We start from the raw sequence: 115,343 nt of genomic DNA, 5'->3' as shown, positions 1-115,343 counted from the left end.
CTGCTCGGCACCGACTCGGACTCGCGGCCGCCGTTGACGCAGTTCGAGACACGGTGGCTGCCGAGCTCGCCCAACCACGGTGATGGTGAAGCCGGCGGGAGCGAGGATCGGGTGTTGCTGGCGTCCGGCGCCTTCGGTCGCCTGCGTCTGATCTCGGGCATGATTCGCTGCAATCGGCCGTGGCGTCTCGTGCCGACACTGTCGGGCGCGTTGGCCGCGGCGAGTGCGGCATCGGCGTTCGGTGTCTTCTACGCCAGCATCTGGCAAATGGCGTCATCGATGACCCTGGCGCGCCTGACGGTGATCGGCGTGCTGGCCGTGGTTGCCATGACGATCTGGCTCATATTTCCGCACGGACTGTGGGAGCACCGCGCGTTCCGGGCTTCGATGACCGATCGATCGATGTACAACGCAGCCACGGTCGGGACTGTTCTGACCGGAGTGCTCTGCATGTACGCGGTGCTGTTCGCCGTGGTGTTGGCTTCGTCTGCCGTTGTCATCCCTCCCGACTTTCTGTCCGAACAGATCGGCCGGCGGGCATCGCTCGGGGACTATCTGGCGCTTGCCTGGCTGGCTGCCTCGCTCGGCATCGTCGCCGGAGCTGTGGGTTCCTCTGTCGCGGATCGCGACGAGATCCTGAACGCAACCTACGGCCACCGCGAGCTGATGCGTCGTCGCGCAGCCGACTCGTCCTAGGTGCGTGGGTTCAGCACGCAAGGCCATTGGCCGGTTTGGCCCCCTCCCGGGGTGAATACAGCCAGAATTGGAGGTCGACGAACCATACGAGGGTTGGAAAGGTCGAAAATGATGTCACCGGATTCACGCAACGAGAACGAACATCCGCAGGACGACGATAGGACGGCCAGGAGCCACGCGGGCGAGGCCATCACCGACTCACGGAACTGGCCGGGATACATCTTCATCGGCGCGGCCTTTGTCGCGCTGGCCTTGACGCTGACGGCGGCGGGATACGGCTTCGCGGGCTGGGTGTGGATCGGCGCCCCCGTGTGTATCGTTCTTTTCGCCATCGGCCTGACGGTCGTCCTGCTCGAGCACAAGCGCGTGATGGCGGCGGAAGGAAAGAACCTCACCGACCCCAGCGGCCACTGAGATCGGCGGCGAGCGCGTTCACGGCCGTGAACTGTGCCCCGGTTTGCCGTGAGTACGACGGCGCTCCTTCATCTCGGACTCGAACACGTGCCGCTTTCCGTCTTGCAGAGCGTCTCGGACACGCTTTTCCTCCGCGCGAAAGACGGACCAGTAGTTGTCATCGAACTCCTCGACGATCTGGAATGTCCAGCGACCGGTGATGACGTTGCGACCCACCAACTCGTCCTCGAGTCGTCTCGAGTGTTCCCCGTGGCCGCTGGCCCGGAGCTTGTCGGCGGCCTCACCGAGCAGAAGGTCGGCGTGTCCGATCAGTTGATGCATGTCGTACAGATGCCCCCGCGCGCGCTCGACACACTCGAGCGCCTCGGACAGTTTCCCCACGGCAGCGATGGTGTCGTCATCGACGTGTCCGGGCCTGAGATGCTCCGGGCCGGGCCGATCGGATTCGGTCATGTCAGCTTGTATGGCCGCGGACGCCTTCGCTCAAACCGCCCGGGCCGGAATGCGGCGCAGCAACACCGTCGCCGCGTCGAGAACCAGTTCGCGATCGAAGGAGAGTCGATAGTCGAACAGGTGAGTCCCGTCCGGTCGTCGTCCGCGGTCCACCGAGATGAGCGCCCCGGTGAAACCGGGGTCGACGACGATCACCGATCGCTCCAACGCCAGCGGTTCGTTCGGGTCGACGAGGACGCAATGTCCGCCGTCTGTAGCCCGGTGTTCGTCGGCGTGATGTCCGGTACCGATGTACGCGGCGCCGTCCGGGTGCGGTGAGAATACCGCCGTCAAGGCGCACCGCGACCCCAGCTGTGCCATCAACCGGCGTCGGGTGTCGGTCAACTCGATCGATACCGGCACGGTGACCAACACCAAAGCGGTCGACGCCATCCACGCAGCCCGGCGGAGCAGATCGTCCTCCATGGTTTCGAGCAGCCTGCCATCGGCGCGTCTGGGTGCACCGACGCTGTGGGTGAGTCCGTAGGGGGTGACTGCGGCCGGCGCTCGGACGGTGACAGCCGGCCGCACGTGCGACTGCCGAGCCGGCTCCCGCTTGGGTCCGAAGACGGGCAACGGACCCGGCTCTCCGTACAACCAGCCCTGCCCCCACGCCGCACCCATGTCCTGTGCCCACCGTTCGTGGGCTTCGGTTTCGATGCCTTCGGCGAGGACGATCGCGCCGGTGCGTTCGGATTCCGAGGTGACGGCGGCGAGGATCGAGGCAGTCTGGGCCGTGGATCGTTGCTGCACCAGGCGCATGTCGAGTTTGATGACGTCGGGCCGCAGCAGGGCGAGCAGCGCGAGGGAAGACGAGTCCGAACCGACGTCGTCGACGGCTATGCGCCACCCTTGATGGCGGGCGTGTTCGACGGCGCGCAGCAGACCTGCGGGATCTCGCATGAGATTGCGCTCGGTGATCTCGACGACGACCGACAGCCGCAGGGCATCGGTGAGCAACGCACCAGATCCGGGCGGCGGCGCCGTGTCCAGGGCCGACGGTTCGGCATTGACGAACAGGGCCAGTTCCGCGGGAAAGTTCACGGCGAGTGCGCCTCGGACCGCGGTCAGCCTGCATTTCCAGTCGAACTCGGCCGTCTCACGGCGTCGGTAGGCTGCGGCGAACATGTCCTGAGGACGTTCCCAGGGACTTCCGGCAGGCGCGCGGGTCAGCGCTTCGAAGCCCACGACCCGGCGAGTATCGAGCGCAACGATCGGCTGGTAGGCCGACGCGATGGCAATCGACATCGGCGACAAGTCGGGATGAGGCGTGAGTGGGTACACGTCGACTCCCCTTCCGTGGCTCAGAACTGCAACCGTGACTCGGCGCTGCAATCGTGACTCGGTACTGCAATCGGCCCCACCCGACTGAGCATTCTGCCCTGCCGCGCGGTTGTTCACCGAACGCACGGAGGTAACGATCGACACCCGAGGGTTATAGAGTCGGGCCGAGATGACCGGCGAGGCGGACTGGAGCAGGCAATCATGGCGGACAGGACGGGTTCTCCGACGACCGACCGCCGCCGTCTGTTCGCCGATCGGTACGCGCTGGGAGCCGTCCTCGGGCGGGGCGGTATGGCGGATGTGTATCGGGCCGAGGACGTCTTGCTCGGCCGCGCGGTCGCTGTCAAAATCTTTCGTCCAACCGAACCGATCGTGACCGACACTCGCCGTATCGAGTCGGAGATTCGAACGTTGGCGTCCCTGACGCATCCGGGTCTGGTCACTCTGTTCGACGCCGGAACGGCGCTCGACGCCCCAGCCGGAACGGCCCCGAACGCCGAAGGCGTGGTTGCGCCCTATCTCGTCATGGAATTGGTCGACGGCCCAACACTGAACACGTTCCGATCAGGAGCTGCACTCTCCCCCTCGGTGGTCGCCCGCATCGGAGTCGAGCTCGCCGAAGCGCTCGCCTACATCCATTCGGTCGGAGTAGTCCACCGCGACATCAAGCCCGCGAACATTCTGCTCACCGGCACGCCGGATGGTCGGGGTCGTTCCACCAAGCTCACCGATTTCGGGATCGCCCGCGTTCTCGACGCAGATCCGCTGACCGAGCACGGCACCGCCGTCGGGACCGCGCACTACCTGAGCCCGGAACAAGCGACCGGAACCGCGACGGGGCCTCCGGCAGACGTGTACTCGCTCGGACTGGTCCTTATCGAATGTCTGAGCGGAAGAATGGTATTCGAAGGCAGCGCCATCGCCGCCGCGGTAGCCAGGTTGCATCACGACCCGTCGGTACCGCCAGATCTGGGATCGGATTGGGTGTCGCTGCTGAGCGGGATGACGGCGCGAAGCCCGCAGGATCGCCCCGCCGCGGATCAGGTCGCGATCGCGCTGCGCTCACTCGCCGAGTCCGATTTTCCTACCTCGGTCGCATCGGTGCAGGGCCCGCCCACCACACCTGCCCTGACGGCGGTGGTTCCTACCGCAGCACCGCAGAGCCCGTCGCGTCGTGCTCGCATACCTGTCGCGGCGTGGGCAGTCGTCGCCTTGCTGTCTGGCGCGGCGGCGATCGCAGCTGCCGTCACCTTGTGGGGCCCATCGACATCGGGAACCCCTATCTCCGAGCCCGCCGCACCGTCGACCTCGGCGGTATTCGTCCCTCCCGTAGCGGCGACGATCCAGGCTCCAGCAGCGACACAGGCTCCAGCCGAACCCGCGCCGACGTATTACGAACCGGCGCCGGCCCCCTCGCAACCCGCTTATGTCGAACCCATCGCGCCCATCGCGCCCGCCCCGGAGACGGGCAACAGCAACAGCAACAACGGCAACGGCAACGGCAACAGCGGGAACCCGGGCAACAGCGGGAATCCGGGTAACAGCGGCAACGGCAACAGCAACAGCGGGAATCCGGGTAACAACGGCAACGGCAACGGTCGCTGATCGATCGAACCGCACGCAACGGAGGAGATCACGGTGACCACGGGAACCCCCGAAGACGGAGGAATTTCGACCCGCTCGCTCGGAGAGGCGATGTCGCAGCTCGCAATCACATTGCAGCGGGACTACGAGTCGGTCGAGGACACGCTTCGCTCGATCACCGACGCGACCCTGTCCCTGGTCCCGAGCGCCACCGATGTCAGCGTCAGCTTGGTCATCGGTCGCCGCCGGGTCCAATCACGGGCCGCCACCAGTACCACCGCGCTCGAAATCGATCGCCTGCAGGACTGCCTCGAGGAAGGCCCCTGCCTGGACGCGGTGTGGACGCACCAGACGATCGAGGTTCCCGATCTCGGCAAGGAAACTCGGTGGCCGCGTTTTGCACCTGCCGCCGCCGCCCTCGGTGTGCGATCGATGCTGTGTTTCCAGCTCTACACACTCCACGACAATCTCGGCGCTCTGAATCTGTCCTCAACCTCGGTCGACGCGTTCGACGGCGAAGCCCGTCAGACCGGCACCCTCGTCGCCACCCATGCGGCGGTCGCTCTGATCGCTGCCGAACACGAGCACCAGATGCAGTCCGCCCTCGCCTCGCGCGATGTCATCGGGCAGGCCAAGGGAATCGTCATGGAACGGTACGACGTCTCGGCCATCCGAGCCTTCGACATGATCAGAAAGCTGTCCCAGGATTGGAACATCACGGTTGCTGAGCTCGCCCGCACCATCGCCAACCGGTCCGATTGACCGACGCAGACGGAGTCCGAGGAACCTACCTCCCAGCAGGTGACCGCGAAGTTTGCCAGACCCGTTTCGGGCTACCCCTTCGTGCAAACCCGACACATGACGAATCATCGAGGAGGGCAGCCGGACGTGAGCAACGACGTCGAGAAGCGGTGGAACGACCCGCAGAGTCTACGAGCAGCGACCAAGTACGTCGGGGCGGTGATCGCTGCCGCGGCAGTGGTCGTCGTCGGCGCACTACTGTGGGCGAACACCAATGCCGAGCAGTGCGCTGACGCAGAGTTCTTCGTCTGCCGAAACCCTGAACGGATCATCTTTCTGGTCGGACCGCCGACTATATTGCTTCTGGGCGGGCTGGGCGCGTTCGTCAGGACCTACCGAGTGTGGCGATCCGGCGGCGTGTGGCCGATCTGGCAGGGTGCCGGATGGGCGCTGTTCGTGCTCATGCTCGTGTACCTCACCGCCTCGGCTGGGGTTCTCGCTGGTTGACAGCGAAGCTTCGTCGGTTTTCGGTTACCCCCTGCGGCGACATCGTTCATGATCCGTTCATCTTCGTACGCCGATCCGTTCACGGACTCCCTCTAGGTTTCTTCGCGGAGCGGGGAAACAGCCCGCTTTGCGAGCAGACCGATGCATGCAGATCGGCGACCGGCAACATTCGTGCTGGTCGCCCCAATTCTCCAGAAGGAGCTACGTGAAGCTCAAGCGATCAGGTGCAGCCGTTAGCCTTGTGGCCGCCAGTGCACTCCTGCTGTCCGCCTGCGGCAGTGACGACAACTCAGCAGAAACCGGCAACGTGGGCGCCGAAGACACCTCGAACGTCGATTGTGGCGGCGTGGATGCGCTCAAGGCGAGTGGTTCCAGCGCACAGGCCAACGCGATGGTGCGCTTCGTCAACGCGTTCGAGCAGGCCTGCGAGGGCCAGACGCTGAACTACACCTCCAACGGTTCGGGTGCCGGCGTCAGCGAGTTCATCGGTGGCCAGACCGATATCGGCGGCTCCGACTCCCCGCTCAGCGAGGCAAAAGACGAGTACGCCCGTGCTGCAGAGCGTTGCGAGGGTGCAGACGCGTGGAACCTCCCCGCCGTCTTCGGCCCGTTGGCAATCACCTACAACGTCCAGGGCGTCGACTCGCTCGCCCTCGACGGCCCCACCGCCGCCAACATCTTCAACGGCACGGTGAACCGGTGGAACGACCCCGCCATCGCCGCACTCAACGACGGCGTGACGCTGCCTGACGAGCCCATCAACGTCATCTTCCGAAGTGACGAGTCGGGCACCACCGACAACTTCCAGCAGTACCTCGAGGCTGCATCCGAGGGCGCTTGGACCACCGGGGCAGGCAAGTCCTTCGTCGGTGGAACCGGCGAGGGCGCACGCGGCAACGAAGGAACCAGCGCCGCCGTCGCCAGCACCGAAGGCGCGATCACGTACAACGAGTGGTCGTTCGCAGAGGCTCAGGGCCTCGACATCGCCAGCATCATCACCTCCGCCGGGCCGGACCCCGTCGAGATCACGGTCGAAACCGCAGGCAAGACCATCGACGGTGCCGTGATCAAGGGCGAGGGCAACGATTTGGTCCTCGACACCACCTCGTTCTACACCCCCTCGGAGCCGGGCGCCTACCCGATCGTTCTCGCAGCGTACGAGATCGTGTGCTCGACGTACCCGGATCCCGAGGTCGGAACTGCCGTCAAGGCATTCCTCCAGTCCACCATCGGCGCAGGCCAGGATGGACTCGACGACAACGGATACATTCCGCTGCCTGACGCTTTCCAGGCAAAGCTGTCCGAAGCTGTTAACGCCATCTCCTGATCGGTAGAGAAACATGGCTGTGAGACCGGAAGTCACTCGCGACTCGGATTCGGCGACCTCGGAGTCGCCGAACCTGGGTTCGGGCGGGAAGATGACGAACATGAATGACAACAACGATGAAGTTCACGAGGTCCACGCCACCGGCGGTCAGTCCCGCCAACGCGGTGACCAGATCTTCAAGGCGATCGCCGTCGCCTCCGGCGCGACCATCGTGCTCTTCATCGCATTGATCGCCTTTTTCCTTCTCGTGCGGGCCATCCCGTCCTTGCAGGCCAATACGGTCAACTTCTTTACCAGCACCGAGTTCTCGACTACCGACGTCAACAATCTTGCGTTCGGTATTCGCGATCTGTTCATGGTCACCGTGCTCAGCTCGTTGTTCGCGCTGGCGCTCGCGGTGCCCGTCTCGGTGGGCATCGCGGTGTACCTGACCCAGTACGCACCACCCAGGTTGTCGAGGACCTTCGGTTCCATCGTCGACCTGCTCGCCGCGGTTCCCTCTATCGTGTTCGGGCTGTGGGGCATCTTCGTTCTCGCCCCGCAGCTCGAACCGGTAGCTCGGTTCCTCAACAGCAACCTGGGCTGGTTCTTCCTGTTCAGCGACGGAAACGTTTCGTTCGCCGGTGGCGGCACGATTTTCACCGCGGGAATCGTTCTGGCAGTGATGATTCTCCCGATCATCACCTCGGTCAGCCGCGAGGTGCTCCGTCAGACCCCCAAGGCGCAGATCGAAGCGGCATTGGCTCTCGGTGCGACGCGCTGGGAAGTCGTCCGGATGACTGTGCTGCCCTTCGGACGTAGTGGCATCATCGCTGCATCGATGCTCGGACTCGGTCGCGCGCTCGGCGAGACCGTGGCCATCCTCATCATTCTGCGCGCGGCAGCGACCGCCGGTAGCTGGTCCCTCTTCGACGGCGGATACACTTTCGCCTCCAAGATCGCTTCTGCTGCTTCCGAATTCAGCGTCCCACTCTCCACCGGCGCCTACATTGCAGCCGGTTTCGTACTGTTCGCACTGACCTTCGTGGTCAACGCCATCGCTCGCTCGATTGCCGGTGGAAAGGTCAACGGATGAGCACCATAGATGCACCAGTCAAAGCCCCCACCTTTCAGAAAGTCAGCGGCAGCCGGAAGGTCCAGAACTCGATCGCGACGGTCATCTTCACCACCGCGTTCGTGATTGCTCTCATTCCGCTCATCTGGCTTCTGTACACCGTGCTCTCGCGCGGCGCCGAGGCAATCGTTTCAACGGGTTGGTGGACGCAATCCCTCTCCGGAGTGCTGCCTGAGCAGTTCGCCGGTGGTATCTACCACGCCCTGTACGGCACCATCATTCAGGCATTGTTCGCCGCAGTGATTTCCATCCCGATGGGACTGATGGCGGGCATCTACCTGGTGGAGTACGGGCAAGGCCGCTTTGCCAAGTTGACCACCTTCATGGTCGACGTGCTGGCCGGTGTGCCCTCGATCGTCGCAGCCCTGTTCGTGTTCAGCCTGTGGATCACCACCTTCGGTTTCCCACAGAGCGCTTTCGCCGTTTCCCTTGCGCTCGTGCTACTGATGCTGCCCGTGGTGGTGCGTTCTACCGAAGAGATGCTCAAGCTGGTGCCGGACGAGCTTCGTGAGGCGTCCTACGCCCTCGGCATTTCCAAATGGAGGACGATCGCCAAGGTTGTCATTCCTACTGCGCTACCTGGAATCATCAGCGGCATTCTGCTCTCGGTGGCCCGTGTGATCGGTGAGACAGCCCCCGTCCTCATCCTGGTCGGCTACAGCCGGTCGATCAACTTCGATGCCTTCGAAGGAAACATGGCATCGTTGCCACTGCTGATTTTCACCGAGTTGATCAACCCAACGGATGCCGGGCAGCTACGTGTCTGGGGCGCCGCGTTGACACTGATTCTGCTGGTTGCATTCCTCAGCCTCCTCGCGACGCTCGCGAGCCGGTTCCTCTCTGCCAAACAAGGCTAGAACGTCCCAGGAGACACCATGGCAAAGCGCCTCGACATCAAAGATCTCGACATCTATTACGGTTCCTTTCATGCCGTCGACTCGGTAACCCTGTCGGTTCCCCCGCGCAGCGTGACTGCCCTGATCGGTCCTTCCGGTTGCGGTAAGTCCACGGTGCTTCGCACGCTGAACCGCATGCACGAAGTCACCCCCGGTGCGCGGGTCGAAGGATCCGTCCTTCTCGACGGGGCGGACATCTACGCCTCCAACGTCGACCCGGTCAGCGTTCGACGCACCATCGGCATGGTCTTCCAGCGCCCCAACCCGTTCCCCACCATGTCCATCAAGGACAACGTGGTTGCTGGGTTGAAGCTGTCGGGAGTGCGGGGAGGCAAGAAGCTCGACGAGGTAGCCGAGCGCTCACTGCGCGGAGCAAACCTGTGGAACGAGGTCAAGGACCGCCTCGACAAGCCCGGCGGCGGCCTCTCGGGCGGCCAGCAGCAGCGCCTGTGCATCGCTCGCGCGATTGCAATTTCACCTGACGTGCTACTGATGGACGAGCCGTGCTCCGCCCTCGACCCGATCTCCACCCTCGCTATCGAGGACCTGATCGGTGAGCTCAAGAAGGACTACACGATCGTCATCGTCACGCACAACATGCAGCAGGCTGCACGCGTGAGTGATCAGACGGCGTTCTTCAACCTCAAGGGAGTCGGCCAGCCCGGCCGACTCATCGAGGTCGGCGACACCGAGAAGATCTTCTCCAATCCTGACGAGAAGTCCACCGAGGATTACATTTCCGGTCGCTTCGGGTAATCCTCGTTGGGTCTGATCCGCGCACAAGGCAGGGATCTCGAGACGAGAGCAAGGTCAATTCTGTGCGGTCGGTTTCGAAAGGAAGATGCGTGAGGATCGGGAGTTCGGACGAACTACCGAACCCCGGTCCTCACGTCGCTCTGCACACGCTGTTGCTCACCGAGCACGAACCCGCCGTCGCGAAGCCACTCATCGATGACGCAGCAGCACGAGGCATAGATGTGCATTGGTATCACGATGGCGCAGCAGCTCTGCTGGCCGTCGGCGCAGAACTGCCCACTCTCGTCGTTCTCGCGGCCAAAACGGCTGCCGTATCTTCCGAAATCGTTGTAGCAGCGATCCGGGCCAGGTCCACCATTCCGATTCTGGTCGGAGCTTTCGCGTCCGATTCGACGAATGAACGGCGGGCCCTCGCGGCGGGAGCAACCGCGGTGGTCAAGCGTCCGTACGACATTGCCACCATCGCCGCGTTCGCGGGCCTGAGTTCGCCCGCCGACGCACCTGATTTCGTTCTCGCGGCCGGCCCCCTGCGAGTGGACCGCCTCGCTCACGCAGTTTGGCTGCACGGCCGCGAACTGGCTCTGAGTCACCGTGAGTTCGAGCTGCTGGCGTACCTACTCGAACAAAACGGACGAATCGTCGGTCAAGAGATGATAAGTCAGGCCGTATGGGGCCACAGCACCGAAACGAATACTGTTGCGGTGCACGTGAAGCGGTTGCGGGAAAAACTGGGCACCGATCCCCATCACGGACAGATAATCCGCACCATTCGAGGCCTGGGCTACGGCTTGGCCCCATCGTTGTATCAGCCTGAAGTCCCGATCCAGCCGTGATTTCCGCCGGTTGCGGTTTGATTCGACGCCTGTCAATATAGACGAATGTCGATGCACGAGGACACAACTTCCAACTCATGTTGCTCCCCCCTCTCCCGTGAACCGCTCACCGAGGACTGGGCAGGCGACCTTTCCCGCATGTTCAAAGCTCTCGGCGATCCAGTCCGCCTACGCCTGTTGTCGCTGGTCGCGAGCCATGAACGCGGCGAAGCCTGCGTCTGCGATATCTCCGACACCTTCGACCTATCCCAGCCGACCATCTCCCACCACCTGAAAGTGCTGCGGAACGCCGGGATCCTCGACTGCGAGCGCCGCGGAACCTGGGTGTATTACCGCGTTGTTCCTTCGGCTCTCCACCAGCTGTCGGCGGTTCTCGTGGACTCCGAACCACTGGCCGTCGATCAGGTGTGCCCTGTCGCTGAGGTATCGAAGCTTGCCGAGGTATCGAAATGAGTGGCACCGTGGACACCTCCCCCGAACCTGCCGTCGTCGGCAAGCTCTCCACGCTGGACCGATTCCTGCCCGTCTGGATCGGCGTCGCAATGGTCGTCGGCCTTGGTTTGGGCCGACTGATACCGGGCATGGATGACGCCCTCTCGACCATCTCGATCGACGGGGTCTCGCTGCCCATCGCCATCGGTTTGCTCATCATGATGTATCCGGTCCTGGCCAAGGTCCGGTACGACCGCCTTGATTCCGTCACCGGCGACAAGCGTCTGCTGATCGGATCCCTGGTTCTGAACTGGATCCTCGGCCCGGCGCTGATGTTTGCGCTCGCATGGCTGTTCCTGCCGGATCTACCCGAATACCGCACGGGCCTGATCATCGTCGGACTCGCACGATGCATCGCCATGGTCATCATCTGGAACGATCTCGCCTGTGGCGATCGAGAAGCGGCCGCAGTGCTGGTGGCGATCAACTCGGTCTTCCAGGTCTTTATGTTCACCATCCTCGGCTGGTTCTATCTGTCGGTACTTCCCGGTTGGCTTGGACTCGAGCAGTCATCGATCGATGCATCGCCCTGGCAGATAGCCAAATCGGTGCTCATCTTCCTCGGAATCCCGCTGGTAGCCGGGTTCGCCTCGCGTTACTTCGGTGAACGTGCCAAGGGCCGCGAATGGTACGAAGAGACCTTCATTCCGAAGATCGGCCCCTGGGCGCTCTACGGTCTGCTGTTCACCATTGTCATTCTCTTCGCCCTGCAAGGTGATCAGATCACCTCGCAACCGCTCGACGTGGTCCGTATCGCCCTCCCGTTGCTGGTCTACTTCGCAGTCATGTGGGGTGGCGGCTACGCACTCGGCGCAGCGATCGGCCTGGGCTACGAGCGCACCACCACTCTTGCGTTCACTGCAGCAGGAAACAACTTCGAGCTCGCCATCGCCGTCGCCATCGCCACCTACGGCGCCACGTCCGGGCAGGCCCTGGCCGGGGTTGTCGGACCGCTGATCGAGGTGCCCGTACTCGTGGGCCTCGTCTACGTCTCACTCGCCCTCCGCAAACGATTCGCCTCCAGCTCTTCCGTGAACACAGCGACAAAGGAGTCCTGATGTCCGACACCACGAATCACGACAGCGACAGCCCCACCCGCGATCGCGATCGCCGCCAACCCGAGTTGCTCATGCCCCGCGCTGCACTGGCACGGTCGGCAGCGCAGCTGTCCAAGAAATACGAGGGCGTGTTTTCCCCTCAGACCGTCGAGCGGTATGTCTTCGAGTCCTATGCCGCCCTGCGGCGCACCGCGAAGATCCAGGTACACCTATCGGCCCTGGCAGAGCATTTCGCTGCCGACCGACTTACCGCACTTGCGCAGGCCGAGGGAACGCTCGCCAAGGACGTTCCCGAGGTGCTCTTCATCTGCGTCCACAACGCCGGCCGGTCACAGATGGCTGCCGCCCTGCTCAATCATCATGGCAAGGGTCGTGTCCACGTGCGGTCCGCGGGGTCGTCACCGGGCAACGAAATCAATCCAGCAGTTGTCGCGGTCATGTCCGAGGTCGGCGTCGATCTCGGCAGTGAATTCCCCAAGCCGCTCACCGACGACGTCGTCGCCGCCGCCGACGTCGTGGTGTCGATGGGCTGCGGTGACGCTTGCGCGATCTATCCCGGCAAGCGCTACATCGACTGGACCGTCGACGATCCCCAAGGCGAACCGATCGAAACCGTTCGTCGAATCCGCGACGCCATCGACGAACGAGTCCGCGATCTACTCACCGAACTCGAAACCCCTACAACAGTATCCACCTGAAACCCGAACTCCCTTGGAAAGGCTGCCGTGACTCGCACTCCCACCGTTTTGTTCGTCTGTGTCCACAACGCCGGTCGATCGCAGATGGCTGCTGGTTTCCTCAGCCATCTGGCAGGTGACACCGTCGAGGTCCGCTCCGCTGGTAGCGCACCGGCGGACAGCATCAACTCCGCTGCCGTCGAAGCCATGGCCGAACTCGGCATCGACATTTCGGCACAGTCACCGAAAATTCTGACCCCTGACGCCGTCGAGACCTCGGACGTTGTCATCACCATGGGTTGCGGAGATGCGTGCCCGGTATTTCCCGGAGTGAGCTACCGCGACTGGGCACTGCCGGACCCGGCCGGCAAAGGCGTCGAAGCTGTGCGCCCCATCCGCGATCGGATCAAAGTTCTCGTCGAAGACCTGATCGCCGAACTCGTTCCGGTGCAAACCGGTTCTTCGTTGTGAGCACTCCTAGCGTGCTGTTCGTCTGTGTGAAGAACGGTGGCAAGTCTCAGATGGCCGCCGGGCTGATGCGCAAGGCGGCCGGAACCGACGTCGAGGTGCACTCGGCCGGCACGAAGCCCGGCAGCACGGTGAACCCGCTGTCGGCGCAATCGTTGCTCGAGGTCGGCGTGGACCTGACCGGCGAGCAGCCGAAACCGATCGACCCGGCACTGCTCGCACGCATGGACTACGTCGTCACCCTCGGCAGCGAAGCCCAGGTGGGCACGGTGGACGGTCCGACGTTCGAAAACTGGGACACCGACGAACCGTCGGAACGAGGAATCGAAGGAATCGAACGCATGCGGCTGGTGCGGGACGACATCGCCTCCCGCGTCGACGATCTCGTCAAGCGCCTGCGTGATCGCTAGTTCCGCTGAAACACCGATGACCACCACGTCGACCGACGTGGTGGTCATCGGCGGTGGCCAAGCAGGTCTTGCGGCCGGATATTACTTGCGCCGCTCCGGACTCGACTTCGTAATCCTCGACGACCAGGACGGTCCCGGAGGTTCCTGGCAGGACTACTGGCCTTCGCTGCACCTGTTCTCCCCCGCGGAGTACTCACGGCTGCCTGGATGGCCGATGCCGCCGTGGCCGAGCGGATTTCCACCGGCCTCGCACGTCGTGGACTACCTCACCAGCTACGAGTCGAAGTACGATCTGCCGGTACGGCGGCCCGTCCGAGTGCAACTGGTACACCGCGGAATCAGCGGGTATCGCGTCGACACCGATGCCGGCACGTTCTCCGCTGCGGCCGTGATCAACGCGACCGGAACGTGGTCACGACCATTCTGGCCGAGCTACCCCGGAATGCGCACCTTCGCCGGAAGGCAACTCCACGCCGCGCACTACCGCACTCCCGAGCGATTCGAGGGACAGCGAGTCGGGATCGTCGGTGGAGGCAACTCGGCCGCGCAGATTCTCGCCGAAGTCTCCACTGTCGCCGAAACACTGTGGTTCACCACCCGTGAACCACGTTTTCTGCCCGACGACGTCGACGGCAGGGTCCTCTTCGATGTTGCGAGTGACCGTGCGCGTGTGCTCGAAGCGGGTGGTGACGATTCCGGAGGAGTCGCCGGACTGGGCGACATCGTCATGGTCCCGCCCGTGAAGGAGGCGCGTGAGCGCGGTGTTCTACACAGCCGATCGATGTTCGACGCCGTAGTGCCGAGCGGCGTGACCGACGGCCGCAGCACCGAGAACCTGGACGCGTTGCTGTGGTGCACCGGGTTTCGGCCGGCCCTGCGGCATCTACGCCCGCTGCATCTTCGGTCCGATGATCACTCGGCAATCGAACTGAACGGAACACACCCGACGGGCGAACCGACGTTGCAGTTCTTGGGCTACGGCGACTGGACCGGCCCGGGTTCGGCGACGATCATCGGTGTCGGTCGCACTGCACGGGCAGCTGTCGATACCCTGATCGAGGCTCTGAATTGAGCATTCTGTCCCGCTCGATTCACTCCGCACGTCGTCGCTCGAGCAAGACGGTATCGCGCCACACGCCGTGCAGCTCCGCTATGCGCTCTCGCACACCGACGGTGCGAAATCCCGAAGCATGATGCAGCGCGATACTGACGCGGTTCTCGGGAAAGACCGACGCCTGGAGCATCCACAGCCCGGCCGTATCGGCTTCGGTCACTTGCCGGTGCATCAGCGCCTTACCGATCCCTCGGCCTCGGTACCCGTCACCGACGTACACCGAGGTCTCGGCGACGCCTCGGTAGCAGGCGCGCGTGGACACAATCGACAATGCCGCCCACCCGGCGACCACGCCGTCCGCTTCGGCAACCCAGCGATGTCCTTCCATCCACTCCTCGGCGAGTGCCTGCACGGAGGGGACCACGGTCTCGAATGTTGCATTACCGGTGGCGATGCCTTCAGCGTGGATGCGCCGCACGTCGTCCCAGTCCGACTCGGCCATTTCGCGCACGATCACGTCGGCCGGGAGGTCGACGGGACAACAAGGCCGAGGCGTCAGTACCCCCATGACGGCATCCGCGGCATGCGGAAGGCCGGTGCAACACGTTGGGTTCACCGACACGACCGTCGTCGTACCCTTCTTACCCAGCGTCACGAATCCGATATCGGCCAGTTTGCGGATGTGGTGCGACACCGTGGGCTGACCGATCTCGAGGGCGTCGGCGAGCTTGCCGACAGCGATTCCGGATCCCGAATCGGCAACCAGGTGCAGAATTCTCACCCGCATCGGTTCGGCAAGGCACGAGAACCACTGCGCGTACGTCTCGGCGTCACCTGCCGCGAGGGGCCCACCAATCGCGGAGATGTCGGTGCGGTACCCCGATGCGGTCATGAACGAAGTATATCGATACGTGTCGATGCTTGCGAACATAGATGGATATCGATACAGTTCAGAAATATTGATCACCATCGATGAAAGGGTTCGACATGAACTCCGAATACCCCGTAGTTGTGGTCGGCGCAGGACCCATCGGTCTCGCCGCAGCCGCGCACCTCACCGAAACTGGCTCCGCGAACATCGTTCTCGAACGCGGACCGAGCGCCGGGGCAGCTGTTGCGCAGTGGAATCACGTGCGCTTGTTCTCCCCGTGGTCCGAGGTCGTCGACCCCGCCGCGGCGAAACTGCTCGCGCCGAGCGGGTGGACGGCCCCTGATGGCGACAGCTACGCAACCGGTCGCGAATGGGTCGAGAGCTATCTCGCACCACTGGCTGCCGCACTCGGCGATTCAGTGCGATTCGACTCCGAGGTCGTCGGTGTCGCTCGACGCGGTCGTGATCGCGTCGTCGACGCCGGACGCGACACCGAACCCCTCTCGGTCCACGTCCGCCACAGCGACGGCAGCGAGGAACGCATCCTGGCCCGTGCTGTCATCGACGCGTCGGGAACCTGGGGAAGCCCCAATCCCCTGGGCAGCGAAGGACTACCGGCCATCGGTGAACGCGCCGCCGCACGGCAGATCGACTACCGGGTCCCCGATCTCTCGGACGAGGACGTTCGATCCGCATTCATCGGACGCCACATCGTGATCGCCGGTAGTGGTCACTCCGCTCTCACCGCGATCATCATGTTTGCCGAACTCGCCGCCCAACACCCCGGCACCAAGCTGACCTGGGCCGTCCGACGAGGCGTGACCGATTCGGTCTTCGGCGGCGGGGAATCCGACGAGCTGGCAGCACGCGGCGCGCTCGGAATGCGGGCCAAGAAGGCCGTCGACGACGGCTACCTCGAGGTCGTCTCCGGGTTCCGCACCGAGGAGGTTCTCGCCGACGGCGACCAGCTCGTGCTCGTCGGGGACACCGGCGCCCGAATCTCCGGTGTCGACCGCGTCGTCGCGCTGACCGGCTTTCGGCCGGACCTGTCCTGGCTTTCCGAGGTCCGCCTCGACCTCGATCCCACGCTCGAAGCTCCGAGGTTCCTGGCCACCTTGATCGACCCGAACATGCACTCCTGCGGCACCGTCTACCCGCACGGCGTCGCCGAGCTCACACAACCCGAACCGGGGCTCTACGTCGTCGGGATGAAGAGTTACGGGCGAGCGCCGACTTTCCTCGCGATGACCGGATACGAACAGGTCCGCAGCATCGCTGCGGAACTCGCCGGCGATCACGACGGTGCCCGCAAGGTCGAGCTGACTCTGCCGGACACCGGAGTCTGCGGCGGCGCGGGACTGTTCGACGAACCGGATGCCGATGCCGGCGGTAGCGGCGGCTGCTGCGGTGCACCGCAGCCCGCAGAGTTGATCAGCCTCGGAGCTCCACCCGCGCGAGGTGACTGAGCAGGTTGCCGCCTCGTCGCCGGAGAAACCGCACCCCGGTCGTCGCAGAATATTGTCGATTCTCTGCGTCACCGAGGTCACCAGCTGGGGAATTCTCTACTACGCCTTCCTCGTACTTTCTCCGGCGATCACCGCGGACACCGGGTGGTCGACCACCTCCATCGTGGCCGCCTTCTCGATCGGCCAGCTCGTAGCGGCAGTGGTCGGCATCCCGGTCGGACGGCTGCTCGATCGGTACGGTCCCCGATGGGTCATGACGGCGGGATCCGTGGTTGCAATTCCTGCGCTCGTCGTCATCGCAACGTCACAGAGCCTGGTGGTGTTCGGCACGGGATGGTTCATTGCCGGCGTCGCTATGGCGGCGGTTCTGTATCCGCCGGCGTTCGCGGCACTGACCCGGTGGTGGGGATCGGACCGTGTTCGCGCACTGATGATCCTCACCCTGGCCGCCGGGTTGGCCAGCACGGTATTCGCTCCTGTGGCCGCGCTGTTGCTGGACCGATTCGGTTGGCGTGAAACCTATCTGGTGCTCGCCGGAGTGCTTCTCGTCGTCACTGTTCCAGCTCATCTCATCGGCCTGCACGGTCGCTGGCCTGCCCTCGGGCATGACACGGTCTCGACCAACCACGCTTCCGTCGACCGAACGATTCGCACCCGGCCGTTCATCGCTCTCACCGTCGCTCTGAGCCTCACCGCATTCGTAGCATTCGCGGGCGTGTTCAATATCGTGCCGCTCGCGCTCGAGCATGGGGCCGATCCGGCCTTCGCTGCGGTCTGCCTGGGCCTCGGTGGACTCGGCCAAGTCGTGGGCCGGATCGGCTATCTACCGCTGCAGCGATTCACCGAGACCCGAGCGCGAACGGTGTGGGTCATCGCGGCAGCGGCGATCACCACCCTTGTCCTTGGAATCGTCACATCCTTGCTCGCGCTGCTGCTGATTGCTGTGGGTGCAGGATTGGCACGCGGGCTGTTGACCCTGGTGCAAGCGACCGCCGTAACCGACCGGTGGGGACCGGCCGCTTACGGCCGGCTGAACGGCATCGTCTCCGCACCCATCATCGTGTCGATGGCATGCGCACCGTGGGCCGGGGCCGTGCTTGCAGACTGGACCGGAAGCTACTCGGGCGCCTACCTCGTGCTGGGAGCAATCGGACTGCTGGCGGCAGCTGTATCGGCGGCGACCATTCCGACGCCCGATCGCGAGATCGCCGCAGGCACGGCCGTGCGGTTTGCCATACTACGAAGATGGCTATCGATCCCCGCGGCAGAGACCTCAAACGCTACCTCGAAGAGGACACCGAAGGACCAGTGGTGATGCTGAATCTGCTGCGCTTCGCCGAAGGCGGGCGTGAGCAGTACGCGCGCTATGCGCAGGCATTGAACGAGACCTTCCTCCCCCGCTACGGCGCGGAGGTGCTCTACGCCGGGGACGGCTCCACGGTGCTCGTCGCCGAGGCCGGGCAGGACTGGGATGCGGTTCTGCTCGTGAAGTACCCGTCGCGGAAGGCGTTCAGCGACATGGTCGCCGATCCCGAGTACCAGGAGGTCACCTCGTACCGGACCGATGCACTGCAGGAAGCGGTACTGCAGGCCACCACAGAGTGGGCCTGACTGCATACTGCGATGGTGAAGCACCACATCACAGCACTCGACGATCCGGTCGGCAACGCTCTCAGGGGAGCGCACGCCCACCTGTCCCGACGCGTCGGAAGTGCCATGACGTATCAACCGGGCGTCGCTACTTTCGTTGCACTGGAACCCGGTTCGGAACACGGTGAGGGCTGGAACGAGCTGGCCGAGTTGCTCGGGCCCGGCGGATTTGCAGACATGTTCAGCTCCACCGCAACACCACCTTCCGGCTGGGAGCAGGTGTTCGAGGTCGAGGGTCGACAGATGATCGGTCCCCCCGAACCACCGCAGAGCGCAGCGGGTGTGTCGATCGAACTCGGCGCCGAGGACGTGCCGGAGATGCTCGAGTTGGTGCGCCGAACCTCGCCCGGCCCGTTCGGTCCGCGCACCCACGAACTCGGCACCTATCTCGGTGTCCGCGACAACGGCGTGCTCGTCGCGATGGCTGGGGAACGGCTTCGGCCGCCTGGGTGGGCGGAGATCAGCGCCGTGTGCACGGTGCCCGAGTCACGAGGGCGAGGCTACGCAGCACTCTTGGTGACCGAACTCGTCAGGGGAATTCATGCGCGAGGTGACCGCCCGTTCCTGCATGCGACCGAGACGAACACCGGCGCGATCGCCCTCTACGAGCGACTGGGATTTCGCACGCGCAAGCACGTCACCTTCCGGGGATTCCAGGTTCCGTGACCAGCTACCAGAGACATACCGCACAGGCCAAGGGCGCATCCAACACTCGCGGTAGGCGCAACACTCGCGGTAGGCGCGAGCGCATCAATTGCGTGTTGCTGGCCGTGGTCACACTGCTTTTCGGGGTCGCGGGTGCGTCGACCCTGCCATCGGGACACCTCTCCGACACCGGTTTCGTGGTGGTCGCCGCAGTGAGCGCGACGTCGATTCCAGTCGCGGCGCTGTGGCTGCGGATGAGGTGGCCGGGCAAGGTCGCGGCTGTCGCATTCGTCGTGTACGCCGATATCGGTGTGGCAGCTGTTCTGCTGTCGTTCGAGTCCAGCATGACTGCTCTACCGGGGTGTGCCCTGTTCCTGGTCATCGCCCTGTTCTGCGTCGTGGCGACCTCGCGGCGAGTCATGGCGGCCCACCTGTTTGCGGCGGTCGGGCTTACCGTCGTGTTGGGCGGGCTCGCCATCGCCGAGGGTTCGGACACCTGGATCGTCGTCGCCCGCTTCATCATCAACATCGCACTGCTGTCCACGCCCGGGTTCCTGTTGCTCTACATCGACTATCTGCGGCGACAGGCCGAACGGGCCCAGCGCGATCCGCTGACGGGGCTGTGGAACCGGCGGGGGCTGTTCGATGCCGTCGACGACGCCTCCTCGGACCTCGGTAGTCGAATCGGGGTCACGGTGGTCGACATCGACGCCTTCAAGGCCATCAACGACTCGCTCGGGCATTCCGCCGGTGACGGCGTCCTGCTCGACGTCGCCGAACGCCTCGCGACAGCAGTGCCCAACTCCGAGGCGGCTCGCCTCGGCGGCGACGAGTTCGCCGTCGTCCACTACGGCGACGACATCGATGCCGATCATGGCCAGATCGCGGCTGTACTCGATCGCGCCGCCCAAGGTACGCCGTTCACAGCCAGTACCGGCTTCGCCAGCAGAGTCATCGGTGCCGGTGATCGACCGAGCTCCGTCGTTCGACAACTCATTGCCGTGGCGGACCTGGCGATGTATCGAAACAAGGGGCTGGGGAGCTCCCCTGTCCGTGCCGAGGTGGTCGGTGCCGAGGAGCATGACATCCTCGCGGACGACCGTGCGCGGATCGCCGATCTCATCGCAGGCGGCGGACCCGAGACAGCATTCCAACCCATCTGCCATGCCGATGGGTTGCACGTCGCCGGATACGAGGCGCTCTCTCGCTTCCCGCGGGGTCTAGGCCCGCCGGTGCAGTGGTTCAGGCGTGCCGCACGCGCGGGGGTCGGCGAGGCGCTGGAGTTGGCGGCGGTCGGCCGCGCGGCGGCTCATGAACCAGCATTGTCGGACGGGTGCTTCCTCACGCTCAACCTCTCCGCCGCAACCATCCGCAGCTTCGACATCACGTCGGTACTTGCGCCACTGGCAGATCGACGACGGATACTGCTCGAGATCACCGAGTACGACCTCGTCGGTGATTACGACGCGCTACGCGCATCGATGCAAGCGTTGCGATCTCACGGCATCGAGATCGCCATCGACGACGTCGGCGCAGGGTATTCCACGCTGCGGCACATCATCGAGCTCGAGCCGTCCATGATCAAGATCGATTACTCGCTGGTGCACAACTGCGATCTGCAACCGCACAAACACGCTGCGGTGACCACGTTGACCTCGTTCGGACACCGCATCGGTGCCACCGTCGTCGCCGAGGGCATCGAGAACGCTGCGGAACATTCCGCGGTGCTCGCTGCCGGGGTCGACTACGTGCAAGGATTCCACATCGGTACACCCGCGCGTATCGGGTGAGAATTCCAATACCGCTGTGGCGCTCGACCCCTCACCCGAGCGCCACAGCGGTGTATCGACAGAAACGTCCGTCAGAAACCGATGTGAACGGTCTTCTCCTCGGTGTCGGCTTCGACGCCGGCGAAACCGAGCTCTCGACCGATTCCGCTGGCGTCTCTCCCTCCCCAGGGCAGCTGCGGTTCGGGTACGCCCCAGCCGTTGACCCAAACCGTGCCTACCTTCAGATCAGCGATGACCCGGTGGGTACGCGAGAGGTCGGAGGTGTAGACCATTGCGTTCAACCCGTACCGCGTGTCGTTTGCCAGGGCGACCGCCTCCTGTTCCGTGTCGAACGGAATCACAGTGGCCACCGGCCCGAAGATCTCCTCGCGGGCGATGGTGAGGTCATTGTGTCCCATGAACACTGTCGGCTGCACGAAGTACCCGCGATCTCCGACGAAGTTGCCCCCAGTGATCAATGTGGCGCCCTCGCGTTTGCCGGATTCGATGTATCCCCCGATACGATCGAGCTGCTTCTTGTTGACGATGGTGCCCATGGTGGAACTCGCCTCGAAGGGATCTCCGATGTTCGCCGCTTCAGCGGCCTCGACGAGACCGTCGACCACCTCGTCGACGATCGAACGGTGCACGAGCACGCGAGTGCCTGCCGCGCACACCTGACCCTGGTGATAGAAGTTGCCCATCGCAATCCACGGCATTGCACTTGCCAGATCCGCGTCGTCGAAAATCAGCTGAGGCGATTTGCCCCCGAGCTCCAACACGATCTTGCGGAATCTCCCGCCAACGTGTGTTGGGATCGTCTGCCCCACTGCCGGACTACCTGTGAAAGTGACTTTGTCGACGTCGGGGTGCGCCGCCAACGCCGCCCCGGCAATCGAACCGATGCCGGTGACGACGTTCACCACGCCGTCGGGGAGTCCGGCTTCGGCGAACAGTTCGACGAGCTTCAACGTCGAGAGCGAGGCGTCCTCGGCCGGCTTCAGGACGATTGTGTTTCCCGCGGCCAACGCGGGCGCAAGCTTCCAGGCTGTGATCAGCGCTGGATTGTTCCACGGCGTGATCGCGGCGACAACGCCCAATGGCTGACGCATCGTGAAGCCGAATCGCCGCTGTGGTCCGAAGTCCGGCAACGCCATGCTCGCCCCGACGATTTTGTCGGCCCAACCCGCGAAGTGGCGAAACACCGAAGCCGCAGCGGGTATGTCTCCGATTACGGAGTCATGGAACAGCTTTCCCATCTCGACTGCCTCGAGCGCCGCCAACGTATGAGTGTCTCGCTCGATGAGGTCGGCAATGCGCGCGAGGATCTTGCCGCGCTCGGCTGCCGGAGTCCTCGACCACTCGCCGTTCTCGAACGCGGCACGTGCTGCCGCAACGGCGCGGTCGACATCCACCGGGCTCGCCGCCGACACCTCGGTGACGATCTCCTCGGTCGAGGGGTTGTACGACGTATACGTAGCCCCCTCGGCCGCGGGCTGTGATTCACCCCCGATCCGAAGCAACGGTTCGGGAAGATCGTACGAAACCGGTTGTGTTCGAGTGTCCATCATGCATCCCCTCGTGTTGTGAAGTGCCTCCCGAGCCCGGACCAGGACGAGTCGTAGTCGCTCTGCCGGTGCGCGGCGGAATGTGCAAGCGAAGTCGTGGTGAGCGGTAGCCGAGTTTCGAACATGAACGCCAGCGAATCCACGATCTTCTGCGGTTGGAGTGAAGCTGCGGAAGCCTTGTCGAACGTCTCCTGATCGGGTCCGTGGGCACCCCACATGTTGTGCAGGCTGGCTCCACCCGGAAGGAATCCCTCCGCCTTGGAGTCGTGCACGCCTGTGATCAGGCCCATGAACTCCGACATCACGTTGCGATGGAAATGGGGCGGACGGAATGTGTGCTCGGCTACGTTCCACCGGGGCGGGAAGATAGCGAAATCAACGTTTGCCTGGCCTGGAATCGGCGATCTCGACGTCAACACCGTCATGATCGACGGATCCGGGTGGTCCCATCCGAGACTGCCCATCACGTTGAATCGCGCGGTGTCGTATTTGTAGACGTTGTGGGTGCCGTGCCAGGCCACCACATCCAGGGGTGAGTGCTTCGATTCGGTGGCCCAGAGGTGTCCACCGAACTTCTGCACCACCTCTACGGTTCGCTCGACATCCTCGTATGCAGCTGTGGGGTAGAGGAAGTCGCGGGCGTGGGCCAGCCCGTTGGCACCGATCGGACCGAGTTCGGGCAGTTCCATCGGGGTCCCGTAGTTCTCGCAGACGTACCCGCGAGCATTGGGGCCACCGAGCTCCACTCGAAAGCGAATTCCGCGTCCGATGACGGCGAACTCCCCCGGTTCGATTCCTACTACTCCGAATTCGGTGTGCAGCTCGAGTCCACCCAACTGTGGCACGACGACCAATTCACCGTCGGCGTCCCAGAAGTAGCGATCTCGCATCGATGCATTCGCGTGGTACAGGTGGATGGCAATGCCGTTGCGTTCGAGCACACTCCCGTTGACGGCCATCGTGTAGAGGCCGTCGACGAAGTCGGTTCCCCCGGGTGGCTCGGGCAACGGATCCCACCGCAGCCGATTCGGGTCCGCCACTCCATCAGAGGTCGGCGCACTCACGATGTTGCCGTTGCCGATTCTGAGATAGGGGCGGTGCTGCGCCGACGGCCGAATCCGGTAGACCCAGCTACGTCTGTTGACCTCGCGTGGTTCGGTGAATGCGGTCGCCGACATCTGCTCGGCGTACAAGCCCAACGGGGCACGCTGTGGAGAATTCTGTCCCCACACGAGCGATCCCGGAATCGCTTCGCTGTGGTGCTCGTTTCCGAACCCGTGGAGGTACTTCGTATCGGTCATTTGAGCGCGACCATCTCGTGCAGCGTCGTTCCGGTGCTGTGATGCGCGCGCCCCTCCCGGGTCACGGTCAAGTCGAATGTCGAACTGAACCGAAAGTACCCCGGCCTGCCGAGAAGCCTGTTCAACACCGGCTTGAGGATCGCGCTACCGGCAAGGGGAACATCGGCCAGATAGTCGTGGGCATGAATGACTCGCTGAACCGTCAGTCTCAAATCCACACTTCCGGGTACCTGCAAGCGAATCCATGACGGGTATGTTCTGTTGCCGACCTCGTCGAACACTGCCGGACCCTCGGTCAAGGTCGTGTCTCCGGTACTGAGCACGACTTCGTCTCCTCGAGCGAGCATCAAGGGCCTGGATTCGTGTCGCCCGTACTTCTTCTGCGTCAACACGTTTGCGTACACGAGTGTGAACTCGTCTACGTACAGGCGTCCCCAATACCACCGGTCGATGAGTCGCTTCATGTCGCCGATTCCCCAGTTGTGGTCGGCGTATCCGCGGCCCTTCGCCTCGAAGGTTTCCGATCCGATCCGGACCGTCCCGGTCACCGAGGCTTTGGGTGCCGCCACGACCCAGGCGAAGAAGTCCTCATCACCGTAGGAGGTGTACCCACCACCCGGCTTCCACGTCGGAACCTCGTTGGTGAACGTCAGATCGAACTCCAGATCACCTTCCGCCAGGTGAACCCGGTGTACAGGCAGGTCCCCCGTACCGTGATCGACATACGCATAGTTGTTGCCGATTTTGACGTTGCACTCGGTTGTCGAGGCGGTCGCCTCCTCCGGCGAGTAATGGACGATGATCTCGCGCCGCGTCCCGTCGGGTGAATAGACATGCAGCTCCACGCCGGGCTTTCGAAGGACGAGTTCCCGCGTCTGCAGGAATCCGACGACGATGTAGCCATTGTCGAGGTGCGCGTCGAAATACCAATGCTCGAACGCGTACTTGTTGGACGACGGGTGTGCAGCGTTGTCCTTGACCTCCGTGCGACGGATGTCGGCATCATTTCGACCGGGACCGGTCCAGGATTCGACTATTTTCATGGCCATGTGAGTTACCTCGTCCTAGTGGTGAATCAGCGCCGAAGTGCGCCGGTGGCATCGAATTTCGCTTCGCGACCGTCCATTTGAGCCCGGTACCAGTTCTCGCGGTGACGCATGTTGATCTTTTCCACGATTTTGTTCATACCGGGGACAGTGCGTCGCACGAGTTCGAGAGCGGTGATGAAGGGAAAGCGAACGATGGGAATCAGTATCCACGGAAAGGCCCGCGGCAAGTTGTATTGCTTGCGGATGCTGGGCGGCATGAACAGCGTTGTGTACGCGGAGTAAATGCGATAGTTGTACATCTCGCGCAGACGACGAAGTCCCCGATGCCCGTCTCGCGGAGCGAATCCTGCCGGAAACGACTCGATCAGTTCGGCGCCGTGCTCGCCGGCGTCGAACGCTCGAGAGACGAGAACCATCGCGAGTGTGCGTAGGACATCTGGAATTGTCTCCGGGTACCACCGGGCGCGTACACCGAGTAGGTATCCCATGTAGCGCTGAAAGTGAATCAGTGCGTAGATTTCCTTCTTCGAGGTCTGGTAGCCGAGCGTCCACAGGGCCAGCGCCGGCGCTACGCTTCCTCCGATGAGGGTCAGCAACATGTAGGACTGACTGATGGGCAGACCCCACTTCTCGGTGTCCCACTCCGCGTGTCCCTCCACCCGCCGTCGCACCGAAACGTGCATCACACGCACTCGCATCGCGGTTGCGCGCCCCTTGGAGCCAGGTTCGAGCAGGGCGCCCTGTTCCGATACGTCGATCCAGAATCTGCCGGTCTCGAGGAAGCGGCGCAGAGCATTGTCACCGGCGTAACCGCCTGCCAGCGAGAGCGGGGTTGCTACTGCTGCCTCGGTGTACATCCCGAGCGTCGTGGTACCCGCGATAGCGAACAGCATCGTTCCCCATCGCCGCCAGATTGCCGCGCCCTGTTCGACGAGTTCGGGCTTCACCCAATCCGGCACATCCTCGAACTCGGCGAACAGTGCCTTCATTGCCTCGGGGGCGTCCTCCACCGCGTCGATGCCGTGCACAAGCGCCTCATCGAGCATCTCGCGTCCACGCTTGCTCCCGATGGGGCCGTCGAACACCTCGTCGATATAGCGCTCCGCGACGGGGTCTCCCGCAAACAGGTCGGCGGTGAACGCGCGAGCCTGCGTGTCGGTTGGGAAAGCGTCGGTTCCTGTCAGTCTCTTGACGATCGATCGAAACCGTCTGGCGCCGGGCTCGTCTCGCTTCGCCCAGTACTTGAACGAGGTTGGGCATTCGAGTTCGGCTGCCGCTGCCATTTCGGTCACCATACTGGCGCTCCTGTCTCCTGTGGTTCCATGAGGTGCTGCTCCACCAGCCATCGGCGTAGCCGAGTAACAACGGCGTCCACTCCCGTCGGCTGGTCCACCAGGTAGTGGTTGAGCTCCGGCATCTCGATGAGTTCGCTCTCTGGTGGCAAGGCTGCGTGCATCGCGCGCGATTCGCTGGGGAATGCGGCCTGGTCGCCCATCAGGCACATGACGACGGCGGGTACCTGCACGTTCGGAAGGTTGCGGATCGCATCGGCGGCAGTGTGATTGGAGCTCCAGGTGCTCAGCCAACTCCGCACGGTGCAGAACCTGGCCAGACCTCCTGCGGCGGTGTTGGCGTTCCGCGGATCTCCGTACATGCTGCCCGGCACGCGATCACTCGGATCAATGGACAGGTCGAGAAACCTCGGGTCGGCGACGGTTCGGTGGACAACGAACGCTCGATCGGCGTCTCCGTTGCGCTGCATGTGCTCGAGCTGCTCCAGCGCCCAGGCGTCGATGCGCTCGATGCGCGCCGTCTGCGCGGCCCGATAGTGCGCGAGCCGATCCCTCTCCATCGGAAAGACGCGCTCGGGAGCATACAAATCCAGCCCCGGATCGGTCAGGCTCGGGTTCAGTTCGTCCACGACACTGGGGTCGATCCAGTGCCGCAGGACGTGGGCACGACCGGCGTGGGCCCCCACCAACATCAGTCCATCTGCAGGTACCTGCGGAGTCCTGCCGAGTTCGACCGGATCACCGGCAGGTGTCCGAGTTATCGATGGACACTCAGCCTCGGACTGGTAGAACGCCGACAGCGAACCACCGCCACTGAATCCGAGCAGCACTACTTTGGAGAAGCCCAACTCCTCCTTCATCCATCGAACTCCCGCTCCCAGATCCTCCGCGGCCCGCTCCATGATCAAGGCTGCTTCGTTGGCGGAGTATCGGGTGTTCATTCCCATGATCGGAATGCCCGCTTCAGCGAAGCCGTCGAGCAGGAAGTGCGAGAGGAAGTTCGACGCGGGGTGCGCCATCACTACGCCGATGTCGCGGCTGTATCCCACCGGCGCAACAAGATTGCCGTGCAGGATCGGATAGTGCCGGGACAGACCCGAGTGCATCTCGGCCCTGCCGTCGCTCGGCGGTAGGTACGGAATTCGTTGGAAGTGTTCTTCGACCGTCGTTGCCGTCACGTCTGCATCCCTTCACGGATGAGTAGTTCGGATCTCGAATTGAACGTACCATACAGTAGGGTATGGAAACCCTGTTTCTGGAACAACCAGCCCCTCATCCGGGCGGAAGCAGCAGGTTCTGCAAATCAGGCGAATAGCCGGCCGGGTCTCGGCAAAGCTGCACCGTAGGTGCACGCTTGCCCGGATACTCGACACACGGGAGATTCCGTGCACCTCGGATCGCAGCGGGATTCTCGGGCGCCACCTTGCAGTACAGGTCGGGCGGAGTAGGTGGAACATCCAGTTCGGTGGGTGAACGTCGTTGATCAGCAGGGAGAAAGCCCGTCGTGCACGGTGGCGGATCGTTCAGTTGGTTGGCGAAGAACGTGTTCTGAGCCGGGTTGTCGGAATTCGGTAAACCCGCAGACTGCGTGGCTGCGATCAACGGCGGATACAGCACGAGGATCTGCTCGATCGACGGGTTGTACACCGCGAGCGTCTGTTCAACGCTGGTGAGGTGCGCAAGCAGCATCGGCAGCGTCGGACGTAGATCCCGAAACAGCTCGGTGGCCTCGAGACTGAAGGGCACTCCTCGCTCCATGACGGAACGAATCTGCGGATCGCTGGCATGCAGCTGCGCGGAGAACTCTGCCATCGAGCGAGACCACTGGGCAATCGCACCCGCGCTGGCTACCTGCGTCTGCAACAGCGGGCCCAGCTCGTCGACCAGGGTCGACATCGGGACGCGCGCTCGAGCCGCCGATTCAGTGATCGTCGAGGTGGAGTCGATGAGCGCGCGCATCTCGCCACCGGCGCCGTCCAGGGCGTCGAAACTCTCGTCCAATACGGTGCGTAACCGGTCGGGATCGATCGAGGCCAGCGTCTGTTCGAGCTGATCCAGTGTCGGACCCACCTCGTCGGTCAGGGATGTCCTCTCCACCGGAACGATAGCTCCGTCCTCCAAGTACGGACCCTCAGTGGTCGACGGCAACAGGTTCACGTACTGCTCGCCGATTGCCGACACACTTCGCACCTCGACCTCGGTGTCCGAGGAGACCCTCGGCGAGGATTCGAGCGACAGTGTCGCTCGGGCGCCGGAATCGGTCTTGGCAAGCGAAACGACACGTCCGACGGTCCTGCCGCGATAGGTGACGTTGGCATTGGGGTACAACCCTGCACCGTCCGCCAATTCGACATCAATTGTGTAGCGGCCGATCCCCATGCTCTGCGGTATCTGCGCGTACTGCACAGCGGTGAACGTCGTCGCGAGAACTGCCACGCAGCAGAATATCCAGAGCTGAATTCGGATCGTACGAGTGAGCTTCACGGCGCTCCCTGGAATGGAAGGAGCAGGTCCGGCAGAGACGGAATCGTGGGCAACGATATGGGCTGCATCGACCCGATGATCGCCTCCGGACCCGACAGTGCGCCTTGCAGTGGCGTACCGAGCAGCAGGGCATTGTCGAGCGTCTCCAGCCGAAGATCGAGAGTGACATCGCCGTTCGCGTAGTCACCACGCACCGCGTTCTGATAGGTGTCGATGGGAAACGGAAAGGTGAACAAGTAGCGGGAAGACTCCGTCAGCGATGATCCGGAATTGGCGAGAGAGGCCAGAACCGGTTCGAGATCACGCAGGTTCGCTTCGAGATCCTCGCCGCTTGCCGCCACTATCCGGTTCGCGGTCTCACCCAACGTCCCGAGCGAGACCAGGGCATCGGTGAGATCGGCACGTCTGTCGTCCAGCACGACGAGGGCCGGAGCGAGGCTGTCGACGGCCTCGGTCAACACCGTGTTCTGCTGTGCCACTTCGGACGCCAAGGAGTCCAGCCCGGCCATCGCTCGAACGATCTCGGACTTCTGATCGTCGAGGCCGGTCAGAATCTCGTCCAGTTGAGCCAGGATTGTTCGGACCGCATCCTCCCTGCCGGTCAACGCGGCGTCGAGTGAGTCCGTGATGTCACCGATCTGCGCCAGGCCCCCTCCGCTCAGTACGAGCGACACCGACGCCAGCGTCTCCTCGGTTGTCGGGAAGGCGCCGGCCCGCGCGAGCGGGATCGTGTCCCCCGGCGCCAGTGTGCCGGTCGCCGGTTCCAGCACGGGGGGCGCCAGTTCGATATGGGTCGAACCCAGCAGCGATGTTTGGCCGATCTTTGCATGCGCGTTGGCCGGCAACTCGACCTCAGGTTCCAGCACGACCGTCACCAACGCATGCTCGTTTCGCAAGGCGATGTCCGACACGCTCCCTACGGTCGCGTCGGCGACACGAACGCGCGAATTACGTTCTATCGTAGTAACGTTCGGCATCTCGATCTGAATCTCGTACGAACCCTCCCCTCGCCCGGCAGAACCTGGTAGCGGTAGAGAGTTGAGCCCGCGCCACCCACAGCTCGTGAGCGTGAGGCAGAGCACGAGAATTACCAGTGGCCGTATCGCCACCCCCGAGCACCGACGCTTCGCGACACACCGCGTCATCGGGATCCTCCGGGGATCATGAGGTTTGCCAAACTCGGCGGGCTGTAGACCAACTGGTCCGGCAGAGCACCCACTCCTCGCGTCGGGTTCGTCGCTATCGGCGGATAGTCCATCTTCACCGATTCGAGCAACGGGCCCAGGTACTCGACACACAACCGGGAACCCTCCTGAGCATCGACCTGCTCGGCTGCGGCGATCGCCGAACACACGAAGTTGATCGGATTCGCGAAGTTGCTCAGCGCAAGGGCTGAGACCACCGAGTTGTGAGCGGGTTGATAGATGCCCTGCAGGTTGGCCAACGCGGTCGGAGCCACGTGCAGGACCTGTTCGATTCCATCGCGCTGTTGCGCCAGTGTGGCCGACACTGTTGCCAGGCCATCGAGCGACGTGTTCAAACGCCCTCGATTGTCCCGGACGAACTGCTCGACTCGCCCGAGCGCGAAGTCGAGACTGTCCAACGCCGACGCCATGTCATCGGAGTTGCCGTTCAGTATGTCCGTCACGGTGGCCATCCGGTCGTTGAAGGTGACGATCTGCTGCCCACTCTGCGACAGTGCGGTAACGAAGATCTGCAGGTTGCGTATCACCGCGAACAGATCGCCCTCACCGTCTGCGATGGTGTCCATCGCCTCGGACAGATTCGTGATCGTCTCGTGCAGCGAGGCGCCCTCGCCATCGAGGTTCGCCGCACCGACGTCGACCAATGCCTCCAGCGGCCCCTGAGGACTACTCGGCGTCGGACCGACTGCTTTCGCCAGCTGGGACAGTTGGTCCTTTATTTCGTCCCACTCCACCGGCACGGCGGTTCGTGCCATCGGAATCCTCGCTCCCTGTGCCAGTTTCTCCCCGCCCGTGTACGCCGGAGCGAGCTGAACGAACCGGGCCGAGACGAGCGACGGGGAGACGATCAATGCGTTCGCATCAGCCGGCACCGGTTGTCCTTTGTCCACGGACAACGTCACAACGCTGTGATCTCCCGCAGGTTCGATGGATTCCACAGACCCCACCCGCACACCCATGACACGAACGTCGTCTCCCTCGTACAAGCCTGTGGTGTTGACGAAATCGGCCTGCACGGTAGTAGTGGTTGCCATCGGGACCACGATGTAGGACACCACCGCAAGCACACCCACTGCGGCGAGCGTCAGTCCCCAACCGTTCCAGAGCCTTCTCGTCGAGTTCCTCGTTGCCGCGCCGGTCATCGAGTTGCCTCGAGCGCGCCGCTGACGAATGGTTCGATTATCTGGCCCGGGATCAAGTTCTGAATGTACGAACTGAAGAACGGTCCGCTGGCTACGGCCTCACCGAGTTGGGTCACATAGGGACCGAGGCGTTCGATTGCAAGCGCAATGTCGTCCCTGTTCTCGATCAACACTGCGAGTACGGCATTCAAGTGGTCCAACGTGGGTCCTATCTCGGCCTGGTTGTCGTCCACGAGGCCGGTCAGCTCCACCGCGAGCGCGTCGACATTCCGAAAGAGCTGATCCAGCGTCTGTTGACGCGAGAGGAGTTCCAAGAGAATCGAATTGGAGTCGATCACCAGCGCATTCACCTGTTCGCTTCGCTCGGCGAGAACTGCGGTCACGGTGTTGGAATTGTCCAGAAGTTCGCGTAACGAGCGATCACGGGAGGCAACCGTTTCAGACAGACGTGCGACGCCGTCCAGCGTCGCACCTAGGTCGTCGGGGGTATCGGACAAGGTCTCCGACAGAACACGCATGGAGTCGGCGAGCTGGTCGGTATCGATGTCATCGCTCGTGGTGGCGAAATCGCCGAGCGCATCGGTCAGATCGTAGGGAGCGAGCGTTCGATCGATCCCGATCGTGTCACCGCCCGCCATCGACCCGTCACCCCGAGGGACCACCCGCAGTTCCTTTGCTCCCAACACTGTGGCAGTTGCAATCTGCGCGGTCGTTTCCAGACCGAGTCGCATCGGCGATTCGATGGTGAAGTTCACTTTCACTGCCGCGCCCGAGATGGCGATTGTGGACACCGAGCCGAGTGCGACACCGGAAACGACCACTCGATCGCCCGTCTTCAAACCGCCCGCGTCGACGAACAGGGCGTTGTACGAGGCGCCACCAGCAACAATCGGTAGGGAACGGATCCCCATCGAAGCAAGTACAACGCTAAGGATCACGGCAGTACCGATCACGGCGATCCGCCGGTGATCCCGTTCCCTGTATCCACTTCTCATCGCGCTGCGCACCTTCCCGTGGTCTGGCCGAAGAACGGCGTCGAGAACGGTTCACCATCGAGGCCAGTGAGCTTGATGTTCAAGCCACACAGGTAGTAGTTGAAGAAGCCGCCGTAGGATCCGAGACGCGCGAGCGCGGCATAGGCATCGGGAAGCCGTGACGCGACGCTGTCGATGGTGTCCTTGCCCTCGTCCAATTGCGCTGCAGTTCGTCCCAATTCGGCGATCGTCCCGGAAAGAGGATCCCGAGTCTCCGCCAATAGTTCGGTGATCGTGGCGGCAGAGGTGTCGATTCGCTCGAGCGCCGTGCCCCACTCTGAGCTGTCGCGAGCGAGTCCACTTGCCAGCCCCTGTGCACGATCGAGAGCCACACCGAACTGCTCGCGTTGCCCGGATACGGATTCCAGGACCGTGTTCAAGTTCTCCACCACTGATCCCACCAAGAGATCCCGGTCCGCGATAGTCGAGGTCAACGACGCAGTTCTGATCAGTATCGACTCGACGGTGCCGCCCTGCCCTTGCAACATCGCAATCAGGTCTGCAGACAGATTGTTGACCTGCTCCGGGTCGAGTGCCCGGAACAATGGCTTGAAGCTGCCCACCAACAGATCCAGATCGAGGGCGGGAGAGGTGCGGTCGACATCGATCATTCCGCCTGCTTGGATCTGCGTCCCTACGGCGTCACTGCTCAACTCCAGATAGCGGTCACCGACGAGGTTGAGGTAGCGAATCGTAGCCGATGTCGAGGTTGTGACGGTGTAGTCGGCGTCGACGTCGATATCGACCAGAACTGTCGAATCGGGCTGGATACGAACGTCGGTCACCTTGCCGACCTCGACGCCGGCAACCCTGACCATCTCGCCTGTCGTCAAGCCGGATACGTTCACGAACCTCGCTTCGTAGTTCGTGTAGTCCTCGAATCTGAATTGTCCTAGAACGACTGTCAATCCGGCAAGCACCAGCAGCATCGACGAGGTGAATACCGTCAGCCTGAAGGCAAGCTGCGGCAAAGACATTCGGTTCACCGTGCCCCACCCCCCACCAGAAATTCGAGGATGGAGTCCGGCGCGATGGACGGTGCCGTCGTACCGCCGTCGAAGTCGTTCCCGCCTGTGTCGGCGACGACGTAGGGTGCCGGTACGTCGCCGAGGTTCAGTTGCGGCAGTGCACCGCACCGGGGTCCGCCCGTGGCAGCGACCACCGGGAGGTCCTCCTCGTAGGTGTAGGGAGCGGTTCCCAGCAGGAATGTGGAGTTCAACAACATGGATCGTCCGTTTCCGCCGGAGACCGGTTCGGCGAGTCCACGTGCGACGTCGACGCCCTGGATGAAGCAGGTCAGTCCGGGTGAGTACTCGGCCAGTAGCGAGGTCGTCGGTCGTAGTAGGTCGAGAACGGTCTCTATCCCGTGCTCGTTCTCCGCGAGAACAGCGTCGGCCTCGCCGCCGAGCACGGTCAACCCGGCCAGCAGCCGATCCAACACCTCGCTCGTGGACGAAATGGTGTCTGCGGTGGTGGTGAGATTCTCGAGTGTGCTCAACAGGTCTGGAGCAGCCTGCGCGTAGATTTCCGCTGTGTCGGCTGTCGCAGTGATGTCGTTTTGCATGGCGCTCACGCGCGGCGCCAGCGCTGCCAAGACTTCGGCCGAATCGTCGATCGACCCTCCGATGACCTCGCCGCGACCTCGAAGCGCCGTCGACAGCGATCCAAGCGTCGACTCGAGCTTGTGTGGTTCGACCGCCCCGAGTACCGAGGTGAGCGACTCGAACACCGTGTTCGTCTCCACTGTCACGTTGTCCGCGGTGATGACTGCACCGTCCCGAATCGGTTCCAGTACCGGGCCCACGGGCGCTGAGAGTGTGACGAACTTTGCGCCGAACACTGTGGTGCTCACGATGTCGGCTCGCACATCCGATGGCACGGACTCGGCTGCGTCGGGCGTCAGCCGGAGTTCGAGGACTGCACCCGATTCCGTGGAAGAGACAGTAGCCACACGCCCGACTTCGACGCCGTTCATCTTGACCATCGCTCCTGGATTCATCGACAACCCGGCGCGGTCCGTCGCGATTCCGACTGCCACGAAGCCGGCGCCCAAGCCGCGGAAACTCGAATACGCACCGAAAACCGATGCAGCGAGAACCAGTAGCAGCGCAAGTGCCGCGAGTTTCTTCATGCTCGGCTCACCCCGCCAGATGAAGTTGTCGGGCGCTGCCGTACAGCGCAAGCGATATCAGCAGCGTTACCGACACCACGCTGATCAAGGACAGCCGAACCGCCCGACCAGTGGCGATGCCCACCCCGGACGGTCCCCCGGTGGCGAAGTATCCGTAGTACGTGTGAATCGACATCACCACGATCGCCATCAGAATGGCCTGCAAGAACGACCACAAGACATCCGAGGGGATGAGGAACGTCGAGAAGTAGTGGTCGTACACCCCCGGGGACTGTCCCAGAATCGTCACCGTCGCTATCCGACTCGCAAGGAACGAGGTGGCGACGGCAAGTGCATAGAGCGGGATGACGACAATGATTCCGGCCAGAATGCGGGTACCAACCAGATAGGGAATGGACCTGATGGCCATCACTTCGAGCGCATCGATCTCCTCGCTGATCCGCATGGCACCCAACTGTGCAGTGGTGCCTGCGCCGATCGTTGCCGCCAGTCCCACGCCTGCAGTCACCGGTGATACCACCCGAATATTGACGTAGGAGGCGAGAAACCCGGTGAGCGCTTCGACTCCGATATTGCCGAGCGAGTCGAAGCCCTGAACTGCGACCGTTGCACCGGCGAAGAGAGTGAGAAAACCGAGAATGACGACGCTACCGCCGATGAGCGCCAAAGCTCCAGTGCCCATCCCGATCTCGGCTATCAGGCGCAGCGTCTCCTTGCGATAGAGCCGGGCGGCACGAACGGTGGAGCCTAGCGCGCGAACGACGAATATCGACAGTTCACCGACGGAGTCGACGGTGCCAAGCAGCGCGGCGGTGCGGCGACGAACCCGAGCGCGGGTGGAGTCAAGCATGTCAGTTGCCACTCAATGCCACACCGACGGAGGTGAGAAGCATGTTGACCAGAAACAGTGCCACGAACGAGAAGACCACGGTTTCGTTCACCGCCTCGCCCACACTCCTCGGTCCGCCGACGACGGCAAGTCCGCGATAGCACGCGATCAGTCCCGCGATCATTCCGAACAGGGCTGCTTTGACCTCGGAGAGGAGCAACTCGGGCAATCCGACCAGGAGGGTGATACCCGACGCGTACGCACCGGCGGTAACGTTCTGCAAATAGACGGAGAAGAAGAATCCACCGATGAGCCCGATGGCGCAGACGGCTCCGTTGAGTAGCGCCGCCACCACAGTCGAAGCCAATACACGCGGAAGCACCAAGCGCTGAACTGGGTCGATACCGAGTACTCGCATCGCGTCGACCTCCTCGCGAATTGTTCGTGAGCCCAGGTCAGCTGTGATTGCAGTGGCACCGGCACCTGCTACGACGAGCACAGTCACCAGCGGCCCGATCTGCGTGACGGCGCCCAAACCTGCTCCCGCACCCGATAGATCACTTGCACCGATCTCTCCCAGCAACGAGTTCAACGTGAAGACCACGAGAACGGTGAACGGTACGGACATCAGCACGGTCGGCAGCAACGACACACGCGCGATGAACCAGCATTGCTCGAGAAACTCTCGCCACTGAAAAGGCCGACGAAGCGCAGATGCCGAATCCATTGCAAGAGCGTAGAATTCACCCACCGATCTCGTCGCTCGATCCAGAGTGGTGTTCACTGCACCACCCGGTACTTCAGCATCATGTCGTGGTCCTCATGATCGAGCAGATGACAGTGCCAGACATAGCCCTGTAAATCCTTGTGCGCGTGCGCTCCCGCATCCCCGCCGTGCCCAGCTCCCCCGCCATGCGCAGCGGCGCCGGGCTGACCGGTTCGGGCATCACCGGTGATGTGCGCCATGGCAGAGAACGGTTCGTCCGGATCGAATCCCAATTCCTCGGCCGTAGGGAACCTGACAACGATGCGAGTGACGGTACCTCCGTCGATACGAACGGTGTCCTTCCAACCGGATTCCCACGGCTCCGGTGGCACCAGGGGGCCGGTGACGAACCCCTCGGCGCTGGGCGTCCAGCGCGTTCCGACCGGCGGCTGGGGGTGTGCGAGCTGATAGTCGACGGTCCGAAGCGCCTGTCTTCCGAGAATTCGAAAGTGCACGAGGTGTATGTGAATCGGATGCGGATCGGGGGTGATGTTGATGATGTTCCACTGCTCGACAGTGCCCTGCCGAGGCTTCTCGATATCGTCGGAGGAGAACTTCAGATTGTTGAGCGACATGATGGATGGCGGATTCCGCAAGATGTATGGCTGACTGACGGTGACGTCGCGGAATACCGTCGGCGTCGCGATCGGGGGAAGCGGAAGTGGACCGGCAGGCCCGCGCAGCGTCCTCGGAACACGCGCGCCGGATGGAGTCGAGCCGTCGGCCACGAAGCGGCAGAACAACGGCATCGTGACAGCGCCGATGACGGCAGCTTGGAACGGCGGAGCCTCGTCGTTGCGAAGTTCTACGCTCTCCCCCTCCGCCAGCTTCGCGAAATCGACCAGTATGTCGTATCTTTCGGCAGGCGCGAGACGTATATGTGTGGCAGCCACCGGCGCGTCGAGCAATCCACCGTCATTCCCGATGACGAAGAACTGCATGCCGTTCGAGAAATGCAGATTCCACACGCTGTAAGAACCGGCATTGATGACTCTGAAGCGATAGAGCCCGCGTGAGACCGACATCTGCGGCCATATCTTGCCGTTGACGACGCCGACGTCGCCGACTGCTCCGCCTTCCCACGAGCCTTCCGGGACGATGGCCGTCGAACGTACGCTCTGTTGTCCAGTGGACTCGAATATCTTCTCTTGTAGCACCAGCGGCAGTTCGAAGTTTCCGGCGGGCAGCCCGAGCGGGTTGTCGATTCTGCCCGTGTCGAATTCGTCACGGAGAAAGTACATCCCGGCCAGTCCGGCATAGACGTTGAGTCGGGTGAAGCCCATTGCATGGTCGTGATACCACATGTGGGCGGCCTCTTGGCGCTGCGGGAACCGATGCGTGACAGTTTGTCCGGGACTGATCATCTGCTCGGGATGGCCGTCGCTGTCGGCGGGAGTGACACCGCCGTGCAGATGCATGACGGTAGGTGGATGCCGACGATAGTCTTCCTGCATCCCGTGCAGGGTCATGTCCATGTCTTTGCCGAGGGGATGCGCCCCCATCTCGTTGGTGAGCGCGAAGGTCGTCTCGATTCCGCTTCTCGCCTCGATCGTCGGCCCGAGATAGTCGGCCCCTGAGTAGGCCAACGCCTTGGACGGCGGCAGATCGCGATGGAAGGAATGCGTCGTCGAATTCGCCGTCAGTGTGATGTCCGTGCCGGTGAGGATGGGCAACCGCGGTAGCTGGTCCACGAACGGAGTGAGCTTCGGCGAATGGAACAGCAGCGGGCTGTCGATATCCGCGACCGATCCCGGGCCGCCGAACGAACTGGCCGGCGACAGGACACCGACGGTTGCCGCCAGTCCGCCGACTCCGAGCCCCTGTAGGAGCGTTCTCCTGCGGATCAGCGCTTGCTGATCGGTCTTTCGTCGCATGGATCGTCCCTCCGCTGTGATCACCATCGGTCAATACCGCACTGTATGGTACGGAGAACGTCCACGGAAGCGAACGGGGAAACTATGAGGATTTATCTAGCTCTGGCCGCAGCGTCGCTGCTGCAATTCACCGCCGTTCAACCGGTCGCTGCGTTGCCGAGCACACAGGACTGCCGCGGCACCGTCGTGCTCGTGCACGACATGGCCGGCAGCACCGAGCAGTGGCGCGACCTACGAGCGCAACTGCAGGAATCGGATCGTTGCGTCGAAGCAATCGCTTACGGCGACACGCCGGCAACCCTCGCGTGGGACAACGTCGCCGGCGTCGCACCGCTCGAGCAGAGCGCACACGAGATCGGCGCGCATCTGGCCGACTATCGGGGCCGAGATGTCGACGTGATCGCGCACGGAGCAGGCGCGCTCGCGGTGCAGTACTACTTGCAGCGCGCTGTCGACACTCCGGTGCGGTCACTCGTCACGATCGGTCCGATGTGGCGTGGCACGAACATCGGCGGGTTGAACGAGATCGAGACCATCAGCCGCGAACTCGGGACGTACGACGCGGTGCTCGCGCTCGAGAAGCCCGTGATCGATCCCGTCTGCGGTGGTTGCCGACAGTTGATTGCAGGGTCCGACTTTCTGACTGCGCTCGAGGCGGATGGCCTGCGCACCGAGGGCGTTCGATACACCGACATCGTCTCCGACACCGATGGGCTCGTGGTTCCTCCCCGGTCCGCCGAGGTCAGAGCAGCGGAGACGGTGATCGTTCAGGATGTGCACGCCGGAAACAGCACCCATCACTTCGGCCTCGTGCACGACCCTGCTGTTCTATCAATCGCTATAGGCGCACTGCCATGAGTCGGACTCGAGCCGCGCATAGACTCCCTGTTATGGCTGCACGCACGAAGACCGCCGGGGCGACCACGCCCAAGAAGTCGACGTCCAGAAAAACGACGAGATTGTCACTCGACGATTGGATCGGTGCCGCGTTCGACCTTCTCGTACGTGAGGGCGCGTCCGGGGTGAAGATCACCAAACTGTGCGAACAACTCGGCGTCACCAAGGGTAGTTTCTACTGGCATTTCGACGACATCGACGCCCTGATGACGACGATCGCAGACCGCTGGTGTGACAAGCAGAACGACACCGTCCGCGGGCTCAATGCAATGGACACCATCCCGGTAGCAGAACGCTTCGAACGAATGGCGCAAACGCTGATCGACGAGGACACGCGCAGAGTCGAAATAGCCGTACGGGATTGGGCCCGAACCGACCAGAAGGTCGCGGATTCGGTGGCCGCGCTGGATCGAAGGATTTTCGAAGTGGTTCAGGACGCCATGAGGGAAGTGGGCTTCGACGAGGAACAGGCACGGCTGCGCGCGGGAGCCCTGGTCTATGCCGGAATTGGCTTCGTCCACGCTCGCGGTAGCCTCCCCACCCCGACTCTCGACGAGGTCCGCGCAACGTTCGATCTACTGACCGCAGGTGCATCCTCCGGGTCGTGAGAACTGACCGAGACGGTCTCTGCACTGCGCACACAGATCACGTCGGTCCGGTCTGCATCTTCAGAGCACTGTGGTAGCCGGCCCGAATATGGGCCCGCATGATGGCCTCGACCCATTCACCGTCTCGGTGTTCCAGGGCGTCGACGATCTCGAGATGGTGCCGGGCGCTCCGCTCCAACTCGACCGACGAGTACCCTCGGAATGTCCGTGAAGCCACAAGGGGTTTGAGCATGCCCAGCGAGATCTCGGCCATGCGGGCGTTGGGGCACTTCGACAGGATGCTCGCGTGAAACTCGTTGTTCGACGCCGCAATCGAAGCCAGATCGCCTTCTCCGGTGACCATATCGAACATTACTTCCGCCGATTCGCGAAGAGCCGCGAGTTCCTCGTCGGTGAGATGTTCGGTGGCCAACCGCGCGGCGCAGGGTTCGAGCAGCGAGCGAGTCGAGTAGGTGGCCATCACCGATTCGGGTGAAAACTCACTCACCCGCGCGCCCTTGTTCTTCTCGATGACTACGACACCGGTGTTCGCCAGAGTCTTGAGCGCCTCGCGGATCGGTGTGCGACTCACACCCATACGATCGGCAAGTTCCACCTCGTTGAGCTTCTCACCGCTGACGTACTCGCCCGAGACGATGAGGCCGAAGATCGCGTCGCTCAGTGTGGACACTGCGACCGCTGGGGAAGGACCGACCGAACTCTCATGTGGGCCATTGTGCATCAGCGAGGTCCTTGCGGGTCCCACCGCGGGAAGCGAACGAGTGGGACGCGATCCCGGTGAAGCGTTCCACCGTGCGACCGACTGCCAGGTAGGTATCGAGGTCGATGCCGGTTTCGATGCCGAGGGCATCGAACAACACCACGAGATCCTCCATCGGCGCATTGCCGAGAACGGACCTCTCACCCGGAAACCACATGTCCCCGCCGAGGCCGCCGAACGACGCCTCCAGCCAGTCCGCGCCGGCGGACAGACTTGCGAGTGCGTTGACCGAGCCGAGGCCGTTGCGATTGTGCAGGTGAACACCCACCCCGATGTCTGGATAGTTCCTCTTGACGCGGCTCACTCCGTCCATGAAGTCGACTGGTGTTTCCATTCCGGTCGTACCAGCGAGATACAGCGAGTCAGCACCTGCGTCCACCACGCGCGCAACGACCGCGTCCAACTCGTCCGCGCCGACCGGGCCCCGGCATGGCGCGAAGAACGCCGTTGCTACGGCGACGCTGACTTTCTTGTCGGATCGACGCGCTTCGACCACGATCCGCTCGAACTCGGACAGCAACTGCTCGGGGGTGGCGTTCTGGTTCTTGCGTGCCATGGTTTCGTCGACCGGCACCACGACGACGATCTCGTCGATATCGGTGGCACACGCGCGTTGCGCGCCCCGAAGATTGGGCACCAGCGCCTTGTAGTGAACGCCCCTCACACGCGGCGCTTCGGCGATGACGCGCTCGGCATCGGCGAACTGAGGAAGGACCCGAGGATGAGCGAAGGACGTGATCTCCACCGTGGTGAAACCCGCATCGAGAACACCCTGGAGGATTTCCAACTTCTGGTCGGTGCGCACGACCGTGTCCACCGATTGCAGTCCATCGCGCAGACCGACTTCCACGAGCGTGGCCGAGGCGGGCAATGCGTCCGAGAACATCACAGGACTCCACCGGCACGCAGAGCGTCGATATCGGCTCGACTGTATCCGCCCACGGATTCCAATATTTCGAGGGTGTGTTCTCCGAGCTGGGGTCCAGGCCACCGCACGCCACCGTCGGTACGACTCAACCTGGGGAACGCGTTCTGCATCGGCACGCTTCCCAGTGTCGGGTGATCGGTGCTGACGATGCTCTTGCGGGCGATGAATTGCTCGTCGGTCACCATGTCCGCGGGACGGTAGATCTTGCCGACCGGCACCGCGTGCGCGAGCAGAAGGCGCTCGAGCTCTCGACTGTGTTGCGTCAGAGTAAATTCCGTCACCAGCGCATCCAGTTCCTGCTGACGTTCGCCGCGAGAGCCGTGCGTGGAAAATCGCGGATCCGATGCCAGTTCCGGCTTGCCCATGGCAGCCGCCAACCGCGCGAAAACCGTATCTTGATTCGCAGCGATGAGCATCCACCCGCCGTCCGCAGTCGGATACACATTGCTCGGAGCCACATTCGGCAGGATCGCACCGCTGCGTTCACGCTGATACCCGGACAGCACCCACTCCGGCACGATCGATTCCATGATGCCGAGGACCGCCTCGTAGATTGCCGAGTCGACCACCTGCCCACGTCCGCTACGGGTTCGCTCGTACACCGCACCAAGAGTTCCGATCGCAGCGAAAACAGCGGCCAACGTGTCCCCGATCGAAATTCCCACACGTGAGGGCGGCGTCGACGGGTCACCGACGATGTAGCGCAATCCGCCCATCGCCTCTCCGATCGATCCATAGCCGGGCCTGGAAGAGTAGGGGCCTGTCTGTCCGAACCCGGACACCCGAGTCAAGACGAGTCCGGGGTTGTTCGCGGACAACTTCTCGTAGCCGAGCCCCCACCGTTCCAGTGTTCCGGGGCGGAAGTTCTCGACCAGGATATCGGCGCGCGAGATGAGGCGTGCGGCAACGGTTTGCCCCTGCTGAGTACGCAGGTCGACCGTTACCGACTTCTTGTTTCGACCGATGACCGACCACCACAGAGATTCGCCCTGCGGAAGTGCGCGACCCCACTCACGGATCGGGTCACCCTTGCCCGGCTGCTCGATCTTGATGACCTCGGCGCCCAGGTCGCCAAGGATCTGGCCACAGAACGGGCCCGCCACCAGTTGGCCCATTTCGATCACGCGTAGGCCGTGCAGGGGCCCGATCGACCCTGCGCCTTCCTCTTCCATGCCACTCCCTGTTGTATACATTCTTGTGCAACATGAGCACTATAGCCCGAAAATCGGAGATGGTTGTATACATTTCGTGGATTCCAAGGCCGAGCCGGCAGACCCCGATCACGACGCACTTGCCCTGGACCTGCGCTCGAGGCAGGCTGGCGATCCGGCAGTGGTGGTAGCCGATATCCGGGGGGATGCTGTGAGTACGCGACGAGATGTCGAATTCAAGTCTGGTGAGACCACGTGTGCTGCGTGGCTCTATGAGCCGAACGACGGCAGCAGGGCGCCGGTCATCGTGATGGCGCACGGTCTCGGTGGTGTCCGCGAAATGCGGCTCGATGCCTATGCCGAGCGCTTCGTCGAGGCCGGCTATGCGTGCCTGGTGTTCGACTACCGCAATTTCGGAGCCAGTGGCGGCGAGCCGCGGCAACTGGTCCACATCGGCATGCAACTCGCCGACTGGGCCGCAGCGATCGCATTCGCGCGCACCCTCGACGGAGTGGACACCTCCCGGATCGTTCTGTGGGGTTCGTCCCTCAGCGGGGGTCATGTTCTCAAAGCCGCCGCCGCAGACGGGAATATCGCGGCGGTCGTGTCTCAAGGCCCCTTCACCGACGGTCTCGCCTCCGCAATGGCGATGCCGCTGAGGACAACCATCGGCGTCACACCGCGGGCGATCCGTGACGTCCTCGCCGCCATCCGAGGCGCAGCGCCGGTGACGGTACCGCTCGTCGCCGAGCACCGCGGCACCGCGTTGATGGCGAGCCGCGACGCACTCGCCGGGTATCGGAGTCTGCAGCCACCGGGATCATCGCTTCCAAGTGAAGTTGCGGCACGATTCGCGTTCGACATTCTCCGCTATTTCCCGGGACGAGCGGCACGCCGAATCGCCGCTCCGGTGCTGTTCTGCGTGTGCAATCCGGACACCGTTGCGCCGACCAAGCAAACACTGCGTCTTGCGGCCACGGCGCCGCAGGGCGAGATCGTGGTGTACCGATTCGGTCACTTCGAAATCTATGTCGGCGAGGCTTTCGAACGCGTCGTATCGGACCAGTTGGCATTCCTACGTCGAGTGATCCCTACCGGATGAGCCGAGTCGGCATGTAGCATCTGCCCGAACGCCATAATCGGCATTTCGGGGGAAATTCGGTTCGAAACGGGGGGTTCATGAAGCTTCGCAGGGTACACACCGGCGACGGGGCTGTCGCCGAGTACCAAAACGGCGACGGTAGCTGGGATACGCTGGGCGACAACAGCGCATTGGGTGGCAGTCCGTTCGACGAGCAGTGGGTCCGGTCGGTCGATCGGCGTCATCGACAGTCCTCGGATCTGACACTGCCGTTCCATCCGGTATCGTTCCGAGACTTTCTGCTGTACGAGCAGCACAACATCGCCGCAAGCCGCGGTCTCGTACGCCGGTTCCATCCGGGGCAGTTCAGGGCTACCGCGGTCGTTGAGAAGCTCACTGGCAGGCCCTTTCCGAAGTTCAAGCCCGCCAAGCTCTTCTACGAACAGCCCATCTACTACATGTCGAATCACCTCACGTTCGTGCCGAGTGGCACCCCGGTGAAGATGCCGTCGTATTCGCGCGCACTGGATTACGAACTGGAGATCGGGTTCGTCCTGTCGGCGCCGCTTCGCAACGCGTCGCCAGCCGAGGCGACAGCCGCGATCGGCTCCTTCGTCCTGTTGAACGACTTCAGCGCACGCGACGTACAACGACGTGAGATGGCCTCGGGATTCGGACCGCAGAAGTCGAAGCATTTCGGGTCATCGATGTCCTCGACCGCCGTCACAGCTGACGAGGTCCTTCCGCGCATCAACGATCTCACCGGCACGGTGGCCCTCAACGGCGAGGTAGTGAGCCGCGTCAACAGCGCCGGCATGCAGTGGAGCCTCGGCGAGATGCTTGCGCACGCTTCTCGGGACGAGCAGCTTCTTCCCGGCGAATTATTCGGTACCGGAACGCTTCCCGGCGGTAGCGGTATGGAGACGGGCAACTGGCTGAGCATCGGCGACACCCTCACCCTGACTCTGGACAACATCGGCACGGTGGAGCACAAGATCATCGGCTGACGTTCATCGTGATGCCTACAGAGACGGCCCGCGCCTGTGTCAGGCGCGGGCCGTCTCTGTCCTCGGATTCTTCTACGACTGCAGCGCCGGGTAGTCGGTGTAGCCCTCGGCTCCAGCCGAGTAGAAGGTGCTCGGGTCCACAGCGTTCAGCGGTAGATCCCTGCTCCAGCGGTAGACGAGATCGGGGTTGGCGATGGCCGGGCGGCCCACGACCACTGCGTCGCCGACGCCGTCAGCCATGATCGACAGCGCCTCCTCCCGCGTGGTGATCTCGCCGAAGCCACTGTTGACCAGGACAGGGCCACTGAAGGCCCGGCGCAGGTCTTGCACCAGTTCGCCCGCCGGGTTCTTGTGTAGCACACTGAGATACGACAGGCCGAGTGGCGAGATACGATCGAGAAGGCTGCGATAGGTTGCGCGTACGTCGTCACCGTCCGTCTCCAACGCATCCTGAATGTTGTGCTCGGGCGAGATGCGGATACCCACTCGGCCCGCGCCGATGGCGTCGGCGACGGCCTCGACCACCTCGGCAACGAAACGCGCGCGGTTCTCCGGCGATCCACCGTAGGAGTCCTCGCGTCGGTTGGAAGCCGGTGACAAGAACTCGTGCAGCAGATAGCCGTTGGCCGCGTGCAGCTCGACGCCGTCGAATCCGGCAGCGATCGCGTTCTTCGCGCCCTGAACGAACTCCTCGATCACCGAGGACAGCTCGTCGGTGCCCAATGCCCGCGGGACGGGGTACGGCTTCTTGCCGTCGTAGGTACGCGTCACACCGTCGATGGCGATGGCGCTCGGAGCCACGACCTCACGGCCTCCGGTGGTCGCCTCGTGTGTGACGCGTCCGGCGTGCATCACCTGGGCGACGATGAGCCCGCCCTCGGAGTGCACGGCGTCGGTCACCTCGCGCCATCCGGCTATCTGCTCGGGCGTCACCAACCCCGGCTGACCGGGAAATCCTTGACCGGCATGGCTCGGGTAGGTGCCCTCACTGACGATCAGGCCGAGTGTGGATCGCTGGCGGTAGTGCTCGGCCACCAGCGGTCCGGGAACACCGTGACGGCCGGACCGCACCAGCGTGAGCGGGGCCATCACCAGCCGGTTCTGCAGAGTCAGATCGCCTAGCGTCAACGGAGAAAACAACGTCACTGGTTCGCCTCTTTCCTTGCACGCGTACAGGTTCTGCCTCGCGGGCATGCGTGGCACAGAACCTCTCGGGGGCACAACCTGTCCGCGGCGCCCGACATTCCCGATCGAGACGGGTGTCACTCGTGTCCAGTGAGTCGAGGCTCAACCCCAGAGTACGAAAGCCTGCACCACAACGTAGACGGCGGAGATGGCGAGAGCCACGATGGCCGGCACAATGCCCTTGATCGCATCACCGGCCCGAACGTGGAATGCCACTGCGCCGACCATCAAGGCAACCACCGCGATACCCGCGACGAGGCCCAGACCGTTGAGCCAGATGCCGACGAGGATCCCGACCGCACCGGCGATCTCGGCGAATCCGATCAGCCGGTATTGGTTCCACGGGATCGAGAAGTGCTCGGCCGATTCACGCATCGCAGGCTTACCTGCAATCTTGCTTCCGCCCGCGCCCACCAGGACCAATGCGGTCAGCACTCCGGAAACCGCGAGGAGCACTACTTGAACAGTCGACATGAGATTCCTTTGTTCGAGAGTGACAAGAGATTGCGATACGTGTCCATCGGTCAGGACATCGACGTCATAGTACTGACCACCGCGGTGATCGGCTCGAGTTCATCTACGAGCGCGATCGCCGCAATGTATCCGTCGGGGCGAACAAGAAACGCCGTTGGGCGGGACACCCCATAGGAAGACCGGAAACTCCGATCGATATCGGAGACAACGTCATCGGCAGTAGCATTCGAAGCGTCGATCGCGATCGTCCGTAGTTCGGCACCGAACGTAGGCCACTCGATGCTCGCGAGCGCTTCTGGAGCACCCGGCCCGTAGGCGATCGCGGTGAAATGCGTGCCACGGAAGAGCTCGAACAGCCTCGTCGTTGTCCCATCGCGATCGAGACGAGCATCCGGCGCCCGATCCCCCGCCGCAAGTGTCGATGTGGACGCGTTCGCCGACGATGCCAGCGGTCCGCCGTTGTAGGTGACGGCCAGTTGATATTCGTCCTTGCCGCGCGCGAGGGCGGCCGGACTCATCGTTGCGATCGCGTCGTACTTTTTGGTAGCGAGACCGAGCACCGTCGCTGCAACGGGCTGGCGTTCGGCCTCGTACGAATCGAGGAGAGTGTCCGACGCACCTTGCAGCACGCCGGCAAGTTTCCAGCCGAGATTGTAGCTGTCCTGAACACCGGTGTTCAGTCCCTGTGCCCCGGCGGGCGGGTGAACGTGGGCCGCATCGCCGACCAGCAGAACCCTGCCCTTCCGATAATTCGCGGCTATACGGATGTTGGGCCGGAAGACGCTCTGCCATGCGATGTCGGTGAGCCGGAGCTTCTTCTTGGTGCGGGCTCGGACGCGGGCGGTGATCGCCTCAGCAGTGGTCGGGGGCGTCTCGTCCGGGTCGAGCTTGATCATCCATTGAAACAGGTTCGAATCGGGCAGCGGGCATGCCCCGACGAACTTCCCGCCGACCGGCCAAATATGCCAATACTTGCGGCTCAAGTCACCTTCGACCACGGCATCGACGATGAGCATGCGATCTTCCTCATCGGTCGTACCTTCGAATGCAATTCCCACCGATTTACGCACGACACTGGAGCCTCCGTCGGCACCCACAACGAACTTCGCACGGACAGCTTCGTCACCTGTCGGTGTCGAGATCTCGACGGTGACGCCGTTTTCGTCCTGCTCGAGGTCGTACACCTCGCACTGGTAGTCGATGCGGCCCCCCAACTCCTCCAGACGATGGTGCAGGGCGCGATCGGTTCGGTGTTGCGGGATCAGCCACGTGCTTGGATACGGCACGCGCTCGCTCGGCTTGTTGACCTTGATCATTGCCCAGGGCACGACCAGCGGCCCGGCATGTATTCCCATCCTCGGGTAGAGCGATCCGCCGTCCAGAATGTCGTCGAGAGCTCCGAGGTCTTCCATGATTTCGAGAGTCCTCGGCTGAATACCCTTGGCGCGCGATCCGGCGAAGCCGCTCGAAGCCTTGTCCACGATGCGAACATCGATGCCGCGTCGTCTCAGCTCGATGCCCAGCGTGGTGCCGGCGGGTCCGCCACCGACAATCAAGACATCGATGTTGGTGTCGTCGTTCATGACGTGGTCCGTTCTCGTTCGTTGTCGATGAAGGTCGCCAAGAGCTCGGCAGTGCGAGCCGGGCGTTCGTATGGAGCCATGTGTCCGCAGTCACCGATTACCTCGGCCATGGCCGGCCGGAGCAACGCGCTGGCCTGGCCGAATCCGGAGACCGGTGTTACCGCGTCTTCGGATCCCCACGCCAGAAGCGTCGGAGTCGCGGTCTGCCCGATTCGACGAAAAAGCTCTGTGCGGCCGGTGAGTGGGTAGTTCTGCAATGTCGAGAAGAACGCATACATCGATCCCTCGTAGCGAAAGCAGTCGACGACCATCTTCGTCAACGGTTCGACCAACGCGGGATCCAACACGTTGTGCCCGAGGTGACCGAGCAGGATCTTCCGACCGAACCGTTGAGCCACAAGTTTCGCCAACATGTCGACACTGAGTGCTTTCTGTTGCAGCGCAGCCTTCGTGGACATTCCAGCGGGTCCGATGAGGCTCAACGAGCTGACTGCTTCAGGACGATCCGCGGCGTACGCCATAGCAATGAGTGCCCCCATCGACGTACCGACCAGATGAGGACGGCCGCCGATATTCACATACGAGAGAAGGTCGTCGAGCTGCCGAACGAACATTGCCTCGTCGTATTCGCTCCGCGAACGTTCGGAGTATCCACGTCCGTAGGCGCTGTAGCTGAGTGTCCGGAAACCTCGATCGTGCAGTTCGCGAGCAACTCCGTCCCAGTAGAGGAGTGGGACAGTCAGACCCGGTACCAACACGACGAGTTCACCGGTAGCCGGACCCCCGAGTTCGAAGTGAGTTACACCTGCGGAGAGCGCAGCGAAGCTGCCACGCAGTTCTCCGCCGGCGTCGGCGTCGAACTCGAGGTCTTCGGCACGATGAACGAAGTACTTCATTCGATTCTTCCTAACGAGGGCGATGAAAGAACTCTGCGACGGCGTCCGCGACCCAATCCGGCTGCTCCTCTGGGAGGAGGTGACCACCGTCAGGGTGGATCCGTTCCACTGCGCCCGGAATGTCCGAAGCGAATCCTTGCGGCATGGATCCGCTGGTCAGAACCAATGTGGGCGAGGTGATGCTGCCGAGTTGTCCAGTTCGGTCGACCTGATCGGTGTTCACGAAGTCCACGAACGCACTCTTGTTGCCGGGTTTGGACCACATTCGATGCACGCGGGTGATCATCGCGCCGTCGACGATCGATGAGCCAGGGCCCACCGCGTCGCTCAGGCTGCGTTCGACAGCGCTTCGCGGAAGCCAACGACGCAAAATGGGGCGTGCCCACGGCTTCCTCGCGAGCTGCATTCCCTTCGGCAGCGTCTTGAGCGGGTACCCAGTGGCATTGACCAGCACGAGCGCCTCTATTCGATCCGGCTGGTCGAGAGCCATATCGAAGGCAATGTTGCCACCGAGCGAGTTACCGAGAATCGTGTACCGGGGAATGTTCAGCTCGCGGAGGAATCGGGAGACTGTTCGCGCATACGTGCGGATCCGGTAGTCCCGATCCGGGCGAGGACCCGTGCATCCGAAACCGGGCAGATCCATTCGAATGACGTCCCAGTTCGGATCCAGCAACGGCACCAGAGAATCGAAGTGCTCGAGTGACGATGCAGTTCCATGAAGTAGGACGATGACCCGATCACCGAAACCGGAACGGGTGTAACGAATGTCAATCCCATCATCGGGAAGACGAAGCGATGAGCAGTTGCTGTCAACCATAACGGTTACAGTGTTGCCATAAATGGCGCAGCTGTCAAGGCTCGACCGACGAGTCGTCATCGCCGAGCCAGGCGAAGTCCCGTCTGGCGATCGACACCGGGCAACACGTGGCGCAGAACGCCCTTTAGGATTGCGAATCGAGTACACGGAAGAAACGAGAACGATGAGCGACGAGAGTCCGAAGCCGACAAGGTCGGCCAAACGCGCACCCGGCAGGCCCGCAATGCCGGTCGAGCGCATCGTTTCCACGGCACTCGAACTGGTGGACGAGCATGGCGCCCAGGCATTGTCGATGAGAAGCCTCGCGCAGCGGCTCAACTCGGGGACCGCCACTCTCTACCGTCACTTTGCCAATCGCCAAGAACTCGTATCCCGCGTGGTCGACCAATTATTCGGCTCGGTGTCGATGTCCTACGAACAACTTCTCGCGCTGCCATGGCCCGACGCGTTGCATACCGTCGCCCAGCACATGTACTCCACCCTCTCACTCCACGCCAAAGCCGCGCCCCTACTCATCGAGCAAGTCCCGACCGGTCCACAGGCACTGATGCAGAGAGAGATGTGCATTGCACGGTTGCTCGCAGCGGGATTCGAGCCGAAACTTGCGGCGCGGACCTACACCACCCTCGCTCACTACGTGCTCGGGTTTGCGGTACAGATCGCTGACGACTCGGTCGACCCCGACGTCGTACGACGGTTCCGCTCTTTGGACACCACCGCCTTTCCTGCCACGGTCGCCGTTGCAGATCACCTGTCTGCACCGCTCGACGACGAGTTCGCCTTCGGGTTACACCTCATGATCGAGGGTCTCAAGACCACTCACATCGATGGGTCGACCTAGACCCCGTCACGGAATCCGCATCGAACCGAATCGCACGCCACCTCAGTGCATGTGGCTTCCCCCGTTGATGTCGATCGTGGTTCCGGTCAAGTACGCCGCATCCTCGGAGGACAAGAAGGTAATGACCGAGGCGACCTCCCGGGTGGTGGCGGTGCGACCGAGCGGGATGCCTCGCGCAATAGCCGCTTCCTGCTCGTCGGTGCTGCCGACGCGGATGTTGGTGTCGACAGCTCCCGGTGTGACGGCGTTGATGGTGACGCCGGTGTTTTCCAGCTCGCGCGCAAGCGACTTGGTGAAGCCGAGTACGGCAGCCTTGGCGGAGGAGTACGGAACCTTGCCGAACACGCCACCGCCGCGCTGCGCGGACACCGATGACATGGTGACGATCCGGCCCCAGCCTTCGGTGATCATGTCCGGCAGAAACGCCTTGGTCACCAGGTACGTTCCAGTTGCGTTGACCGCGAACACCTTGTTCCACAGCTCCACCGTCGTCTCCATGAACGGCACGGGTGAGGTGATGCCGGCGATGTTGGCGACGGCACCGACGGTGGGCAGCGCCCCGGAGTCGACCTCGGCTTTGACTCGGAAGTAGGCAGAGTTGACCGACGCCTCATCGGCGACATCGATGGCGTGTCCGAATGCCGGGACGTCGTAGCTGCTGCCGATTTCTGCGGCGACCTTCGCGGACTTTTCACCGTCGAGATCGAGAACTACGATGCCCCAACCATCTTCGGCGTAGCGCTCGGCAGTGGCGCGTCCGATTCCCTTGTCGGAAGCGGCTCCGGTCACTACCGCGGTACGAATCTTCTTGCCCATCATGAGGTCTCCATCTTCTCGGTTGTCGATCGATTCAAGAGTGTGGTGATCACGTGCCCGGCGGCGGATGTCGCCGAGGGTCGGTGTTCGTCGGTGATGTCGCGCGTCTCGAGCTCGAGCGCGAAATGCCCGGCGAAACCCGCTGAATGCAGCGCCGTCAAGCCTGCGCCGAAATCGACGTCGCCCCGTCCGACACTGAGATTGATGTTCCCCGGGTCTTCGATGCATTCGGGGCCGTCGAGGTCAACCGCCCCTTTCGTAGCGTCGCGAACATGCACGTGAGTGATTCGCCGACCGAAAGCCTCGACGAAGCGAACGGGGTTTCCGCCGGAGGCGACGATGTGGCTGAAGTCCATCACGATCCCGATGCTCGGATTCAGACGCGACGTCAAGGCGGCGGCACGTATCGAGTTGCAGCAGAGCCTGAACACATGGAGCGATTCGGTCCACACTTCGACGCCATATCCCTGTGCGCACCCGAGCATCGATTCGAAATTCGCCGCGACTCGATCCAGGTCGGTGGCCAGATCGCCGATCGGGGTACGTCCGATCGCCCCGTTCGGCAACACGAGCGCTTTTGCACCGACGGTCGCAGCCAGTTCGAGCAACCCAACGCAATGCGACGACTTGGACAGATCCGTCGCCGGGTCGTTGAGATCACCCACGTCACAGTTGATGGACCGAACCCTCAGACCCGACTTGGAAACCGCGTCGGCGACGTCCTTTACCGCCCGGCCTGTGAGGTCGAGCGGTACGTGATCGCATACACCCGGCAGTGATCCCAGGTCGATTTCGGTGAATCCGAGATTCCCGATCTGGTCCAGCGCTCGATGGAGCGTCAGGTGCCGGAACGAGATGGTCGAACATCCCAACCGCGATTCGAACATTGATGAATCCCCATCCGTCGTGATTCACCCCACAGTAAGCCTCACTCCAGTCAACCGTCAACCGTCGCCGGTTAACTGTTGACAGTGACAGTGCATTGGGTCACACTCGACTTGTTGACAGTCGACGGTCACTGGACGAGTTTTGAACCACTACCTCTGCAGGAGCGTTCTCATGAGCGACAAAGTTCTCGAAATGCGCGGACCGGTCCACGGCACCAAGGACGCGAAACGCGTCGCTGCCGGATCCTCGGTCGGTGCCGTCATCGAAACGTACGACTTCATCGGATTCGGCACCGCCGCCGCTCTGTATTTCGGCACCGCCTTTTTCCCCAACTCGAACTCCGTGACCGGCACGCTCGCTGCGTTCGCCACACTCGGCGTCGGCTTCGCCGCCCGCCCACTCGGCGGCATCGTCGGTGGGCACCTCGGCGACAAGGTCGGCCGCAAGCCTGTTCTGGTCGGATCCCTCATCCTGATGGGAATCGCGACCTTTGCCATCGGACTCCTACCGACCTACGCGCAAGCGGGCGTCGTCGCACCGATCCTGCTGGTGGTCGTGCGCATCATCCAGGGCCTCGCGTTCGGCGCAGAATGGGGCGGCGCGATCCTCATGAGCTACGAACACGCTCCGTGGAGAAAGAAGGGTGCCTTCACTGGCATCGTCCAAGCCGGCTTCCCTGTCGGACTGCTCCTCGCCAACCTCGTCTTCCTCGGTAGCGTCCACCTCGGTGGCGACTGGGCATGGCGAGTTCCGTTCCTGTTCAGCATCGTTCTCGTCGCTGTCGGTCTGATCATCAGGTCCAAGGTTCCCGAGTCCCCCGTCTTCGACGACGTCAAGGATGCCGGCGTCACCAAGTCCCCGATCGTGGAATCGATCAAGCAGGACTGGCCGAACATTCTGCGCGGCATCGGTCTTCGTATCGCCGAGACCGCCGGATACGCCGTGTCCGTCACCTACATGATCTCGTACCTGCACACGCAGAACCTGGCTTCGACATCGGAGACCATCACCGCACTGTGCATCGCGTCTTTCATCGGCATTTTCGCCACCGTGCTGTGGGCCAGGCTCACCGACCGGATCGGACGTCGCCCGGTCTACCTCGGCGTTTGCGGTTTCGCGGCCCTGTTCGGCATCCCGATGTTCCTTCTCGTCAACACCGGCGTCTTCTTCTTCATCGTTGCGACGATCATCCTGGCCTACGCCGTCTGCCAGAACGCGCTCGCCGGCGCACAGGGTGCATGGTTTCCCGAACTCTTCACCGCCGCACGCCGCGCATCAGGAGCATCGCTCGCGTACCAGATCTCGGCCATGGTGTCCGGCTTCACACCGTTCATCACCACGCTGCTCTTCGTCTGGATTGGGTGGATGGGACCGGCGCTACTGTTCGTCACCTACGCACTCATCGGCCTGGCCTCGGCCGTCGCAACCAAGGAGACGTGGGGACGGACCGAACGCCGTCTCGCCGCAGAAGCGGAACTCACCACGCCCCACCCGGCGCACGCCCCTGTCAAAACAAAGGAACTTGCATGACGATCACGACCCCAGCACCGACGCAGATCGAGCGCTCCCGCATCGAGAAGGCCGCGGAGTTCGCCTACCGCATGCGACACCACGTCATCGACATGGGTGAAGCCCAGGGCCAAGGCTATGTCGGACAGGCCCTCGGCGCGGCCGACATCTTCGCCGCCGTCTACGCCGACCGGCTGAACTATCGCGCTGAAGACCCCCACTGGGAAGAACGAGATCGCTTCCTTCTCTCCACCGGCCACTACGCCATCGGCCTGTATGCCGCCCTGGCTGCCGCGGGCATCGTTCCCGAAGAGGAGCTCGAGACATACGGCTCCGACGAGTCCCGGCTCCCCATGTCCGGAATGGCCTCCTACACACCGGGAATGGAGATCTCCGGCGGCTCCCTGGGCCACGGTCTGACAGTCGCAGTCGGCATGGCCCTGGGCCTTCGGCACCAGAACTCGACCGCCCGCGTGTTCAACTTCCTTTCCGACGGCGAGCTCGACGAGGGCTCGACGTGGGAGGCCGCCATGGGCGCCCACCACCACAAGCTCGGCAACCTCATTGCCATGGTCGACATGAACGCACTGCAGGCCGACGGCCCCACCCAAGGTGTGCTCGGGATCGAGCCGGTCCACGAGAAGTGGGCCGCGATGGGCTGGAACGTCCACCGTGTGAACGGCAACGACCCCGCCGCGCTTCTCGGTGCGTTCGACTCCGCTTGCGCCGCGGCATCACCCTTCGGTATCCCGTCGGTGGTCATCTGCGACACCAAGATCGGCTTCGGCGTCGCACTTCTCGAAACCCGCGAGAAGGCGCACTTCATGCGCATCGACGAACACGAGTGGAGCATCTGCCGCGATGAGCTGACAGGCCGCTTCACCGACCCCACCAACCTGCAGGAAGACAAGGTTCGAGCATGACCACCACGACGCCTCCGAAGCTCAAGACTTCGGCCATGATCGCCTCGTTCGTCGACCCGGGTCAGCGCACCGCCACCGCCCCGTTCGGACACGCACTGGTCAAGGCCGCGAAGGACAACGACAAAATCGTCGGACTGAGCGCTGATCTCGCGAAATACACCGACATGCACATCTTCGCCCAGACGTTCCCGGAGCGCTTTTTCCAGATGGGCATGGCCGAACAGCTGCTGCTGGGCGCATCCGCGGGCATGGCCGAGACCGGACTGATCCCCTTCGCGTCGACATATTCGGTTTTCGCCGCTCGTCGTGCGTACGACTTCCTGTGCCTCGACATCGCCGAGCCCAATCTCAATGTCAACATCATCGGCGGTCTCCCGGGTCTGACGACCGGCTACGGTCCCAGCCATCAGGCCACCGAGGACATCGCGATCTTCCGCGGCATGCCCAACCTGACGATCGTCGACCCGTGCGATTCCATCGATATCGAACAAGCCGTTCCACAGCTCGCCGCGTCGGAGGGTCCCACTTACCTGCGTCTGCTCCGCGGCAAGGTGGCCACTGTCCTCGACGAATACGACTACACCTTCGAACTCGGCAAGGCCAAGGTGGTCCGGCCTGGCAACGACGTCGTCATCATCTCCAGTGGTCTGATGACCATGCGTGCTCTCCAGGCGGCGACGAACCTCGTCAAGCACAACGTCGACGTATCCGTCGTGCACACACCCACGATCAAGCCGTTCGACACTGTCACCGTTCTCGCCGAGCTCGATACACCCCGCCTGGCGTTCACGGCCGAGAACCACACCAAGATCGGTGGTCTGTTCGAGACCGTCGCTTCCGCCGTTGTCGAACGCGGACTCGGCAAGAAGATCGGTGCCATCGCGCTCCCGGACGAATTCCTCGCGGCCGGCGCGCTGCCCACCCTGCACGATCGCTATGGCCTGTCCAGCTCGAGCATCGAGTCTCGCATTCTGGCCGAACTGTAGACCTCAGCGATGGCTCTGCGGTCCGAGAAGACATCGTCGTGTGCACGTACACTCACTGTCGACAGCTACCTGTTGACTGTCTCCAGTGAGACGACCACTTCGTCTCCGATGAAAGGAGGCTCCATGGTGGGGCAATCCGGCACACTTCTCGGACTGCAGAAGACCAATCTGCGTCAACAGGCCGTCACCGCTCTGCGGACCGCCATCACCAGCGGGGAGCTACGCCCGCGCAGCGCACTCGTCGAGACCGAACTATCAGAGCGACTGCAGATTTCCCGCGGCACACTTCGTGAAGCATTGAGGCAGCTGCAGCAGGAAGGCCTCGTCGTCACTGGGGCACGCGGACGGCTTCACGTCCGGCACCTCGACACGAAAGAAATCCAAGACATCTTCTCGGTCCGTGCCGCCCTCGAAGGGCTCGCCGCCGCCGAGATCGCCAAGCACGCCGAACGCGCTCGGATCGTCGCTGACCTGCGAGCGGCACTGGATTTGATGGGAAAGGCGCCGAAGGACGAAACCCTCGACGCCCGCATCGAAGCGGACCTCGACTTTCACCGTCTGCTCTGTCGCTCTGCCGACAACGAGACACTTCTACACTCCTGGAGCAACCTCGAAGGCTCGATCCGCATGTCGATCATGTATGCCGGCCGTGATCGCGCGGTCGGAAACATGGATGCCGACCGCCACCACGAGATCGTCGACGCCATCGACGCGGGCGATCCCAGCAACGCCGAACTAGCCGTCCGCACCCACATGACATGGGCAGTCGGCAACCTGGTGGCTTAGCCTCGGTTCACCGCCTGGTCCTAGCGCTATCCACCCCGCGTAGTCCCGCGTGAGACTCACGAGCCCAGGAGAGCGGAGTCGACGACTCCGGTGCGCATGCGCTGCGGATGGTCTCCAACGACGGTGCTGGCGACTTCGAGACCTGTGTCGAACGATATTGCCGACACCTTGTCGCTGCCGGCCCAGGACACGAAGCAGTACTGCCCGTCGTTGCTCCGGGTGGACCAATAAGGCTTCTCGCCCGCGGTCACCAGCGGACCCGCGGTAAGCGTCTCGCGCGAGACGATCGTCGCGTAATCCGACATCGTCCCAGCGACACACATCTTGGTACCGGACGCGTTCATGGCGATACCGTGGTGTGCCGAATCCAACAGATACGACTCACGAGGAAGGGCGGCAGCGGCAGCAGAGATGGGCAATTCGGCGACCCTCGTGACGCGGTCTTGCTGCAAGTCGTACTCGACGACGCCGTGGAAGAACGATACCTGCAGATACAGGAAGCGCTCGTCCGGCGACAGCGTCATGGGACGGACCGACGAGCTCATTCCTGGGTGTCCCGCCTCGGCCAACTTGGCGCCGATGTCGATTTTGCGCACTACCTCGCCTGTCGTGCGATCGTAGAAAGCGATCCAACGCGGGAACTTGGTCACGCCCAATTGTGGTGCATCGAAGGGACTTTCGACACGTCCGATACTTGCGTTGATGATGTATCGGCCGTCTTTGGTGTACACGTTCTCGTGCGGCGAGGTCCCCGTCGGAAAACGGCCGATCTCACGGCCGTCGACCGTGTCGAGGATGTGAACGGTGTTTGCCGTCGACGCCGACACAGCGACTTCGGTGCCGTCCTGCGAGATCGCCATGTGGTCCGCTCGCTGACCATCCACGGCGAAGCGCCAGACGATGGCCCCCGACTCGATGTCGATGGAAACCACATCGGCGAAGCTCGGCCGGGACACGATGAGGTTTCTTCCGTCGTTGGTGGTGTACATGTCGTCGGCGTATTGATCGTGTCCCTCACCGACGAGTTGCCGAATGCCCAGATAGAACGCGGTGCGGACCGGGTCACGGTAGATCTCGGCGATTCGTTCGTCCTTGTCCGGTACGACGTCGACGCGACCGTACTGCGTGAGCTCGCCGTCCGGTGACATGTAGTCGGCGGTGCCATCCCAATTGTTGGCCACGAAAAGCACATCGGTGAGCCCGGACGGAGTTGCTCCGGCCGGCGACGCCAGAGAAACCGAGAGCAACCCGGCGAGGAGGACAACGAGCGGTGAACGGACTCTGGATCTCACGTCGAACTATCCCCCATCGAATTCTTCCCGACACTGCCATCGAAACAGTATCGGCACAATCACGATGTGGGGACGTCAATCGCGTTGTGAATGACCACGAGTTCTGGGGGTGACACGATGTGCTGTTCGAGCCGGGGGCTCACTCTTTGTCGTCACCGGTACCCGGGTCCGGGGGTGCCGTGTCATCGGAGTCTCTGGACAATTTCGATGACCGCACCCTTTCCGACTCGGTTTGTGGCGACTTACCGTTGTGCGTCAAGAACTGTTCGTGGGTGAGCGGCTGGACCTTCACCCGTTCTGCGCGCAAACCCATCACCAAGGTCACGATCATCAGAGACACGAGAATGAAGATCGGTAGACCGATCACCGTGATGACTTCCTGCAGCGCTTGGAGCCCCGCCTCGCCGCCGAGCACGATCAATGTGGCCGCGACCGCGCCTTCGGTGACACCCCAGAACACGCGTTGCCGCACCGGACCGGCGTCACCGTCGCCGGAGCACAGCATGTCGATCACCAACGATGCCGAGTCCGAGGACGTGGCGAAGAACAGCGCGACGACCACCACCGCAATGCCCTGAACCAGGGTCGCGGCCGGGAAGTTCTCGAAGAACGCGAACATGGCCAGCGGAACACTCTCGTTCACCGCTTCCGAGATCGGCCCGCCGTCGCCGCCGATACCGTCGATCTTCATCGCCGACCAGCCGAAGATCACGAACCAGACGAGCGTGAACAGTGACGGCGCAGCCAACACCCCGATGACGAACTGGCGGATTGTCCGCCCGCGCGAGATTCGGGCGAGGAAGACACCCATGAACGGGGCCCAGGTCACCGTCCACGCCCAGTAGAAGACGGTCCAGCCGCCCTGCCAACCCCACCCACCGTCCGAGGTGAACTCGGCCATGGAATCGTTCCAGAAGGACAACTGGATGATGTCCTGGGCGTACATACCCAGACTCTCGATCATCTGACGGAGCAAGAACACGGTGTCGGAGGCGATCAGAACGAAGATCATCAGTCCGACGGCGGTGAGGATGTTGACGTTCGACAACCGGCGCACACCCTTGTCCAACCCGACGGCAATCGAGATCGTCGCCACCACCGTGAGGAGGCCGATGATCACCACTTTCGCCCACACCGCGTCGGGTAGGCCGACGAGCTCACTCAGACCGGCGTTGATCTGAGACGTGCCGAGCCCCAACGAAACGGCCAGACCGAAGACGGTGCCCAGCACAGCGAAGACATCGATGGTCTTCCCGATCGGGCCTGAGATGCGTTCTTTCAGTATTGGATAGAACACCGAGGACACACGCATCGGCAGCTTGTATCGGTAGATGAAGAAGCCGAACGCCAAACCCGGCAACGTGAAGATCGCCCAAGTGTGCAGGCTCAGGTGATACAGAGAAATACTCATCGCGTCCTGGGACGCTTCGACGCTGTAGGGCGCGACACCCTCGAAAGGGGGTGCGGAGAAATGCGAAATCGGCTCGGCAACACCCCAGAACATGAGAACGGTACCGATGCCGCCGGCGAAGAGCATGGCGAACCACGAAAGGTTCGAGTACGCGGGTCTGTCGTCGTCCTCACCGAGCCGCAGATGGCCGTACTTGCTGATGGCCACCCAGATCAGAAACAGCAACCACACCGTCACGCCGATGATGAAGAGCCAACCGAGGTTGGTGACGATCCATTCGCGGCCGGTGCCGAAAGCGTTTCCGACCCAATCCTGAAAAACCAGGAACAGCACGAGCAGCGCGATCGTCAGACCGGCCGACGTGAAGAAGATGTGGTGGTCGGTTCTGAGGCCGAGTTTGCGAGCAAGTGTTTCCACGGTTGCCGTCACCATCCTCGACGGCACGGTTCGTTGGGTCCGGGTCTGCTCGTATACGTAGGGCGTGCCGTCGCCGGGTTTCCAGCATTCTGTACCCGCACCGCGTTGTCCACCGATGCAGCCGAGTTGTTACACGGTCCTCTGTTCTATGCCATCGGAATGTGCTGGGGAGCCGAGAGCCGGATCGGGATCTCGCTCGGGCATCCAAGCAGTCGGAGCGGTCGCAGAACTCGCGACCGCTCCGAGAATACTCAGATCAGTCAGATCAGCACGGTGCCGGCAAACACGGCCAACCCGACGAGCACCGCCCCTGTCAGGGTCTGCACCCGACGATCCACAACGCACATCAGCGAGAGGAACCCGGGCATCGAACCGCCCCGACGGGTGTGGACGATGGCCAACGCACTGGGCATGCAGCGACCGAGCGAGACGGTGACGAACAGAGCTACACCGAGGGCCGGTGAGCCGATCGCCGCGACGCCGAGGGCCATGAGGTAGTACGCGCTCGACCGGATGTAGATGAGGAAGCCCGGGCCGATGATGGCACCGAACAGCAGCGATACCTTCCACGGCTCCATGCTCCGGCGGAGGTGACGCGGGAGCTGTCGACGGCGCATCGGGGTCGGCATCGTCACCAAACCCAGCTCGTGCAGACCGTATGCCAAGGCGAGTGCGGCCCACACACCCAGCATCAGCGCGACCGATACCGAATTCGACGCCAGTCCGCCGAGTGCCCCTATGGCGGCTCCCGTCACCGCACCGGTGGCTACGGAACCGAGTGCGTGCCAACCGAGGCGTCGCAGCGGCGTCGAGGATCCGGCGCGACCGGGTTGCTTCGGGGCACTGACGACTCCCGCGACGGACATCCCACACGTGGACCAGTTGGCGGCGAGCGCGGTGATGGCACTCGCCCCGATCACGGCACCGGTGAGGCCGGTGGCCACCGTCGGGGACAGCGCCAATGCCGCTCCGGCCCCGACGACCGCCGCCGAAACGGTGAGCAGCGTGCGCGATCCAAGCCCGACCGAGCTCTCGAGTGTGGGACGAATCTGCGGCAAATCCTGTTGCAATGCAGTGTGACTGAGTGTTGTCGTTCTCGGATGGTCGAAGGTTGCGGTCATGATCTCTCCCTGGGGTTGAATGCCGTTCACGTCAACCGACGCGAATCGTTCCGGACATGTACGGGTGAATGGAACAGAAGTACTCGATATCGCCCGGTGAATCGAACGTGAAGCGAAATGTCTTCTCGCCGAGGATGCCGCTGTCGAATACGCCGTCCGCGTGCACTTCGTGGAGCAGGCCACCGTCGGCGAACTGCCACTCGACGGTGCCTCCCACCGGGATGCTCACCTCCTGAGGGTCGAATCGAACATTGCTGACCACCACGGTCGCGTCCACCTCTGGCTCGGTGGAACATCCCGCCGCGAACAGCAGCAAGACCAGGGCGAGAACGATCCTCACGCTTCGACGACCACCGTGCCGAGCATCATCGGGTGCGGCGTGCAGTGGTACGTATACGTTCCGGCTTCGTCGAACGTGTACGAGAATGTGCCTTCGGTGAGCAGATCGCTCTCGAACAAGCCGTCATCGTCGACCACGTCGTGTGGGAGGCCGTTGTCGTCGAAGATCCACTCGACGGTCTCTCCCTCTTTGATGGTGACCGACTCCGGGGAGTAACTCATGTTCTCCACGCGCACGGTCGCGGCAGGCCCGTCGGCTACAGCTTCACTGCCGCAGGCCGTGAGCCCGAGGACGCCGGCGAGCGTTACGAACAGGATCATTGTTCTCTTCATGGATTGCCTCTCATCTGATGTACATCAAGTTCGCTGTCATGCCGGCTTCGAAGTGGTAGGCATTGTGGCAGTGGAACATCCACTCACCTGGGTTGTCGGCGTCGAACTCGATCGCGAGGGACGAACCCGGCAGCACATTGACGGTGTCGCGGCGCAGTCCGCCGTACTCCGGCACTGCGAAGGTGTGACCGTGGGTGTGCATCGGATGCCACATCGAAGACGTGTTGTTCATCGTGATGCGGATCCGCTCGCCCTGCTTCATCACCAGCTTGCCCGCATCGGGCCCGGCCATCGCCCACACGTAGCGATCACCGGCCTGCAGCAGATCCACCTGGTAGTCGCGGTCGGGCGCCTTGGTAGCGAGCTCTACCTTCTCCGTAGGGCGCAGCGCGCTCTCGAGCACCAGCTCTCGGCCGAGCTCCGGAATGTTGCCGCCCACATCGGGGTTGGCAAGCGGCGCCGCGTCGAGGCTGCGCAGCACCGTCGAGGCGTACCCGGGACGGCCCTCCACCGCCGCCACCATCGGCCACGCACCCGACGCGACCGTGAGCATCACGTCGTATCGCTGGGCCATGCCGATCACAATTGCGTCGGTCTCGGTGGGCACCACGTCGAACCCGTCGACGGCCACGATGGTGAGGCGATGTCCCGCAACCGCAAAGCGGTACGGAGTCTCTGCTCCTGCGTTGATGATTCGCAGCCGCAACCTCGTTCCCGGCGGCGCTTCGACCACAGCAGGATCGTTCGGAGGCCGGCCGTTGATCAGGTGGAGCGGATAAGCGATGTGTTGCGTCATGCCGCCCAATACACCGGAGTCACCGTGACCGGCAGAGGTCAACGAGGCCGCCACCGCAGCCTCGTCTGCCCCGATCGGCAGCGGCGTCGACGCTCCCCCGTGCCCGGCATGGCCGCCGCCGTGCAGGTTGGGATTGAGCGCCGACATGACCGCATCGGGTGTAGTCCCCAACCCATCGACCCAGTCGTCGAGAACAAGTACCGCGTCGGCGTCCGCTCCGGAAGCATCTTCGGGATCCTCGACGATGAGGGCCCCGAACAGCCCACGATCGGCCTGCAGCCCGGAATGCGAGTGGTACCAATGGGTTCCCGGATCCGGTGCGATGAAGGAGTACTCGAAAGTACTACCGGCAGCGATGGGTTCCTGCGTGACCGGGGGTACGCCGTCCATGTCGTTGCGGATACGGATGCCGTGCCAGTGAATGCTGGTGTCGCTGGGCAGTGAATTCGTCACCGAGGCCACCATCTTCTCGCCCACGGACATCCGCAGTTCGGGCGCCACGGCACCCGAGCCGTAAGTCCACGTGTTCACCAGCCGGCCACCAAGGTCCACTGTGCCCACCGCGGCCGCGAGAGCGCAAGCCACGGTGGTACCGCTGGATGCTCGGGCGGCTTCCGCTGCGGCGATCTCAGGATCGGTGGGCTTGATGTAGTCGAACTTCTCGGTGGAGCCGGATGCGCCCGAGGTCTGTGAGCTGCATCCGGCCACACCGAGTGCGCCGATTCCTGCCAGGCCGACGCCTGCTGTCGCGAGAGACAGGAATCGGCGTCGGTCGAGCATCAACCGGGTAGCCGGCTGAGTCATCCGATCTCCTCAGGGGTGAGCAAGCTCGTCACCGCGCCTACATTGCCGCTCAGGTCGACGGAGCTGACCTGCTCACCGGTGGCCGAGTCGAATCCCACCAGCTTCTGTGGCGCGCTGCCGTCGACCTCGGCACCATCGCCGAGCACATAGAACGTGCCACCGTCCACGCTGTAGGCCATCGACGAGTAGCTTTCGATACCGATGTCGGCAAGGCTGTACGAGCGCACCGGAGCGAGGTTCTCGGCATCGAACAACACCACCTTTGCGACGGATCCAGCGCGACCGGAATCAGGGTGAACAATGCTGTCGGTATAGGTCACCGCGATTCGGGAGGCGTCGGCATTGATCGCGTTGGCCGCGAACCGGCCGGAGTCGTCGCCCGCGTTCCCGATGGGCGTCACCGGCTCGGAGGGCAACCCCTCGGAGAAGTCGAAGACGAATACGTCGCCGTTCTCGGCAATGAGCAATGCAGATCCCGCGTCGACAGCCATCGTTGTATTGCGAGCACTCACGAAGTCGTCGGGCAGGACCTTCGCCCGGCCCACCTCGGTGGGTACCCCGTCCTCGCCGATGTTGACGTGCAGCAACTCTCGGTCGTCCTCGCAGACGCTGTAGAGATCATTGCCGACCATCCAGGTGAACGGGCCGCACCCGACGATTTGGACTGCGCCGGATTCCTCGCCGGCCTCCAGATCCACGACGCGGATTCCGTACAGGCCGTCGTCCCAGGTGACGAAATACTTGCCGTCGGAGGTGACCGCGTGCGAACCGTCACGCGAGTGGACTCGGGCCACGTCGGGGAGCGCGACTTCCTTCGGCTCGAGCAAGTTGCCGGAGTAGGTACTGACGGTGAAATCGGCGTCGCCCCTCGAGCCACGCGGACGCCAGACTTCTGCAGCGAGAACTGCTGGATCGCTGGCTGATTCACCGACGAACCCATGGATTACCGGTTGCCAGATGCCGGGTCCAACCACGACGCGAGTGGTGACCTCGCCGCTGGCCGCGTCGATGGCGTTGACGGTCAACTGAAGTGCACCGAATCCACCCTCGACACCGAGAAGCTGATCGGCACCGATCGGATCGATCTCGGCCACGTGCAGCGGCTCCGGGAACTCCCCGCTGATCTCCTGATCCTCCGATCCCAGGCCGATTCCCGGACCCGGAGTGGTGAAGTCGACGGACGGGTAGGTCACCTCGGTCGACGAGGCCTCCTCAGCCGGTTCGTCACTGGACGAGCTGCACGAGCTGAGAGCGAGAAGCGCGGCGAGGGGCGCTGCCGCGAGGGCGACGGAGCGAGAATTGCGATTCACGAGCCGGCACCCACCTTCGGGCGCACGGCCGGGCGAGCCTGGCAATCGGCGCCGATGATCGGTGCCATGGTGCAGGTGTAGGACTGCGACTGATCCGAGACACACCAGATGATCTCTTGATCGAAGCTGCCGCTGACCGGGTTGTACATGGTGCTCTGCATATCCGGCTCGCCGCAGAAGGCGTTGGAGCAGCTGGGTGCGCCGCAGCAATCGTAGTAGGCAATGAGATAGGTCTTGCCGTCCTCGGGATTGGTGCAGCACCCCACCCAGTACTCGGCACCCGGCTTGGACCCTGGCGCACAGGTCGTGAGACCGCCGCCCTCACAGGCCGCACACGACGTTCCATCCATGGAACACCAACGCCAATAGTCGCATTCGGCGGGATTGCTGCCGTCGAACTCGGGCACCAGAGGTTCCGCGGCAGGCGCAGCGGGGGTCTCCTGGGCGAAGGCGCGTGAGACCGGAAGGGAACTCACTACCGCGACGCCGGAGGCGCCGAGGGTCCAGCGGCCGATCTTGGAGATCATCGAACGACGCGAGATCCGTTCGGAGAGTCGGCGTCCGGATCGACTGGCGAAAGTTCCGCCACGTCCGGCCATCCACTCCGCCTGCTCGGCGACGGTCTGCTCGTCGATCGGGAATCGCTGTTCGGTGCCACCTCCTGGAACCGGATGGTCTTGTGCGTGATCGTGATTGTCCATTGTGCTCTCCGCTTCGTGGCAGGGGATGAGAGATTTACGCGACGCCGACGTGCTTCTGGGCCGCTTGGGTGTGGAGGTGCTGGAGCGAAGGAGTGCCGGATTCGAGTGCGTTGAGCAGGCTCTCCACCTGCGCCATGTGGTTGCACAGACCTTTCGCCTTGATCTTTCCGTGCTCGTCGAGCATCACCCCGAACGGTGTGGTGCCCACCTGGTACGCAATACCGACCTCACGGCCGTCCACGTAGCTCAACTCCGAGCCCAGGCCCGCGCCGGCGAGAAACTCCGCGTGTTCCTCCGGGGTGCCGTCGGAGATCATGACGATGTCGATGTCGCCCTCGCCCTTGGCCATCGACTTCATCCCCGGCAGAAGGGATTTGCAGGTCGAGCAGCCCGGCGCGGTGAACAGCAGCAGCTGCGGCCGCTCACGATGGCCGGCGACGCTGACGGTTCGACCGATGTGATCGGTCAGTCCGAAGAACGACGGGCCCACCTGCTCGATCTTGGGTCCGGTGTCCATCATGCGAGCACCGAGCGGGCCCAGACGTACCTGGACGCGGCCGATCTCGCGAGCCAGACCGAGAATCATGAGGAGCTGGACTGCCACCGCGGCAGTGAGGACGAGAACCATGGTCACGAGAAAAGTGGTCATTTGTGGATGCCTTTCTTCGATCGGCGAGGGGAATCAGTAGCGGCTGACGGACGCGGCGGCCCGCATCTCCATCGAGGCGTTGGTGAGGTAGCCATCGATCGGGCGGCGACCGAAAGACATGAAAGTCCGGGCGTAGACACCGACACAGACGAGGCCGACGACGAACAATCCGACGAGCGTTCCGGCGACGCGATCGATCATCCCGATTGTCGGGGTGAGGACCACGGTCGCCGCCAGAACAGCCAAGACTGCCGCCCGGGCGGAATGCCACCACCCGATTCGGGCAACCTCGTCGGCTCCGGCCGCGAAGGCGAAGCATCCGCAGTCGAGATCGCGGCGGCCCCGAAGCAGGTTGACGGTCAATCCGAAGAAGAAGGCGAGAAACATCACCACTGCGGCTCCACCTGCGATTTTCGGGAGGACGCCGATGATCAGGGCCAGACCCACCGCGACCTCCGCGACGGGCAAAACCCTCCCGACGACACCGGCGAACTTCTCCGGCAGCAACCGATAGCCACGGACCGCGCGGGCCATGCGCTCGGGTTCCTTGATCTTCGGTAGACCGGCCACCACCAGGATCGCGCCGACCGCGCTGGAAACCACTGCCCAGAGCATCGCGGACTCCTCTCGTCTTCACCGACGAAATCGACCATCGATTTCGCTGAGGCAAATCATGGGAGTCGATTGCGACGCGAACGATGCCCGCGCGTTACGTATTCATCCGGCTCGAGTGAGCGCGCAGATGTCGACGTTTGCCCAGTTCAAGGGCAGTTCAGACGTCGACCGTGTGTCAGCCACCACATTTCCGGGTGCCTGGGATCAGCGTTTTCGCGTCCGATTCTCACTTGAAAGTCCGGTTCGCGTCACATGAGAAATATGGAAGTAACCGAACGCCTCTACATTCTCTTCTCATCATCCCTCGCACTCAGGACGCCGATGAACACCAGCGCATTGCGGGCCGCTTTGGCCCGAGCCGCCGTCACCGACCGGAACGTCGATCCGGTGCGCTCGCCTCTCGGCGTGCTCGGTCGTCGGCAACTGACCCAGTTCGATCTGCTCGGGCAGTCTCTCTCGACGATGGCCCCGGCGACCTGCATGGTGTTCATCGCCCTGTGGATGTCGACGTTCCACGGCAACGCGGGCGGGCTGCTGGCGATCATCGGCGCGACGGTGGTCATGGTGCTCGTTGCGATCTGCATCCGACAGTTCACGGCGCGGCTCGCCGCATCGGGCTCGCTCTACAGTTTCGTCGCGCACGGGCTGGGCAAACGGGCAACACTCACTGCGGGGGTGGCGTTGTTCGTCGGGTATCTCGGCGTCTCGATCTCGGTGCTGTCCAACGCCGGTGAGAACCTGGTGCAGGTGGCCGAGGTGAGCGGCGCTCGGGTCGGTCCGTCGTTCAGCATGCTCGCGTGCGTGATGGTCGCGGCGGGGGTAGCGATGATCTGCATCCGCGGAGTGCGGTTCGCCACCCGCACCATCCTGGTCATCGAGATCTGCACCCTGGTGCTCATCACCGCGCTGCTCCTGCGCGCTCCCGTCCACGTCGACGTCACCGAGACGACGACCTCCGCTCCGGTGGGCTTCGTGCTGTTCCTCATCATGCAGACCGTGTTGAGCCTGGCCGGGTTCGAGAGCGCCGCGTTCTTCGGACCCGAGGCACGCACCCCGCTGCGGACCGTCACCCGCACCTTGCTGATCTCCCCGATCCTGGTGGGGTGCCTGTACGTGTTCGCTGGATGGGCGGGGATGACCGGGCACGCCGGCACCATGCTCAATGCCTACTTCGGGGGTGTCGAGTCCGGGGCGAGTCCGCTGCTGGTCGTGGCCGTCACTGTGGGCGTGTGCTTCTCGTGGATTGCGTCGACACTCGGATTCGCCCAAGCCGGCTCGCGATTGCTGTTCTCGATGAGCATCGAACGCATCATTCCCGCGGCCATCGAACGGGTACATCCGACGTTCCGGACTCCATACATCGGCGTTGCAGTCTTCGTCGGCGCGTCCCTGATCGGCGCGCTCGTACACGACCCTGACGGTCGTGGGATAGCCACCTATGACGTGGTCATCGAGATGGCGCTCACCCTCGGCTACACCTTGGTTTCGATTGCCGCACTGCGCTTCCTGTCCCGGATCGGTGAGCACACGCTGTGGACCCGGTTGAGCGGAGTGCTCGCCGCCGCAGCCGGATTGGGCTTGCTGGGTTTCGCCGCGGCCGACGCGGCCAGTTCCGGAACCTGGCTTCTGGTGATCTGGCTCGCGGCGCTCAGTGGAGCCGGTGCGCTCTGGTACGCGTTGCTGTCGCGATATCGACCCACGAGCATCGCCTCCATCGGGGTGTTCGACACCGTCGAGACGGGGGATCTGCTGCCGGGTTCATCGGAGCTCACGTTGGACGAGCGCGGCAAACCGGTGCTGACGCCCGCCCGGCACCGGTGACTTCGATGGTGGCAGACAAGCGCGGGGGGCGTCGAACAGAATCGGGTTTCGGTGGGCAGCAGCCGAAGGCTGTGCAGAAGGCGTTGGCGATGCTGGAGGCAGTTGCCCACCTGGGCGCGGGCGCAACGGCAAAACAGATCGCGGCCCACGCCCAGGTCCCGCCGGCCACGGCCTACCGCATGCTCAACTTCCTCGTCGCCGACGGTTTCCTGGTCCGAGTTCCGGATCTCTCCGGTTTCGCACTGGGGCGCCGAACGTCTGAATTGGCCTACGCCAGCGCCGCGTCGGCGCCGACGCGTTCGGTGACCGATGTGTTGGACGCCATCCGCGGCGAGACGCGGCACGGGGTGTACGTGGCGTCGTTCCGAAGCGGAACGTTGCGCATAGTGGACACCGATCCCGATCACGAGGTGGTGTCCGCATCGACGGTGATGCGCAACCCCCACGCGCATGCCGTCGGGAAGCTCATGCTCGCGTACCACCCGCGCAGCCTCGATACGTCGACGCTGCGCGCAGTGACCGCTCGGACCGTGGTGAGCGAGCAGGGCCTGCACGACGAGTTGGCCACGATCCTGGCCACCGAGGTCTCGTTCGAGGACGAGGAATCGCGTCTCGGGCGAGCGGCGCTGGCCGTGCCCGTACGGGAACCGGGCTCGAACGTCGTGGGCGGACTGTGCTTGCAGGGAGTCTCGGGGCGAATCAACCGAGACAACCGAGATTTGAAGCTCCTGCTGCGCGACGGGGCACAACAGTTGGTCGGTTTGATCTAGAGCCATCGAGGCTCAATTCCATCGCCGTGTGAACTGCGTCTCAAAGTGAGACGGATGAGACCTGCATCACGGTGTTCAATCATGTGCACATCTTCCCGACAAGGCCGGCAACCCCGCTGACCTCGCATCCAGGAGGCGCACATTGAGTAGGCAAAGCCTTACCAAGGCACACGCGAAGATCTCGGAGCTGACGTGGGAACCCACGTTCGCCACACCTGCGACTCGCTTCGGCACGGACTACACGTTCGAGAAAGCACCGAAGAAGGACCCGCTCAAGCAAATCATGCGGTCTTACTTCCCCATGGAGGAAGAAAAGGACAACCGCGTCTACGGCGCGATGGACGGCGCGATTCGCGGCAACATGTTCCGCCAGGTCCAGCAACGCTGGCTCGAATGGCAGAAACTGTTTCTGTCGATCATCCCGTTCCCGGAGATCTCCGCAGCACGTGCGATGCCGATGGCCATCGATGCGGTCCCGAACCCGGAAATCCACAACGGTCTTGCGGTACAGATGATCGACGAGGTTCGTCACTCGACGATTCAGATGAATCTCAAGAAGCTGTACATGAACAACTACATCGACCCTGCCGGGTTCGACATGACCGAGAAGGCGTTTGCGAACAACTACGCAGGCACCATCGGCCGCCAGTTCGGTGAAGGATTCATCACCGGTGACGCCATCACCGCCGCCAACATCTACCTGACGGTGGTCGCCGAGACCGCTTTCACCAACACCCTGTTCGTCGCCATGCCAGACGAGGCTGCGGCCAACGGCGACTACCTGCTGCCGACGGTGTTCCACTCGGTGCAGTCCGACGAATCGCGGCACATCTCGAACGGTTACTCCATCCTGCTCATGGCCCTGGCCGACGAGCGCAACCGTCCGTTGCTCGAACGCGACCTGCGTTACGCCTGGTGGAACAACCACTGCGTCGTCGACGCGGCCATCGGCACGTTCATCGAGTACGGCACCAAGGATCGACGCAAGGACCGCGAGAGTTACGCCGAGATGTGGCAGCGGTGGATCTACGACGACTACTACCGCAGCTACCTCATCCCGCTCGAGAAGTACGGCCTGACGATCCCCCACGACTTGGTCGAAGAGGCGTGGAACCGGATCACCGTCAAGGGCTACGTGCACGAGGTCGCGCGCTTCTTCGCCACCGGTTGGCCGGTCAACTACTGGCGCATCGACACCATGACCGACACCGACTTCGAGTGGTTAGAGCACAAGTACCCAGGCTGGTACAGCAAGTACGGCAAGTGGTGGGAGGAGTACAACCGTCTCGCCTACCCGGGCATCAACAAGCCGATCGCGTTCGAGGAAGTCGGCTACCAGTACCCGCACCGCTGCTGGACGTGCATGGTTCCGGCCCTCATTCGTGAGGACATGGTGGTCGAGAAGGTCGACAACCAGTGGCGCACTTATTGCTCGGAAACCTGCTACTGGACCGACGCGGTTGCTTTCCGCGGCGAATACGAGGGCAAGGACACCCCGAACATGGGTCGTCTGACCGGTTTCCGTGAATGGGAGACACTGCACCACGGCAAGGATCTCGCCGATATCGTCTCCGATCTCGGTTACGTCCGCGACGACGGTCGGACTCTTGTCGGTCAACCGCACCTCGATCTGGATCCGAAGAAGATGTGGACACTCGACGATGTCCGCGGCAACACCTTCCAGAGTCCGAATGTGCTGCTGAACCAGATGACCGAATCAGAGCGCAATGCGCACATCGCGGCGTACCGCGCCGGCGCAACGATCCCTGCCTGATTCCAGACCCGGTGGGCAGCGACTGAATCCAGGCGCTGCCCACCGCATCCAGCGTGATCGATACATCGAAATCCAGGAGACCCTCGTGGCCGACACCCACCGAATCACTTTCGAGCCGGTCGATATCGAAATGGAAGTCCGCGAGGACGAACACATCCTCGATGCGGCCTTCCGGCAAGGAATACACCTGATGCACGGCTGCCGCGAGGGACGCTGCTCGGCGTGCAAGTCCTTCGTTCTCGACGGCGACATTCAGATGGAGAACCACTCGACCTTCGCCTGCAACGAAGCCGAACAAGACGAGGGTTTCGTGTTGCTCTGCCGCACCAAGGCATACAGCGATTGCACCATCGAACTGCTCAATTTCGACGAGGACGAACTGCTCGGCGGCATCCCGATACAGAACGTGTCCACACGCGTCGCCTCACTCGAATCGGTCACCGGCGACATCGTCGCCCTCTGCCTCGAACCCATCGAACCCGCCGTGTTCGACTTCAAACCGGGCCAGTACGCCGAGCTTGGGATACCGGGAACCGAGGAGGTTCGGTCCTTTTCGATGGCATCGACTCCGTCGACACCGAACCGGGTCGAATTCCTCATCAAGAAGTATCCCGGCGGTAAGTTCGCAACCCTGCTCGACGAGGGCATCTCCGTCGGCGACGAGATCGCTCTGACCGGCCCCTACGGCTCCTCGACTCTCAAGGACGGCCACGTCCTTCCGGTGGTGTGCATCGGCGGTGGGGCGGGGATGGCCCCCATCCTCTCGCTCGTCCGCCACATGAACGAGGCGGGCAACACCCGCCCCGTCCACTTCTACTACGGCGCACGCACCCCGAACGATCTGTTCTACGTCGACGAAATCACTGCTCTCGGTGATGGACTGGTGGACTTCACCTTCGTGGCGTGTGTATCGGATGCGGCCGGTGTCGAATCCTCCGGATCGATCTCGGTAGAGCAAGGAAACGTCACCGATGTCGTGAAGCGACTGGAGCCGAGCATTGCCAGAGCCGAGGTCTACCTGTGCGGGCCGCCCCCGATGGTCGACGCCGCACTCGCCTACCTCGACATGAGCGGAACTCCGACGGATCAGATCTTCTACGACAAGTTCACCAGCCCGGCATTCGACTAGACCGCTTCACGAAGACCAGCCCATACCTCAACCGAGAGGCCAAGACATGACTGCAACCCAAGACTCGACTGCCACCGCGGAGCCGAAGCAACGCAGCTTCCCCAAGATCGAGTTCACCGATTCCGAAGCCGGCGCGAAAGAATTCCCCAGCTCGAAGAGTCGCACGTACAGCTACTACAAGCCGGCCAAGCGCCGGGCAACGATGTACGAGGATGTGACCGTCGATGTGCAGCCGGACCCCGAGAGGCACTTGACCCAGGGGTGGATCTACGGCTTCGGCGACGGCCCGGGAGGCTATCCGCAGGACTGGACGGTCGCGAAGTCGTCGAACTGGCACGAATTCCTCGACCCCAACGAGGAGTGGGACCAGACCATCTTCCGCAACAACTCGGCCGTGGTGCATCAGGTGGAACTGTGCCTGAGCAACGCCAAGCGAGCGCGCGCCTACGCCGGCTGGAACACCCCGTGGCTCAAATTCATCGAACGCAACGTCGGTGCGTGGATGCACGCGGAGAACGGTTTGGCGCTGCACGTGTTCACTTCGATCCAGCGTTCGGGACCGACGAACATGATCAATACCGCCGTTGCTGTGAACGCTGCACACAAGATGCGGTTCGCGCAGGATCTAGCGCTGTTCAATCTCGATCTCTCCGAGGCCGATGTCTCGTTCGACGGTTCCGCACACGTCGAGGTGTGGAAGAACGCACCCGAGTGGCAGCCGACTCGCGAGGTCGTGGAACAGCTTACAGCGGTATCGGACTGGTGCGAGCTGTTGTTCGCGACCAATATCGTCTTCGAGCAGCTCGTCGGTTCTCTCTTCCGCACAGAGCTGGTGATGCAGATCTCGGCGCGAAACGGCGACTACATCACCCCGACCATCGTCGGTACCGGTGAGCACGATTACGACCGCGATTTGAACTACACCCGCATGCTGTTCCAGCTGCTCACTCACGATCCAGAATACGGTGAGGCCAACCGCGCGCTGTTCGATGAATGGATGGCCGTGTGGGTTCCCAGATGTCTTGCCGCCGCTCGGGCTCTGCAGCCCATCTGGTCGCAGCCGGCAGACAAGGCCGTCACGTTCGCGACGAGCTTGGAGGCGGCGAGCGCCAAGTTCACCGTTCTGCTCGAATCCCTCGGTCTCGATATTCCCAAGGAGTTGACACGATGACCATGCACTTCGGTTCGGACACGGAGTTTTCCAACAAGTGCGGTGTGACACTGATGAATACGCCGGTCGGTCGTGTTGTGGCCGAGGTGATGGGAGACAAGGACGGCGTCGAGCTGACCGAGTACCCGTCGATGATCCGGGTCGACGGCACCAAGCTTCTGTCTTTCGAATACGACGAATTGACCGATGCCCTCGGACAGGAATTCGATGGATCGGTGTTCGAGGAGATCAGCTCGACCCACTACGGCCGCATGGTCCACCTCGACGACAAGACGATGCTCTTCGCCAGCCCCGAGGACGCAGCCGCTTACATCGGTTTCGACCTCGCCGAGCTCCCTTGACTTTGATCGCCAGTAAATCCCGCGGGCCGAATCGACAAGAGTTGGAGATCTGAACATGTACGAGAAGAACGGCGAAAAGTACTTCATCGTGGACGGTCATGTGCACCTTTGGGACGCACGTGCCGAGAACCAGAAGAACATTCACGGCAAGCAGTTCATCGACTGCTTCTACGACTATCACAAGAACCTGAGTCCCGAGTCGGAGCTGTGGGACTACGAGACCTACCAGTACTACGGTGAGGAACGGCTCTACAAGGACCTGTTCGTCGACGGTTACGTCGACCACGCCATCTTCCAAGCCACGCTGCTCAGCGACTTCTACCACACGGGTTTCGGTCAGACCGAGGATGCTTTCGCGCTGACGCAGAAGCACCCGGACAGACTCACCTACAACCACGCGTACGACCCGCGCAACGGGGAAGCCGGCCTCGAACAGCTCCGGAGGGACGCAGATCGGATGAATCTGCAGGGCGTCAAGCTATACACCGCAGAGTGGCACGGGGACTCCCGCGGATACAAGCTCGACGAACATTGGTCGCGGCGCTACCTCGAAGAGTGCATCGAGTTGGGTATCAAGAACATTCACGTCCACAAGGGACCGACGATTCGCCCCCTCGACCGAGACGCATTCGATGTCGCCGATGTCGACAAGGTCGCCACCGACTACCTCGACCTTCGCTTCATCGTCGAACACGTCGGACTCCCTCGCCTCGAAGACTTCTGCTGGATCGCCACCCAGGAATCGAACGTCTACGGCGGACTGGCCGTCGCTCTCCCGTTCATTCACACCCGGCCGCGCTACTTCGCGCAGATCATCGGCGAACTGCTGTACTGGCTGGGCGAGGACAAGATTCTCTTCGGTAGCGACTATGCGCTGTGGACCCCGAAGTGGCTCATCGAGAAGCTGGTGGACTTCCAGATTCCCGAGGACATGCAGTCCGAGTACGCACCCATCACCGTCGACCAGAAGCGCAAGATTCTGGGAGCCAACGCTGCCGCGCTGTACGGCATCGACGTTCCAGCCGAACTGCGCCCGGCCGGGCACCCAGGTCAGGAAGGTGTCGAGGTCGCTGCAGGGGCGAAGGAAGTCGTGAACTCATGAACACCTTGGCGCTGTGCTCACCGGCCGACGTCCTCGATGCCCTCGCCACGGTCACCGATCCGGAACTCGACGAGCCGATCACCGAGCTGGGGTTCGTCAGATCGGTGATGCTCGACGACGACGGAGTGGTGGTGCATCTGCGCCTTCCTACCGCCTTCTGCTCTCCGAACTTCGCGTACCTGATGGCTTCGGATTCTCTCGATGCTCTCCGCGGCATCGAGAGAATCGGACGAGTCAGAGTGATGCTCGACGACCATCACGACAGCGACAAGATCAACGCGGGCCTGGCTGCCGACGCCGGCTACCGGGGCACCTTCGGATCCGAGGCCGACGACAGTCTCGACGATCTACGGGAGACCTTTCGCCGCAAAGCGCATCTGGCTGCGGTGGAACGTTCGATTTCCGCCTATCTGGCCCGGACGGGCGCGGGGATCGAACGTATCCACACGCTCACGCTCCGCGATATCAGGAGCGACAGGTACACCACAGCGCTGCTGCGCCGACGCAGTGCCCTCGGGTTGAGCATCTGCCCCAACAGTCGAGTCTTCGTCGACGAGAACGGTAAATCGGTGCCACCAGAGCAGATTCCACTGAAGTTCCGCTTCGCCAAGTCGGTTCGAATCTCGATCGAAGGCAACTCGCACTTCTGCAGAGGGCTGCTCGCCACCCGCTACAGCGACACCGAACCGGCGGACGCGTTTCCGCACATCACCGACATCAGAAGCAGGAGAAACCAATGAGAGCCGTACAGGTCGTGGGGTATCACTCGAATCTGGAGATGGCGGAGATCCCCGAGCCCGAGATCGAAGGGCCCTTCGACGTGATCGTGCGCATCGGGGGTGCCGGGGTGTGCCGCACCGACATCCACATCCTCGAGGGGCAGTGGGAAGAAAAGAGCGGGGTGAGCTTGCCGTACACGATCGGTCACGAGAACGCTGGATGGGTCCACGCCGTCGGTGATGCAGTCAGCAACGTCTCGGTCGGAGACAAGGTCATTCTGCATCCCCTGGTGACGTGCGGGCTGTGCCGGGCCTGCCGCTTCGGTGACGACGTCCATTGCGAGAACAGCGAATTCCCGGGAATCGACCGCAACGGCGGCTATGCGGAGTACCTTCACACAACGGCCCGTAGCGTGGTCAAGATCGACGATTCGCTCGAACCCGCCGACATCGCGGCTCTGGCAGATGCAGGACTGACGGCTTACCACGCCGCCGCCAAGGTTGCGCGGGACACCCGTCCCGGTGACACCTGCGTCGTGATCGGGGCGGGCGGCCTCGGGCACATCGGAATTCAGGTTCTCAAAGCAATCTCCGGTGTCAACGTTGTCGTCCTCGATCGCAATCCCGACGCCATCGATCTGGCTGTGCAGATCGGTGCCGACCACGGGATCGTCGCCGACGGGAACCATGTCAAAGAAGTACTGGAGCTGACCGGTGGCCACGGCGCGGAAGCAGTGCTGGACTTCGTCGGCGAAGGCGGAGCCACCCGCGAAGGCGTTGCCATGCTCCGCCGCGCCGGCAACTACTACGTCGTCGGATACGGCGAGAACATAGACATCCCAACGATCGATGTCATCTCCACCGAGATCAACTTCATCGGCAACCTCGTCGGGTCTTACAACGACCTGCAGGAGCTGATGGCACTGGCAGCGGGCGGCCAGGTGTCGTTGCACACCACCAAGTACCCCCTCGCCGATTTCCAGCGGGCTCTCGACGATCTCGACGCGGGGCGTGTCCGGGGCCGAGCGATCCTCGTCCCCTGAGAACCGCACCACCTGCTCACCACCCCAACTCGAAAGGATCACGTCATGGCCAAGGAATTGCGGTTCAACACCGAAGCACGCGCCCTACTGGAGCAGGGCGTCAACGCGCTCGCCGACGCGGTTAAGGTGACGCTGGGCCCCAAGGGACGCAATGCGGTGCTCGAGAAGCTCACCGGCCCGCCCACCATCACCAACGACGGTGTCACCATCGCGAAGGAAATCCAGCTCAGCAACCCATTCGCCAACATGGGCGCGCAGTTGGTCAAAGAAGTAGCGATGAAGACGAACGGCGTCGTCGGAGACGGGACCACCACCGCCACAGTTCTGGCGCAGGCCATGGTGCGGGAGGGGCTGCGAGCAGTGGACGCCGGTGCCAACCCGATGCGGCTGCGACGCGGAATCGAGTGCGCCGTCTCCTCCGTCGTCGAATCGTTGCGCGCACAGGCAGTCGAGGTCGTCGGCAGCGATGACCTCGAGCGCATCGCGACGCTGGCGGCAAGTGACGACGAGACCATCGGTCTGTGCGTGGCCAAGGCCGTCGAGTACGTCGGCAAATCGGGCGTCGTCACCACAGAGGAGAGCGAAACTCTCGGGATGTCGGTCGATGTCGTCGACGGTATCGAGTTCGATCACGGATTCATCTCCGGCTACATGATCACCGACCCCGAACGCGCAGAGGCCGTACACGAGAATCCGGTCATCCTGTTGACCAACAAGAAGATCAACCAGGTTCAAGACATCATGCCCAGCATCGAAGCGGCCAAACGCGCGGACCGCCCGCTCGTCGTCATTGCCGAGGATGTCGATGGGCCAGCGCTGCAGCTTCTCGTCGGCGGCAACATGCACAACACGATGCTCTCCGTCGTCGTGCGCGCGCCCGGTTTCGGACATCGTCGAGTCGCGGAGCTCCAGGACCTCGCTGTCTCGGTCGGTGGCCAGGTCATCGCCAAGGACACCGGGCTGGAACTGTTCGAGGTCTCACTCGAACAGCTCGGATCGTGCGACCGAATCACCGTTACCGAACACTCGACGACAATCGTCGGAGGCCACGGCGACCCGAAACTACTCGACGCGCGCGTCGCCCAGCTCGAGGCGCAGTTCGAGAGGTCGAAGATCGATGGCGATCGCGACAGCCTCGAACAGCGCATCGCACGCCTGACCGGGCGCGTAGCAGTGGTAAGAGTCGGCGGGGCCACCAGCGTCGAACTCAAGGAACGGATGCTTCGCGTAGAGGACGCATTGGCCGCTTCGCGAGCAGCATTGGAATCGGGCATCGTCTCCGGAGGCGGAACCGCGTTGGCTCAGTCGCATCGCGCTCTGGCCGAAGTCGAGTTCACCGGTGATCAGGCCATTGGGGCCGAGGTGGTGCGCAAGGCGCTCACCGAACCGCTTCGGTGGATCGCAATCAACGCCGGCTACGAGGGTGACGACGTCGTCGAGGTGGTCACCGGACTGCCCCTCGGCCACGGATTCAACGCACTCACCGGCAAATACGGCGACATGTTCGACGACGGCGTCATCGACCCCTTCAAGGTCACACGCGCGGCATTGGAGAGCGCGGCCTCCATCGCAGCACTGCTCATCACCACCGAAACTGCGGTGGTCGAGGAGGTTTACGGCAATCCGGGAGCAATCGTGGCACCGGGATTCGGTGATCTCGCCGAAGGAATGGTGCGTCCATCGAACATATACTGACATCCGATATTCTCGGAAAGGGGAACGATGATATTCATCGTGGTGAAGTTCAAAGTTCTTGCCCAGCACTCAGACAGTTGGCTGAACCAGTTGACAGAGTTCACAACGGCAACACGCAGCGAACCAGGGAATTTGTGGTTCGAATGGAGCATCGCTGCGGATGATCCAAACGAGTTCGTACTCGTCGAAGCATTCGCAGACGCACAAGCAGGATCGGAACATGTTCAATCCGATCACTTTCGCAACGGCCTCGAAACAATGCGTCCATTGTTGGAAGAGACACCGAAAATAATCAACACAGTGATCGACCAGAAAGGCTGGTCGAAAATGGACGAGCTTGCTGTGTAGACCGAAAACGAGGACGCTCCGCTCCGGGGCGACTAAAATCTGACATCAGTGCGACGTCGGGGTTGCTCGGGCCATGGACGCCGGCCGGCAACAATCGGCTCGATCCCGGTAGGGCGGTGGTTATGGTCAATCACGCACGAGACCTGCGCAAAGCTCGCGACAAGTTCTTCACGGAGCAGGAATTCGACGAGTCCGTCAGGGATCAGATCTCCTTCTCCTGGGAACGATCACGCTCGTTGAACATCCCACCCGACAGCCTGCAGTTGCCGTTCGTACGCGAACCCGATATGGACAGTCCACTGGTCGTCGCGGCAGCGCCCGTGCTCCGGCAGCTGGCAGATGGCCTGGTAGACGAGCCTGTGTCGGTAATCCTCACCTCGGCCGACGGCGTCGTGTTGACCAGAGCGGCGGGGAGCCAGCAACTCCTCCGGGCCCTGGACAGTGTCACGCTCGCGCCGGGATTCAGCTACTCGGAGGAATACGCAGGTACCAACGGCATCGGAACCGCGTTGGAGACGCGGCAACCCACGTTGGTCTCGGGAGCCGAACACTACGTCGACAGCCTGGGCGGACTTGTCTGCGCCGGCGTCCCCATCGTTCACCCGCTTTCCGGCCAGGTCGTCGGAGTTCTCGACGTGACCGGATGGGTGGACGACGGGGCACCGCTGCTGGTGACCTTGGCACGTTCGGCGACGGCACAGATCGAGGGCAGGCTGCTCTCGCAATCGAGCCAGGAACAGACCGCACTGCTCAACACCTACATGAAGGCGTGTCGGCGGTCCCAGCAAGTCGGTGTTCTCGCACTCGGCGACGACATCGTCCTCTTGAACCGCCGGCTACGACTCACCCTCGACCCGCAAGACCAAGCCGCGCTGATCGAGCATGCAATCGACCTGAGCATGACCATCGACAGAAGCCAGCACGTGTTGACCCTTCCCGGCGGACACACCGTACGGCTCTCCCCCTTCCTCGACGGCGGCCTCGTGCTTCGACGCGGGGTCGCGGTCTATCACGCTTACCTGAGCGAGACCACGATCACCTCGGTGGCCGCCGACAGCATCAAAGGGCTGCCCGGCATCGTCGGCGACAGCGCATCGTGGCGACACAGTGCCCAGCAGATCGCTCACTGTGCCCGGCAGCAGGAGTGGGTCGCCGTCGCAGGCGAGAGCGGAAGCGGCAGATTCGCCGCACTCAAAGCGGCTGCTATTCAACATATTTCGACTCGAACACATTTCACATCCGCTGCCGAACTGATCGCCGAGGATGCAAGAATGAGAAGCCTCGAGTTCGAGATCGAGCAAGACGGATACAGCCTGATCATCCGAGACGTCGATCTACTCCCAGACTCCCACCAGAGGGCAATTGCAGGCATGATCCAGGGGCGTGAGCACGCGGGATGGATCGGGGTGACCATCGGAACAGGCGACCACAGCGCTGACAGTGATGCACTCGTACTCCCATTCTTCGGCCACACCGTCCACGTGCCCGCCCTGCGGCATCGAATCGAGGACCTGCACAAACTCATCCCCTACATCCTGCGGCAGGTCAGCCGGGGCCAAGACGTCTCGCTCTCCCCCGCGGCCATCCGTCAGCTCACCAAATACAGCTGGCCGGGCAACGTCGCTCAGCTGCGCGAGATTCTCCAACAGGTTGTGCAGAACCAACGATCCGGTGTGATCGAAGTCGACAAACTGCCACCGGTTTGTCGAGCGTTGAGCCGAAGGACCCTCACACCGATAGAAGCGATGAAACGCGATGCGATCATCCAAAGCCTCGAAGGCAACGGCGGCAACAAACAGGCCGCAGCGCACGCACTGGGGATGTCCCGCGCCACGATCTACCGGAAGATCCGTGAATTCGGCATCGACGTCTAGTGGCCGCGCTCGGCCGGTCGGCTACTGGATCGACTTCTGCTTCCCGCCGGTGACGAACCCGTCGGAACGAAACGGTTTGAGTCGTACGACCGGTTCGGCGTCGCGACCTTTCTGATCGTGGACGACGCGGTACTCCGCGCTCAGTTGTCGCAGGCTGGCTATGGAAAGTTCTCTGACGTGTTCGGCGGTATCCGAGTCGGGTTGCTGCTGCGAGCGTAGTTCGACTTCGAGTACCAGCGTCTGGCGTTGACTTTCGTCGACCTCGCACCGGGCGATGAAGCGTCCCGTCAGCCGAGTCGCCAACGAGATGTGCTCCACGGCCGGGCGGAAGTAGTCGGGGTAGATGTTGACGGCACTGTAGATCGCCGCGACATCAGTGCGGCCTTGAACCAACAGGTAGGACCCGTTGGGGTCGATTCCGTGTGCGAGAGCACTGTATCCGGCGTTTTCGAGCCGTTCACGTACCACTTCGCCGGCCATTGTCTCGCCCCGGTCGTTGACGCGGTAGCGCACCAGCGGGAGTACTCCCCCGACGGTGAAGAGGAGATATCCGTCGGCGTCGACTTCGATGTACGTGAACTCGGGTTGGTACTGCACGAATGCGGGTTGCTGCACGAGCTCTCCGGCGGTGTACTCGGCGCCGAACATGGTCTGGTTCAGCTTCGGATCGCGCGCGGACGCAGATCGGATGGCGATCGTGGCGGCAGTCTCGTAGCCGACGAATCCGACGTCGGTCGCCCCGTACACCACCCGGACACGGTCGCCGCCACTGTCACCGAGCATCTCGTGAACGAGCGAACGCCAGGCCTCGCTGACCGGTTCGCCGCCGACGATGATCACCACATCGTGTCGTTGCAGAAGGTCACCGTAGGTATCGAGCAGATCCCGAGCGATCGGCGGGTACGCGAAGATGACGATCTGCTCGTAGCTCTCGCCGGCCTCGGATACCACCTCGGCTATAGCTGTGGCATCCATGCCGGGCGTAGCGATGGACAATCGGTGCCCACGCCTGCGGAGTTCGAGCAGCATGGCGTACATGAACGTCCCCCCGACGTAGGGGCCGAGGGGGAACGTCACCAGCGCCAGGGCCGTCCGACGCTCGGTATCGGCACTCTCGCGTAGAACGTGTCCGAACATCGACGCACCGTGATCGGTGCTGCGCTGACCTCGCGGCCAGAATGTCGGGGTGCCGGACGAGCCGGCGCTGCAGGAGATGGTTTCGACATCCTCCGGTCGTCCGGGCTGAAGGTCGGCCAGAATATTGGTGCGGCGGTATGTGTCCTTGGAGGTGGTCGGCAGCTGCGTCAGGTCGTTCATCGTGCTGATGGTGTCCACCTCGATGCCGTGTTCTTCGAGAAAGCGGCGATATGCGGGCACAGAGAGGGCAATGGACCGGACGAGCTGAAGTGCGGCGTGGACGGGGTCGCGAGTGTCGGCCGTGGTCATGGATGGACCTTTCGATCATGTCCCGGTGCTGCCGCGTCGGACGGGCGGCCGGAACATCTGATGTGGACTTCAGAACTTCACCGCGCACACCGCCGTCTTCACCTGTTCATGAAGTTCGGAAATGTGCGCGAGTGCGTCGAAAGCCGCTCTGATCAGCTGGTTTCGGCTGTCAACGCCGAGAGTGCCGGGCGTCGTCCACGGCCTGTTCCGCGGCGGTGAAATTCCGGTGAAGCGCGGTGAGACCGAACGACTGGCCGATCGCCTCGCCGTGCCGGTCGATGTCCGCACACAGCTCTCGTGCGGGCGGGCGCCAGTTCGGGCCGGCTTTGAGTCGGTAGAACGTGGCTTGCGACTTACCGAAGAGCTGCCAGGCGAGATGCTTGTCGTTCGCGCTGTGTGCGTGACGCCTGATCGCGTGATAGGCATTGTCAGTGGCCCTTTCGAGGTCTCGCCGCCGATCTGCGAGATTCTCGATTGCTCGTGCGGCCTGGTGGCCGTTCACAGTGAGCTCTGGGGGTTCTCGAGGTTCTGGGTGTTCTGGCACCGACGCCGGCGGAAGGTGTGGTGTTGTTCCGACGGGCACGAGGATGTCCGGGAAGGTACCGATGCCGATGACGCGCGGGGTGATGTTCAGGTGGTGACCGAGTTCGCGCGCGCGGTCGGCGAACAAGGCTGAGTCCAGTAGCCCGTGAATCAATTGCGCAGAGGTTTGCGAAGGTGCGGTGCCGACGAGTCGAGCCAGTTGCTCGTAGTGCCGGTCCTGCGCGCGGCGCAGGATCGCCGTGACTGCCCCCTCGAGCTTGTTGGAGGCTTTGACGCGGAGGTTGCTGTCCAGTACGGCAAGCGCTTCGCACGTGGCATCGAGATGCTCGATCGCCTCATCGATGTGGCCGGTCTCTGCTTCGGTACGAAGGAACCGGCCCAGGTGCCGAAGGCCGGCAACGTCGCTCTTACGGGTGCCGTTCAAGCGCGGCGCGAACGTCAACACGTAGATGGTCGGCCACAGCTCCGTGAACGAACCAGTCTGGTGTGCAAGACTTTCCAGGAGCGCATCGCGAGCAGCCTCGGCGATGACCGGTTGAGAGCGCATCTCCGGACTCGGTGCGATTCGCGGCTCGGGAGTTGTTGCCGTGGTGACGAATTGCGAGAACAATGCGACGGCGTCGGCGATCGACTCCGACCGGCGTGCACAGATGCCGATCGTGGTGAGCAGGTTTGCTTTGCCTTGCGGGCTGGTGGACCGATCGAACCAGGACATCAGCTGGGCCAACGTCGGGGTGGCGATGTTCTGTTCCATGAGCAGGCGGAGCAGGTCGGCACCGTCTTGCTGGCCGTTGTCGTTGCTCGTGATCAACTCTTCGGTCCAGCGCTGCAGCAGTGGCGCGTGGGCTCGCAGGGTGGCGTGGTTGCCCTCGTGCCGCAGCAAGTCTTTGACCGTGCCGGTGCGACCGACATGGCGGGCGATCGCCAACGCCGCGGGGATCAGCTGGTCCGGCTGTTGGTGGGCGCGATCGCGTGCACCATCGAGAAAGATGTTCGCTGCCTGACGGTCGAGTTTGTTCCTCACGTCGACGACAGAAAGGGTGCGTGCTGCGGTAGCTGCGGCGCTCTCACCCCACACGATCGCTACTGGGGCGAGTGCGACCACATGATTGCCTGCGGTGAAGAATCGGTCGTCGTCGGCGTACGTGTGCAGCGAAGCCGACAAGATCCGGTGAACGACATCGACGGGAATGGACGGGTCCCTCAACGTCTGACGTGTCACTGCCGCCCACAAACCGGCGCCCGGTGCGAAGTTCTGATGTTCGGCGGGCAGGTGGCCGTCGAGCGAGGCGGACAGGAGCTCGATCAAAGATGTTCGGGCGGGCGAATCTGTGGTGAGGATTTCGGAGAGGCAACCGCGGGCGAGTTGTCTGGGCGCGGCGCCGCCGGACAGTGAGAACAACCTGGCGAGAGTTGCATCGATGACATCGTCGTGGTCGGGTGCTCGAAACTCGCGAAGAACAATGCCGACTGCGATGAGTCGGGCGCCGGTGATCGGATCTTGGTCTCCACCAGGCATTTCGAGGTTCGAGCACAGCTCGTCCACCCAGTCGAGCCAGCTGCGTTGCCAACCCACGGTGACACAACCCCGGCGACGAAGGTCAGCGGCAATGACGGCCGCTAGCGCGTTACGGATGACTTCGGCGTCACTGTCCCCGGATCGTGCCTGAACGGCTCCGACAACACCTTCGAGTGCGTCCAGAAACTCGTCGTCCCCCAACGAAATCCACAGGTCGGCGACCATGTACAGATAGCGTGCGATGGTCTGCTTACCCTGCCGAGTCCGCTCGTTCTTTGCCTGTTTCGCCGGCTCGGTCAGACCGTCGACTATCTCGAGGACCGCTTCGCGGACGAGATCCGGCGCTGTCGGGGCCAGGTTCTGGAGCAGGGTGTGGGGTTCGCTGTTCGAGCGTAGGTAGGCCTGCTGCGTACCGGCGAGTTCGGTGTACATCCCGGTGCGGCGAACAAGGGCGGCGGCCGCGTCCGGTGCGCGTCCGGCGAGGTATGCCGCAGTAGTGGCAATGGCGGTACGAAGCGATGGTCGCTGAAACCACAGCTCGTGCAAGCGGTCGGCGACCGAGGCGGAGTGACTGTGCACGCGCGGCAGTGTGCGCAGGAACCGGCGAAGCAGATCATCGGTGACGGGAGCGACCACGTCGGCCGAGAGTTCGAGAATCGAAGGGTGATGCGCCCAGGCGGTCATGGCGATCGAAATCAGGTGGGGATGCGCAGTCTCGATGAGAGCCCGGCAGCACCCGCGGACGGCGGGACGGGCCAGCGGGTCGGCCCCGAGGATGACGAGGGCCTGTTCGACGACGGCGCCGAGAAACAAATCGTCGGGCGTCGCAGTTATTCGCTCGATCAGTCGAGGCAGTTCGGCCTCGGCGCCGCGGGCGGCAAGGCCTTGGGCAGCGGCAAATTCGAAGAACGTTTGATGCAGAAACCGAACACGATCCTCGGTGGCGATCAGGACACCACGTCGCGACAGTGTTCGAACGTGGCCATGCAAAGCGGCCTCATCGATTCCCTGGCCACTGGACTTCGCGGCCTGGGCGGCACGCCGAACGAGGACCTCGACACGCGGCTCCGGAGTTCCCAGTGCCAGCATGGCGATCGCCAAGAAACCGGCGGTGCTCGCAAGGTTGCCCTGGCCGTCGGCGGGCACATTCGGTCCGGAGCGGTGATCGGTGATGACCCGCCGCGACCAGAACAGGTTGTAGAGGCCGGTGACGTCGAGTTCGAGGTGCGGGAATTGCGGTGTGGCCAGGGAAAACAGCAGCCGAAGCAGCAGTGGACTGGTGCACACGTCGTCCACCAGCATGCCGCGCGCACGGGCGGACTGGATCGCCGCGACCGGGTCTGCCGGCACCACAGAGCCTGCGGTGGAGAACTCGGCGATCAAGGACGCGATTGCGGCCGGTAGCTCCTTGTCTCGAGAATAGGAGCCGAGCGTGATTTTGTGCCCCAGGTTGGGCGGCAGACTCTGCCCCTCCTGCGGTCGGGTGGTCAGAACGACGGGTACCCCTGCTCTCGCCAGCTCATCGACCAGGTCGATGACCTCGTAGCGAGCGGAGGGGCTGTGCAGCAAAAGGTCTGCGGTATCGAGAAGCAGTATCGCCCCAGGTTGGGTGGCGATGGCCGAGACGATGTCCTCGCTCGAGGTGATGTAGGTGCCGTCATCGCCGCGTTGTAGCCAGGTGGCCGATACGAGTAGCGGAAATCGCTGGTGCTGCCGCAGTTCCCGGTGCAACGACCACAACAGCGTCGACTTGCCATGCCCGGCCTCACCTACGATGATCTGCGGCTCGGATCCCAGCGCCAGTATGCGATCCAGCAACGCCGTCTCGATATCGCGGCGCACGTACCAGTCCCCCACGTCGCGACCGTCGATGCGCTGGGTTCCGATGTCGTCGAGCAGACGCAAGGACAACCTGTTCAAGCGATGCCAGTGTCCAGGTGCTGGGGAGCTGATCGCAGTCATCGGCGCGTCGGGCAGGCGTATCGAGGCAGCCGAGGCTGCCTCATAGCGTCCGCGTCGCGACACCTGGCATCAGTACCCGAAGCACCCCGTCGACGACGTCCTTGGCTGTCTCGTTCGGCCGGGTCAGGCACCGGAAGAGGACGTTGTTGGTCAGCATGATGGCGACCTCGATTACCGGTGCGTCCTCGCCGAATACTCCGGCCTCTCGTCCGCTTTCGAGGATGGGGACGACTGCCGACGGTAGATACAGATTCTCCAACACGGTGGTGACTGTGCTCACCTGCTGTAACTGTTCGAAACTCAAAGCCAAAAGCATCCCTGAGCTCATCGCCCGATTGCCGATCACGAACTCCCCCACCGAGATCAGCGTGCGCTGCAATGCGATACCTGGATCCACGCCAAGCTTTTCGTCGGCTCGACGCAATCGCAACACCCGGTCGAACTCCGGCTTCAAGGCGGCGACGATGATGTCGATCTTGCTCGGAAACAGACGACGAAGGTCATCGACGCGGATACGTGCAGCCGCGGCTATATCGGCGAGAGTGACGAGAAAGTACCCGTGGTCTACGAACAACGTCTCGGTGGCAGCGATGATGTCTGCCTCCAGATCGGGCCGAAGCAGATTGAGGTCGTCGCCGGACTCGATCGGCTCGGGCGCGGGGGTGTTGCGATCGGAATGCAGCGGATCGATTGCCCACCGCAGGATGGACTCGGTCGCGGTTGCGACGTCCCGTGCCGCGATCGACCCGGGTGTGAGCATCTCGCGGAGCGCGAGACCGTCGAGGAGTGCACCGAGGACCGCGGACAAGCTTGCCACCGACAAAGGCTGGCGCACCGAGCCACCCCGGGACTGAATCGCCTCGCCGACCACGGTCCGAAAGTCGGCGTCGAATCGCTCGAATTCCGGGGCGACAGCCTTGCGCGCGCCGTCGTTGTCACCCGATAGCAGTATTGCGATCAGGCGGCGACGCATCAGCCCCGACACCAGATCGTCGAACAATGCCGAGGCCGGACCAGTCAATTCCCCCGGCTTGGCACAATTGTGATCAACGGCTTCGAGGCCGCTGTAGTTCACAGTGAGGTTGTCGAGCAGGTCCTCGACAAATGCTTCTTTCCCGCCGGTGCCACCTGCGCGGGAGCTGCCGGGGTAGGTGTTGTGGAAAGTTTGGTGCGACAGGCCGGCTTCGTCCACGACGGCCGAGATCGACAACGCTCGCGCAAGATCGGTCATGTCGATCTGACCCAACAATCTCGATCCGGCCTGCAGAAGTTGCTCTCGGGGGGTCGACCTGGAGTTCAACGACAACCGCCTCTGCGCGTCAACTACACCGGAATGGATGCAGAACTATACCAATCGAACCGGACGAATCGCCTAATTTAGTTTCAACTATAGCTCGATGTAGACGGAAAGACAGTATCGAGTCTGTAGTCGAAACCGTTTGTGTTGCAGCGAATTCACGGCCATGGTCAGATTGCGGACACTCCGACACTCCTCGTCGACGCGCTCGGACATGAAGGAGAACGCACAGTGCCGACCAGTCATCGCTCCCATGCCCAGGCCGGACTGACGGTGCCCGATAGGGCCCGGTCGCCGCTCGGCCCGAGACCTTCCCGCGGCGCACTACCGACTCGTGTGCCGAGAATTCAGGTCCCGGCAGCGTCGACTGGAACTCCTGCGCTGACCTACGCCAGGCCCGGACTGAGCGAGCGAGAGATCACCGTACTGAGAGCATGGTTGGACTGCGACTCCAAACTCGGTGTCGCCACCCGTCTCCACATCGCGCTGGGAACGGTCAACACCCACCTCACCCGCATACGCGACAAATACTCCAACGTCGGGCGACCGGCTCCGACCAAAGCAGCTCTCGTCGCGAGAGCTCTCCAGGACGGCATAGTCACCCTCGACGATCTCTGACGACGCACCTCCGCCAGCGCCGCTGTGCCTAGCAGACGTCCGCACGAACTTTGACGAATTCGTCGACGCGTTCGCTTGAGATGTGGGAATGTGGACGGGTATCAACGGTCCCTGTGCGGCAACCGCATGCGCGACCGACATCGAATTTTCGAGTGGGTCTTTTCGATGCCGGAACCGGTCGTCGCGTCTCCTAGTACAGCGAGCACGTCCGGAACACGAAAGCGTCTTCTCATGACCGATTCGTCAGTACGCGCTGAACAACTCGATCTCGTCGCCCGCTTGAAGTCGGCGTATCCAGAGCTGCCCGACGCCCCAACCCCCGATTTGCTGGACCACGCCCGATTCGCGGCATACATGAAACCGGTACACGACGTCGGCGGTGAGCCCGACGCTCCCATGAAGTACGAGAACAAAGAGTACGAACACTGGGAACACATGACCTATGTCATCTGTGAGGTACTCGCATGGCGCGGTGTGTGGCTGTCCGAGGAACGCAGGCGGATCGGCAACGTCGACGTCGGACGGGCCGTCTACCTCGGGTTGCCGTACTACGGGCGGTGGCTTCTCGCCGTCGCGCGCGTACTCCTCGAGAAGCAGTACCTCAGTTCCGCCGAACTGAGCGAGCGGTTGACAGAAGTCACGAAGCGATACGAGGGCGGACTGAACGGCGCTCTACCCGAGGCGCACCCGAAGTTCGAGGGCGACGGTTCGCAGGTGAAACGCAACACCCACCACGTTCACGCCGTCGGGAAGGGTGATCCGCAGGTATTCGCGGGACGCGCCGGCCCGCCGAAGTTCGGCGTCGGCAATGCGGTCGTCGTTCACGATTTTCCTGCGCTCTTCTACACCCGTACCCCGGAATACGTCCAAGGCGCGACGGGCGAGATCGCTGCGGTGGCCTACGAGAGCCCCGCCCCGGAAGACGAGACCTGGGATCGCACGGACGCGACCCCGGAGTGGTTCTACGTGGTCCGATTCAACCTTTCCCAGCTGTGGCACGGCTATACCGGCACTACTTCAGACACCCTACAAACCGAACTGCCGGAACGCTGGCTGCGCGCTTCTGCCTGAGCGTCCGCCCATCACTCGCCCGGGAGGCTCGATGTCCGACCACGACCACGACCACGACCACGCACGGACTGTCGCACCGATGGTCGACGAGGTCACCGATTTCGAAGTACTCGAGATCGCCCTCCGCGAACTGTGCATCGAGAAGGGCATCTTCACCGCCGAGGAGCACCCCCTGTTCACCGAGTTCGCCGAACAGATCGGCCCCACGCCAGCGGCGCGCCTGGTCGCAAGGGCGTGGCTCGATCCCTCGTTCGAGCAGCTCGCACTCTCCGACCCGATGTCGGCCAGCAAGGAAGTCGGCGTGGATTGGCTCGAACCGACCGGTTTCGGCACTCCCAGCGATTTCACGGCTTTCGAAATACTGAAGGGCACCGAGACGATCCACCACGTCATCGTCTGCGCACTCTGTTCGTGCTATCCGCGACCCATTCTCGGCAACTCGCCCGAGTGGTACCGCACACCCAATTATCGGCGACGCCTCGTCCGCTGGCCGCGTCAGGTCCTCGCCGAGTTCGGCCTGTACCTTCCCGCCGAAGTCGAAGTCAGAGTGCAGGATTCGAATCAGAAGCACCGGTTCATGGTCATGCCGGTCCGCCCGGAAGGTACCGAGGGGTGGAACGAGGACCAGCTGACCGAGATCATCACGCGTGATTGCCTCATCGGCGTCACGCTCCCCAAGCCGGGCGTGACCACCAACGTGATCACCGATACCCGTCCGGCAATCCACCCTGCGGCAAAGTGAGCACCCCCATGAGCAACTCGGCGCCCCCGCCCGATGTCAGCGTGTTGCGCGAGATCGTCCAACGCGACCATGTGTGGCCTCGGATGACCGCCAAGTACGGGGTGAGCAACCCTCTTCCTCCGTGGAAAACGAGCCTGGACGCCCTCTGCGATGTCCTCGACCGTTCGTCGTGCGACGCAAAGGTCCCCGACTTCAAGACTCGCCGTGACGAAGAGGACCTACTCACCGCGTCGACGTACTCGGACCTCCCCTACCCCGAGAATCAGTTGGTTGCCCTCGCACATTCCCTGTTGACACACGGCGTCATCGACGAACAGGAACTTCAACTGCGACTCGCCACAGTCCGGCAGCGACTCGAACGCTGACGCGTCGATCTCAGCCAGCGCCGCTGTACATCGGCGAAGCCGGAAGTTGGTGGAGCGCTGCCACCAACGGCGCCAACTCGGGCGTACGGCACGCCTCGTTCAGCGCCGTTTCCAACGTGGAATCATGCGTCGGTCGAGCGGCTTCCAACAGCTCCCGGCCGTCGTCGGTGAGCTCGGTGTAGATGCCCCGCCGATCATCCGCACAGATGATGCGGCGCAGTAGCTTCCGATCTTCCAGGCGGTTGACCAGCCGGGTGGTCGCACTCGAACTGAGGGCTGCGGCACGCGCGAGCTGAGCCATGCGCATGTGCCATCCGTCCTGTCGAGACAAGGCGTCGAGAACGGTGTATTCGACCACCGATAATTTGTGTTCGCGTTGCAGGGCACGTTCGAGTTCGTTGTCGAGGACGCCATGTAGTGCAGCGAGAGTCCGCCATCCCTGCGACCGAATCTCCACTGCATCATCTGCAATGCCCATGTTGACCTCCGTGTTGCGCGCATCGAACGCGACAATGCCTCGTTCACAGACTAGCAGCTTGCACGCTTAGAGCGCGTGTGCAACTATCTATCAAGCGTGTGCAACTAATGCAGGCGCGTACTACCGGCTTGGTAAACACTTGCACACATCTCCTGGAGGGACTGAGAATGCCCATCGGACTTCTCGCTTTGGCCGTCGGCGGCTTCGGCATCGGACTCACGGAATTCGTAATCATGGGCCTGTTGCCCGAGGTCGCGGCCGAGTTCGACGTCACCGAATCGGTGGCCGGCTACCTGATCTCGGGCTATGCGCTGTCCGTCGCGGTCGGCGCAATCGCACTGACCGCGGCCGTCACCCGATTCGATCGCAAACGCGTGCTCATGGCACTGATGATTCTGTTCATCGGTGGAAACATGCTGTCGGCGCTCGCCCCCACGTATGAGGCGATGCTCGCGGGAAGGATCCTGGCGGCCCTGTGCCACGGCGCGTTCTTCGGCATCGGCGCAGTCGTCGCGTCGAACATGGTCGCCCCCGCCAAACGCGCCGGCGCCATTGCCATGATGTTCGCCGGTCTGACCTCGGCGAACGTGCTCGGCGTACCGTTCGGGACCTTTCTGGGACAGCAGTTCGGATGGAGATCGACGTTCTGGGCCATCACCGTCATCGGTGTCATCGCGTTGATCGGTATCGCCGCCCTCGTGCCGGACACCAAGGCCAGAGAAGGCGACGCCCCGGCGACCAGTCTCCGTATCGAGATGACCGCATTCCGCTCGACTCAGGTCTGGCTATCCATGGCGATCACAATCCTCGGCTACGGCGGCATGTTCGGCGCATTCACCTACATCGCCTACACACTGACCAACGTCTCAGGCTTCGCCTCCACTACAGTTCCGTGGTTGCTTGTGTTGTTCGGTGCTGGTCTGTTCGCCGGGAACTACGTCGGCGGCAAACTCGCCGACCGGGCTCTGACCACCTCGCTCACCGCGATCCTGGCGATGCTGACCGTGGTTCTGATCGTCTTCGCCGCGACCGCAAGCAGTCAGATCATGACCATTCTCTCGCTGGTTCTCATGGGTGCGTTCGGATTTGCGACGGTACCGGCTCTGCAAACCCGCATCATGAACTACGCCTCCTCCGCGCCGACGCTGGCCTCGGGCGCCAACATCGCAGCATTCAATGTCGGAAACGCGTTGGGCGCGTGGATCGGCGGGATCACCATCGCCGCTGGACTCGGCTACACCTCCCCCATCTGGGCGGGAGCGGCCATCACCGCCGCCGGCCTCGCAGTTCTGTTGTTCGCGACCTCGCTACACAACCGACAGCAGAACGCCGGCGCAGCTGCGGCACAACCTGTTCCGTCCCGTTGATCAACCCACCCAGCCGTAGCACCCACGACCAACGACCCGCGTCGGGCCGAACCCGGCGGACTTGAACTAGCGGACATCGCACCGATGTTCCTACCCGGTCGATAGGAACGAGTCAGCACTGATGCGCGTTCGTCAGGCGCGATCGTGCCAACCGACGGCGGTGAAGGGAGCGTTCGTCGTGATCCGACCCACGATCCCGGCGTGGGCGAAGTCCTTGGCGGTCGATACTGCATCGAGCACGGACGCACCCTTGGCGAGTTCTGCCGTGATCGCGGCGGCGAACACACAGCCTGCACCGGAAACCCGTTCGTGACCAATCTTCGGTGCGCGCAGAACGGTCACGTCCTGTCCGTCGAAGACGACGTCGATTGCTTCGTCTCCGGCCAGACCCACGCCGCCCTTGACGACGACGTACTTCGGCCCGAGGTCGGCAATCCGACGCGCCGCCTCGCCCAGATTGTCGACGGTGTCCAGGGTGTCCATGCCCGAGAGGGTCTGAGCTTCGAACAGGTTCGGCGTGACGACGGTGGCCAACGGCAGTATCTCCGTCCGCAGCGCATTGTCCGTGTCGAGGGCAGCGCCCGGCTCCTGCCCTTTGCAGATCAGCACGGGATCGACGACGACATGACGCCACGGCTGCAGCGCAAGGGAACTCGCGACGGTCGAGACGGTGTCGGGAGTCCCCAGCATGCCGATCTTGACGACGCCGAGACTGTGCGCCGATGTCGCGGCTTCGATTTGATCGGCGATGACTCGGCTTGCCACGGGAACGAAGCGATGGCCCCAATTCGACTTCGGGTCGAACGAGACGATGCACGTTATGGTCCCGACGCCGTACACACCGAGTCGCTCGAACGTCTTGAGGTCGGCTTGCAGGCCGGCTCCTCCGGTGGCCTCCGAGCCCGCTATGACGTACGCGATTGTCGACATTGGTTCTCCTCCGTGCAGTGAATTTCGAGCCACGTTTCGCTCAGCGCGCGGTGCAGGCACGCGAGGATCCAGTATGGCAACCGACTACCCGGTCGCCCTCAGAAGGTCGACTTCGACCGTCGGTGCCACCGTCCCCGCCCGGCCGTTTCGTCGAATCCGCCACCGTCTTCACCCGCTCGTTCTATTGTGATGCCACTGGCATCGAAATACTCGAGGGGTTTACACGTGGCCGAACGGAATGCACCCGCGGCGCTGTCACGCCGCCGCTTCTTCGGTGCGGCAGCAGTCGCTGCTGTTGCTGTCACCGGGTTCTCCGAATGGGTTCCGGCGGCGGCGGTGCCCGCAGGCGATGCCACCCTGCCGGTTCCACCCGAATTCCCATCCGGCATCGACCTCTATCAACAGAGCTACGAGAACTGGTCCAAGGAAATCAGTTTCGACAGCGTCTGGACCTGCGCACCGCGCGACGAACGCGAGGTGGTGAACCTGGCCAACTGGGCTGCGGAGCAGGGCTACACTTTGCGAGCTCGCGGCTCGATGCACGGGTGGAGTCCGCTGACCGTCGTTCCCGGATACTCCGTCGACGCAGTCGTCCTTCTCGATACCACCAGACACTTGACCGGCGTGAGCGTCGACCCGACGGGAACCCCGGCCACGGTGACCGCGCAGGGCGGCGCCAGTCTGCTTGCCATCCTGACTGCTCTCGAAGCCGAGGGGTTGGGCTGGGCGAGCATCCCCGCCATCGGAGACATCACCATCGGCGGCGCACTTGCCATCGACGCACACGGCGCGACCGCCCCAGCCGAGGGCCGAACCGCCGAACCCGGCCTCAGCTTCGGATCCGTCAGCAATCTCGTCACCGCCCTCACCGCAGTCGTGTGGGACGAGTCCGCGGGTGAGTACTCCACCCGTACCTTCGCTCGATCCGATCCCGGCATCCTGCCACTGCTCACCCACCTCGGACGAACGTTCATCACCTCCGTCACCCTCCAGGCAGGAGCCGACCGGCGTGTGCGGTGCCAGAGCATCCTCGACATCGGCTGGCGGGAATTGTTCGCCCCCGCTGGGGCACCGGGCCGAACCTTCGAACGGTTCCTTGCCGCGTCGGGAAGCGTCGAGGCAATCTGGTTTCCGTTCACCGACGCACCATGGCTCAAGGTGTGGACCGACGAACCGGAGCGCCCGATCGAATCGCGGGAAGTGACCGGGCCCTACAACTACGCTTTCTCCGACACACTTCCCGAACTGATCACCGACGGGCTCGGTTCCACCGCGCCGCATATCGGTGCCGCTACGCCGGCCTTTTCGGCTTCTCAGCTCGGCGCAGTCACCGCAGGTCTGGCGCTCACCGGTACCGCAGACATCTGGGGCACATCGAAGAACACGCGTTTCTACCTTCGGGCGACGACGCTCCGCGTTACCGCGGGCGGTGGGGTCCTACTCACCGCCCGCAAGAACGTCGCCACCATCATCCACGACATGACGACCTGGCTCGAGGAACGACTCGGTTACTACAGTTCGCTGGGCGAGTATCCCGTCAACGGGCCGTTCGAGGTACGGCTATGCGGATTGGACTACGACGTCGACGTCGACAGCGCCGGCTCACCATCGATTTCGGCGCTGTCGCCGATTGCCGAGCACCCGGAATGGGACACGGCGATCTGGATGAACGTCGTCTCCATCCCGGGCACTCCCGGCATGCATGCATTCTTCCGTGAGATGGAACAGTGGATGCACCAACATTATTCGGGATCACTCGGGATGATGCGACCGGAATACTCCAAGGGCTGGGCCTTCACAGACGACCGGTCGCATGCCGACCTCCCTTTCCTGACCGAAACCCTGCCCTCCCGCTACCGCGAGTGGGACTCCGCGGCCGCGGCATTCGATACCTACGACCCACACCGAGTCTTCCGAAACCCATTCCTGGACAGGATAATGCCCTGAAATTCCTCGAACCGACGCCGCGCATTCCGAGGGCGCTGCCATCTCCGCCCAGATCGGCCAGGCGGGACCCGTCGCGAGTACCAAGTCCAACCGCGCCTCGACGACCGGACTCGTGTTAAGCCTGGATGCACCGATGAGGTAGCCGCTCAACGTGCGCGTTAGACGCGAAATGCCCTGCTGTGGTGAAAGAATGGGACTTCCTACAGAACCGATTCTGACCACAAGAAGGGCATCTCGCAGATGCAACTATCTCACACCCGACCTGTCACTGCCGCAAGGTTCGACGACCCCAATCTCGTGTCCGCAGCCGGGCTGGTCCCGGTGCTGGCGTTGGCGCAGCGATCAGGGTTGCTGTCGTTGGCCGACGAGCATCTGAGTGTGCCGACCGACAAAGGCGCCAACGCGGGCCGCAAGGTCGGATCGCTGGTCGCGGGGATGGTCGCTGGCGCGGACAGCATCGCCGACATGGCGATCCTTCGGCACGGCGCACTGGGAACGCTCTTCGACCGACCGTACGCGCCCTCGACCTTGGGGTCGTTTCTGCGCCAGTTCCGGTTCGGGCATGTCCGCCAACTCGACGCAGTCGCGTCCCGACTGCTCTCAGGGCTCGCCGAGCAGACCCCGGTCCTGGCCGGGATCGACACCGGCCCGGTGATGATCGACATCGACGACTCGATCATCGAAGTCCACGGACACAGCAAACAAGGATCCGGCTACGGCTACTCCGGAGTCCGCGGATTGAACTCGCTGATCACCACCGTCACCACGACCACTGCAGCACCGGTGATCACCGGGCAACGCCTCCGGAAAGGCTCATGTGGATCCGCGCGCGGTGCAGCCCGGATGATCGCCGACACCTTGTGCACGGTACATCGAGTCCGCACGGCAGTCATCAATTCTGCTGCTCCACAGCAGATGTCGGCCCCATTGGTGCGTGCCGATTCGGCGTACTTCGGGCACCCCGCCATCTCGGCAGCGATCCGTGGCGGCGCGGACGTCTCGATCACCACCGGACTGAACTCGGTGATCCGCACCGCGATCAGTGCAATCCCGGCCGACGCGTGGACCCCGATCCGCTACACCAACGCGATCTTCGACGACGCCACCGAGTCGTGGATCTCGACGGCGGAAGTTGCCGAAATACCGTTCACCGCGTTCACGGCACAGAAGAAAGCCCACCACATCCCCGGCCGGTTGATCGTGCGCCGCATCCCGGACCTACGACCGAAGAAAGACCAAGGACAACAGCAACTGTTCGACGTGTGGCGCTTCCACGCATTCTTCACCACCACCGACCCACACGATCTCGACACCGTCACCGCCGACCAGGTCCACCGCCGGCACGCAATTATCGAACAAGTCCACGCAGACCTCAAGAACTCCGCCCTCGCCCACATGCCGTCGGCACATTTCTGCGCCAACGCAGCCTGGCTGGTCTGCGCGGTGATGGCGTTCAACCTCACCCGCGCCGCCGCCACCATCACCGGTGACTCGGCGCTGGCGAAAGCGACGACCGGCACGATCCGGCAAACCCTGATTTCGGTGCCGACCCGTATCGCCTACTCGGCCCGGAAAATCACCCTCCACCTACCCACAGGCTGGCCGTGGGAGAAACAGTGGATGACACTGTTCGAGAACACGTTCCCTCGAAATCTACCGATCGCAGCCTAACGACCAGCACCCTTACCCACACACGAGACGAAAACGCCAGTGGAACAACCCGATAGTCGAGATCGGCCGAACAATCACGCCTCGTATCCAGGTCGATACCGCGCAACATCATTCAGAACAAACGAGTCAGCTCATCGGTGCATTCAGGCTAAGCAAAATACCGTTCAGTTAGTGCTGAATGATAGTGCATTGGGGTGACGTTGTGGGTTGTGGATGGTGTTGGTGCCGGGAGCGTTTGGCTGCCCATTTGATGACTTTTCGTTTGACGACCCGCGGGTTCGCTCGTAGGCGACGTGCGGGATTGAATCGGTGTTGCAGTTTTTCGATGGCGTGGTTCCACATCCGGGTGACCGCTTTATGGTTGTGAGGGGGAAAAAGAGCTGTGCGAGAGCGATCTTCGCGTGATTCGTAGCGCCGCGACGAATGAGACCCGGTCGGGGTCGCGGCCACCTGCTCGCGCGGCGTCGACCATCAATGTTCGGATGGCGTAGTGGCAGCACAGGTGGCCCCAGATTTCTTGGAGTACCAGTGGTGGGGATTTCGATCGCAGGACCGCTCGGGGTCCACGCTGATGGGTTTTCAGTTCGTCGAAGGTGTTCTCGATTTCCCAGCGTTGGGCGTAGGCCAGTGCCAGGTCTTTCGCGGGTGCGTCGGCGGGGTCGAGGATCGTGGTCAACAACCGATACTGCTCGGGGTTCTCGCGTCCGTCGTCGAGTGCGTAGTCGATTACCCGCACTGTCAGCGGTGTTCGATGCTGACGCCGGGTGCCCGAGGTCGGGATTATCGTCGCCAGCCAGGAGCCGTCGTCGAGGGTCTCGACATGCTTCGGCGACAGCGTGGATTTGACCCGCCACAACAGGTCGGCGCCGCTCGCTGCCGCCCGGGTCCACATCTGAAACCCGTAGAAACCACGGTCGGCGAGCAGCAGCATTCCCGGTTCGAGACGGTCGAGGAGATCATTCGACAACTCCCGCTCCGAGGTCGAACACGGGCCGATTGCGGCATCGACGAGTGCATGGGTGCCGCATTCGGCCACTGCCACCAGTCGTGCCTGCGGATACGCGGACTGCTCGCCTCGGCTCGATGCCGGTCTACCGAAATGCTCGGTGTTGGCGGGCGTGTCGGCCAGATCCAGGCAGGTACCGTCGATGGCCACCAACCGGCGCCCGGCGAGCCAGGCGCCGGGTGTGGCTGCGACCGCGACAGGCTGCGCAACGCGACGGAACAATGCTTCCAACGGCTCCGCTCCCAGGCGTGAACGTGCCTGAAAGATAGCCGATTTCGTCGGAGCAGTCCATGACTGAGACCACCCCGAGGACCAGGACAAACCGTCGGTAAGCTGCTCGAACACATCCTCATACGACCCGTCGGCATTCAACGCCATTCCGATCGCGAAATAGGCCGTCACCCGCGCGGTCAACGTCCTACTCCGCTGCTCGGTCCGGCCGCACTCCGCGATCACCGCATCAACAACATCCGGCGCAAACACCCTGGTCAACAACCCCACCGACACCACATCCGACAACCGACGATCCGACACCGGCTTCACCCATCCACTACGAGGCACACCTCATACTACCTCGTCGAAACACTAACTGAACGGTATTGAGGTTAAGCGCGCGGTGGCCTCGGCCGTCGGCTCCAAGGTTGCGCGGCGCGCATATCATCGATCCCCGCACCGGACGAGGAGTCGAGCATCCGGGATCCGCCACTGTCGCCGGCCCTGACCTCCTGTGGGCCGACGTGTGGGCCACGGCGACGTTCATCGATCCCACTGCGCTCGACGACCGCGCAGAGTGGGCCGCCTACCGGTTGTACGCAATATGAAAACTGCCACGCCCGCTCGCGCAGACTGCCGGTAAGCCGCTCACGGGAGATAGGTCATCCAGGACTATGTCGCGGGTTCGAAGACCTCGCGCAGCGGGCGCCGCGGCGTCATCGCAGGCTCAGGTTCCGCTTGTGGGGTCAGACCGACCCGAATCAACAGCTGAGGATAAGACGCCCGGCCAATCAGGGCGGCGATGACCTCGCGGCCGGCCGGAGATTCGGTGATGTTGGTCAGAGTGCAGGTGGCCATGCCGGCCATGGTGCACTCCAACAGCACGGTCGAGAGCACTTCGCCGCAGCGCACCGCATCGCCGCCGGTGTTGTCATCGGTGGAAAGCACCAGAATCGTGGAGCGGTCCGCTGTGATGCTCGGGCGCCGCTGACTGTCGTCACCGACTGGAAAGGCGCGCGCCACATCGACGTGCTGGCGCTCGGTGGCGGATGCCAGCGAGCTGTAGGGGATGCCTTCGGCTTCCTCGGAAGATGCAGTCCACCAATCCAGTTCGGCGTGGTAGGACGAGTCGTACTGCCGCAGAGACTCACTGAGCCGGGAGGCATCGGCCAGCTTGTGACGGTCATCGTCTGATACGACGTCCAGGTGGGCGTCACGATCGGAGAATGTACTACGCACCATGGGCTCGAACAGCTTCCAGTCCGTCGGTGCGGCGAACGGGAGCCGGTCGGTTCTGCGCCGCTCGATTGCGGCGGCGCGAGCACGGTGACCATCGGTTACGAAGCTCGAGGGAGTGAAACTGATTGCAGCTACATGGTTCAGGTTGTTGGGGTTGGGGAACCGGTCGACATTGATTGTCCACCCTGCTGCCTGCATCGCGACACGGAAATGGTCGAGCAGGGCGCCACAACTGATCAGCGCCTCCCGGCCCGAATAGTCCGTTGCGCGAGCCCATCGACTCGGATCGACGAACAGGTTGAGCCCGCCGCTATCAGCGACCCACCGCCAGGGCTGGCTGTTGTGCACAGACGGGGCGCGACACGCCAACTGCACCGCTGCCGTCACGACATCTGCCTCGGGCATATCCGGCCTCCGATTCGTCACTGCTATCGTTTCCCGCCTCGTCACCAACAGACCCTCTAGCTGGGTGTTCCGTCATCCGGCGCGTACCCGGCCTTTCGGAGCATCCGGCGCAGGTCAACGGTTTGCTGCACGTCGATGTCTTTGCCGCGCGGAGCCTCGAAAACTTCTGTGTCGGGTCCAAGGGCGACGGTGAACTTGCCGTTGTGCTCCTCGGTTACGGTGCCGAGGGCCTGGAGGAGCGACAGGACCTGACGCCACTCGATGTTGCCACCGGTCGGGTGCTGGAAAACCCTCTCGATGGTCTGGCGATGGTGACTGCTTACGTGCGCGGGCACTGGTCGGTCCTCTCGTTGACGGTTACCGGATTCTTCATGTCATGCCGACGCTGGGTCGAGGATGCGGTCGGCGAGGAGTTCGACGCAGTCGCTGAGTCGCGGCCACAGCAGCGCGTACCCCAGGGCGGCCGGCTGCGGCGTCCGATGCGGGGCTGCGGTGGTCATTGCGGTTCCCGGAGGGTGCGGTGGTCACTGACGTGTTCAGCCGAGTGCGAGGGCTCTATGACAGGCTGCGGCGCAGCCACTCTCATACCGGACTGGTTGTGCTTTCCAACGTTGTCGACGCTACACCCCACTGGACTGCCGCGCGCGGCTCTGCGACATCCGGTGAATGCCGGTACGACGGGCAACGGGATTCGAACCCGCCGATAGCCCCGATTTCGTCCGCACCGCTCCCCGATCCGGCAGGATGGATACACAGTCTCGAAATGTCCACAACCGGACGGTGCGGGTAAATGAATCGTATTCTGTACGTGCTGATCATCGTCACCTTGTGCACGCTCGCGGTCGTCGGGTTCCTCGTGGCGTTGAGTTCCTTCCGGGAAACGACACCACGTCCGCTCGCCGACGAGACGTTCATGATCCACGGCCAGCCGACGACCTGCAGCATGCTCTTCGGGCAGGCGTGCGACTACAGTCTCCAGTCCGAGTACAACCGGTGGGGCAACGGACTCGAATCCTTTATCGAGTCGAGCCCGCTGGGCCCCTACGCCACCGAAATCGGGTTCGCGGCCTCGGCCAAGCTCAGCCTGCAAGCATGCGGGCTCGCCCGCACTGCCGGCAAAACAGCCCTGGAATTCGAGACCCTCGCCCGGCGCGAGCACCCCGAGGCAACCAGTCCGCAACTGTTCCCGTTCTGGAACCGGACGCGACAAGGGCTGTGCCCCCAGCCATGAGTCCTCAGGGTCGCCGGGACGGGCAGCTGTGACCCGCGTCCGATCCAGGCCGATGGCTTACCTCCCTGCTACCTTGCGGAGCGCCGCCTGGGCAGCGTTGAACCCGCCCATTCCGTGTACCCCTCCCCCTGGAGGGGTTGCTGCCGAACAGATGTAGACCCTGTCGATGCCGGTCCAGTACGGGTTGATGCTCACACGCGGGCGCAGTGCGACCTGGCCGGGATCGTTCGAGCCGGTGACGATGTCGCCGCCCACGTAGTTGGGGTTGTACGTGGGCATCTGCGTGGTCGATCGGACAGCGCGCGCGACGATGCGTTTACGGATCCCTGGGGCGAAGCGTTCGATCTGATCGATGATCACCTCGCTGGCGTCACCGGTGTAGCCGTTGGGGACGTGGGCGTAGGTCCAGATCGGATGGATATTGCCCTGCGAGCGGGTGGGGTCGGCCACGTACTGCTGGCCGAGCAGGACGAACGGCCGTCGCGGCATGATTCCTCGATGGACGTCGCGTTCGGTGGCGGCGACCTCCTCGTAGGTGCCACCGAGATGAACGGTTCCGGCGCGCCGCGCACTCTCGTTCGTCCAGGGAATACCGTCCTCGACGGCGAGGTCGAGCTTGAAAGCGCCGGGTCCGTAGCGCCATCGACGATAGGGCCGTGCCACCCGTTTGGGGAGGGCATCGCCGGCGATGTCGGCGATCGCGGTCGGCGAGAGATCCAGCATGACGATGTCGCTCGGCGGAATCTGCTGCAGCCGAGTCACTCTGATGCCGGTTTCGACCTTTCCGCCGTATTCGGTGAGCACCGACACGAGGGCATCGCTGATAGCGCGAGAGCCACCTTCGGCCACCGGCCAGCCGTACTTGTGGCCGGCGGCGATCATCATCACTCCGACGGCGGAGGTGGTCGGCCGGGTCAGTGGGTAGAGCGCGTGGGCGGCGACACCCGAGAACAATGCGCGTGCCTCGGGCGTACGGAAGCGCCTGGCGGTGAGCGATGCCGGTGCCAATGCGTTGAGTCCGAACTTGGTCAACGCGATCGGGTGTCGCGGCATGTGCAGCAGCGGCTGGAACAAGTCGGTTGCCAGGTCGTCGAAACGGTCCGACAGCGGCCCGAAGAACCGCTGCCAGGCATCACCGTCGGCGCCGAGCCCGGCCGCCGTGTCGGTGATGGACCGATGCAGCACCCCGGCGCTGCCGTTGTCGAGGGGTTGAACCGCGTCGATCTCCGGATACTTCCACGTCAGTCCGTGGGCCTCGAGATCGAGACTCGCGAAGAACGGTGACCCTGCGCCCATCGGGTGCACCGCCGAGCAGTCGTCGTGCAGCACACCCGGCAAGGTCAGCTCGGAGGTTCGGGTGCCACCGCCGACCTTGTCGGCCATCTCGAGGACCGTCACCTCGACGCCGGACATCGCCAGCGTTACCGCGGCAGCGAGACCGTTGGGTCCCGATCCGACGACTGTCGCGGTGGTCACCGTTGCCCGGCCACGTCGGTAGTCGAAGTGACGGTCACGGGGATCGACTCCGTCTCGTTCAGCCACGACTGGCGGGTGATCATGTCGGAGACGGCTACTGTCCCCTCCTCGATGAGACCGGTTGCCGCGTCGACGATTCGGTAGCTCTGGGTTCCTCGGTGCATCGGCTGCCCTTCGATCATGACCACACGGATGTCGCCGTCGGCAAAATGGCATTTGCGCTGCAGCGCTTCCAACAACTGTTGATTGTGCAGGTGCCCTTCACCGAAGTTCCAACCGAGTATCGCACCGGCGAGGAACTCTCCTTCCCGGATGACGTATTCCTCGCGGTTGCCCACTGCCCGCGAGATCAGACCCATGTGCGCTCGTCCGTGGCTGTGCATCGACCGCCAGGCGGTGAACTTCTGCATCATGAATTCGCTGGTGTCCTCGTCGTACAGCTTCAACAGCTGAAACTTCGTCATCGGAGCGGACTTGACGATCTCCGCTTGCAGCCGCTCTTCGACGCCGGGTCGCATGATCCACGTGTTGGTGGCCCAGTTTCCTGCGTAGTAACGCATACCCATGAGGAACGAGATCCACTGCGGCTTGGTTCCTCCGACAACGATGCCCGCGATCAACGCGACGACGATCAGATACGGCCAGATGCTCGTGGCGTTCCACAGTGAGTATTCGCTGCCGGAGTAGTTGCCGAACAGGAACCATGCGGCACCGATGACGAAGAGGTTCCACTCCAGGGGTACCCCGGCGGGGAAGGTCGACAGGATGAACAGGTGAAAGATGGTCAGGCCGATCAGGACCACGGTTGTCAGCGTCGAGTTCATCGAGAAGATCAGGATGGCCGGCAGGACGTACTCGATGGCAGTTCCTTGATGGGCGGCGAATTTCGCAAAGGTGGACGGCCGCATGTCTTCGGGGTAGTTGCGGTAGAGCTTGCGCTTGAGCCAGGTGCTCGGCAGCAGCGGACTGTTGGAGATCATCACCGCCACCACGAAGGGAAAGTGATGGTTGAGCTTGGATGTCGCAGCGCCCCACCAGATGGCCAGCATGACCAACTTCAGCGCGATGATCATGTCGACGAAGGGGAACAGGAAGGCGATGATCATGACGAAGTACTGATCCGAGCGGGCGGCCAGGAAGATGGTCTTGTCACGCAGGCCGACGAGCACCAGCAGCGCGATCACGGCAATCGGAACTGCCGGTGCGAGCATGCCTGCGGCGCCGGTGCCGCCCGGCACACCGTCGGAGATCAGTCCCCAGATCAGGACTCCGAGCAAACCGGCGTACGCGATGACGTCGCCGACTGTGCGGGTGTCACCGGCGGTGAGCGGAATCCGGTTCGGCCACGGTGCGAGCCGCATCGTTCCCGGGCGCAGCCAGTAGGTGAACCCGCCGACGGGCGGGAAGAAGCGCATTGTCAACGGCCCTGAGCCACAACCGAATCCCATGACCTCGAACAGGACGGTGAACAGGACGAACTTCTGGAAGACAATCGGCTGGGTCCACCACGATCCGATTTCCGAGAGCGAACCCAGGCCCGGTGTCGACGAGGAGATGATCCACAGTGGGATCGTGACGTACGCGATCATCTTGATCACGTAGAACAGATAGGCACCGACGGGCGTGCCGAAACCGTGTTCACCCCAGTGCTGTACTTGGATTTTCAGGCGATCGAGCTGAGGGAGGCGACGCCACTGTCCGAGGTCGATATCGGGCAGGGTCGGTGACAACAGACCCATCGTGATTCCTTTCGGAGAAGGTGAATTGGGGTTACGTGGAGACTGCGGGTGCGACCAAACGTCGACGCAGCGAGGGCTTGTCGATCTTCCCGACGGGATTCTTGGGCACCTCGTCGACGAAAATGGTGTCGACGGGCCACTTGTACTTCGACAGAGAGCGTTGGACGTGCGATTCGATGTCGGTCTCGGTGAGGGTGGCGTCCGCGGTGAGCGAGACGAACAGCACCGGTTCCTCACCCCTGACCTCGTGCGGCTGACCGACCACGGCTGCTTCGTAGACACCCGGCAGTTGGTAGACGACGTTCTCGATTTCTTTGGGATAGATGTTCTCGCCGCCGCGGATGATCATGTCCTTGGCACGGTCTACCAAGACGAGATAGCCGTCGTCATCGAGACGTCCGATGTCGCCGGTCCGTAGCCAGCCGTCACGGATGGTCTTGGCTGTCTCCTCGGGTCGTCCGAGATAGCCCCGCATCACGTTGGCTCCCTTGACGAGAACCTCTCCGGGGCGACCGTCGTCGATGGTGTCCCCGTTCTCGTCGACGATTCGAATGCGCTGTCCGAGCATCGGAAGTCCGACTGTTCCCGGCTTGCGTAGGCCGCCGAGGGGATTGACCGTCGATGCGCAGGTGCCCTCGGACAGGCCGTAGCCTTCGACGACAGGTACACCGAACCGGGCCTCGAAGGCCGCGAGCAGTGCCGGGCTCGCCGGGGCTGCTCCGCACACGGCGAATCGCAGGGAGCTGGTGTCGGGTATCACCGCGTCGGGGAGGTTGGCCAGCATCGCGTAGATGGTCGGCACACCCGAAAAGAAGGTCGGCCGTGCGGATTCGACACGACCGAAGAACGTCGACGGGTCGAACCGGCCCGCTATGGTTGCGCGCCCGCCGGCTGCGAGGGGTGAAAGAATACTCACAACGATGCCGTTGACGTGGAACAGCGGCAGGATCAGCAGACTGTGCACCTCGGGATCGAGGGAAAATGCATCGATGCACATCGTCGTCATCGCTGTCAGGTTGACGTGATCGAGCATGACCCCCTTGGGCTTTCCCGTCGTACCGCTGGTGTAGATCAGCAGGGCGAGGTCTTCCGCGGCGGTTGCCGACTGGGGACCTGCTGCGGCGAGTTCGGTCAGGTCGGTCAACCGAGCGACCTCGAGTGGAGTCTTCAGCACTAATTCCGGGGCCGTGATCACCAACGCTGCTGAACAATCGTGGATCTGGTACCCGATCTCCTGCGCGGTCAACGACGGGTTGACCGGTGTCGCAGCTGCCCCCAGACGCCACGCGGCGAACAGAGCGATGATGAACTCGACCTGGTTCGGCAGCATGATCGCCACGACATCCCCATGAGAGATGCCGCGGCCGGAGAGAAGCGCCGCCGCCGAGCGCACGGCGTCACGCAATTCTCGATTCGTCAGTGATATTCGATCGTCGGCGATGGCGGGCGCGTTTGGAGCGGTCGATGCGCGGAGATCGAGAAGGTCGGGCAGGTGCATGGAGATCCTTCACTGGAGGAAGCGGTCGCCACAACGCTATGGACGCGATGTGACGCAGGCCATATCTCCCGACAATGAAGTTTCGGACCGCGTTTGTCTCGCGGAGACAAGCCTCGGGTCCAGAGAAAGGGGCAACCGCAGGGTCTCGGACGGCCTATTGTCGATATCGTGCGACCGCCACCATCCAATGTCACCACCGCGTCGGCAGTCGAAGCTGTCGTCGCTACCGTCATCGCCGAGATGAGCCCTCACCTACTCGAGGAGTCACGAAACATTCGTGATGTTCTCGAACGTGAGATTGCAGAACTCGGCGGGGACAGTCAGTTGCTCGAGCTACTCGGTGCGAGCATCGAGGGCAACGTCGACACCGTCTTCCATGTCTTGCAGCACGGCATCACGGCGGACCACCTGCATGCGCCCTCTGCTGCGATGGAATATGCCCGCAGGCTCGCCCAGCATGCCATTCCCGTGACCGCGCTCGTGCGCGCCTACCGACTCGGTCAGACCACGCTGCTCGATCGGATCTTCGCCAGACTCGAGACGTCTCATATCGATCCCGTTCTTGGACTTCAGGTTTCGCACCACATCGTCTCGATCAGCTCGGCGTACATCGACTGGATCTCGGAGCAGGTCGTCACCGCATACCAGGTCGAGCACGAACGGTGGATCGCCAATCGAAACAATGTCCGAGCGACCCGCATAAGGGACCTGCTCTCGAACTCCGGCTCGACAGACGACAACCAGGCGTCCCAGGCCATCGGATATCAACTGGACCGACATCACTGCGCAGCAATTTTGTGGATGGACAAGCCGCGATCCGACCGAGACGGGTTGCCTGTCCTCGAACAGTTGGCCCGCCGAATGTGCGAGACGCTCGACGAGAACCCGACGCCCCTGTTCGTGGCAGCAGACAACCTGACCGCATGGGTGTGGATACCGACCGGCCGCGGGGCGGGACGACTCGATGTGAACAACGTCCATCAGCTGGTCGACGACAGATTCGGTGGAGCCCACGTAGCCTTGGGCACAACCGAATTCGGTAGTGCGGGTTTCAGGACTTCGCATCTGCACGCGCAGCAGACCCGCTCGATGGCCGTCCTCGCCGCCGCAGGCGACCGCATCGTCACCTCCTACGAGGATCCGGGCCTGGCATTCAGCGCATTGGCAAGCGCAGACCTGACCCGCGCCCGCCAGTTGATCCGCAACACCCTCGGCCCACTTGCCGACGACACAGATGCGGCGCGGCGACTCCGTGAGACTCTCCGCGCCTTTTTCGACCATCAGTCCAGCCACAAAGCAACGGCACAGACACTCCACCTGCACTACAACACGGTGAAGTATCGGGTCAAGAGCGCCGAACAGATGCTCGGTCACCCGATCGCCGGGCACCGATTCGACATAGAACAAGCGCTGGTGTTGCAGTCGTGGCTGGGCAGCGCGACCGACTCGACCCGAGCCGAGTGACGCCGGGCTTTCTCTGGATTCGGGATTCGTCGAAGTTTCAGGGTGCGAGCGGTACCGCTGTCCTCAGGAACGCCAACTGTTCCTCGATCACCGTCGGGAACATCGGTTCCACGTAGGGATCGAAGTGGCCGCCGGGGTGGATGTGAACGGTCACGCCTGGGATCTTCGATGCCGCCTTCAAGGCGACCGAAGCCGGGGTCACCGCGTCGTCGGACATGATCTGAACGACGGTTGGGCACGTGATCGCTCCCGCAGTGCGAGCAGGGGAATACAGGCCGATTCTGAGCAGGATTCGTGCGGCGACATTTTCGGGATAGTCGCCGTCCTTCAGGCCGGATGCAGCAAAGAGTCGGTCGCGTGCGTCCATCGCGTCGGGGGTAGTCATCACTGCCACATCTCCCGGTCGACCCACGGAATCGATGTAGCGCGGCGACAGCCTCAGCACAGCCCGAGCTCCGTCGATCACGGCAGAGGGCAGCACGCGCAGTGTGTTGCGAAGGCCGGTTGCGCGCACAGCTGCAGGACCGCTGACGTGTGGGACCTGCGCGATGACGGCCGCGAAGTTCTCGCCCGTACCGGCCAGAGTGAGGACGTGGCCGCCTGCGAACGAGGTGCCCCAGCCGACGATGCGTCGGGAATCGACGCCGTCCAGCGAGCGGGCGTACGCGATGGCATTGCGGTAGTCCTGCTGCTGCTTGGCGATATTGAGAAGCTGGCGTGGCTCGCCTTCACTGTCGCCGAAGTGCCGGTAGTCGAAGACGAGGACCGTGTACCCGGCACGGGCGAATGCGTCCGCGTAGCTGTAGAGCCGGAGGGCGCGGGGAGTGCCGAACCCGTGAGCCATCACCACTGCAGGCGTGTCGGTCGTGGCCGCAGCCGGCCGGAACACCGCTACCGCACAGCGCATGCCTTCGGAGTCGAACCATTCGTCACTGCGGGAGTATTCGGCTGGCGCGTCACTGCTAGGCATGGCGAGTCTTTCGTGTCGAAGTGAGGGCGATCCGGTGGCATCGACCGGGTCCAGCTTTCTTGATTGCTATTCAAGAAGGTAGCAGCGTCTTGAATGGTAATCAAGATTGTGTTTCGCGTGCAGGGGCTGACTTCGCCCGCACTGCTCCCCTACCCGGCAGGATGGATACACACGGTCTCGAAGTGTCCAAATCCGGACGGTGCGGGTAAATGAATCGCATTCTGTACGTACTGATCATCGTCACCTTGTGCACGCTCGCGGTCGTCGGGTTCCTCGTGGCGTTGAGCTCCTTCCGAGACACCACACCACGTCCGCTCGCCGACGAGACGTTCATGATCCACGGCCAGCCGACGACCTGCAGCATGCCCTCCGGGCAGGCGTGCGTCTACAGTCTCCAGTCCGAGTACAACCGGTGGGGCAACGCTACTACGGTCCGTTCGGTCAGGTATGCATCGACATGACCTGGAAGCCGGGGCACTGGGCCCACAGCCGGGGTCCAACTAAGTCGTTTGACGATAGTATCGCCGCACGATAGCATGATGTCGTGATCCGGTCTTTCAAAAACACCGACACCGAGAACGTCTGGAACCGACAGCATGTACGAGCGTACGGACCGGAACTGCAACGAGCAGCACAGAAGAAGCTTCGTCTCCTCAACGCAGCCTCCGAGCTGAACAGCCTGAGAGTGCCACCCGGCAACCGCCTGGAAAAACTTGTAGGCGACCGTGCCGGACAGCATTCGATACGCATCAACGACCAATACCGAATCTGCTTCGTCTGGACAGACAACTACGCAGACGACGTCGAGATCACCGACTACCACTGACCGATCACAGATAGGAGACTGACCATGGCCGCAACAACGAAGGCACACGACCCAATCACCCCCGGCGAAATACTGATGACCGAGTTCCTGGAGCCGCTGGGCATCACACAGTATCGCCTCGCCCAAGCCACCGGACTCCCTCAAACCCGAATCAGCCAAATCGTTCGCGGCAGACGCGCGATCACCACCGACACAGCCCTACGCCTGTCCAAAGCCCTCGGCGTCGACGACCGCTTCTGGATCAACATCCAGATCGACTACGACCTCGAAGTCGAACGAGACCTCCACGCCGACGAACTCGCCAGAGTCACCAAACTCGTCGCCAGCTAGAGATACGTGGGCCACGGCATTTGTCCAACGTTTCGACTCAGCCCCGGAGATAGACATCACGCAGCCTCTCTACTGCCTCCTCAAACTTCCTTGCTTTATTTGCACTAGATATGCAATATTTGCAAACGCGCCGGGGTTCACCGCGCCCACCATCGAGGAGGTCCGATGATCACTGTGACCAGTGCCGCAGGTGGAGTAGGCCGTCTGCTCGTTCGACAACTGGCTGCACGGGATGTGCCGATTCGCGCTGTCGTGAAGAACGAAGTTCAGGCCGCGACCACCCGCCGGGATGGGGCGACGGAGGTCGTCGTAGGCGATCTACGGTCTGCCGCGACGCTCGACGCCGCCCTGACCGGGGCCGATGTTCTCTACCACGCAGCGCCGACGCAGATCATCGACGAAAGACCGATCATCGAACATTTGATCGCATCGGCACCTTCGAATGGATTGCAGCACATCGTATTCCACTCTGTGATTCATCCGAATCTGCATCAGCTGACGCACCATCACCAGAAGGACATAGCCGAGGGCCTCTTGCGCGAGAGCGGAATCCCCACCACGGTACTCAGGCCGTCGCACTACATGCAGAACTACCTGGAAGTATGGGACTTCCTGCAGGCCGGAGTCATGCCGTACCCGGTCTCACCGGACAGCGTCATGGGTGTCGTCGATGTCGCCGACGTCGCCGAAGCAGCGGCGAACATCCTGATCGACCCGTCGCCGCACACCGGTTGCACGTACGACCTGTCCACGGTGGAACTCACGCGCCACGAGATGGCAGAGATCTGGTCACGCGTGTTGGGACACCGGGTCACCGCCATTCGGATCCCACCATCGTCGCTGACGAATTCACTCGACGTGCTGCCCGCACTCGCCTCGGTCGTCGGGCATTCCGTGCGATCGACCAAGTTGCATTCGGTCGGTCACCTCGTTCGCGGTACCCAGGCTGCGTCGAACCCTCGCGACATGAAGAACTGGCCGGCAGATGCACGCGAGGCGTACCGCACGATGATGACCCATTACGACGCTCACGGCCTACCGGCTGGAGACCTGACAGTTCTCCCGACTCTGCTCGGACACGCACCCACGTCGTACGAAGAGTTTGCACGCCGCTCGGCCGCTGAGCTCGGGCGCACGCCCGCCGGTTCGGTCCGATGAACCGACGAGGTTCTCGCTATCGGCCTGGCCGCTCGCTGGTGACCGGCGCGAGCTCGGGAATCGGTGCCGAGTTCGCGCGGGTGTTGGCCTCCCGGGGCTCCGATCTCGTACTCGTCGCACGACGAGAAGACCGTCTGACGACCTTGGCGGACGAATTGGAGCGAACTCACGGTATCCACTGCCGGACGTTGGCCTGGGACCTATCGGAGGAAGCGAGCGGACGCCGGTTACGGGAGGTCGTCCCCGAGCGCATCGATCTGGTCGTCAACAACGCCGGATTCGCCGTACAGGGTCCGTTCGTAGACGGCGACGCAGACGACTTCGCGCGCCTCGTCGCCGTCGACATCCGCGCTGTCGTGGACATCTGTTCGGCCTTCCTCCCCGACATGATCGCCCGCAGGACAGGAACCATCGTCAACGTGGCCAGCACGACTGCGTTCCAACCTGTTCCGACACTCGCGGTGTACGCGGCCGCAAAAGCATTCGTCCTGAGCTTCAGCCAGTCCCTGTGGTTCGAGTCAGCGCGACACGGCGTCCGAGTGTTCGCACTCAACCCCGGTCCCACCCGCACCGAATTTTTCGACGTCATCGGAGACTCGGCCGCAGCGACCGGCAGCTACCAAACACCGACCGACGTCGTTGCCACAGCGATGCGCACACTCGACTCCAGACGATCTCGGCCACAGGTTGTCTCGGGTCGACGAAATACCATTCAAGCCATCGCGGCAGGTCTCGTCCCCACACGAGTTCTCCTGCCCGCCCTCGCGCGAATGCTCCACTGAGTCTTCGAACCGACAAAATCCCCGCTTCTCCAGAGAATGTACTGTCACGATCATGGCCAGGGTTTCCAGATTCACACTCGCAGACCGCAAGGATGCAGTGGCACGCGCATTCGGAGGATCCGAAAGCCCAACGGCCGTCGCGACAGCCTTGGGCATCCACACCACCACGCTCTATCGCTGGGCCGGGTCGTCGACCACAGACGAACCCGGGCCCGCACCGGCACGACTCATCGAGGCCACCCAAGAACTACTACGGCACGCCGACTACGCAGACATCACGATCGAAAGTGTGGCTGCACGATGCGGTCTCGCACCCAGAACGGCATTCCACCACTTCCCCACCAAACGTGAGCTGTTCCAGGCCGCGGTGAACGATGCGGCCACCGTTCTGATCGGGCGCATCCACGACAGATCGGCCGACGCCACCTGGCCGGACACCCCTCTCGAGCAACTGCAGACATTTCTCCGGATCGCCGCCGAGAGCATCTACGACACCCCACGAACTCACGTATTGTTCCGCAACCTCGGAGTACCGAAATCCGAAGGAACAGCCGAACATTGGCACGACAGCTTCGTGGACGCAATCGTCGAATTGCTCCGCGCCGCTGCGGAGGCAGGGCAGATCGACAGCACCACAAACCTGTCCGCGGCCGCACGCCTCCTAACCGGGGCCATGCGCGGCATACACACCGCAGTCTTCGACGGAGCCGATAGCGACACCGCACTCGATCTCGTCGAAAGAGTGCACCTACTGATCCCGACCCCGTATGTCTCGCCGCAAGAAGAAGAGCAATGACCACCACACATTTCGAGACTGCGATTCGATGTTCCGTTCGATTCGGATAGTACCGCGCAACCTATCGTGGGGATGGCAGCTATTCGAGAGATGGCGACAGTCCTCGACGGCATTCTCCGTTGAGGAAAGCAGATATTTCGCCAGGCCTAGTTGTGACAGCCTCGTGACACCGAGCCACGCGCGGAGAGGCCATTTTGGCACGATCGCTGACCCCGAGCAGCACGAACGCGAAAATGCAGCGACGACGAACACACTGGATTCACGCGGATCCAAAAGCTACCACCCGACAATCACTGTCCTGGTCCAGAAATCTGGATCGACATGGACTCTGGTGCCCCCAGTCGGACTCGAATCGACACTTGACGGATTTTAAGTCCCTAAAAGTGGATTCACGTGAACGTCTCTGGACTCGATATTTGTTTATTTGCAACACTTTTCGTACATCACCGTCCGAACCGGTCCATGCACGAACGTACCAACTTGTGACACTCTAGTGACACCGAGCTACCGCCGATCTACCCACTCACAACAATAGTGAATGGTCACGGACAGCCACGGTGTCTGGTGGACACCGAGCAACCGCACACAACGATGCCTGTGCGGACTCGTGACAATGAGAACATTTATCGCGCTCCCACATCGCCCCCTCCGCGCGAGGGAAACGCTGGATAGAAAGTTCTAGAAAAGAACCCGACAATCTAGCAATGTAGGCCGAGACTCCTTACAAAATTTGTCGCAGCCGGCGCACCCTTCGAAGCACTATCTCAAAACGCTCGATCTCGGAATCTAGGACGTCTCGGCAGTCTGTACGTCCACATCCGACGTTCAAGCCGGTTCTTTTGGCTTCGACAGCGAAGCTTCGCAGCCACTGAGCGGCTGCCGAGTGGGGTGTCTCAACAAGCAACGATTCCAGTCAGTTCTCTGGCCATACATCAATTTCGTGCCGGGATAGCTGACTGTTGTGCTGTTCCACGGGCGGCGTCACCGGGTGCGTCCCGTGACTTTGATCCGCCGTGTCAGGGTGTGCCGCTAGTCTGTTGCGCAGATGGCAGATGAGACGGAAGGAAACCATCGTGGTGCGCGGAATCCCCCAGCCCGGCCGGTCACTGGCCGACGTGTACCCGGAACAGGCTCGCGAGTGGCATCCGACCCGAAACGACCGAGTGCCGCAACAAGTCACTCCAAGGAGCAACCGAAGAGTGTGGTGGCTGTGCGACGAGTGCGGGGAGGAGTTTCAGTCGACAGTGGCCAATAGGACATCGAATGCGTCCCAGGGCTGCAGGGCTTGCGCCACTCAGCGGCGGAGAGCCCAGGCTACCTTCGCAGGTCCTGGTGCCTCTTTGCTGGAACGCTTTCCTGACCTGGCCGCTCAGTTGCATTCGACGAAGAACGGTGAACGCACGGCTGCTTCCATTCGCCCGAACATGCGCGCCAAGATCTGGTGGCATTGTTCAGATTGTGGTCACGAGTGGGAGATGCCACCGCGTACGCGGACGGCTTCGCCATTCAGCGGCTGTCCGCCATGTTCTTGGCGCCGAGCCGGACGGATTCTTCGAACACCATCGCCCGGAAAGTCCCTCGCCGATCTTAGGCCAAGCGTTTCCTCCCAATGGCATCCCACCAAGAACGGCAAACAACAGCCAAGCGACGTTACCCTCAGCAGCGGAACCCGCGCGTGGTGGCTCTGTGACGATCCCGATTGCGGCCACGTGTGGCAGACGTCGGTCGCAAATAGAACAACTGGCAAGAAGACTGGATGCCCGAAGTGCAGTCGTGCTCAATCGAATAGCCCGGCCCCCGGCGGATCACTCGCCGAGCACCCGTCAGGGGTCATTGCGGAATGGCATCCGAGCAAAAACGGCTCGCTGGACCCAGGTCACATCAAACCAGGATCATCGGCCGCCAAAGTCTGGTGGGTCTGCACCCACTGCGCACACGAATGGGAGGCCACCCCCGCATCACGAACGAGCGCCGGCACAGGATGCTCTCCCTGCAGCTATCGAACCCGGATCGCACTGCGCGATGTTCCCAAGCCCGGACAGTCACTTGCAGAGAAGTTTCCGAATTTGCTCCTCGAATGGGACAAGTCGAGAAACGAACGGCGGCCCGAAGACCTCAAGACCGGAAGCGACATCAACGCGTGGTGGATATGCTCCGCACGCGGACACCAGTGGCAGGCGCGGATCTACACCCGCACCGGATCCGACCGAACCGGGTGCCCCGAGTGCATGCACCTCCCAGACCCCGGCCACTCGGCCGCGGACACATACCCACACCTCGTCGCACAGTTCCAACCAGACAAGAATCCCGACCGAACTCTAGACGAGTTCAAACCCGGTAGCGCGGTCAAAGTCTGGTGGACGTGCCAAGCTCAAGGCCACGAGTGGCAGGCATCAATTTCGAACCGGGCATCCGGAACAGGGTGCCCAAAGTGCACAATGTGGGGAATCTCCGAACAAGAGATCCGTTTGCGGTACGAACTGGCCGCGGCGGGATGCCCAGTCGATCACGACCATGAACGGATTCCGGTCAACGGTCGCCCATCGGTCAATGCCGACATCGTCATGCCCTCGTGGCGACTCGTCGTTGAGTTCGACGGCAGCCTCTACCATGCCGGCACCGCGGCACAGGCCCGCGATGTCAGACAGACGGATGCGCTCGTCGCGGCCGGGTGGGCCGTCATTCGCGCGCGCCACGCACCACTGGATCTGCTGACCGCCCACGACGTCGTTGTCGGGACAAACTCAGACGCCAAGCGAATGGCACTAACCGTTCTGCACAAGATCAACGAACTCGGCTTTCGGCCCGTTTACGCAGACGACTACCGAAATGACCCGGCTCCGTGGGGAACTGCCGCTGCCGACGCTGTCGTGTACCGACACCACAAGCGGAGTCTTTCGACCTTGTTCCCTCAGATCGCCGCCGAATGGCACCCGTCGGCTAACGATGACCGGCGTCCCGAACTTACGAACCCGGGCAGCAGGTTGCGAACGTGGTGGAAGTGCGCCGCCTGTGCACATGAGTGGGCCACCGCAATAAAGCATCGCACCAGTGAGGGGTCCGGTTGCCCCATGTGCGCCCGAGCGATGTCCGGCTTGGCAAGCCGCACACCACGAGCAGGCCAATCTGCCGCAGACCTCAACCCGCAACTCCTCGATATCTTCGACCCCATGCACAATGGATCGACAACTCTGTTCGATGTCAAACCCTCCTCCTGGATCGAGTTTTGGTGGAGGTGTCCAACCTGCGATCATCGGTGGAAGACGCGACCCCGAAGCCCCGGCTGCCGCCCCTGCGCGGCACGAGCACGAGGCATCGAGCGCTCAACTCCCCCGCCGGGACAATCGTTCGCCGATCTGCACCCCAAGTTCGCAGCGCAGTGGCATTCGACGATGAACGGAGAGCTGAAACCCCACGAGTTCAACCCCGGAAGCGGGACCGTGATCTGGTGGCTCTGCGGTGATTGCGGAAACGTCTGGCAGAGATCGATTGCCGGCCGGACCCTCAACGAATCTGGTTGCCGCGCATGCTCATCCGTCGAACGAGGGAAACGGAAACGAATGCCCTCTTCCGGTCGATCGCTGACCGACCTGCACCCCAAACTGGCGGCCGAGTGGGATGCAGCGCGCAACTCGGGCCTCACCCCAGGCTCCGTCAAACCGGGCAGCTCTGAGAGAGTGTGGTGGAAATGCGGCCGATGCGGCCATAGCTGGCAGGCCCTTATCTGGGCGCGCGCTCGTAAGGGACACGGTTGCAGAAAATGCGCCGGCAAAGTCATCAGCAAACTTCGATCGGCACCGAAGCCGGGGGCATCGCTGGCCGAGGTCAAACCGGAACTGGTCAAAAGACTTTGGCACCCGGATAGGAACCCCGATATGCACCCGTCCGACCTGACACCCAACAGTCACACCCGAGTGTGGTGGCGATGCCCCGACTGCGGGCACGAATGGCATGCAGCGCCTGGCAGCAACCCAGGGTGCGATCCCTGCGGAGCTAAGCGCACCGCCGCCAAGCTGCGAACCGTGAAGCCCGGCAACTCGCTAGCAGAGAAAGCTCCAAAGGTCGCCGCACAATGGCATCCGACCAGAAACGGCGACGTAAAACCCAACGGAATCAATGCAGGCACGTCCGACAACTACTGGTGGCTGTGCGAATCGTGCCAGCACGAGTGGAGAGCCAGACCTACGAACAGAACTCGACAAGCGTACCTTTGCCCACGGTGCAAAACTGCGATGCAATAGCCATGCCCAGTGGTGCAGAGGGCGAGCCACCGCAACGTCACATCAGCAACCGCCCCAACTGCAGGCAGCTTGGCAAATCCACGACCCTGCCAGGTCCACGACAGGGCAGATGTTCGCAGGCTGGCGCTGCCACGATCCGCGATAAATGCGGGAGTTTGCGCGGGTATCTAGGTCAGAAAAGTGGATGGACCTGGCCTAGGAGACTGCTGAAATATGCGGGATATGGGGAACTGGGCTCGCGGGCGGCTGTCCCGGTCCATGAGTAACAGGATCCCCAAAGTGTGTGCGAAGACCCGGATTTCCCGTCGAAGGCAGGAAATCCGGGGCCACGAGTACTGCGGAAGCACCCCGGCCGGGTGCGGGGCTCACCCACCGCCTATCCAAGGGCCCAGACCCCGTCCTCGACGCCCAACCCGAGGG

108 protein-coding genes and 1 pseudogene (1 of these 109 only partly in view) are annotated in these 115,343 nt (G+C 62.8%); 59 read left to right on the top strand and 50 right to left on the bottom strand.

The window, feature by feature from the left end:
- Positions 1 to 696, top strand: the 3' portion of a protein-coding gene (locus J1M86_RS08965; RefSeq protein WP_241259738.1) for a hypothetical protein. Its footprint begins 429 nt before the window's first position; only the last 696 of its 1,125 coding nucleotides appear in the window; the start codon falls outside the window, past its left edge; its stop codon occupies positions 694 to 696.
- A gap of 108 nt (positions 697 to 804) precedes the next feature.
- The gene (locus J1M86_RS08960; protein ID WP_206509579.1) at positions 805 to 1,110 is read left to right on the top strand and encodes a hypothetical protein; all 306 of its coding nucleotides are present in this window, start codon (positions 805 to 807) and stop codon (positions 1,108 to 1,110) included.
- Between the two features lie 18 nt (positions 1,111 to 1,128).
- On the opposite strand, the gene J1M86_RS08955 is transcribed toward J1M86_RS08960, so the two are convergent.
- Positions 1,129 to 1,563, bottom strand: a complete 435-nt coding sequence (locus J1M86_RS08955; protein WP_206509578.1) for a hypothetical protein — start codon at positions 1,561 to 1,563, stop codon at positions 1,129 to 1,131.
- Positions 1,564 to 1,593: 30 nt separating this feature from the next.
- A complete protein-coding gene (locus tag J1M86_RS08950; RefSeq protein WP_307786574.1) occupies positions 1,594 to 2,886 on the bottom strand; it encodes an EAL domain-containing protein in 1,293 nt (430 codons plus the stop codon).
- A 201-nt stretch (positions 2,887 to 3,087) separates the two neighbouring features.
- Between J1M86_RS08950 and J1M86_RS08945 the strand changes: the two genes are divergently transcribed.
- From J1M86_RS08945 to J1M86_RS08880, 14 genes are all read left to right on the top strand, one after another.
- The gene (locus J1M86_RS08945; protein ID WP_206509577.1) at positions 3,088 to 4,491 is read left to right on the top strand and encodes a serine/threonine-protein kinase; all 1,404 of its coding nucleotides are present in this window, start codon (positions 3,088 to 3,090) and stop codon (positions 4,489 to 4,491) included.
- A 33-nt stretch (positions 4,492 to 4,524) separates the two neighbouring features.
- A complete protein-coding gene (locus J1M86_RS08940) occupies positions 4,525 to 5,232 on the top strand; it encodes a GAF and ANTAR domain-containing protein (protein WP_307786573.1) in 708 nt (235 codons plus the stop codon).
- Between the two features lie 126 nt (positions 5,233 to 5,358).
- Positions 5,359 to 5,718, top strand: a complete 360-nt coding sequence (locus J1M86_RS08935) for a hypothetical protein (RefSeq protein ID WP_206509576.1) — start codon at positions 5,359 to 5,361, stop codon at positions 5,716 to 5,718.
- 205 nt (positions 5,719 to 5,923) lie between these two features.
- Positions 5,924 to 7,045, top strand: coding sequence for a phosphate ABC transporter substrate-binding protein PstS (pstS, locus tag J1M86_RS08930; RefSeq protein WP_206509575.1), 1,122 nt, complete (start codon positions 5,924 to 5,926; stop codon positions 7,043 to 7,045).
- Between the two features lie 100 nt (positions 7,046 to 7,145).
- Positions 7,146 to 8,120, top strand: a complete 975-nt coding sequence (pstC, locus tag J1M86_RS08925; protein WP_206509574.1) for a phosphate ABC transporter permease subunit PstC — start codon at positions 7,146 to 7,148, stop codon at positions 8,118 to 8,120.
- The gene (pstA, locus tag J1M86_RS08920; RefSeq protein WP_075838183.1) at positions 8,117 to 9,016 is read left to right on the top strand and encodes a phosphate ABC transporter permease PstA; all 900 of its coding nucleotides are present in this window, start codon (positions 8,117 to 8,119) and stop codon (positions 9,014 to 9,016) included. The genes pstC and pstA overlap by 4 nt, the downstream gene beginning before the upstream one ends.
- An 18-nt stretch (positions 9,017 to 9,034) precedes the next feature.
- Positions 9,035 to 9,811 carry a phosphate ABC transporter ATP-binding protein PstB gene (gene pstB / locus J1M86_RS08915; protein ID WP_075838184.1) on the top strand — a complete coding sequence of 259 codons (777 nt, stop codon included), beginning with the start codon at positions 9,035 to 9,037 and terminating at the stop codon, positions 9,809 to 9,811.
- A gap of 89 nt (positions 9,812 to 9,900) precedes the next feature.
- A complete protein-coding gene (locus J1M86_RS08910; RefSeq protein ID WP_307786572.1) occupies positions 9,901 to 10,644 on the top strand; it encodes a response regulator transcription factor in 744 nt (247 codons plus the stop codon).
- A gap of 45 nt (positions 10,645 to 10,689) precedes the next feature.
- Positions 10,690 to 11,097: a helix-turn-helix transcriptional regulator gene (locus J1M86_RS08905; RefSeq protein WP_075838185.1), complete on the top strand. Its 408-nt coding sequence runs from the start codon at positions 10,690 to 10,692 to the stop codon at positions 11,095 to 11,097.
- A complete protein-coding gene (gene arsB, locus J1M86_RS08900; RefSeq protein ID WP_206509573.1) occupies positions 11,094 to 12,194 on the top strand; it encodes an ACR3 family arsenite efflux transporter in 1,101 nt (366 codons plus the stop codon). Before J1M86_RS08905 ends, arsB begins: the two co-directional genes overlap by 4 nt.
- Complete coding sequence (locus tag J1M86_RS08895; RefSeq protein WP_206509572.1) at positions 12,194 to 12,892, top strand: arsenate reductase ArsC; 699 nt, start codon at positions 12,194 to 12,196, stop codon at positions 12,890 to 12,892. Before arsB ends, J1M86_RS08895 begins: the two co-directional genes overlap by 1 nt.
- 27 nt (positions 12,893 to 12,919) lie before the next feature.
- Positions 12,920 to 13,342 carry an arsenate reductase ArsC gene (locus tag J1M86_RS08890; protein WP_075838187.1) on the top strand — a complete coding sequence of 141 codons (423 nt, stop codon included), beginning with the start codon at positions 12,920 to 12,922 and terminating at the stop codon, positions 13,340 to 13,342.
- Complete coding sequence (locus J1M86_RS08885; protein ID WP_075838188.1) at positions 13,339 to 13,749, top strand: low molecular weight phosphatase family protein; 411 nt, start codon at positions 13,339 to 13,341, stop codon at positions 13,747 to 13,749. Before J1M86_RS08890 ends, J1M86_RS08885 begins: the two co-directional genes overlap by 4 nt.
- Positions 13,750 to 13,765: 16 nt before the next feature.
- Positions 13,766 to 14,821: an ArsO family NAD(P)H-dependent flavin-containing monooxygenase gene (locus J1M86_RS08880; protein WP_206509571.1), complete on the top strand. Its 1,056-nt coding sequence runs from the start codon at positions 13,766 to 13,768 to the stop codon at positions 14,819 to 14,821.
- 19 nt (positions 14,822 to 14,840) lie between these two features.
- On the opposite strand, the gene J1M86_RS08875 is transcribed toward J1M86_RS08880, so the two are convergent.
- On the bottom strand, positions 14,841 to 15,695 hold the full coding sequence (locus tag J1M86_RS08875; protein ID WP_241259734.1) for a metalloregulator ArsR/SmtB family transcription factor: 855 nt from the start codon (positions 15,693 to 15,695) through the stop codon (positions 14,841 to 14,843).
- A 95-nt stretch (positions 15,696 to 15,790) separates the two neighbouring features.
- On the opposite strand from J1M86_RS08875, the gene J1M86_RS08870 reads away from it, so the two are divergent.
- The 5 genes from J1M86_RS08870 to J1M86_RS08850 are packed head-to-tail and all read left to right on the top strand — an operon-like array spanning position 15,791 to position 21,225.
- On the top strand, positions 15,791 to 17,140 hold the full coding sequence (locus tag J1M86_RS08870; protein WP_206509569.1) for an NAD(P)-binding domain-containing protein: 1,350 nt from the start codon (positions 15,791 to 15,793) through the stop codon (positions 17,138 to 17,140).
- A complete protein-coding gene (locus tag J1M86_RS08865) occupies positions 17,133 to 18,455 on the top strand; it encodes an MFS transporter (RefSeq protein WP_206509568.1) in 1,323 nt (440 codons plus the stop codon). Before J1M86_RS08870 ends, J1M86_RS08865 begins: the two co-directional genes overlap by 8 nt.
- Positions 18,386 to 18,751 (top strand): DUF1330 domain-containing protein, encoded by a 366-nt coding sequence (locus J1M86_RS08860; protein ID WP_075838283.1) that lies wholly within the window; start codon positions 18,386 to 18,388, stop codon positions 18,749 to 18,751. The genes J1M86_RS08865 and J1M86_RS08860 overlap by 70 nt, the downstream gene beginning before the upstream one ends.
- Positions 18,752 to 18,763: 12 nt before the next feature.
- On the top strand, positions 18,764 to 19,456 hold the full coding sequence (locus J1M86_RS08855; RefSeq protein WP_075838190.1) for a GNAT family N-acetyltransferase: 693 nt from the start codon (positions 18,764 to 18,766) through the stop codon (positions 19,454 to 19,456).
- Positions 19,453 to 21,225, top strand: a complete 1,773-nt coding sequence (locus tag J1M86_RS08850) for an EAL domain-containing protein (protein ID WP_206509567.1) — start codon at positions 19,453 to 19,455, stop codon at positions 21,223 to 21,225. The genes J1M86_RS08855 and J1M86_RS08850 overlap by 4 nt, the downstream gene beginning before the upstream one ends.
- Before the next feature lie 71 nt (positions 21,226 to 21,296).
- Here J1M86_RS08850 and J1M86_RS08845 read toward each other — a convergent pair whose 3' ends face one another.
- The 14 genes from J1M86_RS08845 to J1M86_RS08780 form a co-directional block, all read right to left on the bottom strand.
- Positions 21,297 to 22,772: an aldehyde dehydrogenase family protein gene (locus tag J1M86_RS08845; protein ID WP_206510007.1), complete on the bottom strand. Its 1,476-nt coding sequence runs from the start codon at positions 22,770 to 22,772 to the stop codon at positions 21,297 to 21,299.
- The gene (gene hmgA / locus J1M86_RS08840; protein ID WP_206509566.1) at positions 22,772 to 24,073 is read right to left on the bottom strand and encodes a homogentisate 1,2-dioxygenase; all 1,302 of its coding nucleotides are present in this window, start codon (positions 24,071 to 24,073) and stop codon (positions 22,772 to 22,774) included. Before hmgA ends, J1M86_RS08845 begins: the two co-directional genes overlap by 1 nt.
- Positions 24,070 to 25,122: a lipocalin-like domain-containing protein gene (locus tag J1M86_RS08835; protein ID WP_206509565.1), complete on the bottom strand. Its 1,053-nt coding sequence runs from the start codon at positions 25,120 to 25,122 to the stop codon at positions 24,070 to 24,072. Before J1M86_RS08835 ends, hmgA begins: the two co-directional genes overlap by 4 nt.
- Positions 25,123 to 25,148: 26 nt before the next feature.
- Positions 25,149 to 26,405, bottom strand: coding sequence for an oxygenase MpaB family protein (locus J1M86_RS08830; RefSeq protein ID WP_206509564.1), 1,257 nt, complete (start codon positions 26,403 to 26,405; stop codon positions 25,149 to 25,151).
- A 5-nt stretch (positions 26,406 to 26,410) separates the two neighbouring features.
- Positions 26,411 to 27,592, bottom strand: a complete 1,182-nt coding sequence (locus J1M86_RS08825) for an alpha/beta fold hydrolase (RefSeq protein ID WP_206509563.1) — start codon at positions 27,590 to 27,592, stop codon at positions 26,411 to 26,413.
- Positions 27,593 to 27,686: 94 nt separating this feature from the next.
- Entirely contained in the window at positions 27,687 to 28,898 is a 1,212-nt protein-coding gene (locus J1M86_RS08820; protein WP_206509562.1) for an MCE family protein, read from the bottom strand.
- On the bottom strand, positions 28,895 to 30,043 hold the full coding sequence (locus J1M86_RS08815; RefSeq protein WP_206509561.1) for an MCE family protein: 1,149 nt from the start codon (positions 30,041 to 30,043) through the stop codon (positions 28,895 to 28,897). The genes J1M86_RS08820 and J1M86_RS08815 overlap by 4 nt, the downstream gene beginning before the upstream one ends.
- Complete coding sequence (locus J1M86_RS08810) at positions 30,040 to 31,245, bottom strand: MCE family protein (protein ID WP_206509560.1); 1,206 nt, start codon at positions 31,243 to 31,245, stop codon at positions 30,040 to 30,042. Before J1M86_RS08810 ends, J1M86_RS08815 begins: the two co-directional genes overlap by 4 nt.
- Positions 31,242 to 32,240: an MCE family protein gene (locus J1M86_RS08805; protein WP_206509559.1), complete on the bottom strand. Its 999-nt coding sequence runs from the start codon at positions 32,238 to 32,240 to the stop codon at positions 31,242 to 31,244. Before J1M86_RS08805 ends, J1M86_RS08810 begins: the two co-directional genes overlap by 4 nt.
- On the bottom strand, positions 32,237 to 33,256 hold the full coding sequence (locus J1M86_RS08800; protein WP_206509558.1) for an MCE family protein: 1,020 nt from the start codon (positions 33,254 to 33,256) through the stop codon (positions 32,237 to 32,239). The genes J1M86_RS08805 and J1M86_RS08800 overlap by 4 nt, the downstream gene beginning before the upstream one ends.
- Positions 33,257 to 33,261: 5 nt before the next feature.
- A complete protein-coding gene (locus tag J1M86_RS08795) occupies positions 33,262 to 34,410 on the bottom strand; it encodes an MCE family protein (protein ID WP_206509557.1) in 1,149 nt (382 codons plus the stop codon).
- A 7-nt stretch (positions 34,411 to 34,417) separates the two neighbouring features.
- Complete coding sequence (locus tag J1M86_RS08790) at positions 34,418 to 35,260, bottom strand: ABC transporter permease (protein WP_206509556.1); 843 nt, start codon at positions 35,258 to 35,260, stop codon at positions 34,418 to 34,420.
- Between the two features lies 1 nt (position 35,261).
- Positions 35,262 to 35,966: an ABC transporter permease gene (locus tag J1M86_RS08785; protein WP_075838289.1), complete on the bottom strand. Its 705-nt coding sequence runs from the start codon at positions 35,964 to 35,966 to the stop codon at positions 35,262 to 35,264.
- A gap of 53 nt (positions 35,967 to 36,019) precedes the next feature.
- Entirely contained in the window at positions 36,020 to 37,906 is a 1,887-nt protein-coding gene (locus J1M86_RS08780; RefSeq protein ID WP_241259732.1) for a multicopper oxidase family protein, read from the bottom strand.
- Positions 37,907 to 37,963: 57 nt separating this feature from the next.
- Here J1M86_RS08780 and J1M86_RS08775 point away from each other — a divergent pair, with 57 nt between their 5' ends.
- Positions 37,964 to 38,737: a triacylglycerol lipase gene (locus J1M86_RS08775; protein WP_206509555.1), complete on the top strand. Its 774-nt coding sequence runs from the start codon at positions 37,964 to 37,966 to the stop codon at positions 38,735 to 38,737.
- Positions 38,738 to 38,769: 32 nt separating this feature from the next.
- Positions 38,770 to 39,384 (top strand): TetR/AcrR family transcriptional regulator, encoded by a 615-nt coding sequence (locus tag J1M86_RS08770; RefSeq protein ID WP_206509554.1) that lies wholly within the window; start codon positions 38,770 to 38,772, stop codon positions 39,382 to 39,384.
- A 37-nt stretch (positions 39,385 to 39,421) separates the two neighbouring features.
- Here the strand turns inward: J1M86_RS08770 and J1M86_RS08765 are convergent, their stop codons facing one another.
- From J1M86_RS08765 to J1M86_RS08755, 3 genes are read right to left on the bottom strand one after another with little or no spacing between them, the layout of a single operon-like run.
- Positions 39,422 to 40,054 (bottom strand): GntR family transcriptional regulator, encoded by a 633-nt coding sequence (locus J1M86_RS08765; protein WP_206509553.1) that lies wholly within the window; start codon positions 40,052 to 40,054, stop codon positions 39,422 to 39,424.
- A 31-nt stretch (positions 40,055 to 40,085) separates the two neighbouring features.
- On the bottom strand, positions 40,086 to 41,030 hold the full coding sequence (locus tag J1M86_RS08760) for a hydroxymethylglutaryl-CoA lyase (RefSeq protein WP_206509552.1): 945 nt from the start codon (positions 41,028 to 41,030) through the stop codon (positions 40,086 to 40,088).
- On the bottom strand, positions 41,030 to 42,244 hold the full coding sequence (locus J1M86_RS08755; protein ID WP_206509551.1) for a CaiB/BaiF CoA-transferase family protein: 1,215 nt from the start codon (positions 42,242 to 42,244) through the stop codon (positions 41,030 to 41,032). Before J1M86_RS08755 ends, J1M86_RS08760 begins: the two co-directional genes overlap by 1 nt.
- A 190-nt stretch (positions 42,245 to 42,434) precedes the next feature.
- Here J1M86_RS08755 and J1M86_RS08750 point away from each other — a divergent pair, with 190 nt between their 5' ends.
- Together J1M86_RS08750 and J1M86_RS08745 are read left to right on the top strand one after the other, a co-directional pair.
- Positions 42,435 to 43,325 carry an alpha/beta hydrolase gene (locus tag J1M86_RS08750; protein ID WP_206510005.1) on the top strand — a complete coding sequence of 297 codons (891 nt, stop codon included), beginning with the start codon at positions 42,435 to 42,437 and terminating at the stop codon, positions 43,323 to 43,325.
- Positions 43,326 to 43,402: 77 nt separating this feature from the next.
- Entirely contained in the window at positions 43,403 to 44,311 is a 909-nt protein-coding gene (locus tag J1M86_RS08745; RefSeq protein WP_075838202.1) for a fumarylacetoacetate hydrolase family protein, read from the top strand.
- A gap of 72 nt (positions 44,312 to 44,383) precedes the next feature.
- Here J1M86_RS08745 and J1M86_RS08740 read toward each other — a convergent pair whose 3' ends face one another.
- The 5 genes from J1M86_RS08740 to J1M86_RS08720 all read right to left on the bottom strand — a co-directional run bounded on the left by J1M86_RS08740 (position 44,384) and on the right by J1M86_RS08720 (position 49,269).
- On the bottom strand, positions 44,384 to 45,457 hold the full coding sequence (locus tag J1M86_RS08740; RefSeq protein ID WP_206509550.1) for an alkene reductase: 1,074 nt from the start codon (positions 45,455 to 45,457) through the stop codon (positions 44,384 to 44,386).
- Between the two features lie 141 nt (positions 45,458 to 45,598).
- Positions 45,599 to 45,970: a DoxX family protein gene (locus tag J1M86_RS08735; RefSeq protein WP_075838203.1), complete on the bottom strand. Its 372-nt coding sequence runs from the start codon at positions 45,968 to 45,970 to the stop codon at positions 45,599 to 45,601.
- A 50-nt stretch (positions 45,971 to 46,020) separates the two neighbouring features.
- Positions 46,021 to 47,553 (bottom strand): FAD-dependent monooxygenase, encoded by a 1,533-nt coding sequence (locus J1M86_RS08730; RefSeq protein WP_206509549.1) that lies wholly within the window; start codon positions 47,551 to 47,553, stop codon positions 46,021 to 46,023.
- A complete protein-coding gene (locus J1M86_RS08725) occupies positions 47,550 to 48,449 on the bottom strand; it encodes an alpha/beta fold hydrolase (RefSeq protein WP_206509548.1) in 900 nt (299 codons plus the stop codon). Before J1M86_RS08725 ends, J1M86_RS08730 begins: the two co-directional genes overlap by 4 nt.
- A 10-nt stretch (positions 48,450 to 48,459) precedes the next feature.
- Positions 48,460 to 49,269, bottom strand: coding sequence for an alpha/beta fold hydrolase (locus J1M86_RS08720; protein WP_206509547.1), 810 nt, complete (start codon positions 49,267 to 49,269; stop codon positions 48,460 to 48,462).
- 163 nt (positions 49,270 to 49,432) lie between these two features.
- Here J1M86_RS08720 and J1M86_RS08715 point away from each other — a divergent pair, with 163 nt between their 5' ends.
- Positions 49,433 to 50,110, top strand: a complete 678-nt coding sequence (locus tag J1M86_RS08715; RefSeq protein ID WP_075838206.1) for a TetR/AcrR family transcriptional regulator — start codon at positions 49,433 to 49,435, stop codon at positions 50,108 to 50,110.
- A 42-nt stretch (positions 50,111 to 50,152) separates the two neighbouring features.
- On the opposite strand, the gene J1M86_RS08710 is transcribed toward J1M86_RS08715, so the two are convergent.
- Positions 50,153 to 50,926 carry an SDR family NAD(P)-dependent oxidoreductase gene (locus tag J1M86_RS08710; RefSeq protein WP_075838207.1) on the bottom strand — a complete coding sequence of 258 codons (774 nt, stop codon included), beginning with the start codon at positions 50,924 to 50,926 and terminating at the stop codon, positions 50,153 to 50,155.
- Positions 50,926 to 51,813, bottom strand: coding sequence for a sugar phosphate isomerase/epimerase (locus J1M86_RS08705; RefSeq protein ID WP_206509546.1), 888 nt, complete (start codon positions 51,811 to 51,813; stop codon positions 50,926 to 50,928). The genes J1M86_RS08710 and J1M86_RS08705 overlap by 1 nt, the downstream gene beginning before the upstream one ends.
- A 172-nt stretch (positions 51,814 to 51,985) precedes the next feature.
- Between J1M86_RS08705 and J1M86_RS08700 the strand changes: the two genes are divergently transcribed.
- The 4 genes from J1M86_RS08700 to J1M86_RS08685 all read left to right on the top strand — a co-directional run bounded on the left by J1M86_RS08700 (position 51,986) and on the right by J1M86_RS08685 (position 56,018).
- Positions 51,986 to 53,344 (top strand): MFS transporter, encoded by a 1,359-nt coding sequence (locus J1M86_RS08700; RefSeq protein WP_075838292.1) that lies wholly within the window; start codon positions 51,986 to 51,988, stop codon positions 53,342 to 53,344.
- The gene (locus J1M86_RS08695; RefSeq protein ID WP_206509545.1) at positions 53,341 to 54,246 is read left to right on the top strand and encodes a transketolase; all 906 of its coding nucleotides are present in this window, start codon (positions 53,341 to 53,343) and stop codon (positions 54,244 to 54,246) included. The genes J1M86_RS08700 and J1M86_RS08695 overlap by 4 nt, the downstream gene beginning before the upstream one ends.
- Positions 54,243 to 55,232: a transketolase family protein gene (locus tag J1M86_RS08690; RefSeq protein WP_206509544.1), complete on the top strand. Its 990-nt coding sequence runs from the start codon at positions 54,243 to 54,245 to the stop codon at positions 55,230 to 55,232. The genes J1M86_RS08695 and J1M86_RS08690 overlap by 4 nt, the downstream gene beginning before the upstream one ends.
- A 123-nt stretch (positions 55,233 to 55,355) precedes the next feature.
- Positions 55,356 to 56,018, top strand: coding sequence for a GntR family transcriptional regulator (locus tag J1M86_RS08685; RefSeq protein ID WP_206509543.1), 663 nt, complete (start codon positions 55,356 to 55,358; stop codon positions 56,016 to 56,018).
- Positions 56,019 to 56,074: 56 nt separating this feature from the next.
- Here the strand turns inward: J1M86_RS08685 and J1M86_RS08680 are convergent, their stop codons facing one another.
- The 10 genes from J1M86_RS08680 to J1M86_RS08635 form a co-directional block, all read right to left on the bottom strand.
- Entirely contained in the window at positions 56,075 to 57,310 is a 1,236-nt protein-coding gene (locus tag J1M86_RS08680) for a YncE family protein (RefSeq protein WP_075838209.1), read from the bottom strand.
- Positions 57,311 to 57,449: 139 nt separating this feature from the next.
- Positions 57,450 to 59,138, bottom strand: coding sequence for a BCCT family transporter (locus J1M86_RS08675; protein ID WP_307786571.1), 1,689 nt, complete (start codon positions 59,136 to 59,138; stop codon positions 57,450 to 57,452).
- Between the two features lie 260 nt (positions 59,139 to 59,398).
- Complete coding sequence (locus tag J1M86_RS08670) at positions 59,399 to 60,259, bottom strand: methylamine utilization protein (protein WP_206509542.1); 861 nt, start codon at positions 60,257 to 60,259, stop codon at positions 59,399 to 59,401.
- Positions 60,260 to 60,290: 31 nt separating this feature from the next.
- A complete protein-coding gene (locus tag J1M86_RS08665; RefSeq protein WP_075838211.1) occupies positions 60,291 to 60,599 on the bottom strand; it encodes a biphenyl 2,3-dioxygenase in 309 nt (102 codons plus the stop codon).
- The gene (locus J1M86_RS08660) at positions 60,596 to 60,931 is read right to left on the bottom strand and encodes a plastocyanin/azurin family copper-binding protein (protein WP_206509541.1); all 336 of its coding nucleotides are present in this window, start codon (positions 60,929 to 60,931) and stop codon (positions 60,596 to 60,598) included. The genes J1M86_RS08665 and J1M86_RS08660 overlap by 4 nt, the downstream gene beginning before the upstream one ends.
- A 10-nt stretch (positions 60,932 to 60,941) precedes the next feature.
- Positions 60,942 to 62,531 (bottom strand): multicopper oxidase family protein, encoded by a 1,590-nt coding sequence (locus J1M86_RS08655; protein ID WP_206509540.1) that lies wholly within the window; start codon positions 62,529 to 62,531, stop codon positions 60,942 to 60,944.
- Entirely contained in the window at positions 62,528 to 63,841 is a 1,314-nt protein-coding gene (locus J1M86_RS08650; protein WP_075838213.1) for a hypothetical protein, read from the bottom strand. Before J1M86_RS08650 ends, J1M86_RS08655 begins: the two co-directional genes overlap by 4 nt.
- Positions 63,838 to 64,542, bottom strand: a complete 705-nt coding sequence (locus J1M86_RS08645; RefSeq protein ID WP_206509539.1) for a methylamine dehydrogenase light chain — start codon at positions 64,540 to 64,542, stop codon at positions 63,838 to 63,840. The genes J1M86_RS08650 and J1M86_RS08645 overlap by 4 nt, the downstream gene beginning before the upstream one ends.
- Before the next feature lie 34 nt (positions 64,543 to 64,576).
- Positions 64,577 to 65,191, bottom strand: a complete 615-nt coding sequence (locus tag J1M86_RS08640; protein ID WP_206509538.1) for a redoxin domain-containing protein — start codon at positions 65,189 to 65,191, stop codon at positions 64,577 to 64,579.
- 33 nt (positions 65,192 to 65,224) lie between these two features.
- Positions 65,225 to 65,806 (bottom strand): MauE/DoxX family redox-associated membrane protein, encoded by a 582-nt coding sequence (locus tag J1M86_RS08635; protein ID WP_206509537.1) that lies wholly within the window; start codon positions 65,804 to 65,806, stop codon positions 65,225 to 65,227.
- A gap of 321 nt (positions 65,807 to 66,127) precedes the next feature.
- Here J1M86_RS08635 and J1M86_RS08630 point away from each other — a divergent pair, with 321 nt between their 5' ends.
- The 12 genes from J1M86_RS08630 (at position 66,128) to J1M86_RS08575 (ending at position 79,593) form a co-directional block, all read left to right on the top strand.
- On the top strand, positions 66,128 to 67,627 hold the full coding sequence (locus J1M86_RS08630; protein ID WP_206509536.1) for an APC family permease: 1,500 nt from the start codon (positions 66,128 to 66,130) through the stop codon (positions 67,625 to 67,627).
- A gap of 5 nt (positions 67,628 to 67,632) precedes the next feature.
- Positions 67,633 to 68,397: an IclR family transcriptional regulator gene (locus J1M86_RS08625; protein WP_206509535.1), complete on the top strand. Its 765-nt coding sequence runs from the start codon at positions 67,633 to 67,635 to the stop codon at positions 68,395 to 68,397.
- Positions 68,398 to 68,539: 142 nt separating this feature from the next.
- The gene (locus J1M86_RS08620; RefSeq protein WP_206509534.1) at positions 68,540 to 70,171 is read left to right on the top strand and encodes a methane monooxygenase; all 1,632 of its coding nucleotides are present in this window, start codon (positions 68,540 to 68,542) and stop codon (positions 70,169 to 70,171) included.
- An 85-nt stretch (positions 70,172 to 70,256) separates the two neighbouring features.
- Positions 70,257 to 71,300 carry a 2Fe-2S iron-sulfur cluster-binding protein gene (locus J1M86_RS08615; RefSeq protein WP_206509533.1) on the top strand — a complete coding sequence of 348 codons (1,044 nt, stop codon included), beginning with the start codon at positions 70,257 to 70,259 and terminating at the stop codon, positions 71,298 to 71,300.
- 46 nt (positions 71,301 to 71,346) lie between these two features.
- Positions 71,347 to 72,471, top strand: coding sequence for an aromatic/alkene monooxygenase hydroxylase subunit beta (locus J1M86_RS08610; RefSeq protein ID WP_206509532.1), 1,125 nt, complete (start codon positions 71,347 to 71,349; stop codon positions 72,469 to 72,471).
- Complete coding sequence (gene mimD / locus J1M86_RS08605) at positions 72,468 to 72,812, top strand: propane 2-monooxygenase effector subunit MimD (protein ID WP_075838218.1); 345 nt, start codon at positions 72,468 to 72,470, stop codon at positions 72,810 to 72,812. The genes J1M86_RS08610 and mimD overlap by 4 nt, the downstream gene beginning before the upstream one ends.
- 55 nt (positions 72,813 to 72,867) lie before the next feature.
- Positions 72,868 to 73,914, top strand: coding sequence for an amidohydrolase family protein (locus J1M86_RS08600; protein WP_075838298.1), 1,047 nt, complete (start codon positions 72,868 to 72,870; stop codon positions 73,912 to 73,914).
- Positions 73,911 to 74,654, top strand: a complete 744-nt coding sequence (locus tag J1M86_RS08595; RefSeq protein ID WP_206509531.1) for an iron-sulfur cluster assembly protein — start codon at positions 73,911 to 73,913, stop codon at positions 74,652 to 74,654. Before J1M86_RS08600 ends, J1M86_RS08595 begins: the two co-directional genes overlap by 4 nt.
- Entirely contained in the window at positions 74,651 to 75,676 is a 1,026-nt protein-coding gene (locus tag J1M86_RS08590; RefSeq protein ID WP_075838219.1) for an NAD(P)-dependent alcohol dehydrogenase, read from the top strand. The genes J1M86_RS08595 and J1M86_RS08590 overlap by 4 nt, the downstream gene beginning before the upstream one ends.
- 45 nt (positions 75,677 to 75,721) lie before the next feature.
- Positions 75,722 to 77,371 carry a chaperonin GroEL gene (gene groL / locus J1M86_RS08585; protein ID WP_206509530.1) on the top strand — a complete coding sequence of 550 codons (1,650 nt, stop codon included), beginning with the start codon at positions 75,722 to 75,724 and terminating at the stop codon, positions 77,369 to 77,371.
- A 27-nt stretch (positions 77,372 to 77,398) separates the two neighbouring features.
- Positions 77,399 to 77,719 carry a putative quinol monooxygenase gene (locus J1M86_RS08580; RefSeq protein WP_206509529.1) on the top strand — a complete coding sequence of 107 codons (321 nt, stop codon included), beginning with the start codon at positions 77,399 to 77,401 and terminating at the stop codon, positions 77,717 to 77,719.
- A gap of 122 nt (positions 77,720 to 77,841) precedes the next feature.
- The gene (locus J1M86_RS08575) at positions 77,842 to 79,593 is read left to right on the top strand and encodes a sigma-54-dependent Fis family transcriptional regulator (protein ID WP_075838221.1); all 1,752 of its coding nucleotides are present in this window, start codon (positions 77,842 to 77,844) and stop codon (positions 79,591 to 79,593) included.
- A gap of 21 nt (positions 79,594 to 79,614) precedes the next feature.
- Here the strand turns inward: J1M86_RS08575 and J1M86_RS08570 are convergent, their stop codons facing one another.
- From J1M86_RS08570 to J1M86_RS08560, 3 genes are all read right to left on the bottom strand, one after another.
- Positions 79,615 to 81,039, bottom strand: a complete 1,425-nt coding sequence (locus J1M86_RS08570) for a phenylacetate--CoA ligase family protein (RefSeq protein ID WP_206509528.1) — start codon at positions 81,037 to 81,039, stop codon at positions 79,615 to 79,617.
- Between the two features lie 169 nt (positions 81,040 to 81,208).
- Positions 81,209 to 85,021, bottom strand: coding sequence for a hypothetical protein (locus J1M86_RS08565; RefSeq protein WP_206509527.1), 3,813 nt, complete (start codon positions 85,019 to 85,021; stop codon positions 81,209 to 81,211).
- An 82-nt stretch (positions 85,022 to 85,103) separates the two neighbouring features.
- Complete coding sequence (locus tag J1M86_RS08560) at positions 85,104 to 86,363, bottom strand: TetR family transcriptional regulator (protein WP_206509526.1); 1,260 nt, start codon at positions 86,361 to 86,363, stop codon at positions 85,104 to 85,106.
- Between the two features lie 387 nt (positions 86,364 to 86,750).
- Between J1M86_RS08560 and J1M86_RS26280 the strand changes: the two are divergent.
- From J1M86_RS26280 to J1M86_RS08540, 4 genes and pseudogenes are all read left to right on the top strand, one after another.
- Positions 86,751 to 86,978 (top strand): annotated as a pseudogene (locus J1M86_RS26280) (LuxR C-terminal-related transcriptional regulator); the annotation flags it as partial.
- Between the two features lie 231 nt (positions 86,979 to 87,209).
- Positions 87,210 to 88,049 carry an SH3-like domain-containing protein gene (locus tag J1M86_RS08550; protein ID WP_206509525.1) on the top strand — a complete coding sequence of 280 codons (840 nt, stop codon included), beginning with the start codon at positions 87,210 to 87,212 and terminating at the stop codon, positions 88,047 to 88,049.
- A 31-nt stretch (positions 88,050 to 88,080) separates the two neighbouring features.
- Positions 88,081 to 88,791, top strand: a complete 711-nt coding sequence (gene scnC / locus J1M86_RS08545; RefSeq protein WP_206509524.1) for a thiocyanate hydrolase subunit gamma — start codon at positions 88,081 to 88,083, stop codon at positions 88,789 to 88,791.
- Between the two features lie 8 nt (positions 88,792 to 88,799).
- Positions 88,800 to 89,156: a thiocyanate hydrolase gene (locus J1M86_RS08540; RefSeq protein ID WP_206510001.1), complete on the top strand. Its 357-nt coding sequence runs from the start codon at positions 88,800 to 88,802 to the stop codon at positions 89,154 to 89,156.
- A 10-nt stretch (positions 89,157 to 89,166) separates the two neighbouring features.
- Here the strand turns inward: J1M86_RS08540 and J1M86_RS08535 are convergent, their stop codons facing one another.
- Complete coding sequence (locus J1M86_RS08535; protein ID WP_206509523.1) at positions 89,167 to 89,634, bottom strand: MarR family winged helix-turn-helix transcriptional regulator; 468 nt, start codon at positions 89,632 to 89,634, stop codon at positions 89,167 to 89,169.
- A gap of 167 nt (positions 89,635 to 89,801) precedes the next feature.
- Here J1M86_RS08535 and J1M86_RS08530 point away from each other — a divergent pair, with 167 nt between their 5' ends.
- Positions 89,802 to 91,001 carry an MFS transporter gene (locus J1M86_RS08530; protein ID WP_206509522.1) on the top strand — a complete coding sequence of 400 codons (1,200 nt, stop codon included), beginning with the start codon at positions 89,802 to 89,804 and terminating at the stop codon, positions 90,999 to 91,001.
- A gap of 132 nt (positions 91,002 to 91,133) precedes the next feature.
- Here the strand turns inward: J1M86_RS08530 and thiD are convergent, their stop codons facing one another.
- Positions 91,134 to 91,931: a bifunctional hydroxymethylpyrimidine kinase/phosphomethylpyrimidine kinase gene (gene thiD, locus J1M86_RS08525; RefSeq protein ID WP_206509521.1), complete on the bottom strand. Its 798-nt coding sequence runs from the start codon at positions 91,929 to 91,931 to the stop codon at positions 91,134 to 91,136.
- A 225-nt stretch (positions 91,932 to 92,156) separates the two neighbouring features.
- On the opposite strand from thiD, the gene J1M86_RS08520 reads away from it, so the two are divergent.
- Both J1M86_RS08520 and J1M86_RS08515 read left to right on the top strand, forming a co-directional pair.
- Positions 92,157 to 93,878 carry a cholesterol oxidase substrate-binding domain-containing protein gene (locus J1M86_RS08520; RefSeq protein ID WP_307786570.1) on the top strand — a complete coding sequence of 574 codons (1,722 nt, stop codon included), beginning with the start codon at positions 92,157 to 92,159 and terminating at the stop codon, positions 93,876 to 93,878.
- 240 nt (positions 93,879 to 94,118) lie between these two features.
- Positions 94,119 to 95,549, top strand: coding sequence for an IS1380 family transposase (locus J1M86_RS08515; protein ID WP_206509519.1), 1,431 nt, complete (start codon positions 94,119 to 94,121; stop codon positions 95,547 to 95,549).
- A 355-nt stretch (positions 95,550 to 95,904) separates the two neighbouring features.
- On the opposite strand, the gene J1M86_RS08510 is transcribed toward J1M86_RS08515, so the two are convergent.
- The gene (locus J1M86_RS08510; RefSeq protein WP_206509518.1) at positions 95,905 to 97,116 is read right to left on the bottom strand and encodes an IS4 family transposase; all 1,212 of its coding nucleotides are present in this window, start codon (positions 97,114 to 97,116) and stop codon (positions 95,905 to 95,907) included.
- Between the two features lie 80 nt (positions 97,117 to 97,196).
- Between J1M86_RS08510 and J1M86_RS08505 the strand changes: the two genes are divergently transcribed.
- Positions 97,197 to 97,376, top strand: coding sequence for an FAD:protein FMN transferase (locus J1M86_RS08505; RefSeq protein ID WP_241259731.1), 180 nt, complete (start codon positions 97,197 to 97,199; stop codon positions 97,374 to 97,376).
- A gap of 64 nt (positions 97,377 to 97,440) precedes the next feature.
- Here J1M86_RS08505 and J1M86_RS08500 read toward each other — a convergent pair whose 3' ends face one another.
- Genes J1M86_RS08500 through J1M86_RS26690 form a run of 3 tightly spaced genes read right to left on the bottom strand, consistent with a single transcriptional unit; the run spans position 97,441 to position 98,912 of the window.
- The gene (locus J1M86_RS08500) at positions 97,441 to 98,412 is read right to left on the bottom strand and encodes an NAD(P)H nitroreductase (protein ID WP_206509516.1); all 972 of its coding nucleotides are present in this window, start codon (positions 98,410 to 98,412) and stop codon (positions 97,441 to 97,443) included.
- Positions 98,413 to 98,468: 56 nt separating this feature from the next.
- Positions 98,469 to 98,747 (bottom strand): hypothetical protein, encoded by a 279-nt coding sequence (locus tag J1M86_RS08495; protein ID WP_075838250.1) that lies wholly within the window; start codon positions 98,745 to 98,747, stop codon positions 98,469 to 98,471.
- 39 nt (positions 98,748 to 98,786) lie between these two features.
- A complete protein-coding gene (locus J1M86_RS26690) occupies positions 98,787 to 98,912 on the bottom strand; it encodes a hypothetical protein (protein WP_274611672.1) in 126 nt (41 codons plus the stop codon).
- Positions 98,913 to 99,202: 290 nt separating this feature from the next.
- On the opposite strand from J1M86_RS26690, the gene J1M86_RS08490 reads away from it, so the two are divergent.
- Positions 99,203 to 99,643 carry a hypothetical protein gene (locus J1M86_RS08490; protein WP_206509515.1) on the top strand — a complete coding sequence of 147 codons (441 nt, stop codon included), beginning with the start codon at positions 99,203 to 99,205 and terminating at the stop codon, positions 99,641 to 99,643.
- A gap of 57 nt (positions 99,644 to 99,700) precedes the next feature.
- On the opposite strand, the gene J1M86_RS08485 is transcribed toward J1M86_RS08490, so the two are convergent.
- From J1M86_RS08485 to J1M86_RS08475, 3 genes are read right to left on the bottom strand one after another with little or no spacing between them, the layout of a single operon-like run.
- Entirely contained in the window at positions 99,701 to 101,119 is a 1,419-nt protein-coding gene (locus J1M86_RS08485; protein ID WP_206510000.1) for an NAD(P)/FAD-dependent oxidoreductase, read from the bottom strand.
- Complete coding sequence (locus J1M86_RS08480; protein WP_206509514.1) at positions 101,116 to 102,858, bottom strand: DUF3556 domain-containing protein; 1,743 nt, start codon at positions 102,856 to 102,858, stop codon at positions 101,116 to 101,118. Before J1M86_RS08480 ends, J1M86_RS08485 begins: the two co-directional genes overlap by 4 nt.
- Before the next feature lie 31 nt (positions 102,859 to 102,889).
- On the bottom strand, positions 102,890 to 104,356 hold the full coding sequence (locus tag J1M86_RS08475; RefSeq protein WP_206509513.1) for a class I adenylate-forming enzyme family protein: 1,467 nt from the start codon (positions 104,354 to 104,356) through the stop codon (positions 102,890 to 102,892).
- Between the two features lie 168 nt (positions 104,357 to 104,524).
- On the opposite strand from J1M86_RS08475, the gene J1M86_RS26685 reads away from it, so the two are divergent.
- Complete coding sequence (locus J1M86_RS26685) at positions 104,525 to 105,820, top strand: CdaR family transcriptional regulator (RefSeq protein ID WP_206509512.1); 1,296 nt, start codon at positions 104,525 to 104,527, stop codon at positions 105,818 to 105,820.
- 37 nt (positions 105,821 to 105,857) lie between these two features.
- Here the strand turns inward: J1M86_RS26685 and J1M86_RS08465 are convergent, their stop codons facing one another.
- Positions 105,858 to 106,790, bottom strand: a complete 933-nt coding sequence (locus J1M86_RS08465; RefSeq protein WP_206509511.1) for an alpha/beta hydrolase — start codon at positions 106,788 to 106,790, stop codon at positions 105,858 to 105,860.
- Between the two features lie 209 nt (positions 106,791 to 106,999).
- On the opposite strand from J1M86_RS08465, the gene J1M86_RS08460 reads away from it, so the two are divergent.
- From J1M86_RS08460 to J1M86_RS26975, 7 genes are all read left to right on the top strand, one after another.
- Complete coding sequence (locus J1M86_RS08460) at positions 107,000 to 107,251, top strand: hypothetical protein (RefSeq protein ID WP_206509510.1); 252 nt, start codon at positions 107,000 to 107,002, stop codon at positions 107,249 to 107,251.
- An 83-nt stretch (positions 107,252 to 107,334) separates the two neighbouring features.
- Positions 107,335 to 107,616: a type II toxin-antitoxin system RelE/ParE family toxin gene (locus J1M86_RS08455; RefSeq protein WP_206509509.1), complete on the top strand. Its 282-nt coding sequence runs from the start codon at positions 107,335 to 107,337 to the stop codon at positions 107,614 to 107,616.
- A 24-nt stretch (positions 107,617 to 107,640) separates the two neighbouring features.
- Positions 107,641 to 107,946 carry a HigA family addiction module antitoxin gene (locus J1M86_RS08450; RefSeq protein WP_206509508.1) on the top strand — a complete coding sequence of 102 codons (306 nt, stop codon included), beginning with the start codon at positions 107,641 to 107,643 and terminating at the stop codon, positions 107,944 to 107,946.
- A gap of 165 nt (positions 107,947 to 108,111) precedes the next feature.
- Entirely contained in the window at positions 108,112 to 109,104 is a 993-nt protein-coding gene (locus tag J1M86_RS08445; protein WP_206509507.1) for an NmrA family NAD(P)-binding protein, read from the top strand.
- The gene (locus J1M86_RS08440; RefSeq protein ID WP_206509506.1) at positions 109,101 to 109,886 is read left to right on the top strand and encodes an SDR family oxidoreductase; all 786 of its coding nucleotides are present in this window, start codon (positions 109,101 to 109,103) and stop codon (positions 109,884 to 109,886) included. Before J1M86_RS08445 ends, J1M86_RS08440 begins: the two co-directional genes overlap by 4 nt.
- Before the next feature lie 52 nt (positions 109,887 to 109,938).
- On the top strand, positions 109,939 to 110,682 hold the full coding sequence (locus J1M86_RS08435; RefSeq protein WP_206509505.1) for a TetR family transcriptional regulator: 744 nt from the start codon (positions 109,939 to 109,941) through the stop codon (positions 110,680 to 110,682).
- 1,052 nt (positions 110,683 to 111,734) lie between these two features.
- Positions 111,735 to 114,923 (top strand): zinc-ribbon domain-containing protein, encoded by a 3,189-nt coding sequence (locus J1M86_RS26975; protein ID WP_206509504.1) that lies wholly within the window; start codon positions 111,735 to 111,737, stop codon positions 114,921 to 114,923.
- Positions 114,924 to 115,343 lie beyond the last annotated feature (420 nt).

The sequence above is a fragment of the Rhodococcus sp. KRD197 genome (genome assembly GCF_017168235.1).
GTDB lineage: Bacteria > Actinomycetota > Actinomycetes > Mycobacteriales > Mycobacteriaceae > Rhodococcoides.
Note: the sequence above shows the minus strand (reverse complement) of the source record. Positions and strands in the feature narration are given on the sequence as shown.

Bases quoted from the DNA above. Each gene is read 5' to 3' on its own strand.
- J1M86_RS08960 (WP_206509579.1), top strand. From the start codon at position 805: ATGATGTCACCGGATTCACGCAACGAGAACGAACATCCGCAGGACGAC.
- J1M86_RS08955 (WP_206509578.1), bottom strand. From the start codon at position 1,563: ATGACCGAATCCGATCGGCCCGGCCCGGAGCATCTCAGGCCCGGACAC.
- J1M86_RS08945 (WP_206509577.1), top strand. From the start codon at position 3,088: ATGGCGGACAGGACGGGTTCTCCGACGACCGACCGCCGCCGTCTGTTC.
- pstC (WP_206509574.1), top strand. From the start codon at position 7,146: ATGAATGACAACAACGATGAAGTTCACGAGGTCCACGCCACCGGCGGT.
- pstA (WP_075838183.1), top strand. From the start codon at position 8,117: ATGAGCACCATAGATGCACCAGTCAAAGCCCCCACCTTTCAGAAAGTC.
- pstB (WP_075838184.1), top strand. From the start codon at position 9,035: ATGGCAAAGCGCCTCGACATCAAAGATCTCGACATCTATTACGGTTCC.
- J1M86_RS08905 (WP_075838185.1), top strand. From the start codon at position 10,690: ATGTCGATGCACGAGGACACAACTTCCAACTCATGTTGCTCCCCCCTC.
- arsB (WP_206509573.1), top strand. From the start codon at position 11,094: ATGAGTGGCACCGTGGACACCTCCCCCGAACCTGCCGTCGTCGGCAAG.
- J1M86_RS08895 (WP_206509572.1), top strand. From the start codon at position 12,194: ATGTCCGACACCACGAATCACGACAGCGACAGCCCCACCCGCGATCGC.
- J1M86_RS08880 (WP_206509571.1), top strand. From the start codon at position 13,766: ATGACCACCACGTCGACCGACGTGGTGGTCATCGGCGGTGGCCAAGCA.
- J1M86_RS08875 (WP_241259734.1), bottom strand. From the start codon at position 15,695: ATGACCGCATCGGGGTACCGCACCGACATCTCCGCGATTGGTGGGCCC.
- J1M86_RS08870 (WP_206509569.1), top strand. From the start codon at position 15,791: ATGAACTCCGAATACCCCGTAGTTGTGGTCGGCGCAGGACCCATCGGT.
- J1M86_RS08860 (WP_075838283.1), top strand. From the start codon at position 18,386: ATGGCTATCGATCCCCGCGGCAGAGACCTCAAACGCTACCTCGAAGAG.
- J1M86_RS08855 (WP_075838190.1), top strand. From the start codon at position 18,764: ATGGTGAAGCACCACATCACAGCACTCGACGATCCGGTCGGCAACGCT.
- J1M86_RS08845 (WP_206510007.1), bottom strand. From the start codon at position 22,772: ATGGACACTCGAACACAACCGGTTTCGTACGATCTTCCCGAACCGTTG.
- hmgA (WP_206509566.1), bottom strand. From the start codon at position 24,073: ATGACCGATACGAAGTACCTCCACGGGTTCGGAAACGAGCACCACAGC.
- J1M86_RS08835 (WP_206509565.1), bottom strand. From the start codon at position 25,122: ATGGCCATGAAAATAGTCGAATCCTGGACCGGTCCCGGTCGAAATGAT.
- J1M86_RS08830 (WP_206509564.1), bottom strand. From the start codon at position 26,405: ATGGCAGCGGCAGCCGAACTCGAATGCCCAACCTCGTTCAAGTACTGG.
- J1M86_RS08815 (WP_206509561.1), bottom strand. From the start codon at position 30,043: ATGACGCGGTGTGTCGCGAAGCGTCGGTGCTCGGGGGTGGCGATACGG.
- J1M86_RS08810 (WP_206509560.1), bottom strand. From the start codon at position 31,245: ATGACCGGCGCGGCAACGAGGAACTCGACGAGAAGGCTCTGGAACGGT.
- J1M86_RS08805 (WP_206509559.1), bottom strand. From the start codon at position 32,240: ATGAGAAGTGGATACAGGGAACGGGATCACCGGCGGATCGCCGTGATC.
- J1M86_RS08800 (WP_206509558.1), bottom strand. From the start codon at position 33,256: ATGTCTTTGCCGCAGCTTGCCTTCAGGCTGACGGTATTCACCTCGTCG.
- J1M86_RS08795 (WP_206509557.1), bottom strand. From the start codon at position 34,410: ATGAAGAAACTCGCGGCACTTGCGCTGCTACTGGTTCTCGCTGCATCG.
- J1M86_RS08790 (WP_206509556.1), bottom strand. From the start codon at position 35,260: ATGCTTGACTCCACCCGCGCTCGGGTTCGTCGCCGCACCGCCGCGCTG.
- J1M86_RS08785 (WP_075838289.1), bottom strand. From the start codon at position 35,966: ATGGATTCGGCATCTGCGCTTCGTCGGCCTTTTCAGTGGCGAGAGTTT.
- J1M86_RS08780 (WP_241259732.1), bottom strand. From the start codon at position 37,906: ATGGTGATCACAGCGGAGGGACGATCCATGCGACGAAAGACCGATCAG.
- J1M86_RS08775 (WP_206509555.1), top strand. From the start codon at position 37,964: ATGAGGATTTATCTAGCTCTGGCCGCAGCGTCGCTGCTGCAATTCACC.
- J1M86_RS08770 (WP_206509554.1), top strand. From the start codon at position 38,770: ATGGCTGCACGCACGAAGACCGCCGGGGCGACCACGCCCAAGAAGTCG.
- J1M86_RS08760 (WP_206509552.1), bottom strand. From the start codon at position 41,030: ATGTTCTCGGACGCATTGCCCGCCTCGGCCACGCTCGTGGAAGTCGGT.
- J1M86_RS08755 (WP_206509551.1), bottom strand. From the start codon at position 42,244: ATGGAAGAGGAAGGCGCAGGGTCGATCGGGCCCCTGCACGGCCTACGC.
- J1M86_RS08745 (WP_075838202.1), top strand. From the start codon at position 43,403: ATGAAGCTTCGCAGGGTACACACCGGCGACGGGGCTGTCGCCGAGTAC.
- J1M86_RS08735 (WP_075838203.1), bottom strand. From the start codon at position 45,970: ATGTCGACTGTTCAAGTAGTGCTCCTCGCGGTTTCCGGAGTGCTGACC.
- J1M86_RS08730 (WP_206509549.1), bottom strand. From the start codon at position 47,553: ATGAACGACGACACCAACATCGATGTCTTGATTGTCGGTGGCGGACCC.
- J1M86_RS08725 (WP_206509548.1), bottom strand. From the start codon at position 48,449: ATGAAGTACTTCGTTCATCGTGCCGAAGACCTCGAGTTCGACGCCGAC.
- J1M86_RS08720 (WP_206509547.1), bottom strand. From the start codon at position 49,269: ATGGTTGACAGCAACTGCTCATCGCTTCGTCTTCCCGATGATGGGATT.
- J1M86_RS08715 (WP_075838206.1), top strand. From the start codon at position 49,433: ATGAGCGACGAGAGTCCGAAGCCGACAAGGTCGGCCAAACGCGCACCC.
- J1M86_RS08710 (WP_075838207.1), bottom strand. From the start codon at position 50,926: ATGGGCAAGAAGATTCGTACCGCGGTAGTGACCGGAGCCGCTTCCGAC.
- J1M86_RS08705 (WP_206509546.1), bottom strand. From the start codon at position 51,813: ATGTTCGAATCGCGGTTGGGATGTTCGACCATCTCGTTCCGGCACCTG.
- J1M86_RS08700 (WP_075838292.1), top strand. From the start codon at position 51,986: ATGAGCGACAAAGTTCTCGAAATGCGCGGACCGGTCCACGGCACCAAG.
- J1M86_RS08695 (WP_206509545.1), top strand. From the start codon at position 53,341: ATGACGATCACGACCCCAGCACCGACGCAGATCGAGCGCTCCCGCATC.
- J1M86_RS08690 (WP_206509544.1), top strand. From the start codon at position 54,243: ATGACCACCACGACGCCTCCGAAGCTCAAGACTTCGGCCATGATCGCC.
- J1M86_RS08685 (WP_206509543.1), top strand. From the start codon at position 55,356: ATGGTGGGGCAATCCGGCACACTTCTCGGACTGCAGAAGACCAATCTG.
- J1M86_RS08670 (WP_206509542.1), bottom strand. From the start codon at position 60,259: ATGACCGCAACCTTCGACCATCCGAGAACGACAACACTCAGTCACACT.
- J1M86_RS08660 (WP_206509541.1), bottom strand. From the start codon at position 60,931: ATGAAGAGAACAATGATCCTGTTCGTAACGCTCGCCGGCGTCCTCGGG.
- J1M86_RS08655 (WP_206509540.1), bottom strand. From the start codon at position 62,531: ATGACTCAGCCGGCTACCCGGTTGATGCTCGACCGACGCCGATTCCTG.
- J1M86_RS08645 (WP_206509539.1), bottom strand. From the start codon at position 64,542: ATGGACAATCACGATCACGCACAAGACCATCCGGTTCCAGGAGGTGGC.
- J1M86_RS08640 (WP_206509538.1), bottom strand. From the start codon at position 65,191: ATGACCACTTTTCTCGTGACCATGGTTCTCGTCCTCACTGCCGCGGTG.
- J1M86_RS08635 (WP_206509537.1), bottom strand. From the start codon at position 65,806: ATGCTCTGGGCAGTGGTTTCCAGCGCGGTCGGCGCGATCCTGGTGGTG.
- J1M86_RS08630 (WP_206509536.1), top strand. From the start codon at position 66,128: ATGAACACCAGCGCATTGCGGGCCGCTTTGGCCCGAGCCGCCGTCACC.
- J1M86_RS08625 (WP_206509535.1), top strand. From the start codon at position 67,633: ATGGTGGCAGACAAGCGCGGGGGGCGTCGAACAGAATCGGGTTTCGGT.
- J1M86_RS08610 (WP_206509532.1), top strand. From the start codon at position 71,347: ATGACTGCAACCCAAGACTCGACTGCCACCGCGGAGCCGAAGCAACGC.
- mimD (WP_075838218.1), top strand. From the start codon at position 72,468: ATGACCATGCACTTCGGTTCGGACACGGAGTTTTCCAACAAGTGCGGT.
- J1M86_RS08600 (WP_075838298.1), top strand. From the start codon at position 72,868: ATGTACGAGAAGAACGGCGAAAAGTACTTCATCGTGGACGGTCATGTG.
- J1M86_RS08595 (WP_206509531.1), top strand. From the start codon at position 73,911: ATGAACACCTTGGCGCTGTGCTCACCGGCCGACGTCCTCGATGCCCTC.
- J1M86_RS08590 (WP_075838219.1), top strand. From the start codon at position 74,651: ATGAGAGCCGTACAGGTCGTGGGGTATCACTCGAATCTGGAGATGGCG.
- groL (WP_206509530.1), top strand. From the start codon at position 75,722: ATGGCCAAGGAATTGCGGTTCAACACCGAAGCACGCGCCCTACTGGAG.
- J1M86_RS08580 (WP_206509529.1), top strand. From the start codon at position 77,399: ATGATATTCATCGTGGTGAAGTTCAAAGTTCTTGCCCAGCACTCAGAC.
- J1M86_RS08575 (WP_075838221.1), top strand. From the start codon at position 77,842: ATGGTCAATCACGCACGAGACCTGCGCAAAGCTCGCGACAAGTTCTTC.
- J1M86_RS08570 (WP_206509528.1), bottom strand. From the start codon at position 81,039: ATGACCACGGCCGACACTCGCGACCCCGTCCACGCCGCACTTCAGCTC.
- J1M86_RS08550 (WP_206509525.1), top strand. From the start codon at position 87,210: ATGACCGATTCGTCAGTACGCGCTGAACAACTCGATCTCGTCGCCCGC.
- scnC (WP_206509524.1), top strand. From the start codon at position 88,081: ATGTCCGACCACGACCACGACCACGACCACGCACGGACTGTCGCACCG.
- J1M86_RS08540 (WP_206510001.1), top strand. From the start codon at position 88,800: ATGAGCAACTCGGCGCCCCCGCCCGATGTCAGCGTGTTGCGCGAGATC.
- J1M86_RS08535 (WP_206509523.1), bottom strand. From the start codon at position 89,634: ATGGGCATTGCAGATGATGCAGTGGAGATTCGGTCGCAGGGATGGCGG.
- J1M86_RS08530 (WP_206509522.1), top strand. From the start codon at position 89,802: ATGCCCATCGGACTTCTCGCTTTGGCCGTCGGCGGCTTCGGCATCGGA.
- thiD (WP_206509521.1), bottom strand. From the start codon at position 91,931: ATGTCGACAATCGCGTACGTCATAGCGGGCTCGGAGGCCACCGGAGGA.
- J1M86_RS08515 (WP_206509519.1), top strand. From the start codon at position 94,119: ATGCAACTATCTCACACCCGACCTGTCACTGCCGCAAGGTTCGACGAC.
- J1M86_RS08500 (WP_206509516.1), bottom strand. From the start codon at position 98,412: ATGCCCGAGGCAGATGTCGTGACGGCAGCGGTGCAGTTGGCGTGTCGC.
- J1M86_RS26690 (WP_274611672.1), bottom strand. From the start codon at position 98,912: ATGACCACCGCAGCCCCGCATCGGACGCCGCAGCCGGCCGCCCTGGGG.
- J1M86_RS08490 (WP_206509515.1), top strand. From the start codon at position 99,203: ATGAATCGTATTCTGTACGTGCTGATCATCGTCACCTTGTGCACGCTC.
- J1M86_RS08480 (WP_206509514.1), bottom strand. From the start codon at position 102,858: ATGGGTCTGTTGTCACCGACCCTGCCCGATATCGACCTCGGACAGTGG.
- J1M86_RS08475 (WP_206509513.1), bottom strand. From the start codon at position 104,356: ATGCACCTGCCCGACCTTCTCGATCTCCGCGCATCGACCGCTCCAAAC.
- J1M86_RS08465 (WP_206509511.1), bottom strand. From the start codon at position 106,790: ATGCCTAGCAGTGACGCGCCAGCCGAATACTCCCGCAGTGACGAATGG.
- J1M86_RS08460 (WP_206509510.1), top strand. From the start codon at position 107,000: ATGAATCGCATTCTGTACGTACTGATCATCGTCACCTTGTGCACGCTC.
- J1M86_RS08450 (WP_206509508.1), top strand. From the start codon at position 107,641: ATGGCCGCAACAACGAAGGCACACGACCCAATCACCCCCGGCGAAATA.
- J1M86_RS08445 (WP_206509507.1), top strand. From the start codon at position 108,112: ATGATCACTGTGACCAGTGCCGCAGGTGGAGTAGGCCGTCTGCTCGTT.
- J1M86_RS08440 (WP_206509506.1), top strand. From the start codon at position 109,101: ATGAACCGACGAGGTTCTCGCTATCGGCCTGGCCGCTCGCTGGTGACC.
- J1M86_RS08435 (WP_206509505.1), top strand. From the start codon at position 109,939: ATGGCCAGGGTTTCCAGATTCACACTCGCAGACCGCAAGGATGCAGTG.
- J1M86_RS26975 (WP_206509504.1), top strand. From the start codon at position 111,735: ATGAGACGGAAGGAAACCATCGTGGTGCGCGGAATCCCCCAGCCCGGC.